Source organism: Streptomyces rugosispiralis (assembly GCF_024505145.1).
Taxonomy (GTDB): Bacteria; Actinomycetota; Actinomycetes; order Streptomycetales; family Streptomycetaceae; genus Streptomyces; species Streptomyces rugosispiralis.
Map to the genome: position 1 here is coordinate 1 of NZ_JANIAA010000013.1, position 115343 is coordinate 115343.

Here is a 115343-nt window from a genome sequence, read left to right on the forward strand (position 1 = left end):
GCAGGAAACCGTCGGAGTCGGGCAGCGGCACAGCGGCCCCCAGCAACGGATGCCCCGCCGCGTCCAGCCCCACCGACGCCACATCCCCGGCGCCGTTGGCTTCGGGATCCAGCCAGAAGCGCGCACGCTGGAAGGCATACGTCGGCAGATCCACCCGCCTGGCCGCCATTCCGGCGAAGACCCCAGCCCAATCGACGGACACGCCGCCGACATACGCCGTGGCCAGTGAGGTCATGAACCGCTCCAGCCCTCCTTCCTCACGGCGCAGCGAACCCACAGCCGTGACGCGAGTGGCGTGGTCCTCGGCAGTCTGCTCCACGCCCATCGTCAGCACAGGGTGGGCACTGGCCTCGATGAACACCTGGAAACCATCGGACAGCAGGACACGGACGGTCTCGTCGAAACGCACCGTCTGACGCAGATTCCGGTACCAGTACCCGGCGTCGAGACCGGCCGTATCGAGCACCCCACCGGTCACCGTCGAATAGAACGGCACCGACGACGAGCGCGGGGCGATTCCCGCGAGGATCTGCTGGAGCTCGTCCTCGATGGCCTCGACGTGAGCGCAGTGCGAGGCGTAATCCACCGGGACACGACGCGCCCGGATCCCCTCGCCCTCGCATACCGCCATCAGCTCGTCCAACGCGTCCGCGTCACCGGAGACCACGACCGCCGAAGGCCCGTTCACCGCCGCCACCGACAACCGCTCACCCCACGCCTCAAGCCGCTCCCGCACCTCCTCCACCGGCAGCGACACCGACACCATCCCGCCGAGCCCCGACAACGCCCGCAGCGCCTTGCTCCGCAGCGCCACCACCTTCGCGGCGTCCTCCAGCGACAACGCACCCGCCACACACGCCGCCGCGATCTCACCCTGCGAATGACCGATGACCGCGGCGGGCTCCACACCGTACGAACGCCACAGCTCAGCCAGCGACACCATCACCGCCCACAGCACCGGCTGCACCACGTCCACCCGCTCCAACGCCTCCGCGGCGCCCTCCCCGCCGCGCAGCACCTCCGCGAGCGGCCAGTCCACGTACGGCGCCAACGCCGCCGCACACTCACCCACCCGCTCCGCGAACACCGGAGACGACTCCAGCAGCCCTGCCGCCATCCCCACCCACTGCGACCCCTGACCAGGGAAGACGAACACCGCTTGGTCACGAGCGGTGGCTGTCCCCCGCACCACGCCGGGGGACACGTTCCCCTCGGCCAACGCGCCCAGGCCGTTGAGGAGACCGTCGCCGTCGCTCGCCAGCACCACCGCCCGGTGCTCGAACACACTGCGCGTGGTCGCCAACGACAGCCCGACATCGGCGGGCGAGACCCCCCGGCGCTCACGCACATGCGTCAGCAGCCGCTCCGCCTGCGCCTCGACGGCGGCGTCCGACCGGCCGGAGAGCACCCACGGCGTGATCTCCGGCAGCTCCGCGGCCAGGTCCTCGTCGGCGGCGGCAGGGCTGGGGGCGTCGTCGAGCGGGGCCTGTTCCAGCACGGCGTGGGCGTTGGTGCCACTCATCCCGAAGGAGGAGACTCCCGCGCGCCGCGGCCGCCCCGTCTCCGGCCACGGCATGTCGTCCGTCAGCAGGCTCACGCCCCCCGCGGACCAGTCCACATGCGACGACGGCTCATCGATGTGCAGCGTCTTCGGCAGCGCGCCGTGCCGCATCGCCATCACCATCTTGATGACACCGGCCACACCGGCCGCCGCCTGCGCATGGCCGATGTTCGACTTCACCGAGCCGAGCCACAGCGGCTGGTCCACCGGCCGGTCCTGGCCGTAGGTGGCCAGCACGGCCTGGGCCTCGATGGGATCGCCCAGCTTGGTGCCGGTGCCATGTGCCTCGACCGCGTCCACCTCGGTCGGCGAGAGCCCGGCGTTCGCCAGCGCGGCACGGATCACCCTCTGCTGAGACGGGCCGTTCGGGGCGGTCAGGCCGTTGGACGCGCCATCCTGGTTGGTCGCCGTACCCCGCACGAGGGCCAGCACCTCGTGCCCATTGCGTCTGGCGTCCGACAGCCGCTCCACGAGAAGCAGCCCGACGCCCTCGGCGAATCCGAAGCCGTCGGCACGATCGCTGAACGCCTTGCACTTGCCGTCCACGGACAGGGCGCGCTGACGGCTGAAGTCCACCAGCCCGACCTGTGTGGACATCACCGTCGCGCCGCCGGCCAGCGCCATGTCGCACTCGCCCTGGCGCAGCGCCTGGACCGCGAGGTGCAGCGCCACCAGCGACGACGAGCACGCGGTGTCCACCGTCACGGCCGGGCCCTCGAGACCCAGGGTGTAGGAGATCCGGCCCGAGGCCACGCTGCCGGCGCTCCCGATGCCGAGGTAGCCCTCAATGCCTTCGGGAGAGTTCCCCTGCAGACGGGTGCCGTAGTCGTTGTACACGACGCCGACGAAGACGCCGGTCCGGCTCCCCTTCGCCGTCTCGGGAGCGATACCGGCCCGCTCGAACGCCTCCCACGACGTTTCCAGCAGCAGCCGCTGCTGCGGATCCATCGACAGCGCCTCACGCGGCGAGATCCCGAAGAACTCCGGGTCGAACTGGTCCGCCTCGTAGAGGAAGCCACCGTTGCGGGCGTAGTACGTGCCCTCACGCGAGGGGTCCGGGTCATAGGTCGACTCGAGGTCCCAGCCACGGTTGGACGGGAGCGACGACGTGGCGTCGGTCCCCGCCATCACCAACTGCCACAGCTCCTCGGGGGTCCGCACATCACCGGGGAAACGGCAGCTCATGGCCACGATCGCGATCGGGTCGTCGTCCGTGCGGGACGGGCCGTCGGACGGTCCGCCCACCGCCGTGCTGGCCGCCCCCTGGGACCCGAGGATCTCCGAGCGCAGATGGCCCGCCAGTACCGTCGGGTTCGGGTAGTCGAAGACGAGCGTCGCCGGGAGGCGCAGACCTGTTTCCGAGCTCAGACGGTTCCGCAGTTCCACGGCGGTGAGCGAGTCGAAGCCCAGTTCCTTGAAAGGCCGTCCCACCTCGACGGTGTCCGACTTCGCATGGCCCAGGGCAGCGGCCACCTGGACGCGGATCAGCTCTTCGAGCAGGAACTGCTCCTGATCCGCCTCGGACATGCTGACCAGTCGCCGCCGCAGGCGTGCGACGACATCGTCCACGTCCGCGTCTCCGGCACCGGCGACACGCCGGACGGTCATCCCGGGCACGACATTGCGGAAGAGGGCGGGGAGTTCGGCGCCCTGCGCACGCAGCGCCGGAATGTCCAGTCGGAAGAGAACGGGTACCGCCGCGTCCGCGACCAGAGCGGCGTCGAACAGCTCGAGGCCCTCGTCCGTGGCCAGTGGCACCACGCCCGAGCGGGATATCCGCTGGATGTCGTCCTCGCCGAGGTGTCCAGTCATACCGCTGGCCTCGGCCCACAGACCCCACGCCATCGACACACCCGGCAGCCCCTGAGCGCGACGCCACGACGCGAGGCCGTCCAGGAACACATTCGCCGCCGCGTAATTGCTCTGCCCCGCACCGCCCAGCACACCAGTGGCCGAGGAGAACAGCACGAACGCCGACAGGTCCATCCCCGCGGTCAGCTCGTGCAGATTCCACGCCGCGTCCACCTTCGCCCGCAGCACCGGCTCGACCCGCTCGCGGGTCAGCGACGTCAGCAACCCGTCATCGAGCACACCCGCCGCATGCACCACGCCACTCAGGCCAAAGCCCTCGGGCAGCCCCGACAACACCCCGACCAGAGCCTCACGGTCCGCGGCATCACACGCCGCGATCACCACCTCGGCGCCCGCGGCCTCCAACTCGGCCCGCAGCTCGGACGCACCCTCGGCCCCCGCGCCACGCCGAGACAGCAACACCAGCTTCTCGACGCCGTGCCGGGCCACCAGATGCCGCGCCACCAAGCCGCCCAGCACACCCGTACCGCCCGTCAGCAGCACGGCGCCGGAACCGAACACCCCCGGCTCCGAGGCGTCGCCCGAGGGCTGCGGCCGGCCCAGGCGCGGCACCCGCACCGCACCCGACCGCACCACCACCTGGTCCTCACCCATGGCCAGCACCCGGGGAAGAAGACCATCGAGGCCGTCCAGGTCATCGGTGTCCACCAGCACCAGACGCCCAGGGTTTTCCGACTGCGCGGACCGCACCAGGCCCCACACCGCGGCCCCCGCCATGTCCACCACACCATCGCCCGCATCGACCGCGCCCCGGGTCACCACCACCAACCGCTCACCCACACGGTCCTCATCCGCCAACCACCCCTGCGCCCGCTCCAAGACCTCGAGCACACGCCCGTAGGCCTCACTCACCACATCCACGCCATCGGAGACCACCCGCATCACCTCTGTCCGCGGCGCGACCTCACCCCCGGCCACCGCAGCGCCGGGCGCGTCCACCCACTCGACCCGGAACAGCGCATCCCGCGCCGCCCCAGCCACGGCGTTCAGCTGATCGGCTGCAACCGGTCGCAGGACCAGCGACTCGACCGACGCCACCCCGCGCCCCGACTCGTCGCCCACCAGCACCGACACCGCGTCCGACCCGGCACCCGCCGGTGCCAGCCGCACCCGCAGCGAGGTCGCGCCCACCGCCTCCAGGGCGAATCCACGCCACGAGAACGGCAGCAGACTCCCCGAACCACCCGCCAGGCCCTCGCTCACCCCCATCGCGTGCAACGCCGCGTCGAACAGCGCCGGGTGCAGCCCGAACTGGCCCGCCCGCTCCCGCTCTCCCTCCGGGAGCTCGACCTCCGCGAACACCTCCCCATCGCGCCGCCACGCACTCTTCAACCCCTGGAAGACAGGCCCGTACTCCAGCCCGTTCTCCGCGGCCCGCGCATACTCACCCGACACATCAACCGGCTCGGCCCCCGCCGGAGGCCACACACCGAAGTCGAACTGAGCCCCGGAGAGGGGCGCGGCCGAACCGAGTACCCCATGGGCATGTCGCACCCATGCGGCGCCCTCACCATCCGCCTCCTCCCGCGAGAACACACTCACCTCGCGGAGGCCCGAAGCATCCGCCTCCCCCACCTCGACCTGGAGGTGTACACCACCCGTCGCGGGCACGATCAGCGGCGCTTCCAGGATCAGTTCCTCGACCCGGCCACAGCCGACCTGATCGCCCGCCCGCACCACCAACTCGACGAAGGCCGTCCCCGGCAGCAGCATCACACCGTGTACGGCGTGATCCGCCAGCCACCCATGCGTGGCCAGGGACAGCCGCCCGCTCAGCAGCACCCCGCCGCCGCTCGCCAACGACACCACGGCACCCAGCAACGGGTGCCCCAGCGAGCCCAGCCCCACCGAGCCCACGTCTCCCACACCGGCGGGCGCGTCAAGCCAGAAGCGCTCGTGCTGGAAGGCGTACGTCGGCAATTCCACGCGGCGGGCGCCGTGGCCGGCGAACGCCTTCGGCCAGTCGACGCCGGCCCCGCTGACGTAGAGCTCGGCGGCGGAGGTCAGGAACCGCTCAGGGCTGCCCTCGTCCCGTCGCAGCGTGCCGACGACCACGGCCTGCGCCTCAGCGGCCTCCACGGTCTGCTGCACCGGAAGGGTCAGCACCGGATGCGGGCTCACCTCGATGAACACGGTGTGGCCCTCATCCAGCAGCGTGCGAGTCGTGGCCTCCAGCTCGACGGTCTGCCGCAGGTTGCGGTACCAGTACTCCGCGTCCAGACCGGCGGTGTCCACCAGCTCACCGGAGACCGTCGAGTAGAACGGCACCTCCGACGAACGCGGCTCGATACCCGCCAGAACCTCCAGCAGCTCCTCGCGGATCCCCTCCACATGCGCGGAGTGCGAGGCATAGTCCACCGGAACCCGGCGAACCCGCACCTCCTCGCCCTCCAACCGCGCGACCATCTCATCCAGCGCACCCGGGTCACCCGACACCACGACCGAACCCGGGCCGTTCACCGCCGCCACCGAAATCGCACCGCCCCACGGGGCGAGACGCTCCTCCACCTGGTCCACCGGCAGCCCGACCGACACCATGCCACCACGGCCCGCGAGACCCCTCGCGATCGCCTGCGACCGCAAGGTCACCACCTTCGCGGCGTCCTCCAGCGACAACGCACCCGCCACACACGCCGCCGCGATCTCACCCTGGCTGTGACCCATCACCGCATCCGGCTCCACACCCACCGAACGCCACAGCTTCGCCAGCGACACCATCACCGCGAACAACACCGGCTGCACCACATCCACCCGGTCAAAACCGGGAGCACCCTCGGCACCGCGCAGCACATCCGTCAACGACCAGTCCACATACGCCGACAGGGCCGACTCACACTCGCCGACCGCCTCCGCGAACACCGGCGAGGACTCCAGCAGCCCCACCGCCATACCCACCCACTGCGCCCCCTGACCCGGGAACACGAACACCGAACGGCCAGGCGTTTCGGCATCCTTTCCCCAGACCACACCGGAGAGCTTCGCCCCCTCGGCCACCGCCTCCAGACGCTCGAGGAGTTCCTCGCGGCCGGTCCCGGTCACCACGGCCCGCTGCTCGAACGCGAACCTGGTCGTCGCCAGCGAGAGCGCCACATCGGCGGCGCCCAACTCCGGACGCTCCGCCACGAACTCCCGCAGCCGTCCGGCCTGCTCCCGCAGCGCCGCGTCGGTCTTGCCCGACACCACCCACGCCACCGGGCCCGCGATACCCGCGACACCACTGTCGGCGGGCTCCTCGGTCTCGGCCTCGGCCGCCTCGGCCTCCGGAGCCTGCTCCAGGATCACATGCGCGTTCGTCCCGCTCACGCCGAACGAGGACACACCGGCCCTGCGCGGCTCACCCGTCTCCGGCCACGGGGTGGACTCGGTCAGCAGCTCGATCTCGCCCTCGGACCAGTCCACGTGGCTCGACGGGGCGTCGACATGCAGCGTCTTCGGCAACACGCCGTGCCGCATCGCCATCACCATCTTGATGACGCCGGCGACACCGGCGGCGGCCTGCGTATGGCCGAGGTTGGACTTCAGCGAGCCCAGCCACAGCGGCCGCCCCTCCGGCCGGTCCTGCCCGTACGTGGACAACAGCGCCTGCGCCTCGATCGGGTCGCCCAGCGTGGTACCCGTACCGTGCGCCTCGACGGCGTCGATCTGGCCGGGGGTCAGCTCGCAGTTTTCCAGGGCCTGCCGGATCACCCGGCGCTGTGACGGGCCGTTGGGGGCCGTCAGACCGTTGCTGGCGCCGTCCTGGTTCACCGCGGAGCCGCGTACCACCGCGAGTATCTGGTGCCCGTTGCGCCGGGCGTCGGAAAGCCGCTCCACCAGCAGCACACCGATGCCCTCTGACCATGTGGTGCCGTCGGCGCCGTCGGCGAACGCCTTGCACCGGCCGTCGGGGGCCAGTCCACGCTGGCGGCTGAAGGTGACGAAGCCCTTGGGGCTCACCATGACCGTCGCACCGCCGACCAGCGCCATGGAGCACTCGCCCTGACGCAGCGCCTGCGCGGCCAGGTGCAGGGCGACCAGTGCCGATGAACAGGCGGTGTCCACGGTCAGCGCGGGGCCTTCGAAGCCGAAGGTATAGGAGACACGGCCCGAGGCGATGCTGGTGGTGGCGCCGTTGTGGAGGTAGGGCTCGATCTCGTCCGGGATCTGCGCGGCCTCGGATGCGTAAGTGGTGTGCATGGCGCCGGTGAAGACGCCCGTCTGGCTGCCACGAAGTGACGCGGGGTCGATGCCCGCCCGCTCCATAACCTCCCACGACGTCTCCAGCAGCAGCCGCTGCTGGGGGTCCATGGCCAGGGCCTCACGCGGCGAGATGCCGAAGAACCCGGAGTCGAATTGGTCCGCGTCGTGGAGGAAGCCGCCTTCGCGAACGTAACTGGTACCCGGGTGCTCCGGGTCCGGATCGTAGATCCCCTCCACGTCCCAGCCGCGGTTTGCCGGGAAGGGGGAGATCGCGTCCGTTCCGTCGGCGACCAGCTGCCACAGCGCTTCCGGAGAATTCACTCCACCCGGAAATCGGCAGGCCATACCGATGATGGCAATGGGCTCGGTGGCCGAACTGATCAACTGGCGGTTCTGACGCCGAAGCCGCTCGATTTCCTTGAACGACTTGCGCAGTGCTTCAACGGCTTTGTTCTGGTTGGATGCAGCGGGCATCAGAAACTCCACACTTAACGCGTCGTTCGCTGGGAGAGCGCAACGGCCCTGAAAGTAATGAAAACACGGACTGCCAGACGGACACTCGACACACTAGCCCTGGACCCATAAGGGAAACCCTAGAAACCCACTCAGGCGTGGTTGACACCCCCGGGCGTGTTCCCGGGATTTTGTTTCAACAGCGTTTCATCGACCGTGTGACACTTGCCACTATGCGTTCTCCGCCGCTATTCGCGCCCCTGAAATTTCATGCGCTGTTTTCACACGCCAGGGTCTTCTTCGATACGGATCGCACCGGTCGGGCAGCGGGATACGACCTCTCGCAGAACGTCCAGCCGTCCGGTGTCGGGCTGCGCGTCGAGCAGAACGACGGAGCCGTCATCGTCGCTCTGGTCGAACAGGTCAGGCGCGATCAGCGCGCACTGGCCGGCCGAACAGCACACCTCACGGTCGGCGGTGATCCTCATCGGGTCTCAGTCCTACCTTGTTGTCTGTGGTACGTCTTGTGGGCAACTCGCGTGACGGACGGTGCGAGAATTCCACACCGCCCGTCAGCACTTACCGCTTGATGTCTCGCTCAGTCGTCCCAGGTGACGGGGAGCGAGCTGGGGCCGTAGTGCACGAAGTCGTCGCGCATCGGGACCTCGTCGCTCGGCACGGCAAGTCGCAGCGTGGGGAACCTGTCGAACAGGGCCTCGTAGCCGACGCGCAGGATCGTGCGGGCCAGGTGCTGGCCGAGACACTGATGGACACCGTGGCCGAGTGCCAGGTGCCCATGGTCCGTACGGCCGATGTCCAGCTGATCGGCGTTGTCGTAGCGCTCGGGGTCGCGGTTGACGGCGGGGAGGGCGACGGTGACCACCTCGCCCTTCTTGATGGCCTGACCGGCGAACTCGACGTCTTCCAGCGCCCATCGGCCGGCCCCGAGGTGGGAGATGGTGAGGAAGCGGAGGAGCTCCTCGACGGCGGCCCCCATGAGCTCCTGGTCCTCGCGGAGCCTGGCCAGTTGATCGGGGTGCTCGAGCAGGGTGAAGACGCCCATGGCGAGCATGTTGCCCGTGGTGTCGAAGGCCCCGCTGATCAACGTGGCCGCCATGCCCATGAGTTCTTGCTCATTGAGCTGCCCGCCCCGGATCAGGTCTCCGAGGAGATCGTCGCGGGGGTCGGCCATCTTGACGGGGATGAAGCGGGCCAGGAATCCACTCATCCCGGACACGGCGGCAAGCGCCTCGGGAACGGTGGAGGAGAGCCGTCCGAGCGTCTCCACGTGCCGCTGGAGGGTCTTCCGCTCCGATTCGGGGACGCCGATCATCTCGCACATCACCCGGGAAGGGACGGAGTCGGTGAAGACCTCCACCAGATCAGCGCCCGGCCCGGCCTTTTCCAGATCGTCGAGTTGTTCGTGCACGATACGCTCGATCATGGGGGCGAGCTGACGCGTGCGCCGGACCGTGAAAAAGCCGGTGAGCAGCTTGCGGTACTGACCGTGGATCGGGTCGTCCGTCTTGGCAAAGGCGCCGGGGTCGGCCGCAACACCGTCGTACTGCAGCTCGGTGGGGACGGGAGCGACCAACCCTTCCTGACGCGCGCTGAAGCTCTTATGGGTGAGCAGTTCCTTTGCTTCGGCGTGACGCGTGATGAGCCACCCGGACGACCCGTCCGGATAACTCATGCGCGTTATCCGCTCCCGCTCGCGCAGGGGGCTGTAACCATCCGGAGGGTTGAAGGGGTGACTCCGCTTGGTAGGCAGTGGCACTGGGGGGTGCAGGGCGTCGACCAAGACTCCTCCATCGATTTCAAAACCCAAGCATCGAGGTCGTCGGCGGCTACACCGGCTGGCTCGATCTCGATGCTAGCTTCGCCGTCGGCCCGATAGCGCACCGAAAGGCCCCCGCAGGCAAGTTCTGCAAATTTCCTTAGTCAGAGGCGGGAGCCGTTGACCCCGTGCGCGCGGGCACACTCACCGCGCGGACCGCGACGTCTGAGCGCGGCCGTCCCAACCGCCTCCCTACCCCGGACGCACCGTGTCCAACCACCCCTGTTGGCCGTCGATCGAATGTCGGCCATCCCTTCTAAGTCGATTGTCTTAATAAGACGATCGCCTTACGATGATCACAGGTCCCCGACAGCGGAGGAGTCCCCCCATGACGCGAGCCATCCCCGACTACCCCTTCGAGCAGCCCAACGCACTGGAGCCCCCTCGGGAATGGGCCGAGACGCGGGCCACGTGCCCCGTCGCGCATGTACGGATGCCCAGTGGGGACGTGGTCGGTCTGCTGACCGGGTACGAGGAGGTTCGCGGGCTGCTGGCCGACCCTCGGTTCAGCCGCAATCTCGCCCGCGAGGGCGCCGCGCGCATGTCGACCACCGAGGACGGGGGGACGTTCAGCCGGCCCTCCCAGGGTGACGCCGACATCAAGGAGGGCCCGGGACACCGGAGGTGGCGACGGCTGCTCAGCCGCGCGTTCACGGTCAAGAAGATGGAGGCCTGGCGCCCACGTGTCCAGGAGATGGCCGACGAGTTGGTGGATGCCATGCTGGCCAAGGGGTCACCCATGGACCTCCGCGCGGCACTGGCCCTCCCCCTTCCCGTGCGGGTCATCTGCGCACTGCTGGGCGCGCCGAGCGCGGACCAGGACAAGTTCGCGCGCTGGTCGGAGACGCTGCTGACGTTGACGCGCTACACCCAGGCCGAAGTGGACGACGCACAGGCGGAGTTCCGCGCCTACGCATCCGATCTCGTGGAGCGCAAACGGGCGCGGCCGGGTGATGACCTGCTCAGCGAGCTGACCCAGATCACCGACAGCCAGGACGGCCGGCTCAGCCACGACGAACTCATCGCCACCGTGGTCGGGCTCCTGCTCGCGGGGCACGAGACCACCTCGAACATGATCCTCAAGATGACGGCGATGCTGCTGTCGGAGCGGGAGTGCTACGAAACCGTGGTCGCCGATCCCGGCCTGGTGCCGGGAGTGGTGGAGGAAGCGCTGCGGATGGACGCCCTCGGCGGCGTGGGCATCCCCCGGTTCATCACCGAGGACACGGAGGTCAGCGGGGTGCCGGTCGGCGCCGGGAGCACCTTGTTCGTCAATCTGCACGCCGCCAACCGGGACGAGCGGAAGTTCCCCGACCCCGACCGGTTCGATCCGCGCCGGGAGAACAGCGCCCAGCACGTCGCCTTCGGCGCCGGACCGCACTTCTGTGTCGGCCAGACGCTGGCCCGGGTGGAACTCCAGGTGTGCCTGGCCACCTTCGTCAGCCGACTGCCCGAGCTGCGGCTGCGGGACGCCCCGGAGGACCTCCGCGTGCGTGAGGGGATCTCGGCGGGCGGGTTCGAGGACCTGTGGGTCACATGGTGACGCTCCGGGGCGGCGCGGTGAGCGAGCGGAGCCGCCCGTGTGAGGGCCGGGGCGTGCCTGACCGGTGCCATTAGCCTGACGGGATGACTCCTCCCGGCCCGGCTGCCCCGCCCTCTCCACGCTCCGTGCTCGCGCGGGACAAACTGATGCGCACCGCTGAGCGGCTCTACGCCGAGCGCGGCTTCGCGAACGTCTCGGTCCGGCAGATCAGCGAGGCGGCCGGCCAGCGCAACAACTCCGCGGTGCAGTACCACTTCGAGAGCCGTGACGGGCTCATCAAGACGATCCTGTCGAGCCACACCCGTCTCGTCGAGAAACACCGCATCACGATGGTGGAGGCGCTGCGCGAGCGGGAGACCGTGTCCCTGGAGGAGCACTACGGCTGTCTGATCCTGCCGACCGTCGAGAACCACATCGAGGCGGGCACGCCCGCGTGGAGTGCCCGCTTCTTCGCCCAGGCCCTCGTCGAACCCGCGCTACGCGACTACGTCCTGCGGGACCATCTGGACACTCCCTCGCTCCGCGTGCTGGACGAGATCGGTGCCATCCGCCGGGACGGCGTCCGCCCCGAACTCATCGCCCGGCACGGCACCATGGTGCGCCAGCTCTCCGTACACGCCTTCGCCGAGCTGGAATACGACCTGGCGAACGGCCGCCTCGACCCCGCCACGGCGGAGGACTCCTGGCGGGCACTGGGCCAGGACCTGATCACGGCACTGTGCGGACTCACCACCGCCCTGCTCGGCCCTCGCTGACCGCGGGGCCTCCCCACGTCCCTCGGTGACCGCGGGGCTTCCCCACGTCCCTCGCCGACCGGGGCTTCCCCACGGTCCCGGAGACGCCGGGAGGACACGGGGGTGACGGCCCCGTCACGCCCGTGCTGCCACCCTCGTCGGGGAGTGTCAGCGGGACACCACGTTCCTGTCGGCACCGACATGCGTGGGAGGGGTTCCGTCCGATGCCACCGCCGAAGTCTCTCGCGCTGCGGCCCAGGGCGTCGAAGACGGTACCGGCCCCCGCACAGGATCGGCCGGAGGCGCGCGGCCCCGGTCGCCCCCAGACACCCCTCTCCAACGCGGCGGTGACGGCCGCCCTGTCCGGTGGACGCGGACCCGCGGCACCCCCGCCCGCCGCCACCCGGTTGCGTACCACCGGGCAGGACACGGTCGGCAATGGCGCGGTCGCCGCGGCCCGCCGTACCGAGACCGCGCCTGCGCAGCAGCCGCCCACGGCCGGAGCGGAGCGGGCGGAAACGGCGGAAGCGGCGCCCGCGGCCTCCCCCGCCGCCCCCGAGGGCAAGGCCCGGCCCGGCCCGGGAACGGACCCGAAGTTCGCGACGCTCAAGAAGGACGTACGGCGCAAGAAGCGCTCGGTGGCCGGCTCGCACCCGCCTCCGAAGGCGGAGGCCGGGGCCGCGCAGGACGCCGCCCGGCCGCCCAAGGACGACGAAGAGGCGCAGGGCAAGACCGCCAACGCCGAGAAGATGAACGAGGCGAAGCCGAAGGACTTCGACAAGGACGCGTTCATCAGGGCTGTCGAGAAGGCCATCGCCGAGAAGGCACCGAAGAACCTCGACGAGGCCGACAAGTTCGCCGGCTCCGGCAAGGCCGACGAGGTCCGCGCGGAGGTGCACGGCAAGGTCGGCGAGGGCAAGGCGGACTCGGCCGAGCAGATCGCCACGACGACCGCGGCACCGCCGGACACCTCGGCGGCCGTGCCCAAGAAGGTCGTCCCGATGACCCCGGACCGGCCCCCCGGAACCCCGGCCACGCCCAACCCGGCCAACGCCGTACCGGACAAGCTGCCGCCGTCGGCCACCGACCTGTCCGCGGGACCCGCACAGGTCGAACGGCAGCTGGCGGACGCGCAGGTCACCGAGGCGCAGCTGCAGAAGTCCAACGAGCCGACGTTCAAGAACGCCCTGGGCGAGAAGAAGGCCGCCGAGCAGCACTCCGAGGCGGCTCCCGGCCGGATGCGGGGGCACGAGAGGAAGGAGCTGAACGCGGCCACCGCGCAGGCGAGGCGGCTCGGTGCCGCGGCCATGGGCGCGATGGGCGCCCAGCGGGTGCGCACCGGTCAGCAGGTCGGTACGGGCAAGTCCGGCGCCAAGGGGCGGGACGAGGAGAAGCGGGCCCAGGTCACGGCGGTCCTGCAAGGGGTCTTCGACACGATGCAGAAGGATGTCGAGGCCATTCTCAACGGCCTCGACAAGCTGGTGGACGACCGGTTCGGCCGGGGCGAGAAGGCGGCGCGGGACGCGTTCACCGCCGAGCACCAGCGGAAGATGGACGAGTACAAGGACCGCCGGTACTCGGGTGTGAGGGGCAAACTCCGCTGGGTGCGGGACAAGTTCGCCGGGCTGCCCGCGGAGGCGGACAAGATCTTCGAGGAGGCCCGCGACAACTACATCCGCCGGATGCGGCAGGTGATCTCGGACGTCGCCGACACCATCGGCGCGGAGCTGAACCGGGCCAAGCGCCGTATCGCGCAGGGCCGGGGCGAGTTGCAGGACGCGGTGCGCAAGCTCCCGGCCGATCTGCGGTCCATCGGGCAGCAGGCGGCCGCCGAGTTCGCCGACAAGTTCGATGAACTCACCCAGTCCGTGGACGACAAGGGCACTCAGCTCGTCGACACGCTGGCCACCAAGTACACCGACGCGCTCAAGTCCGTGGACGACGAGATCGCGGCGGAGAAGGAGAAGAACAAGGGTCTGGTGGCCAAGGCCGTGGACGCGGTCAAGTCCGTGATCAACACCATCCTGGAGCTGAAGCGGCTGCTGCTGTCGGTCCTCGCCAAGGCCGCGTCGGCGGTCATGCTGATCCTCAAGGACCCGATCGGCTTCCTGCGCAACCTGGTCTCGGCCGTCGGCGCGGGCCTGCGGCAGTTCCTGCGGAACATCGGCCGGCATCTGCAGCAGGGCATCCTGTCCTGGCTGCTCGGCAAGACGGCCGAGGCGGGCATCGAACTGCCGCCGAAGTTCGACGTCCAGGGCGTGCTGAAGATGCTCGCCTCCCTGCTCGGGCTGACCTGGCAGTCGATCCGCGCCCGCATCGTCCGCAAGGTGCCGAGGATGGAACCGGCGGTCGCCGCGGCCGAGACCGCGGTGCCGCTGGTCGCGGAGGTCCGCAAGCGCGGCGTCGCCGGGATGTGGGACGACCTCAAGACCCGCGTGGGCGACCTGCGCAAGGATCTGCTGGACAAGGTCATCGCCTACGTCACGCCGACGATCGTCGTCGCCGGGATCATGTGGGTGATCTCGCTGCTCAACCCCGCGTCGGCGTTCGTCCGGGCGGTGAAGCTGATCATCGACATCGTGCGCTTCATCGTCACCCAGGCGCGCCAGATCATCGAGTTCGTGAACACCGTTCTCGACGCGGTCATCGCGATCGCGAGGGGCGGCAGCGGGGGTGTGCCGGGCCTGATCGAGCAGGCCCTGGCCCGCTCCGTCCCCGTCCTGCTGGGCGTCCTGGCCGCGATCCTGGGGGTCGGCGGCATCGCCTCCCGGGTCAAGGGCATCGTCCAGGCGATGTCCAAGCCGGTGAACCGGGCGGTGGACTGGGTGATCGACAAGATCGTGGGGCTGGTGAAGAAGCTCTGGTCCAAGATCAAGCTGAAGTTCGGGAAGAAGAAGCCCAAGCCGAAGCCGAAGCGCCGCCCGGACCGGAGGCGTCCGGGCAGGCCACGCCGCCGAAACCGTCCGGACCAGCGGCGCCGCCCCGGCCGGCGCAGGCCGAAGCGAAGGCGCGACCCGAAGAAGAAGCGGCCCGGCAAGCGGCCGGACAAGCGGACCGAGGCGGACAAGAAGCGCGCCCTCGACGCCGCGGTGCGCGATGCGACGCATTTGCTCAACGAGGAGTCGGCCACAGTCAAGTCCGTACGGCGCGGGCTCCCGGACATCAAGCGGCGGCACCGCCTCACCCGGATCCGGCTCAAGAAGGTGACCGGGGACAAGTACCGCGTCAAGGTGGCCATCAACCCGGAGGCGGAGACCCCGATCGAGGACCTGGGCGACAAGTTCCCCTACAAGATCGGCCCGGCCGAGGGGAATTTCAAGATCAGGAAGCATGGGAAGGTGGTCGACCAGCTCAACCCGGTCAAGAACCTTCCCATGGCCGGGCGCGACCGGCGGACCGGCTTCGTCGTCAACATCGCGACCATCCCGAGCCAGGTGAACCCGGGCATGGCCGCCCGCTACCTCCACGACGCGTGGAAGAGCCCCGAAACCAAGCACTTCGGACCGGTGAGCACGGCCGTCGTGATCGGCGTCAACACCTTCGAGCACCTCGACCAGAAGAACGACAGCAAGGTCCTCAACAAGGCCATCGACGCCGTCAAGCGGCCGGTGAAGCTCATCATGGCCGTGTTCGGCTTCATCTGGACGCCCAAGTGGCTCCACAACGACGGCCATGAAGTCCCCATGGCGGAGGTCCGCAAGAAGTACCGGGATCTGAAGACGGACCGCGAGAAAGGCATCGCCGAGCAACAGGAGAAGGGGCTGCGCGACAAGGGCGCGCTCCCCTACGGCCTCTTCCGCGAGGAGGTGACGAACTCCTCGTACACCCGCGAGGCGACGGCCATCCTGTCGCATGCGAACGACCAGGTCCACATCCTGGGCCAGGACGCCGACACCGGGGTCGCGGTGTCCGAGACGACCGGGGTCCTGGCCGCGTACAAGCAGATCCTGGACGCGATGGAGAGCCATCCGCAGATCACCATCGGCGGCTACCACTTCAAGGGCTTCAACTGGAGCCCGGAGGGCGACCAGCGCCCCAAGCAGCTCACCCTGCTCGCCAACGCGCTGGACCGGGCGATCCGGGTCGTCATCGGCAAGAAGTTCCCGCAGATGCTCTACCCGACCGAGCCGAACATGCTGATCAAGGCGTGGGACCGCCATCGGCCGGACGGTCTGTTCCAGAACGCCCGCCTCCACGCCCTGCGTCAGATCCAGGGCGGGCTCTACGGGGTCGGCGGTGCCGAAGGCCGCAAACTGCGGATCCGGTACATGGAGGTCTTCGGCGAGGACCTGCCCGTCGCCTACGTCCCCGAGGCGTCCACCACCACGAGCCCGGAGCCGGGCGACGAGGACCGCGGACTGACCAGGGAACCCTCGGACGTCCACTTGGCCGCCCGGGGCAAGAGACGGGCCAAGGGCGGTGCGGAGAAGGCCATTCGCGTCGCGCACCGGATGTACGCGCTCCTCATCCAGTCGCAGTCCTACGCCAGCGCCAACACCCTCGCCCGGGAGTACTTCTACGCGAATCCCGGGATGCCCAGTAGCCTGCAGCGCACACTGCGCGACACCGTCTTCGTCCACGTCGAGAACGTCGCGATGCTCATGGCGGACACCCCCCGGCTGACCGCCCGGAGCGCGAGCATCCAGGCGGAGCTGCAACGGCTGTCGGAGACCATCGACCGGCTCGTCCGCGACGCGGGCGGCGACCAGCGGCGTAAACAGGCCGTCCAGCGGGCCCACGATCTGGTCTCCGACATCATCAAGGCGATGACCGCCCCCGAGCTGCACACCTACTGGGAGAGTGTCGGCACGGCCCTGGATGAGGCCATGAGGGACGCGCCGGAGAGCGGAGGAGAGCAGCGGTGAACCCGGAGGCCGACATCGGCCGGCTGCGGGACGAGGCGTCACGCGAGGACTACGCCTCGATGGCCCGCCTGGCGCGGGCCCTGTACGCGAGCGGGCTGGGGTCGCGCGAGGTGCTGCGCGAGGCTTACGGCACCGGCTTCCCCGAAGAGGTCTTCGTCCTGGTCGGCGCCGGGCTGTCCACCCTCGACCTGCTGGCCTACTTCACCCATCAGCCCTGGCAGCTGGCCGTCCCGCCCGAACAGGGCGGCCCCCAGGAGGTTCCCGGCCCGCTGGCCGAGACCGAACAGCTGGTGCTGGCCCTGGACCCCGGGCTGCTGCCGCTGGTGCAGATTCCCGCGGCCACGTCCGCCGGGGACGACCGCATCGTGTGCTACCGGTTCGAGGAGCTGCGGGCGGGCCTGCCCACGGCCTTCAGCCTCCGTGCGGAGCCCTACCCCTACAGCGAGCTGCGGGACACCGAGGCGGTGCGCTGCGGGGAGTCCCTGCTCGCCGTTCTGGACGAGGTGCACGCCGACGACGTCCGCCGGCTCGAGGGGGAGCTCCACCAGCCGTGGAACCGGGGCGCCGGATCGGTGGACCGCGGCGAAGTGGAACAGGCGCACGCGTCCCTCGAGCTGGTCCGTAGGTTGCGGAGGCAGGCGACCGGGCGTCAGGAGGGCTGAGCGGCCATCGGCTTCGGCGGGACCACCATGCCCGTCGGCGGGTGCGTGACGGGGTTCGTCCGGGCCGCCGCGTCCGCCACCGCCGCGTTGCCCACCTGGTGATGGCCCGCCATGAGGAGATGTTCGACGGGGGTGGGCGGCTTCGCCGGAGTGGGGGCCGGGGCCGGGTTCTGGCGGGTGGCCGTGGCCGTTTCCTGGGGGCGGGCCGGTGGCACCGGGGCCAGGAGGCGGTGGAGGGAGAGCGGGGGTTCGGTGGGCAGCATCGGCTTCACCCCTGGGATGCGTCGTCGAGCAGATGGGCGTGCGGGCCCAGTTCGGTCGGGCGGAGCAGTCGGGCCTCGCGTTGGAACTGGCGTGCCACACCACGTACGACATGGCGCATGGCAATCGTATCGCCGCCCCCGTCCGCCGCCGCCAGTGCCGCCGTGCGGGCCGCCGCGGTGATGGCGGCGCCGGTCATGTCCAGGCGGGCCAGGGCGTCCAGGTCCACGTCGGGGGCGAGGGGGGCCTCCTGGGGGAAGGCGAGGCGCCACAGCCGGCGGCGTTCGGCGGCGGCCGGGCGGGGGAAGTGGACGACGAAGTGGAAGCGCCGGGTGAAGGCCGGGTCGATGTTGTCCTTCAGATTGCTGGTCAGGATGACCAGGCCGTCGCTGGCCTCCAGGCGCTGCAGCAGATAGCCGACTTCCAGGTTGGCGTAGCGGTCGGTGCCGTGTTTCACCTCGCCGCGCTTGCCGAACAGCGCGTCGGCCTCGTCGAAGAGCAGCACCGCGTGGCTCTCCTCGGCCTGCCGGAACGCGATCTCCATGTTCTTCTCCGTCTCCCCCACCCATTTGGAGACGACCTGGGCGAGGTCCACCTTGAGCAGTTCCAGGCCGAGCATGCCGGTGACGATCTCGGCGGACATGGTCTTGCCGGTTCCGGGCTCACCGGTGAAGAGCGCCTTGACCCCGCCGTGCCCGGAGCGGCGGGCGAAGCCCCAGCTCTCGGCGATCCGGGGCCAGGCGCGGAAGGCGGAGGCGATCTCCAGGATCTGGCGGAACTGGACGTCGGGCAGGACCAGGTCGTCCACGGTGCGGCGGGGCGTGATCGAGTGGACGGCGCTGCCGCTGCGGCCGCGGGTGACGGTGGCGATCGCGGGTTCGACATGGGCGGCGACCGGCTCCGGGCGTCCGTTGCCGGCCAGGCGCGCCCCGGCGTCCGCGACCGAGGCGACGGCGCGCAGTTCGCCGCCGCTCATCCGGTAGCGGACGGCGAGGTCTTCGAGGAGGGTTACGGACAGGTCCGGCAGGGCGGCCGACCACATGGCGCGGCGGTCGGTGAACCCGGGTACGGGCACGGTGAGTTCGGCGTAGGCGCGGGCGGCGAGCAGGCCCGCCGGGCGCCAGGGCTTGAGGCCGGTCAGGCACACCGGTACGCGCGAGCGGAGCAGCGCGGCGGACACCGCGTCGGCGGTGGCCCGCCGCGGCTCGCCGTGCAGATCGTCGGTGGGGATCCACAGCACCGCGCCCAGCAGGGCGGCCGTCCGCAGATCGGCCTCGGGGTCGTCGGTCAGGGTGCGCAGCGGTGCCCCGGCGGCCCGGGTCAGCGCCTGTACGGAGTCGAGTTGCCCGTCGGGCGGGCAGCCCCACAGCCCGGCCAGGTCGATATCACCGGAGCCCAGCGCCCGGCCCAGCCGGGTGAGCCGCTCGGAGGAGAGGTACGGGGACAGCATGCGCGGCTCCGGCGGGGCGACCTCGCCGGGGTCGTGGCCGAGCAGTCCGACGTCGCCGCCCCAGCCCAGCAGGAAGTCCAGCACCCCGGGGCCGGGGAGGAGTTCCTGGGCGAGTTCGACCGCGGCCTCGCCGTGTGCGCGCAGCAGTCCGTAGCGGCGCAGCGGCCCGGCGGGGCCGAGGGAGCGGCGCAGGGCGAGGCGCGCGGCCGCGCTGTCCGCGCCCACGGCCAGCAGCAGTTCCACGCTGGGCAGCCGCCGGTTGAGGTTGTCCACGATGTAGGCGTAGATCCGCTCGTAGCCGCGGTCCAGTTCGGGCGCGGCGGCCAGCAGCAGTGCGTCCTGCTCCGCGCGGGTCAGGCCGAACCGGGTGGCGAGCGCGTCCAGCGGCAGGGCCCGGCCCCCGGCGGACGCGCGCCGCCTCAGCTCCCGTTCGGCTTCCGGCTCCGGCGGCGGGGGCGCGCAGGGCTCGGCCATGGTGTCGGTGAAGGTGTGCACCTCGCCGAGCAGCACGTCGACCTGTTCGTCGGTCACGCAGTACGGGGTGAGGTCGGGTCTGGTGAGCCGGGCGGCGAGCCGGGCCTGGCGCTCGACGGCGGCCCTGAGCGCCCCGTGCAGGCCCGCCAGCCGTAGTCGCATGTGCTCCACCGCGGATGCGCCCATGGGTCTCACCCGGCCGAGAAGGTCAGGGTCCGGCCGCCCAGCCAGGCCACATCGGGCACGTCGGCGAGCAGGCCGCCGTTGTGGAGGTCCGCGTGGCGCCGTCCCATCGGTACGCGCACCCGGACGGCCGTGGCCTCGAACCGCACGGTGGCCTCCAGGTCGGCGAAGCGACGCAGGGCCGACAGGGGATCCGGTGTCTCGCGGTCGCGCCAGAGCGTCCAGGCGATGGTGGACAGGCCGAGCGCGGCGGCCAGGGTGACGGTGCGCTCGAGACCGCCGTCCCGGGCGAGCGGCACCGCCCGGCGCCCGGTGACCAGGGCGGTGACCAGGTCCGCGCACCGCTGGGCGTGGGCGGGCAGTTCGGCGGCGAGACGCGGGTCCGGTGCCGCGCCCTCGGCGGCCCACAGCGGGGTGCGCCAGGGCAGCCGCGCCACCGGGTCGCCGCGCAGCGGCCGTACGGAGGTGAGGAACGGCACGCCCGCCGAGGCCAGGTCGCGGAGGGTGCCTGGCGGCAGCGGCCCGTCGCAGAGCAGCACGGGCGGCCGCCCGGAGGACTCCCAGTGCGGCAGCAGTCCGGCGGCCTCCGCGGTCCAGGCGATGGGGAACATGCCGTTCGCGTCGATGAGGAGGAGCCCGTCGTCGGCCCCGGTGAGCAGCAGTGGGCCGGCGGGGTCGTGGCCCCGGCACACCGACAGCGCCAGAACGCCGTCGAGGACCGGGAGCGCGGGGCCCACCTGGCGGGCGAAGCCGGTCAGCCGTTCCTCGGCGACGGGTGACGGGAGTCCCGCGAAGGCGGCCGCGGCCTCGGTGTCGCGCTCGGCGCGGCGCCAGCCCCGCGTGGTCTCGCCGAGCACCTTGTACGCCAGGGCGGCCGCGAACAGCGGTGCCTGGTCGGCGAGTTCGATACCGGCCAGGGCGGACCCGATCGCGTCGAGGTACCCGATGCGGGCCAGGGGCCCGGCGAGCAGGAAGGGCAGGGCGGACCACACCCGTACCTCGCCGCTGGTCCGCGCACCGGCACTCGTGCTCGTTCCCGAGGTGGTCGCCGCGGCGGTGGAGCCCGTCGCACCGGGCGGCTCCTCGGTGCCCGGTGCGTACGGCCCGGCCAGGGACCGGACCAGGCGTACCGTCTCCTCGCGGTCGGCCGACGCCAGGAAGTCCGTGAGCAGCCGGGGCAGCTCCGTCGTGTCGGCGCCCGCGACGGCGGTGCGCAGCCGCTCGGGCAGCGCCTCGGCGGGCCCGGGGCGGGCGGCCCCGCCGAGTGGCGAGCGCGCGGGCGGAGGGTCCGCCGCGAGGGCGCGCCCGACGAGTTCGGCGAGCAGCCGTGCGGCCGCCGCGTCGTCGTCGCCGAGCAGGGCGAGGAAGTACGCCCGCACCGACGCGTCCGGCAACAGCGCGAGCAGCGCGTCCAGTTCGCCGCGCTCGGCGAGTTCGGCGAAGAGCGCGGCGGCGCCCGGGGCGGTCCACGGGGCCGCCGCGAACGACTCCTCGAAGGACCGCGCGAACGGCTCGGCGTCGCTGCCGGGTTCGCCGACGGGGTGTTCCACGAACGGTACCGGTGCGAAGTGGACCTCGACCGGCGGACCGCCGACCATCGAGCGGCCGGAGCGGCCCGGCCGGACGGTGACGGTCAGCGGCTCGGTGATCTCCACGTCCGGCCCGTCGGCGGCCAGCCGCTCGGCGAAGTGGTCCGCCAGCAACTCCGGCAGGGCCTCCACCACCTGGTGGATCAGCCCGCGGGGTTCGGGTCCCCAGCTCCATCCACCGCGCCGGACCACCGTGACGGTGCACCGGCGCACCGTGATCTCTCCGGGCTCGCCGCCATCGCCGGTCCCGCCGACTCGGCCGGTCCCGCCGGTCTCGCCAGTCCTGTCGGTCCCGCCGGCCCCGGCCGCGGGCGGCGCGGTGGGCGCGTTCACGTCACCCCCAGCCTCTCCAGGCGGCCCGCCCAGCCGACCGCGAGCACCAGCACCCCGTGCGCACTGCCCGCCACGAGGGTCACCGGCAGTTTCACCTGGGTCTGCTGGGCGGGGATCTCCCCGGTGAGCACATGGGTGTCCTGCTCGTCGGAGACCAGGGCGACCACGGGCGTGGCGCGGGCCGAGGCGACCTTCACGGTGACGGTGACCCCGTCCGTGGCCAGCGCGATGCCTTCGGTCCACGACGCGAGGCGCGCCAGCCCCGGTTTGGGCTTGCCCTCGGGCGTCAGCTCGACCCCGTAGGCCAACGGCTGGGCGAGGGCGCCCGGTTCGTCGTCCACGGCCGCCACATCCAGGTCCCGGGCGTTCAGCGGAAGGGTCGCCAGGCGGCCCTCGCCCAGGGAGACGCGCAGCGGCAGCGCGCGTCCGACGAGCGACGCCACATCGGCCGGGGCATCGGCGCCGGTCAGGGCGAGCGCGCCCACGACATGGCCGGTGTCGGCGGCGTACACCACGGAAAGAGCCATCGTCAGCCACCGCCGTTCGTCGCCGCGACCGTCGCCAGGACGAGGAAGTCGACCGCCCCGGGCTGTTCGACCGGCTGTTTCCAGTTCACCGAGGGGTTGTACACGCGCACCCGGCAGCGGACCCGGCGGTCGGCGTCCACCGTGGCCTCCACCGGGCTGAACAGCGCCGACTCCGCCAGGGGCGGAATGCGCGGGGTGAGCTGGACATGGATCACGACCCGGCCGTCGGCGACCTGTTCCGGGGTGACGCCGGACGGCAGCGGCAGCAGCGTCCCGTCGGTGGCGGTCCCGGAGGCCACCAGCGTGCTGCCGGCCGACATCCGGCCGCCGAAGCTGCCCTCGATGGTGAGGTTGCCGTTGGCCGCCACGGTCATCAGTGGGGCGACCGCGCCGCCGCCCTGGTACAGGCCGAAGACCAGGTTCGGCGTCTCGCCGCCGGTCAGCACCAGCGCCGGCTCGCCCTCCTCGGTCTCCGTGCCGGTCCGCAGGGTCAGCGCGCCCGACCGGGCCGAGACGGTGTCCGCGCGCACCCCGGCGAACCGCGCCGCGACACCGCGCGCCGCCGTCTCGACACCGCTGAAGTGGCCCTCCGACCAGTGGACATAGCCCAGCAGGACCAGCCAGCGGACGGGCGGATCGGCCGGTGGGTCGCCGATCGCGGGCGGCTGCTGCTCGGCGGCCAGCCGCTCGTCGCCGAGGCGCCCGAAGAGGATCTGGTACGACTCCTCCACCCGGGTCTTCGTGGCGCTCCCGGAGCAGGAGACCGGACCGGCGGGCTCAGCCGGTTCCCGGTCGGCCGCGGTGAGGAAGACCGGGTAGGGCTCGTCGGTCGACTGGTCCGCGCCGTTGACCTCCTCGAAGTCGCTCTCGCGCAGCACCACCGGGTCGGTGACGACCACCTCGCGGCCCGTGCCGTCGACGGCGATCCCCGCCGAGACGCTCACCTCGACATGGCGGACGCCCGTCAGCGGGTCGGTACGGGGCTGGGTGACGAGGCCGAGCCCTTCGACGATGCCCCACTCGTGCAGGTGCCGCGCATGCCGGGCGGCCCCGCCGCGCGCGTACTCCACCGTGGCCGACAGATCCGCGGCGGCCAGCACCTGGCCCTCGTGGAAGGCGGGGCGCAGCGGGCCCGTCATGGCGTCTCACCGGGCTTCCGGGTACGGGACGACCGGGTGCGCTTGGCCGGGGGCCTGGCGGGTTCGGCCGCCTGTTCGGCCCCCTGCTCGGGCGGCTGGTCCGGATCCTGCCCGGATTCGCCGGGTTGGTCCGTGGCCCGGTTCGACACCCGCTCCTCCAACTGGCTCACCTGCGTCTGCGCGCTGCCCAACTGGCCGCGCAGCCCCTCCACGGCGGCGGTGAGACCGGCGACCTGTGTCCTGAGCCGGGCGAGCTCCTGCATGCTGTCGGTGACTTCGCTCGGGGTCGTATAGACCTGTTCGTGCAGCGCCTTGGGCGGTGTCTCGCCGGGTGCGGGGGTCAGCAGCAGGGACAGCATCTCCTCCAGGTCCCCGGTGCGCGGCCAGTCGCCGAGCAGTCCGTCCGCGTACGGGCGCGCCACCGGGCCCTCGGACGGCAGCGTGGGCTTCTGGTAGCGCGGCACCGGCCGGCAGCAGACCCGCTCGGCGAGTTCGCGCAAGCGGTAGAGCTTGGGCAGCCACTCGCCGTACGCCGATCCGCCCGGCAGCACCTGCTCCCGGGTGGCCGAGCAGACCCGCACGACATCGCAGCCGTCCAGCTCCAGATGGGCGAGCAGGACGTCGGTGTCGGTGCAGTCGCCACACGGCGGGTTGAGCGTGGCGCACGCCGCGTCGGTCAGGAACCGGCGCACCGCGGTGCCCAGCGCCGCGGCCGCCTCCGCGATCTGCTGCACCTCGGCGATGGTCGCCTTCTCGGTGCTGTCCGGCGGTGGGGACGGCAGCAGCGGCGGTACGTCGACGGCGGCGATGTCCCGGCGCAGCGCGCAGTCGGCGAGGTCGGTGGACTGGTCAAGACGGCACAGCAGCCACTCCCGGATCAGGCCGAGATCCGCGCGGAACTCCACCCGCAGCGCATGGGAGAGCGGGGTGCCCTGGGCCAGCATCCGCACTTCCAACGGGGCGTCCGGGTCGCCCCGCTCCGGTACGACGCGGGCGGCGGTCTCGGTGACGACGGCGCGGGCGATCCCGGCGCGCAGCGGGTCCGGCCACGCCGCTTCCAGGTCGGCGCCGCCGAGCCGCCCGCACGCCGTGCCCAGGAGGCTCCGGGCCTCCCGCGCGGTGGCGAGGTCCGGGTAGTCCCGTGCGAGCTGGGCCTGCCCGGCCGCGTCGTAGGTGTCGTACCGGGCGACGGCGGCGGCCAGCGCCCGGACGTGCTCGGTCATCTCGCGGGCCGTCGGCGGGGCGGGCGGGCCCTCCCCGCCCGCGTTGTCGCGCAGCCACGCGAAGGCGGTGGCGTACCGCTGGGCGTCGGCGGCGTCGAAGCGGAAGGCCCGGCCGGTGCCGAGCGACGCGACGGTCAGGGCGTCGGTGTAGAACCCGAGCCGCCGATCGCGGGTGCGTGCCTGGTCGGCCCGGCTCATGTCGCCCACGCTCGCGAGGAGTTGGGTGCCGGGGTTGTGGCGGTGGTCCTCGAAGTCGTCGCACTTGACGACAAATTGGTACCCCTCCTGGATCCTGGAGGGCACGCATCCCGGCGAGGGGCACGGCTCCTCGGTGGCGTACGGGGCCACCGGCTCGACGGGGAGCTCGCGGTAGCGCGCGTAGAGCCCGTAGCGGCGCCCGCCGTCGTCGTCGCAGTCTTCCCCGCAGTCCACCCCGAGTGCGCTGATGCGGCCCTCCCGCACCAGTGCGGTGACGTCGACCCGCTCGGTGCAGGGCACCACGATGTCGTTCCCGGCGCAGTCCAGCGCGTGTCCGGGGTGGACCGCCACGGTTCCGCCGCCGCACGGGTCGCAGGTGACGCCGAGGCCGCAGATGACGCCCGGCCCGTACAGGGACCGGTTGTGCAGTCTGGCCTTGGCCGTCGTGTACTCGACCAGCAGGCTGAGGTCGTCCTCGGTCAGCAGTTGCCCTGCGAAGAAGCGAGGACGTACGAAGGCGGAGGTCCGGGTGGCGTCACCACCGCAGCCGCATCCGCAGTCTGTTCGCATGATCAGCGCTCCTTCACGAAGAACCAGCTCTCGAAGACGTCCCCGCCCGCGCCGGTGCCGGACGTCCAGGGCCCGATGCCCGAGGGCGGCAGGTCGCAGCGGTCGTCACCGCCGTGCTCGGCCGACAGCGTCGAGCCGGTGCGGATGAGCGGGACGCGCCCACCGACATGGGTGCCGTCGACCGGGCGGCAGCAGCGGTCGAGGAGGAACGCGGCGCGGACGGTGATCAGTACGCGGTCGCCGTCCTGCAGCGTCTCGCGCGTGATCTGGCGGTAGCGGAACTCCTGGGTGAACTCGTCGCACTCCGCGGACTCCAGGTCCGGTTCGGCGAAGGTGCCGCCCATGTACCAGGTGGAGGCGTTGCGGCCGCTGCCGCCCTCGATCACCTGGAGCTCCACCACACCGGGCCGCAGCGTGTCGGACCGTACGTCGGCGGAGAACCGCACCACCAGCCCGCCGTCCTCGTCCAGGGTGCCGAGGAGGTCCTTGGCCTCGTCGATGGTGTAGGTGTGGCCGTGGATCCAGTTGATGCCGGTGATCACCGTGGGCAGATGACGGCCGAACGGGCGGCGCACGTTCATGTGGATGTGGTTCCGGCGCACCGGTTCGTACCAGTCCACGCAGTCGATCCTGGCCAGCCACAGCACCGTGTGCTCGCACGGCTCGCAGCAGGTGTCACAGCGCTCGTCCACCGGCGGTTCGCAGCCGGTGACCCGCACCGTGTAGCGCTCCTCGGTCCAGCCGAACTCGCAGTCGGAGGTGTCGGCGCAGGCGTCGTTGTAGACGGCGCGGGTGGGTTCGACGGGCCGCTCGGCGTACTCGACACCGATCCAGACGGTGTCGGTGTCCCGTTCGTGCGGGGGCAGCGCCTTCCACAGGTCGATCTCGCAGCCGCCGCGCACCACGACCTCGTTGCCCTCGCAGTCCACGGCGAGACCGGGAGTGATCCTGACCTTGGCCCTGCGCCGGGTGCGCTCCGGCTCGGCGCCGCCCTCCTCGCCGTCCTCCGTCGCGGGTGGTGTCTCCTCGTCGGCGGGTGGCGGGCAGTCGTCCTGGTCCCGCGGCACCGGTTCCACATGGAGGCCGCACACCACGCCGTAGCCGAGCAGACAGCGCATCCGCAGTCTCAACTTCTCGCGGTGGTAATCCTGTTCACGCTGAAAGTCCCGCGCGCCCAGCATCTGGCCGTGGAAGTACCGCAGCCGGCGCAGTGGTGGCGCGTGGAACTCCTCGGTCCTCGATGGTCCTGTCTCGGTCATCGCCCCGTCCTCTCACGACACTTGCGTATGCATGCCGACGGCGGAGACGACTCCCACGCCCACCCCTCGGCGCAACCCTCTCGGTCCCGGCCTCAGCACCCCGTCGCGGCCCAGCCGCACGGGGTTCGCACCGCCCAGTACGGGCGGCGGCAGCGGGACGAACGCGGTGTCCACACCGACCGTGGACCGCGAACCGACCACGAAGCCCGCGCCGCCGGTGCGTACCGACCCCACCGTGTGCGCGGGCGCCTGCCGCTCCACCAGCCGCCGCAGCGCCGTCGCGTCCACCGATCCGGCGGGCAGCAGCAGCCGGAACCGGTGCGCGTGCGCGGTGAACGGGTCGCTGTCCGGCGCGCCGAAGGCGCGCAGCGGCGCCGCGCCGAGCGCCGTGCCGCCGACCCGGAAGCGGCTCGCCGAGCGGCCGAACAGCCTTATGGCGCCGAGCCCTTGGTCGGTTCCCCGGCCCTGGTCCCGCGCCGCCCGCAGATGGGCCCAGCGGCGGTCCGCCGCCAGTTCGTCCACGACCGGGGCCACCCCGAACACGATGCGCACCGCCTCGCGCAGCGCCCATGGCGTGCCCCGGCGCCGGTAGAGCTCCGGGGCGGCGGCCAGCAGCGCACGCCGGGTGCGGGCGTCCCAGCCCGCCTCGAACGACAGGCCGAGCAGCCCGGCCAGCCACGGCAGCGCCCGGTCCGGGACGCCTGCGGGGTCGAGCAGCGACGGATACCGCTCGATCACCCGGTCGAGCTGGGCGAGCGTGGCGTCGAACAGCGACAGGAAGCGCTCGGTGAAGTCGTCGGCCGCGGGGTCCTCGCGGAAGGCGGGCGGCAGCAGATCGGCGCTGGTGACCCGGGGGAAGTCCAGCCGGACGCGGCGCAGCACCGGAGTCGAGGCGCCGTCGCCGGACAGCCGCAGCCGCAGCCGCAGAAAGCGGCCGGGCGGCTGGTCGACGAGGAAGTCCGTGACCCCCGGGGCCGACGTCTGCCAGTCGCTCTCGTCGTACCGCCCGTCCTCGCTCACCACGATCTCGACGGCGGCCGCCGTACCGGCGGGCACCTCGGCGTCCAGGCGCACGCGGTGCCAGCGGCACCGCGAAATCCCGCTGTCGATGAGGGTGGTGAGATACGAACCACTGGTGACGTACGCGTCGGTGGCGGGTGGCGCGGGGTCCCGGGGCAGGCCCTGCCAGCTGAAGCAGACGGCCTCGGGGCCCTCCGGGCCGTTCTCGGTCAGGCAGAATCCGCCCTCACCGTTCTCACCGTTCTCACCGTCCTCGTCGGCCGAGGTGAGCGTGGACGGCGGCAGGGCCGCGGCCAGCTCGTCCACGGTGACGGGGCGGAAGGGGCCGCGGTGACCGCCCCGGTGGATGCCGAGCCGTCCGCCGTCGTCGGTCAGCAGCCACACGCTCCGCTCCGGGCCGGTGCGCAGGCCGATGATCTCGCCGCGCACACCGGTGCGCAGCACCCCGCGAGGGCCACCAGTCGAGTCGAACCGCCGCAGGTCCGTGCTGCCCCGGCAGGCCACCAGGACCTCGTCATCTGGGCCCAGGGCGGCCCACCGGGGCCGCTCGGCCCGGATCACACCGGCGAGTTGGCCGCCCTCACGGCGCCACACCAGGACCCGGTCGGACTCCACCACGGCCAGCCGGTGTCCGCGCGCGGCGACCGAGACCGGTTCGCGCAGCGGGTCGGGGTCGCAGCCGGACGGCCAGACGGGGGCGAAGGCAACGCCGCACCCGTCACGGCGCAGCAGCCGCCGCTCGCCGGGGACGAGCAGGTACCAGCCGCACGGCCCGCACCCGGGCGCGAGGCGGGGGTCGGGGAACCACGGCAGCAGCCGGTCCCTGGTGGGGCCCTCCGGCGCGGCACCGCGGTGGGCGAGCCGGAGTCCGGCCGGGTCCTCGAAGCCGACGATGCCGTCAGCCTGCTGGAGGTCCCCCTGGTCCCAGCCGACGTGAACGTCGAGGAGGCGGAAGGTCGCGGGGTGCGGGGTGCACGTCATGGCTGGTCTCCTACCGGGATCAGCAGCGGTCGCTCCGGCCAGACGAGGGTGTGGGGCGGGAGGGCGTGGTCGGTGCAGGGCGGGCGGCGCACTCCGTCGACGGTGAGCGAGAGCCGGGTGACGGCCAGCACGCCCTCGACCGCCAGGAGCCGCCGGACCAGCGCCGTATGGCGCAGCGCACCGCCGAAGGGCCAGCCCGCGCCGTCCTCCCCGCCGCGCAGCGGATCGAGGTAGGTGCGCACCGCGTCCCCGGCCCGGGCCAGGACGGCGGCCCGGTCGAGGTCCGGGTCGAGGGCCACCCAGGACTCCACTCCGACGCGGCGGTACGGCGCGGGGGCGGCGACCACCGTGACCCCGGCGGGAGCGGCTTCGCGGATGAGGAAGTCGGCGACGGCCTTCAGGGTCGCGGCGGTGGCGACCGGCGGTTCGTCCGGGTCGCCGCCCGGCGGTACGGGTGGTACGACGAGGACGCCCACCACGCCCGGGATCGGCACCCCGGCGAAGTCGGGGTGCAGACCGGGCACGCCCCGGGCGCGGGCCACCGAGGCGCCGGGCGCGCGGGTGGCGAGCTGCCCGTAGTCGGCCGGGGCCACGGCCCGGCCGCGGGCCCGCAGTTCACCGGCGCCGCGGCGCATGGCGTCGGCATCGGGCTCGGCGTCCGTTCCGCCGGAGGCCGGGAAGGGGTTGCTCACACCGGTGACGAACGGCAGCGCGGTCACCACCCCGTTGACCGCGCCCGCCGCCACCGCCCCGGCGGCGCCGCCGCCCACGCGGTAGCGCACGGCGCGGACGTTGCGGAAGCCGGGCGGGACGGCGGCGCCGCTCACGCCGTCCCCGAAGGTCACCTCGCCGCTCTCGTGGTCCACGGTGAACACCCGGTCGTCGGCGCCGTATCCGGCCAGGCTCTCCACCTCACGCCACCGGGACGAGGTGCCGGCCGCGGCACCGGCCGAGGTGCCGAACACATCGCCGCCCGTGTCGTCGTCCACCTCGATGACCACCGATCCGGCGAGGATGGGCACCTGGCTGAGCTTCATGCGCCGCAGCCCGGTCGTCGCCGGGTCCTGGACGGGCTGCGGCGGCTCGTCGCGGATGGTGCGGGCGGCGGTGGCGGCGACCAGGTTCAGCCGCAGCCCGGACAGCACGGGCGCGGGTCCGGCGAAGGCGCCGTGCGCGATCCGCAGGCGCAGCCAGCGCAGCCGGGGCCGGGTGCCGGACGGACTGCCCGGCTCCCATGACCGCGGCACCCGCAGTTCGACGGTCCCGCTGGCGCCGAACCCGGCGGTGGAGTCCCGCATCAGCTCGGCGGGGACGAGCCGGCTTCCGTCCAGTACGTCCCAGCGCAGCAGCGGCGCGGGCGGCAGCGGCGTCGTGCCGCCGGAGGCCGCGGGGGCGGGCGGAGCGGCGACGACCACGAAGCCCAGCGACAGCCGCGGATAGGGGGCGGCCGGTCCGGCGATTCCGATCCACAGCGCGTTCCCGGGCCGCGGGTCGCGGCCGAAGGGCTCGAAGGGGCGGCTGGGCCCGGCCGGTCCCAGCGGCAGGGCCTGGATCGTTCCGGCCTCCTGGACGGCGAGATCGGCGAGGGTGGCCGGAGTGGCGTACAGGTCCTGGTCGGTCTCGTAGACGACCTGGCCCGCCGGGGTCGAGGCGGCGCTCTGGAACCCGGCGGGGACGAGCACCGAGGCACCGTCCGGCGGGTTGACGGTGAACTCCAGGAGCGTCGCCGCCGCTCCGGCCGGACGGCGCCGCACACCCGCCGTCGTCAGGTGTTCGGCCAGCACCTTCTCCGGCAGCCGGTTGACACGGCCGAGGACGGGTTCGGTCTGGGTGCCGAAGAGGCGGACGAGGGCGACACCGGCGTCCTGCCGGTCGGGGTCGGTCCAGTCCGGGGTGTAACCCGCGATCCGGCCGCGGACGTCGGCGCGTACGGCCTCGCGGGTGGCGTCGACCAGTTCGGGCTGGACGCCGGTCGGTCCGGGGCCGGGCACGATCCGCCCGTCCTCGCGCTCCCGTTCCCGCGCGTCCCTCTCCCACCACACCTCGCCGGTCATACCAGCCCCTCCCCCGGTTCGACGGCGGGCACGATCCGGGTGTGGACCGTCCGCAGGACGGGAAGCTCCCCGGCGCCGAGCGGCACCTCGTCGCACTCCTCTACCGCGTCGGCCCCGTCGAGGCCGATCGCCACCGCCGCGAGGTCCGCGAGGTCGCCCAGCGCCCGCTGTGCGGCCCGCAGCAGGGCCGAGGGCCGCAGCGGCTGTCCGAACGGCCAGCCGTCCTGGTCCGCACCGCCCACGAGCGGGTCGAGGAAGCGGCGCAGCGCGGCGGTGAGCGCGGTGGACACGCGGGTGACGTCCGCCGGATCGCCCGAGAGGGTCACGCGCAGCGTCACCTCGCGGTAGCGGGGAGCGCGGACGAAGACCTCGGAGGTGAGCAGCCGGGCCTGTTCGAGGTGGGCGGCGGCCGCGCGCAGCATCCCGGGGTCGGGGAGCGGCGCGGCCACGAAGTCCTCGCGGATGAGGTCGTCCCGGGGCGCGGCCGGGACGATATGGACGGTCACCGCCCCGGGCACCGTGGCGCACGGGAAGCCGGGGTGCGCGCCGACGGCCGGGTAGGCGCGGGCGATGGCGACGCCGGGTGTGGCACGCGCCAGGGTGACGTAGTCCTCGGCGGTGACCGCGCGGGTCACCTCCCCCAGGGAGGCGGCGGCGCGGCGGCGCGCCTCGGTGATGGTCTCGGGGTCGGTGCCGCCTTCGGCCCGTACGAGGTTGGCGGCCGAGACCGCGCCCGGAAGGTCCTGGGCGGGCAGCCAGTTGCCGGTCATGCCGCCGTTGCCGATCCGGCCGCCGCCGGTCAGGTAGTCGATGTGCGCGTCCGGGTCCGGGTGCGGGATGCGCCCGGTGAGTCCGTCGCCGAACACCAGCGCGCCCTCGGCGCGGTCGAGCACGAAGATCCGGTCGGCCGGGGAGCCGAAGGTGAAGTCCGGTGCGGGCCGCCACTCCTGGCCCGCCAGGCGCAGCGTCGCCTCCAGCAGGCGGTCGGCGGCGTCCGGCAGGACCAGATGCTGGCCGGGCAGCCGGAGCCAGGCGCCGATCTGGTCCCGGAGGTCGGCGCCGCTCACGGTGCGGTTCCGGCGGTGGCGTGCGGCGGAGGCGTTGACGGCGAGTTGGAGCAGGCGGGGCGGGGCCGCGTAGGTGGCGGCCGGGGTGGACACCAGGAGCCCGGTGTCCCGCGTGGACCAGTCGGCCGGGGGGTGGAGCCGGACCACACCGGACCGTCTGAGCCCGCCCGTGCCGTCCTCGACCTTCTGATACGCACCGGAGATGTCCGTGCCCGGCCGGAACCAGGACCAGGTCAGCTCGGCGGGAGGCGGTACGTCGGCGACCGCGCCGGGCAGCCACGACGGCGCGGACGCGGCGGGCGCGTCCAGCTCGACGAGCAGCCCGATCGGGCCGGGCGCGGGGTGGTCCCCGGTGAGCGGCAGGGTGAACCGGACCCGCGCCGGGGCGCCGTCGCCCGCCAGCAGCGCGACGCCGCGCCGGGCCCGCAGATCCGCCGTGCGGTCGCGGTCGGTCCACACGGTGACCTCGCCGTCCTCGGCGAGCGGCAGCACGGCCGTGTCGTCGTCGAGGGTGAAGATCACCTCCCCGGTGGGGTCCCGCGTCAGCGCCGTCCCGGCGGGGACGAGCGGGACCGCGGTGCCTTCCTGCCGGGCGGCGAGGCGCAGCACGGTGGCGGCGGGGCGGGCGGGGCGCGGCGGTTCGAGGCCGAGCAGCCGCAGTATGGCCACCACGAGCGCGTCCGGCACCTGGTCGAGCCAGTACAGCCGCTGCTCGAGGAGGTAGGCGAAGAGTTCGAGGAGGGTGACGCCGGGGTCGACGGGCGCGTGCAGCGTCCAGGTGCCGTCGGACTCGGCGGGGATCCGGCGGCGGATCGCCGCCATCATGTCGGCCCAGGTGAGGTCGTCCAGTTTCGGCGGGGGCAGGGTCATGGTGTGCCCCCGGTGAGGCCCGTGGGTCCGGTGAGCCCGGTGTAGAACGGGAACACCAGGTTCGCCTTGGTGTTGCTGCGCCGGATGCGGTAGACGATCGAGACGGTGATCCGCGACTCGTCGGCCGGGTCGGCCTCCGCGCGGACCTCCTCCAGTTCCACCCGTGGCTCATGGTCGCGGACGGCGACGGCGATCGACTGCTCCAGGTCGCGCAGGTTCTGCACACTGCCGGGCGCGAACACCAACTCCTGTGCGTGGGTGCCCAGTTCGGGCCGCATCACCCGCTCGCCGGTGCCGGTGCGGAGCAGCGCCCGCAGACAGTGCTCGATGCTCTCCTCGCCGACGGCGTATCCGAGCCGCCCGGACGCGTCGGGCAGGATCGGGAACCGCCAGCCGGTCCCGAGGAACTCCTCGCTCATGCCGTCCTCGCCTTCTTCGCCAGCACGGCGGGGGTGAGCGGCGGGGTCGGCGGGCCGGTGGGCCCGGCGGCGGACGGATGGGTGTGGGTGTTGAACGCCTGGAGCAGCGCGTTGCCGAGCACGAGCGGTTCGGTGGCGCCGCCGCCGAGGTCGATGGAGGGGGAATCGACCGTCAGCTTGGGCGCCTTGAGGGTGATCTCGCCCTGCGCGGTGACGGTGACACTGCCGCCCTCGGCGGCGGTGATGCGGATCGCCTTGCCCTGGTCGTCCAGCTCCACGACGTGTCCGGCGGCGGAGGTGATCCGTACCGCGGCCTTGGACTCGGTGTCGTCCAGGAGCACCTCATGGCCGTGCCGGGTCCGGATGAGCTTCTGGTCGCGGCCTTCGGTGCGGGCGGTCGGCGGCTTGTCCTCGCCGTTGTAGAGGCCGCCGAGCACGATCGGGTACCGCATGTCCCCGTGGACGAAGGCGACGAGCACCTCATCGCCCTTCTCGGGGACGAACACCGAGCCGTAGCCGCCTCCCGCGTAGAGCTGGCCGACCCGGACCCAGTCGGTGACCGTGGTGTCGTCGAACCACGGGAACTTCAGCTTGACCTGGCCCTCGTCGTCGCCCTCGTTCTCCACGACGAGCGCCTCGACCACGCCGTAGTAGCGCTTGTCGGTGGAGCGAGCGCGTGGCGTGCCCCTCATCGTCACTGGGCCCCCTGATGGATCCGCCGTGCGGTGAACTGGGTGAAGAAACCACCGGTGTTGAGGGTGTGCTCGACCCGCTTGACGAAGTAGGTGCCGGAGAAGCGGTGGCCGAGGCCGTAGATCTCCAGGTTGTCGCCGGGCCGCAGTTCGGGCAGGCCGGCCACCTTGCCGGTCGCGGTGATGAACTCGTAGGCGCGCTCGCGCAGCAGGCTGATCGCCAGTTCGCGGGCCTCCTGGTCGCTGCCGACCGGGGCGTCGACCACGACCTCCTGGCGGCCCTGCAGGGTGGACTCGGCGACCTGCGGTCCGCTCTGCCCGTCGGCCGTGTTCTGCCCGGCCGGGAGGTTCTCGGCGGTCGCGGTGAACGCGATCGACTGTTTGGTACGGGGGTCCCAGCCGCGCACGGTGACCTTGCTGACCTGCTGGGAGACGGTCAGCGTCGGGGTGAACTCCATCAGGTTGGGGACCAGCCCCTCGGGCCGGCCGGTGGGGCCGGTGCTCAGCCCGGGTGCGTACGCCAGCCGGTACAGCCGGATCGGGCGGCCGTCGCGGCCGTCGGTCGGCTTGGTGAAGTACAGCGTGTCCTCGCCGGTCTTCGCGTCCGGCAGGATGTAGCAGTCGAAGTCCAGCCGCTTGGCCCGCTCCAGCAGGAACGTCGCGTCGTCCTGGTTCTTCTGCACCACCAGGTCATGGGTGGGCCCTTCCCGGGTGACCTCGATGCGCAGGTGGTTGCGCTGGGCGATCCGCTCGGCGATGCGCCAGTCCGGCAGATTGCGGTAGATCTTGGTCTCGTTCTCGGTGGGCTTGCGGTCCTTGAGCCGCAGCAGCCCGTCCACTCCGCTGACCTGCACGGTGGGCGACGCGCCGTCGGTGAACTTCGGGCTGAGCGTGGAGATGGTCCCGGTGGCGACGGTGAGCAGCTTGTCGGCGTAGCCGAGCCGGACCGAGACCCGGCCGCCGAGCCGGAAGCGCGGCGAATCGCTGTGCTTGAACCGCAGATTGACGTCGTCCCAGTTGTTCAGGGTGAGATCGAAGCCGGACAGCTCGTCGAGGTCCCGGTTCACCTTGATGTCGATGATGTCGTTCTTGGTGGACGGGTCCATCTCCAGGCCCTCGATGCGCACATCGAACTCGGGCGCGTACCGGTCGGGCGAGGCGACCTCGGGGGTGGGGGTGCTCATCGCGCGCTCCTCACGCCAGCCGGGGCACGGTCAGCACCCGGCCCGGCCGCAGGTCCCGTGGGTCGCTGATGCCATTGGCACGCGCCAGCTCCCGCCAGGCGTCGGGCCGCCGGTACAGCGCGGCGGAGATGGAGCTGAGCGTGTCGCCGCGCCGCACCACATAGCTCTTCTCCACCGTGGGCGACGACCGGGGCGTCTCGGCGACCTGCGCGGCGGCGGTGCGGAACTCCTTGAGCGAGAGGTCCAGCATGGCCCGCAGCGGCACCCCGTCCGGCCGGAACAGCTGGTAGTTGACGTCCAGCTTCTCCACGACGCCGGTGAAGACCTCCTCGTCCCAGACGAACCGCACGACCGGTGGCGCGTGTTCGCGGCTGTCGGGCCGCAGCAGGTCGCGCACCGCATTGACGTAGGCCTTCCGTACGTTCTCCAGGGTGTCGGAGGTGTCCACCAGCGCCTGCACGGTGAGGGTCTCCGTGCCGCCGCGGACGTACTGCAGGGGCGGTGTCTCCAGGCCGGGGATGGTGATCTCGGCGAAGGTGTTGCTCTTGCTCAGCTTGTAGTCGGTGGGGTTGAACCGCAGCGGGATCCGCCGCTGCCGCTCGTCGGCGATCACCGGCCGGACGATCTCCAGCCGGGCGCGGGCGGCACCCTGCCGGGCGAAGGACACGGGCGTCACGCTCATGGCGCCTCCCCGTCGCCGAAACGGCGTTCCGCCTCGGTGTGTGTGGCGCGTGCGCACTGGTCCTCGTACAACTTCGCCCACGCCTGGATGTGCTGGTTGAACAGACGGGTGAACACGGCGCCGTCGTCGCCCTCCACCTGGAACCGGACCTCGAGGTGGTGAATGGTCACCTTCGGCACCTCGGTCACCTCCCTTGGATCTGGCGCGGCAAGGCGCTCGCCGCGGCGTCCTGCAGGACCTTCGTCAGCCCCTCGTGCGCGATCTCCAGCGACTCGATGGCGATCGCGTTCTGCTCCCCGTGCAGATCCGGGCCGGTCCACTTGGCGGCGAGCCCGCCGTGGAAGGCCCAGGCCGCACCGGGCACCCCGTCCGGGCCGAGTACGATCACCGCGCCGTCGCGGCGGGCGCCCAGCGAGTCGGCGAGCCCGGCCTGGTACCAGGACCACAGCCCCGGGTCGCGCACCACGCCGCGCTTGAGCGTGATCCGGTTCCAGGAGTGGCGCAGCGGCAGTTGGTGGACCGAGTCGTTGCGCCCGCCCTCCGGGTAGCTCGTCACTTCCAGCTGCGCGCCGAGCCCGGTGACCTCCTGGAACGCGCCGGAGGCGGCCAGTGGCAGCAGCAGCGCCTGCGCGGCGGGCAGATACGCGTCGCCGGGGTCGAGGGTGACCAGGAAGCGGTATTTGGGCAGTGGATCCAGGCTCACGCCTCGATCACCTCCAGACCTCGGTCCTGGCCGAGTACGAGACGCAGCCGGATGAACTCCATGGGGACGGCCGGGGCCACCTCGATCTCGCAGACCAGTTGCCCCGGGTCCTGCTCGGGCGGGTTGTTGGTGTCGTCGCACACCACCCGGAACGCCTGCTCGGGCCGGGCACCGGCGAGCGCCCCGGCCCGGAAGGCCGACAGCAGCACGGAGGTCAGGGCCCGTACCAACGTCAGCCGCAGCTCCGCCGAGTTGACGTCGAACACCAGCGGGCTCGCCGCCCGCCGGATCGCGCGCACCAGCAGATGCACCAGCCGCCGGTGGGCGATGTAGCGGGTGCCCGGATCGGCGGACAGGGTGCGCCCGCCCCACACCATCAGCCCCCGCCCGCGGGTGCACCGGATCAGGTCGATCCCCGCGTCGAACAGCCGCACCTGCTGCGGTTCGGGGTATTCGGTGGCGAGGTCGACCGCCTCCAGGATCACCGCGTTCGCGGGCGTGTGGTGCGCCCCGCGCTCGCCGTCGAGGCGGGCGATGACGCCCAGGACGTGCCCGGACGCCGGGACGGTGCGCAGGTCCTGCCCGTCGGGGGTGCGCAGCGGCGGGTGGTAGACGGCGGCGCAGCCGAGCAACTGGCTGTCGCCGGTGCCCGCCAGGGAACCGACCCAGTCCACCACCTGGTCAACGGAGGACAGCGCGGGCGGCACGTCCAGAACGGCGAGGCGGTCGTGCGACGGCTGCACGCTCCGCAGCAGTTCGAGCACCGCGTCGGTGTGCGCGCCGCCGGACAGGTCCGTGCCCAGGTCCGGCAGCGCCACCAGCGCCGGTTCGGGCAGTTCGGCCTGTACGGTCACGGCGTCCGAGTACGCCCCGCGGCCGGGCGCGGCGTCGGTGCCGCCCGCGAGCGTCAGGTCCCAGGACGTCGAGATCGGGCCGGGCCGCCCCGGTGGCGGTGGCGGCCCGTCCGGGATCAGCCGGATGTAGCGGGATCCGGTGAGCCGGTCGGCCAGGCCGGTGAGCGGCAGCCCGGGAAAGGTCTCGGGCGGCTCGCCGGGCATCATCACCCGGACGCCCACGGTGGGCGGTCCGGCGACGGTGCTGGCCTGGTAACGGATGGCGATACGGCCGCCGTTGGCCCAGGCGCCGGGGCTGGTGGCCACCACCTGGTAACCCGTGGCGTCCCATCCGCTCAGCGGCCCGACCGGCCACGCGGTCCGGGCCGTGCCGGCCGGCCCGGACACCCGGAGCACCCACGCGGTGCGGCCGCCGTTCTCGAAGAAGCCGCGCAGTGCGTACGGGGTGGCGAAGGCGCCCTCCGGCGGCCCGAAGGTGCCCACGACGTCGTTCCAGCTCTCCACGCGCACGGGAGTGCCGACCGGGCCGCGGCGGAGCCGGCCCAGGAACGCCGCCACGTCGGTGCGCAGCGGCTCGGTGTCGGAGCCGCGTGGCGCGAACGCGAGGGATACTCCGGGGAGCGCTTCGCCTGCCATATCAGGTTTCGATCTCCAGCTTCTCGACCGCCAGGACGAGCGTCTCCATGGCGATCTCGTTCTTGGTGGCGCTCAGCGTCGGGCCGGTGTACTTGGTGGGCCAGCCGCGGTCGAAGTTCCAGCGCACCACGTCGTTGCGGTTCTCGTCGCACAGCACGATCGAGCCGTGGGTGCGCTTCACCGTGCCGTTGAGCGCGTCGGCCACCCACTTCCAGAAGGCGGCATGGCCGGTGATACCGCGCTTGAAGGTGAGGTTGGTGAACTTCTTCAGCCCCGGGATCTTGCGGACGGTGATGTCCTCGCTCCCGTTGCGGTACTCGATCGGCGGGATCTCCAGCTCCAGCCCGCTCGCCTCGGTGAAGGACCCGCTCACCGCGAGCCCGTCGTCGCTGACGTTGAACACGAGGATCTTGAAGTTATAGGACGCGTATGGATCGTCCCTGGTCACGGGCGGCATAGTGAACTCCCTCGGGCACTCAGGCGAGTTGGGTCTCGCGGGTCTTCTGCTGGATCCGGAAGATCACGAACTCCGCCGGGAAGACCGGCGCGACGCCGACGACACAGATGAGGCGGCCGCCTGCGAGGTCGTCCTCGGTCATCGTGGTGCGGTCACAGGCGACGAAGAACGCCTCGTCGGCGGTGGTGCCGGCGAGCGCGCCGGTGCGCCAGACCGTGGTGAGGAAGTTCGCGACCGTCTGGCGGACCAGGGACCACAGCGCCTCGTCGTTCGGCTCGAACACCACCCACTGGGTGCCCTCTTCGATCGACTCCTCCAGATAGAGGAACAGCCGCCGGACGTTGACGTACTTCCACGAGCTGTCCGAGGAGAGGGTGCGCGCTCCCCAGACCCGGTGGCCGAGTCCGGGGAAGAACCGCAGCGCGTTGATGCCCTTGGGGTTGAGCACGTCCTGATGGCGCTTGGTGATGTCCTGGGCGATGCCGTCGGTCAGCCGGATGCCCCGGATGACCGCGTTGGCCGGTGCCTTGTGCACCCCCCGCTCCACATCCACGCGCGCGTAGATCCCGGCCATGTGGCCCGAGGGCGGCACCTCGACGTCGCGGTCCGCCGACAGGTCGCGGGTGACCAGCCACGGGTGGTAGAGCGCGGCGTACTTGGTGTCGAAGCGCTCCCGGAACGCCTGCACGCCCTCGATGTCCAGGCCGTCCTGCGGATCGAGGATCGCGAACCGGTCCCTGAGCAGCTCGCAGTGGGTGACCAGGGCCGATTCGACCGTCCCGGACCACATCCCCGGCACGGCGCAGACGGCCACCTCGTCGATGTCCTCCAGCGCGGCGATCCCGGTGCGCTTGCCGCTGCCGCCGTCCTCGCCGACGAAGTCGGCCACGCTCAGGCTCCCGTAGGCGTCGTCCCCGTCTCCGAGCGTCAGCCAGGATCCGACGGCGGGCAGGGGGAACTTCGTCGGGTCGGTGGACAGGGCGCCCAGCGCCGTCGCCCGCACCAGCCGGGAGCGGGCGGCCAGGGTGGTCACCAGGTTGGTCGGTGTGTCGCCGGTGAGCCGGAGGTTGCGGTGGGTCTCGGTCTCCACGGCCCCGGACGGATCGGTGAACCGGGCGTCGACCTGCGCCTCGATCAGCTGCACCCGATCGGTCTCGAACAGCGTCCCGGGCACGTTCCCGTCGAGGGTGACGACGTCCGCGGCGACCGATTCGACGGTGCGGATGGACAGATGGGTGCCGTCGTCGAGCTGGACCACGGCACCTTCGTAGAGCCGGCTCGCCCCGCCGACCCGCAGCGTCGTCCCCGCCGAGGTGTTGCCCCGGCGCACCCGGCGCACCAGCAGTCCACCGCGCCACGCCTCATGGGTCGCGCCGGACGGCAGGGTCAGGGTGACCTTCCCGTCCGCCGGCTGGCTCACCTGGACCTTGAAACGGCCCGAGCCGATCCGCACCCATACGTCGGACGGCAGTTCGTCGGGGTCGAGCCCGGCCACCGCGGCGACCTCGACCGTCTCGCTGTCGGCGGCGGCGTCCGCGGCCAGCCGTGTGACGAACAGCCCGCCCTCCTGCGGATCCGGCAGCACCGGCAGTGCGGCCGAGGCCATCGGCTGGATCCGCACCTGCACCGCGTCGCCCCACGAACCGGGGCTGACGGCGGCGAACTCCAGTGTCTGCTCCGCGCTGCGCGCCCCGATCTGGACGTAGTCGCCGCGGCCCGCCCTGACCTCGGCGGGCAGTTGGGCGTCCAGCTCGATCCGGTGGGTGGTGGCGTCGTAGGCGGCGACACCGGCGGTGTGGATCGACTGCTGGTCGTCGCCGCGGAAGATCTGGATCTGCTGCCCGACGCCGGAGAACCCGATCAGATGGCCGAGTTCCAGGCGGGTGGCGCCCTTGGCGGCATCACCGGTGACCGGGCTCACCAGGCCATGGCCCAGCACGCCCGAGGACGGGCTCGCCTGCTTGCCGGCGACCCGCTTGATGTACAGCCGCTGGCCGCCGTTGTCGAAGAACCCCTTGACGGCCAGCGGGAACAGCCACCAGCGGCCGCCTTCCGCCGGGTCGTTCGCCCAGGTGTCCCGGATCAGCGGGTCCGGCTCGCGGAGGAATCCGCCGAAGGTGTTCTGGAACTCCAGGAAGTTGGTGACCAGTTTGGGCTTGCCGGTGTACGGACCGCGCACGGTGACCCCGGCCATTCCGGCCGTACTGGTGCTCACCCCCGCGATCGGCCGTGGGCCCGCATCGATCTCCTCGATGTAGACCCCGGGGCTCAGATACTCCGCCATGGACGGCTCCTTAACTCTCGCGGATCTCTATGACGTGCCGGCGCTCGATGTCCTGGGGCAGCCGCACGACCAGCGATCCGGACCGGCCCGGCCGCTCGGTGGCCTGCAGGCGGAATATCTCCTCGACGGCGTGCTCGTCGGCCTTCTCGCCCTCCCACCGCAGGGCCAGCCGGAAGGCGCCCGCGGCGTCGGACAGGGTGCGCTCGTGCCATGGCGTCAGGTCCCGGCTGGTCTGCCCGCCGGCCTCGATCAGCGCATTGGCGATCGGCGCCCGCGTGGCCGCGTCGACCACGGAGCCGTGCACCGTGCGCAGCCCCGGCGGGTAGGGGAAGGAGACGCTCGGCAGCAGCCGGACCAGCCGTGGCTCGGTCACCACCGGCGGCGGGTGGCCGTCGTCATACGGGTGCACCAGGAACTCGACGCCCACCAGGGCGGCCGAGAACGGCTGGCCGTCGGCCGGATACAGCGGCTGGTAGCCGGGGGCCGTGAAGCGCGCCCGGTGGCGCCGCGGCCGGGCCGCCCACGGCTCGGCGCACCGGCCGAGACCCGGATAGACGAAGGCCGCGCTGGGGGTGCGCACCGCCACGTCGTCGAGCGGCAGCCAGCCGTCGTCGTAGCGGTCCAGTTGGACGGTGACCCCGGTGGCGCGCACCCGCCGGGCATAGTCGTCGAGGGGTATGAACCAGGCCGGGCTGTAGAGCGTCGACCGCTCCAGCGGCAGGAAGCGGCTCATGGCAGCCCCGCCCCGCTGATGACCCGGTTGTGCACCGGGTGGACCGGCGTCTCGACGGCGGAGTCCAGGTTGACCACGCGGACCTCGTAGTTGAGCGACAGCCGGTACGGCTTCTGGATCGCGTACCAGACCCAGGACTTCTGGTCCAGGGTGAGCGGGGTCAGGCTGAGGTTGAGCGTGTCGGTGCTCGCCGCCAGGCTGCCGGACAGCTGTGCGCCGTCCAGGATCGCGTCGTCGTAGAACGTCTGGAGGGCCCGTCCGAGCATCCGGTGCTGGGTGGCCTGGTCACCGCCCCAGGGGGTGACCAGGTAGCGCAGCAGCAGGGCCATCGGCGGCTTGCGGGTGGTCAGTGGGTCGGGTGGCTGGGAGCGCACCGGCGGCCGGTTGCGCGAGGTGGGGTCCTCGGCGATCTCGTAGAGGAACACCGTGAGTTTGGGCGGCGGTGTCTGGACCGTCTCGGAGAGGTCGTTGAGTTCCGCGATCGGCGGTTCCACCTGGCTGAGCCCGCGCAGGGCCTGGGTCAGGCTGTCCACGATGATCGTGGAGACGTCGGCGATGACGCCGAAGTCGCCCATGCGAATGCTCCCCCTCTCCGCGCTCGAAAGCGTGCTCCGAGAGGATGCCGGGCCCGGCGTGGCCGGATCGCGATAGGCACATCACACGAACGTCACCGGTCCGTTTTCGCGGCCGCCGATGACGAACCCGGACACACATCGACAACGCCGAGGTGACACGGGCGCGCATATTGTCCTTTCATGGAAATCCCCTCAGAGCGGACCGGTGTCCTGATCCTCCGGGTCTGGGTGGAAGGCGGCAGGCCGGATGGATTCCGTGCGCGCATCGTGCCGACCGGGGACGGGCAGCAGACGGCCCCCAGCGCGGTGAGCGCGGTCGACGATGTGCTCACCGCCGTGCGCGCCTGGCTCGATCAGCTGCTCGAGCCGGAAAGGTGACGTCGCCGCGACGTTCCGGTGATGGCCGGCCATATAGCGTCCTTTGGCGAGAAGGCCGGACACACGATCATGATCTGCTCGTAACATGGCTTTAGGGCATCCCGATGGGACGCACGGGATGGCCGCTGGAGCCAATATCGCCCCGGGGGGCCGATGAGCGCAGAAGGCCACGTCATGACGTTGAGACTGCTCAAGAGTTTCGCGCTGTCGGTCGATCAGAAACGCGTTCCCATATCCTCCAGCGCCCAACGCCTCCTCGCGTTCCTCGCCCTGCAGAACATGCCACGCAGCCGGACCTATGTGGCCGGAATGCTGTGGCCGGATGTCACGGCCTCCCGCGCCAACGCCAATCTCCGGTCGTCCTTATGGCGCGCCACGCGCACGGGACATCAGGTCATCGACGCGTCCACACAGGAACTGGCGATCTGCAAGCACATCGACGTGGATATCCACGTGGCGGCGACGCATGCGCATCGGCTGCTCGATATGTCGCGGCCGTGCGATGACATCCTCACCACGCGGACCCGGGAGGATCTCTCGGCCGATCTCTTACCGGAGTGGTCGGAGAACGAGTGGGTGCTGATCGAGCAGGAGCAATACCATGAACTCCGGTTGTACGCCCTGGAGGCGATGACCGAGCGGCTGACGACGGCAGGCCGCCATGGCGAGGCGGTCGCCGCCGGACTCGCCGCCGTACGTGCGGAGCCCCTGCGGGAGAGCGCTCATCGCGTGCTCATGAACGCGCATCTCGCCGCCGGCAACAGGGGCGCGGCGCTGCGGCAGTACGAGCAATGCCGCCGGGTGCTGATCGAGGAGCTGGGCCTGGAGCCGTCCCAGACGCTGAGGAACCTGGTGCCGGCGCACTCCGGGGGCGGGGGTGTCGGTGGGGCCACTCACTCCGGGGGCGGGGGCGCCGCTCCGGAGCTCCCGACACGTCGGATCGTCTGCCATCCGGCGGGCGAGGTCCCGGCACAGGGCACGGACACCTCGGCCCCGGCCGGCACCGTGCCCGCCTGAGTCGGCACCGTGCCCGCCTGACCGTGGAGTGTGCGCGCCTGACCGTGGAGTGTGCGCGTCGGGCACTAGACGGCGGGGACCACCGGCGACAGATGGGCGTCGCGCCGCACCAGTGCGGCGTAGCGTCCGTCCTTGGCCAGCAACTCCTCGTGGGTGCCCCGCTCGGCGATCCGGCCGCCGTCGAGGACGACGATCTGGTCGGCGTCGCGCACGGTGGAGAGCCGGTGGGCGATGGTGATCGTGGTGCGACCGGCCGAGAGGGAGTCGATGGCCTCCTGGACGGCCTGCTCGGTGCGGGTGTCCAGGGCGCTGGTGGCTTCGTCGAGGATGAGGACGGGCGGGTCGCGCAGAATCGTGCGGGCTATGGCCAGGCGCTGCTTCTCCCCGCCGGAGAAGCGGTAGCCACGCTCTCCCACGAGGGTGTCATAGCCGTCCGGTAGGGAGGCGATGTGGTCGTGGATCTGGGCGGCCTCGGCCGCGGCCACGATCTCCTCATCGGTCGCGTCGGGCTTGGCGAAGCGCAGATTCTCGGCGACGGAGGCGTGGAAGAGGTACGTCTCCTGGGAGACGACGCCGACGGCTCGGGCGAGGGAGTCGAAGTCGAGGTCGCGCACATCCACCCCGTCGATCAGCACCCGGCCGCCGGTCACATCGTAGAGCCGGGGCACCAGATAGCTGAGGGTCGTCTTGCCGGAGCCGGTCGGTCCGACGACCGCCAGGCTGCCGCCCGCGGGGACGGTCAGATCGATGCCGCGCAGGGTGCCCTTCGACGCGGTGTTCTTCGACACGGTGTTCTTCGACGCGGTGTTCTTCGACACGGTGTTCTTCGACGCGCCCTTTGAGGGACCGGGAGGTGTGCTCTCGTAGTCGAAGTCGACGCCGTCGAAGCGGACTTCGCCGCGCACCTTCCCCAGGCGGACCGGGTCGGCGGGCTCGGTGATGTCGATCGGCAGGTCGAGGTATTCGAAGATGCGGGCGAAGAGGGCGAGGGAGGTCTGCACCTGCACACCGGTGGCCAGCAGGCTCACCGTCGGCCGGAGCAGCCCCTGCTGGAGCGAGACGAAGGCGACGAGCGTACCGATGGAGACGGCGGGACCACCGGCCTGGAGGGCGACGCCCGCGGCCCAGTAGATCAGCGCGGGCATGGCGGCCATGACGATGCCGATGGTGGACATCCGCCAGCGGCCGGCCATGTTGGAGCGCACTTCCAGGCCCACGAGGCGCTCGGACTCCTGGGCGAACTGCTGGGTCAGCGACTCGGACCGGCCCATGCTGCGGCCGAGCAGGATGCCGCTGACCGACAGGGACTCGGTGACCATGGCGGACATGGCGGCCATCTGCTTCTGGCGCTGCGAGGTGATCTTCTTGCGCTCGGCGCCGACGCGACGGCTGATCCAGACGAACACCGGCAGCAGGAGCAGGGAGACGACGGTCAGCCGCCAGTCGAGCGCGAGCATCGCGACGACGGTGGCGACCACGCTGGTGAGGTTGGAGACCAGCGAGGTCGCGGTGGAGGTGACGGTGGCCTGCATACCGCCGATGTCATTGGCGATACGGGACTGCACCTCGCCGGTGCGGGTGCGGGTGAAGAAGGCGAGCGGCATGCGCTGCAGCCGGTCGTAGACCGCGGTGCGCAGATCGTGCATCACGCGCTGGCCGACGGTGGTGGAGATCAGGGTCTGCAGAACGCCGAAGACGCTGTTGACGACGGCCGCGGCGATCATGCCGAGGGCGAGCAGGGTGAGCAGTCCGGTGCGGCCGTCGGGGATGGCGGTGTCGAGGATCTCCCGGAGGAGGAACGGCGAGGCGACCGAGACCAGCGCGGACGCGGCGACCAGCAGGCCGACCACGGCGAGGCGGCCGCGATAGGGACGGAAGAGCCGGAGGATGCGGCGCACCTGGGCGGGCCGCTCGGGCTCCTGGGCGGACGGGGTCCATGACGGAGGTGTGTCGGGGCGCATGGGCTCCTTCTGGGGTCAGGGAGGCCGGCGCGGATGATGACGGCGTGGTCGAGCCGTGGCCGCGTCGGCGCGGACTTTGAGAGCATAGCTCATTGTTACCTATACTCACAATGAACCCGGTCCTGATAAACTGCGATCATGCCCACGTCCGAGACACCCGGCCTCCTCGCGGAGCAGCTGCTGCGCCTGACCCGCAGACTGCAGCGCGCCCAGAAGCGCTATATGGAGCCGCTGGGCATCACCCCCGCCCAGTCCCGCCTGCTGCGCACCGTCGCCCATGACGACCAGCCGCCGCGGATGGCGGACCTGGCCCAGCGCCTCGAGGTGGTCCCACGCGCCGTGACGACGCTGGTGGACGCCCTGGAGGCGCATGGCTCGGTGCGGCGCGTACCGGATCCGACCAACCGCCGGGTAGTGCGCGTCGAGCTCACCGACACCGGGCGCTCGACGCTGCGTGCGCTGCGCGAGGCGCGCCGGGCCGCCGCTGAGGACATCCTGGCGCCGCTCAGCGATCAGCAGCGCGAGGCGCTGGGCGAGCTGCTGGACACCCTGTCCGGCGCCCCGGACCACCGCTGCTGAGATCTGGGCGGCCGCACCGCCGACGCCCTGGTGCCGCGCTCAGGCGGCCAGGTGCGCCTTGTCCCCCATGACCACCACCGGGTGCAGCTTGGGGTCGAGATTCTTCAGCAGATACTCCATACCGGACTTGGGGAGGCTGACACAGGCCGAAGTGCCGCTGCCGTGATCCATGTGCAACCAGATGCTGCCGCCCTTGCTCTGCCCTTCGGGCCGGGTCTGGTCCAGCGGCGAGGTGCCCTTGACGCGGTTGTAGTCAATGGCGATGACGTAGTTGAAGTCCGTCCAGTGGGACTTGGGCCAGTAGTGGGGCGCGGCGAAGGAGCCGGACGCCGTGTACGGCAGCCGGGCGCCGGGGTCGGGCAGCACACCGCCCGCGTCGCTGAGCGTGTAGACCCCGACCGGGCTGCGCTTGTCGCCCTCGTGATGGTTCGTCGTCCAGCCGCGTTTGCCGTTGTGCGCGGTCCAACTGCGCGTCCGCTCCCATGCCTTGCCCTGCTTGGTGTAGAGGACCACGGTCGCGTCCCCGGAGTTCACCCCTTTGCCGTAGACCGCCACGACCTGACGGGACTGGTCCGGGATCCGGGACTGGAGCTTGTCCCCCACGTCCGGGATACGCGTGGGATCCGGCCTGGGCGCCCCGCTGCGCAGCGCTTGTTTGCCCTGGTCCGCGCCTTTGTCACCACCGCTGTCACCGCCGCCGTCGCCGCAGGCCGTGAGGAGGACGAGGGCCGCGGCGGCCGCGGCCGCCGCACGCATGGACATCGTGCCGGAAATTCGCATGTCCCCATGGTCCCACCCGCATAGGACAGTGCGGCATGCGGGATTGGCGTGTTCCGGCCGGTCCCGGGAAAACCAGTTGAATTCCGCACGTGAGAACGTCAGCCTTGCACGTCTCCCGCCCTCCCCTCCCTCCGCCGCCCGCCCGACCTTGGGACGTCATGCACATTCGCGATCTTCCGTACCCCGATCCCGGCCGACCCGACGTGCGGTCAGGTCCGAGGTTTCTCTTCTGGCTGGGCAGGAATCAGCTGGGCGGGCAGGTCAAGGCGGCCCTCTGGGGTCTGGTGCACATGGCCGCGCTGGTGTCCTTCCCGCTCGCCATCGGCTTCGGTGTGCAGGCGGTGGTGGATCGCTCAGGCTCCCGGCTGGCGATGGCCGGGGCGCTGATGGTGGGGCTCACCGTGCTCACCGCGCTGGGGGACGCCATGCTGCACCGTGCGGCGGTCACCAACTGGATCACGGCGGCGGCCCGGGTACAGCAGTTGCTGGCCCGCAAGGCGGTGGAACTGGGGTCCACGCTCACCCGGAAGGTGGCGGCTGGTGAGGTCGTCGCCGTCTCCACGGGCGATGTCGAGAAGATCGGCTGGTTTGTGGAGGCCCTGTCCCGATTCACCGCTGCCGCGATCACCACCGTCGCGCTCTGCGTGGCGCTGGTGCTCTACCAGCCCGCGCTGGGAGTGGTGGTGGCGGTTGGTGTGCCCGCGCTGGCGCTGGCCGTACTGCCGCTGCTGCCGCGCGCGGCGCGCCGGGCCGACGACCAGCGGGAGAAGGCGGGCCGGGCCACCGAGCTGGCCTCGGACACCGTGGCCGGGCTGCGGGTGCTGCGGGGCATCGGCGGCGAGCAGTTGTTCCTGGGCCGCTACCGGAGCGCCTCGCAGGAGGTGCGGGTCGCGGCGGTGCGCAGCGCGCGGATGTGGGCGCTGATCGCGGCGGTGCAGGTGGCGCTGCCGGGGCTGCTGCTGATCGGTGTGGTCTGGTACGGGGCGTCGCTGGCCGGCGAGGGGCGGATCGAGGTGGGCGAGCTGGTCACCGTCTACAGCGCGGTCACCTTTCTGCTCTTCCCGCTGCGGCACTTCGAGGAGATCGCCATGGCGTACTCCTTCTCCCGGCCCTCCGCGCGGCGCGCGGCCCGGGTGCTGGCGCTGCGGCGCTCCTCCGCGGACGGCGAGGGCGCGGCCGCCGCAGCCATCGTGGCCACTGCGGCCACCGCGGCATCCGTGGACGGCGCGGCATCCGTGGACGGCGGCGGGCGCGCGGAAACGCATGAGGCCGCCGCATCGCTCGGCGGGGATCTGTACGACCCGGTGAGCGGGATGCTGGCGCCGAGCGGAGTGCTGACCGCGGTGGTGTGCGGCGACCCGGACGCGGCCGGGCGGCTGGCGGACCGGCTGGGCGGGCATCCCGCAGACGGCGGCCCGGGCGCCGGGGGCCAGGGCGGGGCGCCGTCGGCGCTGCTCGGCGGGGTCGCCCTGGACGGGGTGGCGCTGGCCTCGGCGCGCACGGCGGTGCTGGTGCAGGACAAGGACCCGGTGCTGCTGTCGGGGACGCTCGCCGAGCTGCTGGATGTGCCGAGGTCCGGGGAGGTCTCGGCGGAGAAGGCGCTCGAGGCCGCCCAGTGCGGCGATGTGCTGGAGGCGCTGGCGCAGGCGTCGGCGGCCGACGAGGGGGACGCCGACCCCATGCGCACCCGGATCACCGAGCGCGGCCGCTCGCTGTCGGGTGGCCAGCGGCAGCGGCTGGCGCTGGCCCGCTCGCTGGTGACCGATCCGGAGGTGCTGGTGCTGGACGAGCCGACCTCCGCGGTGGACTCGCACACCGAGGCGCGGATCGCCGACGGGGTGCGGAAGCTGCGGACGGGCCGGACCACCATCGTGTTCACCTCCAGCCCACTGGTACTGGACCGGGCGGACCGGGTGGTGTTCGTGGCCGACGGCGAGGCGGCGGGGGTGGGCACCCACCGTGAACTGCTGGGCGCCGACCCCACGTATCGCGCGGTCGTCACCCGCGAGACGGACGACGAGACCGCCGCGCGGAGGCCCGGCCGGTCCACCGGGCCGGCCGGCCACGGCCTGGGGGATATCGCGCGGAAGGACACCGCGCGCGAGAACACCGCGCGGGAAGACATCGGGCGGATCGAGGAACAGATCGAGGAGTCGGCATGATCGGCGTGGCACCGCCCGCCTATGACCCGGCCGCACCGGAGTCGGCGACGACGCTGCCGGTCGGCACGCCCACCACCGTGCGGGCCTATGTGCGTGAGCTGCTGCGGCGGCACCGGGCCGCCTTCACCGTGCTGATGGTCGTGAACGCGACCGCGGTGCTCGCCTCCATGGTCGGCCCGCAACTGCTGGGCGGCGTGGTCGAGGACCTCTCCCAGGGCGAGAAGGACCTCCACATCGGGCGCACCGTGGCGCTGTTCGCGGTGGCGCTGGTGGTGCAGACCGTGTTCGTCCGGCTGGTGCGGCTGCGCGGGGCGGTGCTCGGCGAGCAGATGCTGGCCGATCTGCGGGAGGACTTTCTCGTACGGTCGGTGGGTCTGCCCCCGGGGGTGCTGGAGCGGGCCGGGACCGGGGATCTGCTGTCCCGGATCACCACCGATGTCGACCGGCTGGCGAACGCGATGCGCGAGGCCGTGCCGCAGCTCGCCATCGGTGTGCTGTGGACCGGACTGCTGCTCGGCGCGCTGACCCTGACCGCTCCCCCACTGGGCCTCGCGGTGCTGGTGGCGCTTCCGGTGCTGGTGATCGGCTGTCGGTGGTACTTCCGCCGCGCGCCGAGCGCCTACCGCTCGGAGGCGGCAGGGTACGCGGCGGTGTCGGCGTCCCTCACCGAGAGCGTGGACGCCGGGCGGACCATCGAGGCCCACCGGCTGGGCGACCGGCGGATCGCCCAGTCCGAGCTGCGCATCCGGCAGTGGACGGCGTGGGAGCGCTACACCCTCTGGCTGCGCTCGGTCCTCTTCCCGGTGATCAATGTGAGCTACACGCTGATCACCGGTTCGGTGCTGATGATCGGCGGTCTGTGTGTGATGCGGGGCTGGATGTCGATCGGCGAGCTGACCACCGGGGCGCTGCTGTCGCAGATGCTGGTCGAGCCGATCGGGCTGATCCTGCGCTGGTACGACGAGCTGCAGGTCGCGCAGGTGTCGCTGGCCCGGCTGGTGGGGGTGCGGGAGATCGAGGAGGGCCCCGCCGACGAGGGCGTGGTCCCCGGTGGCCGGGAGGTGCGCGCGGACGACGTGCGGTTCGGCTACCACGAGGGCAGCGATGTGCTGCACGAGGTCTCCATGAAGGTGGCCCCGGGGACGCGGCTGGCGCTGGTGGGCCCGTCCGGGGCGGGGAAGTCCACCCTGGGGCGGCTGCTGGCCGGGATCTACTCCCCGCGCACCGGCCGGGTGACCCTGGGCGGTGCGGAGCTGGCGCGGATGCCGGCCGAGCGGGTCCGGGAGCATGTGGCCCTGGTCAACCAGGAGCACCATGTCTTCGTGGGCTCGCTGCGGGACAATCTGCTGCTGGCCCGCGCCTGCGCCGAGGACGCCGAGCTGTGGGCGGCACTGGGCGCGGTGGACGCCGACGGCTGGGCCCGCGCGCTGGACGAGGGCCTGGACACCGAGGTCGGCTCGGGCGGTCTCGCGCTCACCCCCGCGCAGGCGCAGCAGATCGCGCTGGCCCGGCTGGTGCTGGCCGATCCGCATACGCTGGTGCTGGACGAGGCCACCTCGCTGCTGGACCCGCGGGCGGCGCGTCATCTGGAGCGGTCGCTGGGCCGGGTGCTGGAGGGCAGGACCGTGGTCGCGATCGCCCACCGGCTGCACACGGCGCATGACGCGGATGTGATCGCCGTGGTGGAGCGCGGCCGGATCACCGAGCTGGGCAGCCATGACGAACTCGTCACGGCGGACGGGGCGTACGCCGCGCTGTGGCGCTCCTGGCATCAGTAGCGGGAGGGGTGGCCGCGCCCCGGCGTGGCCACCCCGGTCCCCTCCGGGACCGCCCGGGTCCCGTCCAGGGCCACCCCGGTCCCCTCCGGGACCGCCCGGGTCCTGGAGGGGGTTCAGATCACGCCGAGGGCGGCGAGTCCGCCCATGCCACCGAGCAGCATGAAGACCGGCATCAGCACCTTCAATTCGACCCAGCTGCCGGCCCGGAACCGCATTCCCTTCGGCGGACCGAGCGGGTACCAGCGCTTGCGGCCGATCGGGATGGGCCACAGGATCGGGCAGCCGGAGACGGTGAGCGCGTCCCCGATGTCGTGGACCAATGCGCCGAGCACGATCGGCAGGCCCAGCCAGAGGTACTCCTGGCCCGGTGCGGTGAACAGCCAGTCCGAGCCATTGCCGGGCTTGTGCAGCACATCGGCGAGGATCCAGGCACTGGCCGCTCCGAGCAGCCACACCAGAACATCGCTGGAGACCCGCGCCGCCCGCCACAGCAGACCCTCGACGGCCAGCACCATATGCACGAAGAGGACGCCCAGCACCGCCCAGCGGCCGCCGATCATCGCGAGCGCCGAGGCTCCGGCGCCGATCAGCACCGCCCATACCCAGGTGTGGGTCAGGGTGCGGTGACCGCCGGAGCGGCGCGGGTCGCCCGCCTTCCTGGTCGACTTGTAGACCGAGTACGAGATCTTGTCGATCACCTCGCACAGAGCCCGCGATATGGGCCCGAAGGCGCGCGATATGGTCGCCGCCTTGTGGTCGAGATCGGGGGCGAGCGCCGCTCCCGCGCAGATCAGCGCGCCGGTGACCAGCACCGGCCAGGGCATCGCGTGGTCGGCCGCCGCGGCCGCCGCCCCCACCCCCAGCCAGGCCGCCGCCCCGGACAGCGAATGCGCCGGTCCCATCATGGTCGTACCCCGCCCCTGTTCTTTCCCGCTTCCGAGCGGGAGTTGACTGCTTCGGCCCGGCACAGCCTAGCGGCGGACGATCTTCGCGCGTACAGCCGGTTCCCGTCCCGGCGGGGAAACCAGGCAGTATAGGTACGTGACTCTTATCGATCAGCTGCCGAGCGACGCCGACCCCGACGCACTTTTCGAGGCGTTCTCCACCTGGGTCGAGGAGCGGGGCATCTCGCTGTACCCCGCCCAGGAGGAAGCGCTGATCGAGGTGGTGTCCGGGGCGAATGTGATCCTTTCGACCCCCACCGGCTCGGGCAAGAGCCTGGTGGCGGCGGGTGCCCATTTCGCCGCGCTCGCCCGGGACGAGGTCACCTTCTACACCGCGCCGATCAAGGCCCTGGTCTCGGAGAAGTTCTTCGAGCTGTGCAAGCTCTTCGGCACCGAGAACGTCGGGATGCTGACCGGCGACGCGTCGGTCAACGCGGACGCGCCGGTCATCTGCTGTACGGCCGAGGTGCTGGCGTCCATCGCCCTGCGGGACGGCAAGGACGCCGATATCGGCCAGGTGGTGATGGACGAGTTCCACTTCTACGCGGAGCCGGACCGGGGCTGGGCGTGGCAGATCCCGCTGCTGGAGCTGCCACAGGCGCAGTTCATCCTGATGTCGGCGACGCTCGGTGATGTGAGCCGGTTCGAGGAGGACCTGAACCGGCGCACCGGGCGGTCCACCGCGGTCGTGCGGTCCGCGACCCGGCCGGTACCGCTGAGCTACGAGTACCGGACGACGCCGCTGACCGAGACGCTGACCGAGCTGCTGGAGACCCAGCAGGCGCCCGTCTACATCGTGCACTTCACCCAGGCGGCGGCGGTCGAGCGGGCCCAGGCGCTGATGAGCATCAATATGTGCTCGCGCGCCGAGAAGGACGAGATCGCCTCGCTGATCGGCAATTTCCGGTTCACCACCAAGTTCGGCCGCAACCTGTCCCGTTACGTCCGGCACGGGATCGGTGTGCACCACGCGGGCATGCTGCCCAAGTACCGACGGTTGGTGGAGAAGCTGGCGCAGGCCGGGCTGCTCAAGGTCATCTGCGGTACGGACACCCTGGGCGTGGGCGTCAACGTGCCCATCCGCACCGTCCTGTTCACCGCGCTGACGAAGTACGACGGTCAGCGGGTGCGGACGCTGCGGGCCCGGGAGTTCCACCAGATCGCCGGCCGGGCCGGACGGGCCGGTTTCGACACCGCGGGCTTTGTGGTGGCGCAGGCGCCCGAGCACGTCATCGAGAACGAGAAGGCGCTCGCGAAGGCCGGGGACGATCCGAAGAAGCGCCGCAAGGTGGTCCGCAAGAAGGCGCCGGAGGGCTTCGTCAACTGGGGTCAGAACACCTTCGAAAAGCTCATCGCCTCCGAACCCGAGCCGCTCACCTCCCGGTTCCGGGTCACCCACGCGATGCTGCTGTCGGTCATCGCCCGTCCCGGTAACGCGTTCCAGGGGATGCGCCACCTGCTGGAGGACAACCACGAGCCGCGCAAGAACCAGCTGCGGCACATCCGCCGGGCGATCGCGATCTACCGCTCGCTGCTGGACGGCGGGGTGGTCGAGCAGGTGAAGCCGCAGGACACCGACGGCGAGGACGGGGGCGCCCCGATCGTCCGGCTGACGGTGGATCTGCAGCAGGACTTCGCGCTCAACCAGCCGCTGTCCACCTTCGCGCTGGCCGCCTTCGAGCTGCTGGACCCCGAATCGCCCTCCTACGCCCTGGACATGGTCTCGGTCGTGGAGTCGACGCTGGACGACCCCCGGCAGATCCTGGCGGCGCAGCAGAACAAGGCGCGCGGTGAGGCGGTGGCCGCGATGAAGGCGGACGGCGTCGAGTACGAGGAGCGCATGGAGCGGCTCCAGGACATCTCGTACCCCAAGCCGCTGGAGGAGCTGCTCTTCCACGCCTACGGGCTCTACCGCAAGAGCCATCCCTGGGTCGGCGACCATCCGCTCTCGCCCAAGTCGGTGATCCGCGACATGTACGAGCGGGCGATGACCTTCACCGAGTTCACCTCGTTCTACGACCTGGCGCGGACCGAGGGCATTGTGCTGCGCTACCTGGCCAGCGCCTTCAAGGCCCTGGACCACACCGTGCCGGACGATCTGAAGTCCGATGACTTCCAGGACATCATCGCCTGGCTCGGCGAGATGGTGCGGCAGGTCGACTCCAGCCTCCTGGACGAGTGGGAGCAGCTGGCCAACCCGGAGGAGGAGTCGGCGGAGGAGGCCCAGGAGCGCGCCGACCAGGTCAGGCCGGTCACCGCCAACGCCCGCGCCTTCCGCGTGCTGGTGCGCAACGCCATGTTCCGCCGGGTGGAGCTGGCCGCGCTGGACAAGGTCGCCGAGCTCGGGGAGATGGACGCCGACTCGGGCTGGGACGAGGACGCCTGGGCGGAGGCACTGGACGGGTACTGGGAGGAGTACGAGGAGCTCGGCACCGGAGCACAGGCCCGCGGGCCGAAGCTGCTGCGGATCGAGGAGGACCCCGAGCACGGTCTGTGGCGGGTGCGGCAGACCTTCGACGACCCGAACGGCGACCACGACTGGGGCATCTCGGCGGAGGTCGACCTCACCGCCTCCGACGAGGAGGGCCGGGCGGTGGTCCGGGTCACCGACGTGGGCCAACTGTAGCCTCCTGGACGCGGTCCGCACCGGGGACCGGCCCGGCCCCCACAGTGAAGGAGCACGACCGATGACCAATCCCGCCGAACGCCTGGTCGATCTGCTCGACCTGGAACGGATCGAGCTGGACATCTTCCGCGGCCGCAGCCCCGATGAGTCGCTGCAGCGGGTGTTCGGCGGGCAGGTGGCGGGCCAGGCGCTGGTGGCCGCCGGGCGGACCACCGACGGGGAGCGTCCAGTGCACTCGCTGCACGCGTACTTCCTGCGGCCGGGGCGGCCGGGCGTGCCCATCGTGTACCAGGTGGAGCGGGTCCGGGACGGGCGCTCCTTCACCACCCGCCGGGTCGTCGCCATCCAGCAGGGTCGCACGATCTTCAATTTGACGGCCTCCTTTCACTCTCCTGAGCCGGGTATCGAGCAGCAGCTCCCGATGCCGGATGTGCCCGGCCCGGAGGGTCTGCCGACCCTCGCCGACGAGGTCCGCGCCCATCTGGGCACGCTCCCCGAGGCGTTCGCCCGCATGGAGCGCCGGCAGCCCTTCGACATCCGCTATGTGGAGCGGCTGCGCTGGACCGACGAGGAGCTCAGGGGCGCGGAACCGCGCAGCGCCGTATGGATGCGCGCGGTGGGGCCGCTCGGGGACGACCCGCTGGTGCACACCTGTGCGCTCACCTATGCGAGCGACATGATGCTGCTGGACGCGGTGCGGGTGCCGGTCGAGCCGCTGTGGGGCCCACGGGGCTTCGACATGGCCTCGCTCGATCACGCCATGTGGTTCCACCGGCCGTTCCGCACCGATGAGTGGTTTCTCTACGAGCAGGAGTCACCCGTGGCCACGGGCGGCCGGGGACTGGCGCGCGGCCGGATCTACGACCGTGCGGGGCGGCTTCTGGTGTCCGTGGTGCAAGAGGGACTGTTTCGTCCGCTGCGGCCCGCCGAAGGTGCCGCTGACGGCGGCTGAGCCCCACCGTGGTGTGCCCCACCGTGGTGTGCCCCACCGTGGTGTGCCCCACCGTGGTGTGCCCCACCGTGGTGTGCCGCGCCGTGGTGCGGCCCATCGGGACGTACCGCATCGGGACGTACCGCATCGGGTCTCATCGCCTGCCGATCAGCTTCCGCCACAGGCCCCGCGGACGGCCCGGAACCGGGGTGCGGTCATCGAACGCGGGCTCCGGCCCGGCGTCCGGGCGCGGCGCGGACCGTGCCCGGCGGGCGTCGTCCAGCGACGAGGCGAGGGCGGCTCGATAGCGCCGGATCTCCCGTGGGTCGTCCGCCGTGACCACCGCGTCGATGACATCCCGGACCGCGCCGGCCTCGGGGCGCATCCGGACGAGTGCGGGACGGAGCTCCCGCAGATGGGCCCGCTCGTAGGGGTCGGCCACGGCCGAGGCCAGCTCGACGGAGCCAAGCACCGAGGCCAGCACCGCGGCCCGCGCCCAGGGGTCCTCGGTCTGGGCGAGCAGCTGGCCGATCCTGCGGCCGCGCCATTTGGCGGCCCGCCAGTCCTCCCCGGCGGCCAAGGCGGCGCTCAGCCCCGGCGGAGTGCGGCCGCTCAGCAACTCCGGCTGCCTGACGGCGAACTCAGTCAGATCCGACGCCAGATAGAGCCATACGACGGCCCGATAGCGATTGACATAGAACCGGACGGGGGCGAAGAAACCCCCGCGCGCGAGGCGGGTCAGCCGCCCCTGGGTGATGCCGAGCAGCTCCGCGCTCTCTGCCGTGCCGACCACGCGGAGACGGGCGATGAGCGCTTCCGGAAAGCCCTCGGCAGCGGTCACCCGCCTCAACTCCTCGCACGCCACCCGTCGGCCCGGACCGGTGGTGACGGTGCGCACTTCCCCCAACTGAACGGCCAGCTCGAACTCCCGCGTGCTGAGCCCCAGCGCCCGGGCCGCCGCGCCGAACGCGACGCTCTCGCCCGATCCGCCCAGCCCTGCCGGCCCCGCCGGCCCGCCAGGGTCTCCCGGCCCGCTCGCCCGTCCCGGTACGCTCGGCTCGCCGAGCCACTCCGGGCTCCACGGCCCCTGGCTCTCCCGCAGCTCCTGATCCACCCGCACTGCCATGCGACGTCCTCCCCCGCACTGCCTCAATCACTGACAGTGACGACGATAGCCGCGAAGCAAGATGCCCGGTCAGGCCTGTGGATAACTTCTGCGCGGCATCAGCTGGGTGCGCCGCTCTCCTGCCTGGCCTCGACTCCCAGATGCTCCCCCACCCGGTTGACCAGCAGCGTCATCTCGTAGGCGACCTGCCCCACATCCGCGTCCGGACCGGTGAGCACGCACAGACAGCTGCCGTCCCCCGCCGCCGTGACGAAGAGGACGCCCTCGTCGAATTCGACCATCGTCTGCCGCACCCGGCCCGTCCGGAAGTGGTGCCCGGACCCCTTGGCGAGGCTGTGCAGCCCGGACGCCACCGCGGCCAGGTGCTCGGCGTCCTGGCGCACCAGCGTGGAACTCGCCCCCGTCACCAGCCCGTCGTTGGACAGCACCAACGCGTGCCGTATCTCCGCGATCCGCTCGGTCAGGTCGTCCAGTAACCAGTCGAGCCCCTTGTTCACTGCCATATCCGATTCCTCCCCGATTCCCCTTCAGCTGCGTGCCAGCCTTTCTCACTGCCGCCGTCTGGGCAACCCGCCCCGCCCGGCACCCCACGCTTGTGCGCTGATTGACGCAGGATGGGGACATGGCACAGAACATGACCAAGGATCAGTGGCAGAAGTTCGTCACGGAGGGCACCCGCACCGCGAAGCTGGCGACCGTGCGAGCCGACGGAAGTCCGCATCTCGCCCCCGTGTGGTTTCTGCTCGACGGCGACGACCTCGTCTTCAACACAGGTCAGGAGACGGTGAAGGGACGGAACTTGGCCCGGGACGGCCGGCTCACCATCTGTGTGGACGACGACAGGCCGCCGTTCGCCTTCGTCACCCTGCGGGGACACGCCGAACTCATCGACGATCTGGGGCAGGTCCGCGACTGGGCCACCCGGATCGCCGCCCGTTACATGGGCGAGGACCGGGCCGAGGAGTACGGCGCTCGCAACGGCGTGCCGGGCGAGCTGCTGGTCAGGGTGCGTATCGACAAGGTGCTCGCACTCTCCGGAGTCGCCGAGTAGCGGTATTCGACCGAAATCCATCCCTTCATGACGCACCCCCGCCCATCCGACGTTTACGGGCGCATGAGGACCTTTATCGCACCGTCCTCCTTGTGCTGGAACATCTCATAGGCGCGGGGTGCCTCCTCCAGCGGTACGCGATGGGTGGCGAACCCGTCGACGCCCAGCGGGTCGTCGTCCGTCAGCAGCGGGAAGATTTCACCGGCCCAGCGCCGCACGTTCGCCTGGCCCATCCGCAGCTGGATCTGCTTGTCGAACATGGTCATCAGCGGCAGCGGATCGGCCATCCCGCCATAGACCCCGCTGAGGGAGATGGTTCCGCCGCGCCGCACCAGCGCGATGGCCAGCCGCAGTGCCGCCAGCCGGTCGACCCCGGCCTTCTCCGTGAGCTTGGCGGCCCATTCCCGCGGCAGGAGACCCGTGGCCCGCTGGGCGGTCCGGCCCAGCGGGCTGCCGTGGGCCTCCGTGCCCACCGCGTCGATGACCGCGTCCGGTCCGCGGCCGCCGGTGGTGGAGAGGACGGCCTCGACCAGGTCCTCCTGGCCGGAGAAGTCATTGAGGTCATGGACCTCGACGCCGTCGCCGCGCGCCCGGCGCAGCCGTTCGGGGACGAGGTCCACACCGATGACCCGTTCGGCCAGACCCTGGACCTTCGCCACCCGGCAGGCCATGAGCCCGATGGGGCCCAGCCCCAGGACCGCGAGCGTGCCACCGCGCGGCACCTCCGCGTACTCGACCGCCTGCCATGCCGTGGGCAGCACGTCGGACAGATAGACGAAGCGGTCGTCGTGGACTCCTTCGGGCACCTTGATCGGGCCGTACTGGGCCTGCGGCACCCTCACGTATTCCGCCTGGCCGCCGGCGACCGCGCCGTAGAGCTTGGTGTAGCCGAAGAGCTCCGCCCCCATGCCGTGCTCGGCGACCTGGGTGGTCTCGCACTGGGTCGGCAGACCAGAACGGCACATCCAGCAGTGTCCGCAGGCGATCTGGAACGGGACCACCACACGGTCGCCCGGCTTGATGTGCGCCACCTCCGGGCCCGTCTCCTCCACGAGGCCCATCGGCTCGTGGCCGAGGATGTCGCCGGGGGTCATGAACGGCGTGAGCACCTCGTACAGATGCAGGTCGGACCCGCACAGCCCCGTGGTGGTGATCCGGACGATCGCGTCCGTCGGCTCCTTGATGATGGGGTCGGGCACCGTCTCGACCCGCACATCATGTCGGCCCTGCCAGGTCACCGCTCGCATCGCCGCATCCCTTCGCCGTGGTCGTCGAAATGATCTTCCGAGGGCCGTTGCGGGTACCCCGGCGCATCCGGCCGAACCGTCGGCGGGACCATGGGCGGCGCCGCCGGTCCACCAGGTCCACGAGCCGGGTCGTCTCCTCGGCGACCACGGCCGGCTCGGCGCCCGCGGTGCCCAGCACGGCCAGGCACGCGCCGCCGGCGAGCGCCGTGACGAAGAGGGTGCCCGCCGCCATCTCGATCATTGTGCGCCGCGACTGGCCGCCGCGCCCCCGGCGCCCCGCGCTCGCGGCGATGCCGTGGAATCCGGAGGCGACGGCGGCCAGATGCTCGGCCTCATGGCGGGAGAGGCCACCGGAGGCGCTGACGGTGGCCCCGTCCCGGGAGAGCACCACGGCATGGCGTACGCATGCGGCCCCGGCCACCAGATCGTCAAGGATCCGGTCGAGATCGGCCATGGAACGATCGGCGGTGCTGCGCGGCTTGGTCATGGGCGGTCTCCCTCGGTCGGGATGCGCCGCGCCGGGCGGCGCTCCGGGTGTCCCCCTGGGCCAGGGACGCTAGCCCCGGCGGGGGCGCACATTGAGGGCGCATTACGGAACCTGTTGAAAATTGACAGAGTCAGATGCCAGAGCGATCGATGAGCGTCCGAATCTGCACTCGATGCGGGCGTAGGCTGCATGCTCAGCGCAGCGCTTCACCGTCGTATCCAAAGCGGCGCTTCACCGCCGTATCCAAAGCGGCGCTTCACCGTCGTATCCAAAGCGGCGCTTCACCGTCGTATCCAAAGGTGTCCCGAGGAGTTCCCGTGCCCCATGAGCCCTCCCATGGAAACAGTGCGGCCGACGTACGGGACTTCTTCACCCCCCGGGCCGCCGACTGGGACCGCCGCTTCCCGGACGACGGCCCCGCCTACGCCGCCGCCGTCGCCGACCTCGGGCTCCGCCCCGGGGACGCGGCCCTCGACGCGGGGTGCGGAACGGGGCGTGCGCTGCCCGCGCTGCGCGCCGCGGTCGGCCCGGAGGGGACCGTCCTCGGAGTGGACCTCACGCCCGCCATGCTGGACGCGGCCCTGCGCGAGGGGCGGGACGGCTTCGCGAGCCTCGCCCTCGCCGATGTGGCGCGGCTGCCGCTGCGCGACGACTGCCTCGACGCGGTGTTCGCCGCGGGGCTGATCTCCCATCTCTCCGACCCCCGCGAGAACCTGCGCGAACTGGCCCGGGTGGTGCGCCCCGGCGGGCGGCTCGCGCTGTTCCACCCGGTGGGGCGAGCCGCTCTCGCCGCCCGCCACGGCCGCGCCCTCACCCCCGACGACCTGCGGGCGGAGCCCCAGCTGCGGCCGTTGCTGGCGGACGCGGGCTGGCGGCTGGAGTCGTACACGGACGAGGACACGCGCTTTCTGGCGCTCTCCGTCCGCGAAGTGGACTAAGGGACCGGAAAGGCCGACCGGACCGGACCGACGGCCCGAGCAATCCGCTCAGGGCTGACCCGCGACCGCCGCCGCGAAGGCCGGGGGCGTTGTCGCACATCACGTTGTGCCCCGCTCCGGGCACGGTGCGGACCGTCACCCCGGCCTCCGTCAGCTCCTCGCGCCCGCCCAGTTCCTCGCCGTGCCCGCCGACGAGGAAGGTGCGGGGAATCTCCACGCCGGGCGTGCTCCATGGCCTTCCTCCCGCGGTTCCCGCCTTGAGGATCGCGCCGGATGCCGCCAATGCATCAATGGCGATGTATTGCGCTCACGAGGTACAGCGGTCATGCGGCACAATGCGGCCATGCTCGAACTCGCCATCCTGGGCTTCCTCCACGACGCCCCGCTGCACGGCTATGAGTTGCGCAAGCGCATCGCCGCGCTGACCGGACATGTGAAACCCGTGGCCGAGTCCACCCTCTACCCGGCGATCAAGCGCCTGGAGAAGGCCGGTCTGCTGGCCCGCCGGCCCCAGCCGGGCGCGGGGGCCGCGCCCCGGCACGTGCTCACACTGACCGCCGAGGGACAGGCGGAGCTGCGCCACCGCCTCGCGCATCCGGCGGACGTCGACATCACCGACGAGAACCGCTGGTTCACCGTGCTGGCGTTCCTGCGCCACCTCGACGACCCGTCGGCCCAGGCGGAGGTGCTGGAGCGCCGTATGGCCTTTCTGCGGCAGCCGTGGAGCTTCTTCTACGAGGGCGACCGCCCGCTGCGGGCCGAAGAGGTCGAGGATCCCTTCCGGCGCGGCATCCTCACCATCGCCCGGGCCACCAGCCAGGCCGAACTGTCCTGGCTGCGGCGCACACTGGACACCCTCCGGTCGCCGACCGAGGACTGAGGGCCGACCGCCTCCCGATGTCTCGACTCCGTGGCTACTGGGTGGTTAAGGTGCGCGACGACGGGTCGCTCATCGGATCCGCATGCGCAGGAGGAGGCTGTCGTGCCCGCCACGGAGGAGTCACGCGACGAGGCACTGTATGTGCTGACCGCGGTGCTGCTGACCCCCGCTCAATTCCCGAGCGTGCTCGGCGACGACTATCCCGAGGCATGTGCCGCACTCGGGCTGGAGCCGTACGACACCGGCTACGGACTGGTGCTGGGGCAGGACGGCGGCGGCGCCCGCTGGACGGTGGTCACCGACGATGTGTCGCTCGTGGCCATCGCCATCGCGACCTGGGACTGCGGTATGGAGTACGCCCTGGCCATCGAGGACCGTACGGTGGTCGCCTCGCTTCCCGGCTGGCCGCTCGCGGTGGCCGTGGCCGCCCCGGGCGTACCGGCTCCCCATGACCCCACGCCCGACCCAGGGCTGGGCGGCGACGCCTCCCGGGCGCCGCTGTCGCCGCCGGACTCCGAGCGGTGGGGCCCGGCGCAGCGGCGGCTCGGCGCCGATGAGATCGCGCTCCAGTGGGCGATCTGGCGTGAGCAGGTCGACAGCGATGTGACGTTCGTGTCCCCGGGCGAGAAGCCGCACGGGGGCGTGCGGCGGGTACTCGAAGAGGCGCGCGGCTATCTGGACTCACCCCCGCCGCTGGGGCGGATCCGCTCGGCGTTCGCCTCCGGTGACGCGCGGACGCTCCGGGCCGACGGGCCGGGCTGGAGCATGGTGGCCCGGACCGACGACATCGCGTTCGTGCTGCTGGACGACGCACCGGGCGAGGTGCTGCCGGTCGGCCGCGGCCCCGAGCTGCCGGGGCTGCTGACGGCCCTGGACAAGTTGGCCGTACGGCCCCACTGAGACCTGACGTCCCGCCCTCTCCCGTACGGGCCGGTCAAGGACGCCGCCAAGAGCTGGTCGACGACGCCGTGCGGACCGGTCGGGCACGCCGAACCGCGGCACCTCGGGCCCTTACGGCCGCCACGGCCCTCTCCGGCCGGGCCTCGGGTCCGGGCAGGCCACGACCGCTCCCCGTCCGGCCGGGCGCGGAACGGGGTCGCGGGCGGTCCGCGATCCGTACTGCGCGGTCACTCCCGGGTGCGCTCCGCCCGTGACCCCTGACCCAGCCCCCGCCTTGCGCGACCGCGCCCGGCGGCCCGCCGCTTCAGCGGCCCAGCTGCTTACGGGTCGCCCTGTTCAGCCTGCGGCGCTGGGAGGGGTCCAGCAGCAGATAGGCCGCCGCCGGCACTCCGACGATCACCAGCAGCGCAGCCCAGAAGGGCAACACCCAGAGCAGGATCACACCCGCCACCACACCACCGGTGGCGACCTTCGCGCGTGTGGACATCTCACCCGCCTCCTTCACGGCCCATAGCCGCACTCACTCCACACAACGGACGCCGACGGCACCCGGTTCCTCCCCGCGCCGTGATCCTGTACCCTCGGGCGGCCGGGCTCGACTAGTCAAATTTGAGGAACGCTCAGCGCTGTGACACCACCCTCCGCGGCAACACCCTCCGACATCGCAGAACTCTCCCGCTGCACCGCGGTCTTCCTACCCGGTGACCCGGCACGCACCGGCCGGGTCGCCTTCTGGCGGCCGGACGGCGCGACTCCCTCCGGCCCCGCCACCGGCTCCACCGAGGAGCTGACGGTCGTCGTCCCGGCGGACGGCACCGACGACGGCCCCCATGACGACCCCACCCCCATCGGCCCGGACGTCCGGACGCGCACCGTAAGAGCGCTCGTACTGCCCCTGGGCGAGGCGCTCCCGGTGCTCACCCGGGTCCGGGCGCGGGCCGCGCAGGCCGGGCCGGGGCAGTGCGACCCCGCCACGGCCTTCTGGGGCGCCGCCGCCGTACTCGCCCTCCAACTCGCGGCCCGCGGAAGGCTGCTGCCCGGGCTCAGCGCCACCGACCACGACGCGTGGCGCGTCGGTCCGCTCGCCCCCGACGATCTGACGCGGGTGCGTGAGCTGGCCGCCGCCATGCCGCCCACGGCCCACGCCACGCCGCTGCCCGTCTCCGGCCCGGTGCTGCTGCCCGAGCCCGAGCGGCATCTGCGGGCGTTCCTGGACGCGGTGGCGGACGGGCTGCCGCGCTCGCCCGCGGCGGCGCTGGCCGCGGGCGGCCCCGCCTTCGCCGCCCCGGCGCCACGGCGGCTGCCCGAACAGCGTGCCTGGGCCGCCGACGTGGCCGCTGGGCACGACGCGGGGGTGCGGCTCTCGATCCGTATCGAGCTGCTGCACGGCGTCGGTGGGAACGGTAAGGCGGACGGGCCGCGCTTCCGCGCCGTACTCCAGTTGCACAGCCTCACCGATCCGGCGCTGGTCGCGGAGGCGGCCGATGTCTGGGCGGGGACCTCGCCCATCACCCCGGCCCTCGGTCCGCGCGCCCGTATGGACGCCCTGCTGACCCTGCGGCGCGCGGCCCGCGCCTGGGCGCCGCTCACCCCGCTGCTGTCGGCCGCCGTGCCCGACGCACTCGACCTCGCCGACGAGGAGGTCACCGAGTTGCTCGGTCCGGCCGCCGGGGCGCTGGACGCCGCCGGGGTCCAGGTGCACTGGCCCAGGGAGCTGGCCCGCGGACTCACCGCCCGTGCCGTCATCGGCCCGGACGGCGACGACGAGACTCAGGACGACGCCGGGCCCCGGTTCCCCTCCTTCCTCTCCGCCGACGCGCTGCTGCGCTTCAGCTGGCGGCTCGCCATGGGCGGCCAGGAGCTCACCCGCGCCGAGCTCGACGGGCTCGCCGAGGCCAGCCGGCCGGTGGTACGGCTGCGTGACCAGTGGGTCCTCCTCGACCCCGAGGCGGTGCGCCGCGTCCAGGACCGGCAGGACCGCAAGCTCACCCCCGCCGACGCCCTCGGTGCCGTCCTTACCGGTCACACGGAGGCCGACGGCACCGATGTGGAGGTGCGGGCCACCGGCTGGCTGGAGGCCCTGCGGGACCACCTCGCCGACCCCGAGGGGACCGCCGGCCCCGAGCGGGCGCCCGTGTCGCAGCCCCCCGCCCTGGCCGCCACGCTGCGCGACTATCAGCTGCACGGCCTGGACTGGCTGGTCCGGATGACCTCGATCGGCCTCGGCGGCTGTCTCGCCGACGACATGGGGCTCGGCAAGACCATCACCCTCATCGCGCTTCATCTGCACCGTATGGGCGTCCCCGAAGCCTCCGGGCCCACTCTGGTGGTCTGCCCCACCTCGCTGATGGGCAACTGGCGGCGCGAGATCGAGCGGTTCGCGCCGGGCACCCCGGTGCGCCGCTACCACGGCTCCACGCGCAGCCTGGACGGCCTTACGGACGACGAGTTCGTCCTCACCACCTACGGCACGATGCGGCTCGACGCGCGGCGACTGGCCGAGGCCGGGCCGTGGGGCATGGTGGTCGCGGACGAGGCGCAGCATGTGAAGAACCCGTTCTCGGCGACGGCGCGGCAGCTGCGGACCATCGGCGCGAAGGCCCGCGTGGCGCTCTCCGGAACACCCATCGAGAACAACCTCTCCGAGCTGTGGGCGATCCTCGACTGGACCACGCCGGGAGTGCTGGGCACCCATGGAGCGTTCCGCAGGCGCTACGCCCAGGCCGTGGAGAGCGGAAGCGACCCCGAGGCCGCCGCGCGGCTGGCGAAACTGGTCCGCCCCTTCCTGCTCAGGCGCCGCAAGTCCGACCCCGGTATCGCCCCCGAACTGCCGCCGAAGACCGAGACGGACCGGGCCGTGGCGCTCACCAAGGAGCAGGCCGGGCTCTACGAGGCGGTGGTGCGCGAGATCCTCGCCGAGATCTCCGGCACCGGCGGTCTCGTCCGGCGCGGGCTCATCGTCAAGCTCCTGACCGGTCTGAAGCAGATCTGCAATCACCCGGCGCAGTATCTGAAGGAGGACCGTCCGGTGGTCCCCGGGCGCTCCGGCAAGCTGGAGCTGCTCGACGAGCTGCTGGACACCATCCTGGCCGAGGGCGCGAGCGTCCTGGTCTTCACCCAGTACGTCCAGATGGCGCGCATCCTCGAGGGCCATCTGGCCGCGCGCGGGGTGCCGGCCCAGCTGCTGCACGGCGGTACGCCGGTGGCGCGCCGCGAGGAGATGGTGCGGCGCTTCCAGGACGGCGAGGTCCCGGTGTTCCTGTTGTCGCTGAAGGCGGCCGGCACGGGGCTCAACCTCACCCGGGCCGGGCATGTCGTGCACTACGACCGCTGGTGGAACCCGGCCGTCGAGGCGCAGGCCACCGACCGCGCCTACCGCATCGGCCAGACCCAGCCGGTGCAGGTCCACCGCATCATCGCGGAGGGGACCGTGGAGGACCGCATCGCCGCGATGCTGACCCGCAAGCGGGAGCTGGCGGACGCCGTGCTCGGCTCCGGCGAGGGCGCGCTGACCGTACTGACCGACGCCGAGCTGGCGGAGCTCGTGGAGCTGAGGGGGACCGAATGAGCGGTACCGAGTCCGAGCGCACCTTCGCCGCGCTGCCGCCCGCCCGTGGCCGCGGCTTCGCCCGCACCTGGTGGGGGCAGGCGTGGCTGAAGGCCCTGGAGGACACGGCGCTGGACGGCGAACAGCTGAGGCGCGGCCGCAAGCAGGCGCGCGAGGGAGCGGTGGGCGCGGTGTGCGTACGCCCCGGCCGGGTCACCGCGGTGGTGCGGGACCGCGACCGCACGCCTTACCGGTCCGATGTGCTGCTGCGGGAGTTCACCGACGCGGAGTGGGACCGGCTGCTGGAGGTGGTCGTGGACCGCTCCGGCCATATCGCCGCCCTGCTGGACCGCGACATGCCCCCGCAACTGGCCGAGGACGCGGCGGTCGTGGGCGTCGAACTGCTGCCGGGGATAGGCGATCTGGAGCCGGAGTGCGGCTGCGAGGCGTGGGACCACTGCCCGCACACCGCCGCGCTGTGCTACCAGCTCGCCCGGCTGCTGGACGAGGATCCGTATGTGCTGCTCCTGATGCGCGGTCGCGGGGAGCGGGAGCTGCTGGACGAGCTCCAGGTGCGCAGCGCGGCGCGGGCCGCCCGGCACCTTCCGCGGGCGCCGGAGGACGCCGCTCGGCCGGCTCCGGAGGGCGTACCGGCCCGGGAGGCGTTCGCCGCGCCGGGGCCGCCCCTGCCCGGGCCCCCGCCCGCCGTCGCAGCGCCCGGCCGTCCTCCGGCGCTGGCGGGCGGCACGGACCCGGCCGAGGGGCTGGACGTGGCCGCGCTGGAGTTCCTGGCGGCGGACGCCGCGGTACGCGCCCAGCGGCTGCTGGCCGAAGCGCTCGCACCCGGCCACGCCACTTCCCCGGTCCCGGCCGCGCCGACGGTGTGGGAGGACACGGTGCGGCTGACCGCCGCCGGTCCCCCGGCCCCGATCGCCGCCCGGCTCGCGGCGGGCTGCGGGCGTGACCGCACCGATCTGGCGCGGGCCGTCCGCGCCTGGGAGCACGGCGGGGCCGCCGCGCTCACCGTGCTGGAGGAGGAGTGGACGCCGGACGCGGAAGCGCTCGCGCGGGCCCGCGCCCAGCTCACGGCCGCCTGGGAAGGGGACGAGCGGACACCCCGGCTGCGCGCCACGGCGAACCGCTGGACGGTGGTGGGCGCCGATCTCCAGGTGCGCTTCGGACACGACGGGCGCTGGTGGCCGTACCGCAGGGAGCGTGGCCGCTGGTGGCCCGCGGGCCCGGCCGGACACGACCCGGCGGCGGCGCTTGCGATGCCCGGCTCCGACGGCTGACGCGGCGGCGCACGGCCGGTGGCGGCGTCCCGTCCGCCATCGGCCACGGGCCACGGACCGGGCCAGGATCGTTCGCCCCATCCCGACGGCGCCGCGGTGCCCGCGGACAAGAGGGGCGGAAGGTTGCGGCGGCCCGGCTGTCCATGTGCCGACGCTGTGCGCCGAAGAAGCAGCCGCGCCGAAGGCAGCAGGGCGGCAACCTTTGGGTGGGCTGTGGAGACCGTAAGGCGTCAACCCCCTCGGCACGCCTCCACGGGACGGAGTCACCGACCATGACCCTCAGTCCACGGCGCCCCCGGCGCCGCCGCCCCGCTCCGCTCATCGGCTCCCTGGCCCTGGCCACCGGCGTCGGGCTCGCCGTCGCCCCGGCCCACGCCGCCGCGCCCCCGGCCGCCGCGGCGGCCACCATCGTGGTGGCCAAGGACGGCAGCGGCACCTACACCACCGTGCAGGCGGCCGTCGACGCGGTGCCGGCGAACAACCCGTCCGCCGTCACCATCTCCGTCAAACCCGGTACGTACCGCGAGACGGTGAAGGTCCCCGCCAACAAGCCGCATATCCGGCTGGTGGGGACCACGAGCAGCAAGAACGATGTGACGATCGTCTACAACAACGCCTCCGGCACCCCCAAGCCCGGCGGAGGCACCTACGGCACCAGCGGCAGCGCGACGGTGGCCGTCGAGGCCGATGACTTCCAGGCCCGCAATCTGCAGTTCGTGAACGACTTCAACGAGGGCAACACCAGCATCACCGACAAGCAGGCGGTCGCGCTGCGCACCGCGGGCGACCGGATCGTCCTGGACAACATCGGCGCGGTCGGGGACCAGGACACCCTGCTGCTGGACTCGGCGAGCAAGGACAAGGTCGGCCGGGTGTACATCAACAACGCCTGGATCCAGGGGAATGTCGACTTCATCTTCGGCCGGGCCTCCGCCGTGCTCAACAAGTCGGCGATCCGGCTCGTCAAGCGCTACGACGGCAGCTCCGGCGGCTATGTCGCGGCGCCCTCGACGGCGGCGGGGAAGAAGGGCTTCCTGTTCATCAACAGCAACATCACCGGGGATGTGAACTCCCGGTCGTTCTATCTCGGCCGCCCCTGGCACGCGGGCGGCGATGCCAGTCTCGATCCGCAGGCGATCGTTCGCAATACGGATCTGTCAGCGGCGATCAAGACCACACCGTGGACGGACATGAGCGGCTTCTCCTGGAAGGACGACCGCTTCGCGGAGTACAAGAACACCGGCGCCGGTTCCGGTGCGGCGAGTACCGACCGGCCGCAGCTGACCGACGCCCAGGCCGCGGACTACGAGATCGCCGACTGGCTCGGCGGCTGGCAGCCGTCGTCCTGAGCGGTCGGCCACCGGAGTCCTGAGCCGGTGAGAGCCCCGGCCGCCGGTCCCGTCGGGGGGCGGGACCGGCGGCCGGACACGGCCGGCCGGGCCCGGCCTTCGCGCCTGGTCACCCGCGCCCGGCCGGCCGCGCCCGGTCAGCCGCGCGCGGCCAGCAGATGGTCCATGGCCAGCTGGTCGAGGCGCTCGAAGGCCATACCGCGCTCGGCGGCCGCCTCGACGTCGAAGTCCTCGAAGGCGGTGCGGTCCGCGAGCAGCGCCGCCGGGGTCTCGCCCTCGTCGAGGGTCGGCAGGCCGAGCTGGTCCAGGCGCGAGGCGCGCAGCGCCTCCTGGACCTCGGGGTCGGCGCGGAAGGCGGCCGCGCGCTCCTTGAGGATGAGGTAGTTGCGCATGCAGCCCGCCGCCGAGGCCCAGACGCCCGAGATGTCCTCGGTGCGCGGGGGCTTGAAGTCGAAGTGGCGGGGGCCCTCGTAGCCTCCGGTCTCCAACAGGTCGACCAGCCAGAAGGCGGCCCGCAGATCGCCCGCGCCGAACCGCAGATCCTGGTCGTACTTGATGCCGTTCTGGCCGTTGAGGTCGATGTGGAAGAGCTTGCCCGCCCACAGCGCCTGCGCGATGCCGTGCGGGAAGTTCAGCCCGGCCATCTGCTCGTGGCCCACCTCCGGGTTGACCCCGTACAGCTCGGGCCGCTCCAGCCGCTCGATGAAGGCCAGGGCGTGGCCGACGGTCGGCAGCAGGATGTCGCCGCGCGGCTCGTTGGGCTTGGGCTCGATGGCGAAGCGCAGATCGTAGCCCTGCTCGGTGACGTACGCGCCGAGCAGGTCGAACGCCTCCTTCATCCGGTCGAGCGCGGCGCGTACGTCCTTGGCGCCGCCGGACTCGGCGCCCTCGCGGCCGCCCCAGGCCACATAGGTCTTCGCGCCCAACTCGGCGGCGAGGTCGATGTTGCGCATGGTCTTGCGCAGCGCGTAGCGGCGGACATCGCGGTCGTTGGCGGTGAAGGCGCCGTCCTTGAAGACCGGATGGGTGAAGAGGTTGGTGGTGGCCATGGGGACGGTCATCCCGGTGGCGTCCAGGGCCTGCCGGAAGCGCTTGATGTGCGATTCGCGCTCGGTCTCGGAAGCCCCGAAGGGGATGAGGTCGTCGTCGTGGAAGGTGACGCCGTACGCGCCGAGTTCGGCGAGCCGGGTCACGGACTCCACGGGGTCGAGCGCCGGGCGGGTGGCGTCCCCGAACGGGTCCCGGCCCTGCCAGCCGACCGTCCACAGTCCGAAGGTGAACCTGTCCTCGGGGGTGGGGTTGTAGCTCATCGCGGCTCCCTCGCCTATTTCGTCATGGCGCTTTACAAATTAGTATGCGCGAGCATTCCGGGGAAGCCCCGTACAGCCCGCACACTGCACGCCCCATGAACGCAAGGGAGAGCGCGAGATGGCAGCAGCAGCCGTGCCCGTGCCGCAAGGACCGCTCGTCGTCGGCGTGGACAGCTCCACGCAGTCGACCAAGGCGCTCGTCGTCGACTCCGCGACCGGTGCGGTCGTCGCCCGAGGACAGGCCCCGCACACCGTCGGCGGCGGCAGCGACGGCACCGGTAAGGAGTCCGTTCCCGAGCAGTGGTGGGAGGCGCTCACCGAGGCGCTGCGCCAGTGCGGGACCCCGGCCCGGGAGGCGGCCGCGGTCTCCGTGGGCGGCCAGCAGCACGGCCTGGTCACGCTGGACGCCTCGGGCCGCTCGGTGCGACCCGCCCTGCTGTGGAACGACGTGCGCTCCGCGCCGCAGCGCGACCGGCTCATCGAGGAGCTGGGCGGGCCCAAGGCGTGGGCGGAGCGGGTGGGCAGCGTGCCCGCGCCCGCCTTCACCGTCACCAAGTGGGCCTGGCTCATGGAGAACGAGCCGGAGGCGGCCCGCGCCGCCGCGGCCGTCCGGCTTCCCCACGACTACCTCACCGAGCGGCTCACCGGCTACGGCACCACCGACCGGGGCGACGCCTCTGGCACCGGCTGGTGGGCCTCGAGTACCGAGTCCTACGACGAGGAGATCCTGGACCGGGTCGGGCTCTCCCCCGAGCTGCTGCCGCGCGTGCTGCGCCACGGCGAGGCCGCCGGGACCGTACGGGAGCTGCCCGATCTGCCACTGCCCACCGGCGCCCTGGTGGCCACCGGCACGGGCGACAACATGGCGGCCGCGCTGGGGCTCGGTCTGCGCCCGGGGCAGCCGGTGCTGAGTCTGGGCACCTCCGGCACCGTCTACGCGGTCTCGGCCCACCGGCCCGCCGACCCCACCGGGGTGGTCGCGGGGTTCGCCGACTCGCGTGACGCCTGGCTGCCGCTGGCGTGCACGCTCAACTGCACCCTCGCGGTCGACCGGATCGCGGCGCTGCTGGGCCGCGACCGGGAGGCGGTGGAGCCGGGCGGCTCGGCCGTGCTGCTGCCGTTCCTCGACGGCGAGCGCACCCCCCATCTGCCGAACGCCTCGGGGCTGCTGCACGGTCTGCGCCACGACACCACACCCGGCCAGGTGCTCCAGGCCGCCTACGACGGGGCCGTGTTCGCCCTGCTCACCGCGTTGGACCAGGTGCTGGACGCGGACGCGGCGCCGGACGCCCCGCTGCTGCTCATCGGCGGCGGAGCCAAGGGCACCGCGTGGCGGGAGACGGTCCGGCGGCTGAGCGGACGCCCGGTCCAGGTGCCCCGGGCCGAGGAGTTGGTCGCTCTCGGGGCCGCCGCGCAGGCCGCGGGGGTGCTGCTGGGCGAGGACCCGGCGGCGGTGGCGCGGCGCTGGTCGACCGCCGAGGGGCCGTCCTACGGCCCGGTGCCCCGCGACGAGGCGGCGCTGGAGCGGCTCTCCCGGGTGCTGGCGAACGCGGACGGACTGCTGCGCCACGCGTGAGCCCGCCGCGCCACGCATGAACGCCGTACGGCGGCGACCGGGCGCCCCGGTGTCGTACCGGCCCGGCACAATGAGCGGATCGGCCGAGAGGAGACGGATTCAGGTGGCAGCGCCACTGCCCAACACCCAGCAGGCGATGCGCCGGCGCAATCTCTCCCTCGTGCTGCACGCCGTGGCCGCCCACGGCCCGCTGTCCCGTGCCGCGGTGGCGGCGCGGGTGGGGCTCACCCGGGCCGCCGTCTCCACCCTCGTCGACGAGTTGATCCGGGACGGGCTGCTGGTCGAGCTGGGCCCCTCCCGGCCCGGTACGGTCGGCCGCCCCGGCAGCGCCCTGCAGCTCAACGAGCGCGGTCCGGCCGGTCTTGGCGCGGAGATCGGGGTGGACCACCTCGCGGTGTGCGTGATGGACCTCGCCGGGCGGATACGGGCCCGTACGGAGCTCGCCTCGGCGAACCGCGACCGCTCACCGGCCCCGGTGCTGACCCAGCTCGCCGGTCTGGTCCGGCAGGTAGCGGCGGAGGCCGAGCTGGGCGGGCTGCGGCCGGTGGGGCTCGCGGTGGCGGTGCCCGGTCTGGTGGCGCGGGACTCGTCGCTGGTCGTCCGCGCCCCCAATCTGGGCTGGGCGGGGGTGGACATCGGCCCCGAGCTGCGCGCGGCGCTGCCCGGTCTGCCGGTGACCGTGGACAACGAGGCGAATCTGGGCGCGCTCGCCGAGCTGTGGCGGGGCGGCCACGACCCGGCGCCCCGGGACTTCGTCCATGTCTCGGCCGAGATCGGCATCGGCGCCGCGGTCGTGCTCGACGGGCAACTGCTGCGCGGCACCCACGGTTTCGCGGGCGAGCTGGGCCATGTGCCGGTGCGCCCCGAGGGGCCCGAGTGCGCCTGCGGCGGGCGTGGCTGTCTGGAGCAGTACGCGGGCGAGGAGGCGGTGCTGCGGGCGAGCGGCCTGTCCCCCGAGGAGGCCGCGGCCCAGCACCCGGGCCCCGGCGGCCGTATCGCCGTGCTGGCGGTGCGGGCGGCCGGCGGCGACCAGCGGGCACGGCGTGCGCTGCGCGGCGCGGGCGCGGCGCTCGGGATCGCCCTCGCGGGTGCGGTGAACCTCCTGGACCCGGAGAAGGTGGTGCTGGGCGGCGCGCTGACGCCGCTGGCGCCCTGGCTGCTGCCCGCCCTGGAGCGGGAGTTGGGCCGGCGGCTCACCGACCCGGCCCGGCCGGGCAGCGGGGCGGTGACCGTCTCCCGGCTCGGCCCGGACGGTCCGCTGCTGGGCGGGGCCAGCTCGGTGGTGCAGGCGGTGCTCGACGATCCGGCGGGGTTCCGGGACCCCGCCGGGGCCGGTGAGCCGGCCGGGATCAGAGGAAGCGATGCATGATGTGCAGCCCCACATAGCCGTTGGCGGGGTGGGCGAACGCCTTGGGGACGGTGCCGATGACCTCGAAGCCGAGTGAGCGCCACAGGGCCACCGCCCGGGTGTTGCTCTCCACCACGGCGTTGAACTGCATCGCCTTGTAGCCCTCGGCTCGGGCCCAGTCCAGGACATGCTCACCCAGGGCGCGGCCCACACCGCGCCCGCCGTGCTCGGGGGCCACCATGAAACTGGCCCCCGCGATATGCGCGGCGGGCCCCATGTGGTTGGGGTTCATCTTGGCCGAGCCGAGGACCGTGCCGTCGGGGTCGGTGGCGACGACGGTACGGCTCGGGGGCTCCAGCATCCAGATCTCGCGGGCCCGGCCCTCGTCCAGGTCGCGGGGGTAGGTGTAGGTCTCGCCCGCGGCGACGATGCGGCGCAGGAAGGCCCAGATGGCGGGCCAGTCCTCGGCGGTGGCGGTCCTGATGAGCATGAGGGCCAGCATGGCCGTGCGGGCGGCGGCACGCGAATGGTTTTCTCCCCGGCCGCCGCCCCACGAGGCGTCAGCGGGCCGCGCGCAGGAACGCCTCCAGGCCCGCCAGGTCGTCGGTGTTGAGGTAGTCCACGTCGGCGGCCAGGAGCGCATGCCACAGGGCGTCGCGCTCCGGTCCCGCCACGTCCGGGGTCGCCCAGAAGCGCACGGTCTGCCGGGCGTCGTGCGCGGAGGCGACGAGGCGGCGCAGGGTCTCGCGCTCCGCCGCCGGTATCGGACCGGCTCCCGTCCAGGTGAAGGTCTTGGTCCAGTCGGCGCTGATCAGCGGGATGAAGGAGGCGGGCACGCCCGAGCCGAGGTCCTCCAGCCGTCCGTCGTAGAAGGCGTGGCGCACCTTCTCGGCCTCCATGGGGGCCCGGGCGCCGCGGTCGCCGGAGATGACGGCGGTCACCGCGCCTCGGCGCACCCGGCCGTCGACCCCGCCGTAGGCGGCGCTGAACAGATGGCCGTAGCGGCTCAGCCGCTTGGCCAGCTCCAGGTAGGTGGGCTCCCCGGCGGTCTTGATGTCGATCAGCAGCTGCAGCGACAGGTCGTAACCGCGGTAGACCCGGCCGCCGTTGGCCTTCACCCGCCGGGCCAGCGGGTCGAGGTAGAGCGACTCCAGGGTGCGGGTGGGGTCGAGGTCCGTGGCGTCGTGCGCGACCAGCAGCTGGCCGTCGACCAGCCAGATGTCGGCCTCCACGCTGCCGAAGCCGTGGGAGAGCGCGTCGAGGAGCGGACGCGGATGCTCGTAGTCGTTGTGGGCATGGGCTCTGGCCAGCGGCCGCTTGCCCTTGGAGCGGTCCCTCGAGCCGTCCTTCGAGTTGTCCGTCGCGACGGCGGTGTTGCCGAACGAGGCGGACGTGCCCGCGAACGCGGGCGCGGCCGCGCCGCCCGCCAGCACGGCTCCGAGGGTGACGACAAAGGCACGGCGTGTACGGCGGTCCATGGGGCCTCCCGGCTCTCGTCCCGGCGCGGTGCCGGATACGCAGGATCGACGCCAGTGAGTATCGGGCGGCCGTACCCCCGAAGGGCAGTACTGAGCGAAGAGTTCCACCGGTGGTCCCCGGCCATTTCCTCACCGTTACCGAGGTGCCGGGGCGGTTGCGGGGGCGCCTGTGGGCGGCGCGGGGCGGACGGGCGCGCCGGGTGCACGGACGGGTGCGCGGGGCCGTCGGCCCACGACGCATTCGGAATGCTTACCCCTCCGCGACCGCCGTCATAACCCTCACCCGGACACTCTTTTGAGTGAATGCAAACGTCCAAAGTCCGCTGATAGCTTGGCAGTTGCTCGAGCGGAATTTCCCCTCAAGGTCCGTACAGGGATGGGTGAGCATTCACGATGACGACGTCCGTTGAACCGGGTTCCGGTGCCGACATTTCGCAGCCGCAGTTGAGCCTCGGCACGGCGGCCGCACGGAATCTGGCGACGACGACCAAATCCGTTCCGCAAATGCAGGGCCTCACCTCGCGGTGGCTGCTGCGCATGCTGCCGTGGGTGCAGGTTCCGGGTGGTTCCTACCGGGTGAACCGCCGGGCGTCCCATACGCTCGGGGACGGCCGGGTGGAGTTCACCACCACCGGATCACAGGCGCGGGTCATCCCGGTCGAGCTGCGCGAGCTGCCGCTGCTGCGGCGATTCGAGGACACCGCGGTGCTCGAGGCCCTTGCGGACCGCTTCGCCCAGCGGGAGTTCGCGCCCGGCGATGTGCTGGTGGAGGCCGGGCGCCCGGCCGATGAGCTCCTCCTCATCGCCCACGGCAAGGTCGACAAATTGACCGAGGGCGCGTTCGACGAGCCCTCGGTGGTCGGCTCGGCCGCCGGTGGCGACCACATCGGGGAGCCGGAGCTGACCGCCGCCGAGGCGGGCACCTGGGGCATCACCGTGAAGGCCGTGACGTCCTGCACGGTGCTGGCCCTGCCCCGGCAGGAGTTCGAGGAGCAGCTGGACCGCTCACCCGGGCTGCGGGCCCATGTGGAGTCGGTGCGCTCGGCACCGGAGACCGAGCGGAACGAGCACGGGGAAGCGGCCATCGCGCTGACCTCCGGCCACTCGGGCGAGCCGGTCCTGCCGGGCACCTTCGCGGAGTACGAGCTGGCGCCCCGGGAGTACGAGCTGAGCGTGGCCCAGACCGTGCTGCGCGTCCACACCCGCGTCGCCGACCTCTACAACGAGCCCATGAACCAGGTCGAGCAGCAGCTCCGCCTCACCATCGAGGCCCTGCGCGAACGCCAGGAGCACGAGCTCATCAACAACCCCGAGATCGGTCTGCTGCACAACGCCGACCTGTCCCAGCGCATCCACACCCGCAGCGGACCGCCCACCCCGGACGACCTCGACGCGCTGCTGGCCACCGTCTGGAAGGACCCGGGGCTGATCCTGGCGCATCCGCGCGCCATCGCGGCGATCGGCCGGCAGTTCAACAGCCATGGCATCTCCCCGCAGCCCACGGAGGTGAACGGGCATGCGCTGCCGGCCTGGCGGGGCGTGCCCATCCTCCCGTGCAACAAGATTCCGGTCTCCCGGAGCGGGGTGAGCTCGATTCTCGTTCTGCGTACCGGGGAGGAGAACCAGGGGGTCATCGGACTGCACCGCACCGGAATTCCGGACGAATACCAGCCGAGCCTCTCGGTGCGATTCATGGGAATCAGCGAGCAGGCCATCATCTCGTATCTCGTCAGCGCCTACTATTCCGCGGCCGTGCTCGTCCCGGACGCGCTCGGAATTCTGGAGAACGTGGAAGTCGGGCTCTGAATCCGCCCGTCGGCGACGGACTCTGACGTCCGCCCGGCCGGGCCTGTGGCCTCCGCATACCTTCCCGAAGATCTACCGAAATGGGTGATGAGCACTTATGACCACCTCCGTGGAGTCCGGTGAGCAGCCGCTGAGTCTGGGCACGGCCGCCGCACGGAACCTGGCGACCACCACCAAGTCCGTTCCGCAGATGCAGGCCATCTCCTCCCGGTGGCTGCTGCGCGTCCTCCCCTGGGTCCAGGTGTCGGCCGGTACGTATCGGGTGAACCGCCGGCTGACCTACACGGTCGGGGACGGGCGGGTGGAGTTCATCACCACCGGATCACAGGTGCGGGTCATCCCGCCGGAGCTGGGCGAGCTGCCGACGCTGCGCGGCTTCGGGGTCACCTCCGTGCTGGAGTCGCTGGCCGACGGCTGTGTCCAGCGCGAGTACGCGCCGGGGGATGTGCTGGTGGAGGAGGGCCGACCGGCCGACCAGGTGTTCCTGATCGCCCATGGCAAGGTCCGCCAGATCGCCCCCGGCGCGTATGACGAGGGCAGCACGCTGGCGGTGCTGGCCGACGGGGAGTACTTCGGCGACTCGGTCCTGACCGGTCCGGAGCACACCTGGGAGTTCACCGCCCGGGCCGTCACCCGGACCACGGTGCTCACCCTCCCCCGCCGCGTCGTCGAGGAGGCCGCCGACCGTTCCGCGTCGCTGCGCGACCATCTCGAGGGGCTCGCCGAGCGGACCGCGCCCGCTCAGAACCGGCGCGGTGAGGCCGATATCGCCATCGCGTCCGGCCACTCGGGCGAACCGGCGCTGCCGGGCACGTTCGTGGACTACGAGCTGGCGCCCCGGGAGTACGAGCTGAGCGTGGCCCAGACCGTGCTGCGCGTCCACACCCGCGTCGCCGACCTCTACAACGAGCCCATGAACCAGGTCGAGCAGCAGCTCCGCCTCACCATCGAGGCCCTGCGCGAACGCCAGGAGCACGAGCTCGTCAACAACAAGGAATTCGGTCTGCTGCACAACGCCGACCTGTCCCAGCGCATCCACACCCGCAGCGGACCGCCCACCCCCGACGACCTCGACGAACTGCTGGCCCGGCGCCGCAAGACCCAGTATCTGCTGGCGCATCCGCGCACCATCGCCGCCTTCGGGCGGGAGTGCAGCAGCCGTGGTCTCTATCCGCAGGGCATCGAGGTGGCCGGGGTCGCGGTGCGGGCGTGGCGCGGGGTTCCGCTGCTGCCCTGCAACAAGCTCCCGATCAGTGAGTCCGGCACCAGCTCGATCCTGGCGATGCGCACCGGGGAGGAGAGCCAGGGGGTCATCGGTCTGCATCAGACCGGTATCCCGGATGAGTACGAGCCCAGTCTGAACGTCCGGTTCATGGGCATCAGCGAGCAGGCCGTGACGTCCTATCTGGTCTCCGCCTACTACTCGGCGGCGATTCTGGTGCCCGATGCGGTCGGCGTGCTGGAAGACGTCGAGATCGGCCGCTGAGCCCGGCCGTCGGAGACCGGTCGCCGCGGGCGTGGATCAGGGACGGACGCTGCTGACCACGTCCGCGGTGGCTGCCAGCCCCTCGGAGATGGTGGGGGCCACGCTGCTGCTCGCCAGGTAGAAGCCCAGCGTCACACAGACCAGCGCATGCGAGATGCGCAGTCCGCCGCTGCGGAGAAACACCACGGTGAGGATCAGAAGCAGCAGGACCACGGAGATGGAAATGGCCATGGGGAGCCTCCTCGGCCGCTACGGAGCATCGGAATCCGGCCGTCAGTGTGGCCCAGAATCGCCCCTGGACCGCCGTCACCTGGTGCTCCATACGGGTGCCGATCTGCTGTTCGGTTACTCCTTGGCGGCCGTCACTCCGTGACGGGCAAGCGCGGCGAGCCCGTTCAGGCGTCGGTGCGGATCAGTTCGGCGGCCATCTCGCCGATCATGACGCAGGCCGCGTTGGTGTTGGCCGAGACGATCGACGGCATGATCGATCCATCGGCGATCCGCAGCCCCTCGACGCCGCGGACACGCAGCCGGGGGTCCACCACCGATTGCCCGTCCCCGCCCATCCGGCAGGTGCCGACGTGGTGGAAGTACGTGCCGGTGTTCTCGCGGACGAAGTCGGCCAGGCCGTCCCGGCCGCTCACCCCGGGGCCGGGCAGCAGTTCACGCGGCTGCCATGCCTCGAACGCGTCGGTGGCGGCCAGCGACCGGGCCAGTTCGACCCCTTGGACCAGGGTGGCGAGGTCCCTTTCGTCGCTGAGATAGCCGGGGTCGATCAGCGGCCGGTCCTCGGGGTCCGCGCCGGAGAGCCGGACCGTGCCCCGGCTGTGGGGCTGCATCGCGGCGACCGTCAGGGTGAAGCTGTTCGGCGGGAACGGCAGCAGCCTGGGGTGGAACGGGATGTGAAAGAGGAACACCTCGAGGTCGGGGCGGGGCAGCGCGGGGTCGGTCCGGGTGAACAGGGCCGCCTCGGCGGTGGTCAGCGGGGGCGGCGGCAGCGGGGTGCCCGCCTCGTGGACCAGCCCGACCAGGGGGTGGTCCTGAAGATTGGCCCCCACCTCGGGGGCGTCCACCAGCACCGGGACGCCCACTTCACGGAGATGGCCGGCCTGACCGATTCCGGAGAGCATCAGCAGCTTGGGCGAGTCCACCGAACCCGCGCACACGATGACCTCACGCGCCGCGCGCACCCGACGTGCCACACCGCCGGAGCCCGCGTATTCGACGCCGACGCAGCGGGTGCCCTCGAAGAGCAGCCGGTGTGCGTGGGCCTCGGTGCGCACGGTGAGATTGGGGCGGTCCATCGCCGGATCGAGATAGGCGACCGCCGTGCTCTGGCGGCGCCCCTCGTGGATGGTCCACTCATGCCGCCCGGCGCCGTCGCTCTCCGCGCCGTTGAAGTCGTCGTTGTGGGGATGGCCGAGTTCCTTGGCGGCGTCGAGGAAGGCGGTGCTCAGCGGGTTGGGCGCGTCCGCCCGGCTGAGCCGCAGCGGGCCGCCGGTGCCCCGGAAGCGCGGGTCACGGCCCTCGGTGTGCTCGAGGGCGCGGAAGGTCTCCAGCACCGAGGCGGCGTCCCAGCCGGTGCAGCCGTCGGCGGCCCAGGCGTCGAAGGTGCCGAGGTGGCCGCGGACGTAGGTCATCACATTGATGCTGCTGGAGCCGCCGAGCACCTTGCCGCGCGCGGCGGTCTGCGGGTGCCCGGCCAGGCCCGGCTGCGGGACGGTGGTGTAGCCCCAGTCGTGCTCACCGCCGATGAGGGTGAACCACGCGGTGGGGTCGTGGATCTGCGCGGCCGCGTCGTCCTTCCCGGCCTCCAGCAGCAGCACCCGTATGTCCGGGGCCTCCGTCAGCCGGGCCGCCACCACGGCGCCCGCCGAGCCCGCCCCCACCACGATGTAGTCGAAGTCGCTCATCATGTGCCCCCGTTCCGGACTCACCCGACGTGCCGCACAGCTGTTCGGCACTCTAGTGGCGTGATCGCGGAGCGGGGGCGGGTTCGCCGGATCCGGCAGGTCAGCCGGTGGGGCCGCCGTCCGGTCAGCCGGTGGGGGCCGGCAGATCCACCAGTCCGGCGAGCCCGTGCCGGTGGCGGCCGGGGGTGCCCAGCGCGATCTCGTCGCTCTTGGCCCGCTTGAGATACAGATGCGCCGGGTGTTCCCAGGTCATGCCGATGCCGCCGTGCAGCTGGACGCACTCCTCGGCCGCGTGCACCGCAACCTCGGCGCAGTGCGCCTGGGCCACGGCCACCGCGACCGGTGTGTCCGGGCTGTCCGTGGCCAGTGCGTCGGCGGCGTACCGGGCGGTGGCACGCGCCGAGACCAGCTCCAGCCACAGCGCGGCCATGCGGTGCTTGAGCGCCTGGAACGAGCCGATGGGGCGCCCGAACTGATGGCGCTCCTTGGTGTGGCGGACGGTCTCGGTCAGACACCATTCGGCCACGCCCAGTTGCTCGGAGGCGAGCAGCCCGGCCCCGGTCAGCAGCGCCCGCCCGATGGCCGCCTCGGCCCGGCCGGGCCCGGCGAGCCGGCGGGCCGGGGCGCCGGTGAGGGTCACCGCGGCGAGCGGGCGGGTGAGGTCGAGCGAGGTGAGGGGTTCGACGGTGACGCTGGTCTCGGCGGTTTCCACGGCGTACAGCCCGTAGCCGTCCGCGCCGGTGGCGGGGACGAGCAGCACATCGGCGCCCGCCGCGCCCGCGACACCGGAGACCTGGCCGCTGAGCGTGCCGTCCCGGTCGGCCCGTACGGTCGCGGCGGGCGCGCCGGACCCGCCGCCGGGCACCACGGCCACGGTGGACAGCGGCACCGCGAGGGCGCCGACCGTACGGCCCTCGGCGAGCGCGCCGAGCGGCCGCGCCACGGCCTCCTGGTCGGTGTCGCAGCCGAGCAGGGCGGCGGCGGCGAGGACGGCGCTGGTGAGGTAGGGCACGGGGGCGACGGCGCGGCCGAGCTCCTCCATCACCACCGCGGCCTCGCGCGCGGTGGCGCCCTGGCCGCCGAGCTTGTCCGGCACCAGCAGCCCCGCGGTGCCCATCTCGGCGCCCAGCCCGCGCCACAGCGCCACGTCGTACGCCCGGCCGCTCTCGGCCTCGGAGATCACCGTGGCGGGCGGGCAGCGGTCGGTGAGCAGCGACCGTACGGCCGCGCGCAGATCGTCCTCCGCCTCGGAGTAGAGCAGGTCGGCGGTGCTCATCGGGGCAGGTCCTTCCACGGGACGTCCTTGTCGGTCCGCGGCTCGGGCGGCAGACCCAGGACGCGTTCGGCGATGATGTTGAGCAGCACCTCCGAGGTGCCGCCCTCGATGGAGTTGCCCTTGGCGCGCAGATAGCGGTAGCCGGCCTCGCGCCCGGTGAAGTCCACCAGTTCGGGGCGGCGCAGCGTCCAGTCGTCGTAGAGCAGCCCCTCCTCCCCCAGCAGCTCGACCTCCAGCGCGCTGATGTGCTGGTTGAGACGGGCGAAGGCGAGCTTCATGGCCGAGCCCTCGGGGCCGGGCTGGCCGACCGCGAGCTGCTGGCGCAGCCGCTCGCCCGCGAGCCGGGCCGCCTCGGACTCCGTCCACAGCCGCAGCAGCCGCTGGTGGAGGTCATGGGTGCGCAGTTCGGGGCGTTCGCGCCAGGTGTCGGCGACGAGGCCGATCATGCCGCCCTCGCGGGGGACGCGGCCGCCGCCGATGGCGACCCGCTCGTTCATCAGGGTGGTCTGGGCGACGCGCCAGCCCTCGCCGATCTCGCCGAGCCGACGGCTGTCGGGGATCCGCACCCCGGTGAGGAAGACCTCGTTGAACTCCGCCTCGCCGGTGATCTGGCGCAGTGGCCTGACCTCGACCCCGGGGTCGGTCATATCGCAGATGAAGTAGCTGATGCCGCGGTGTTTGGGCTGGTCGGGGTCGGTGCGGGCGATGAGGATGGCCCAGCGGGCGAGATGGGCGCTGGAGGTCCAGACCTTCTGTCCGTCGACCACCCAGTCGTCGCCGTCGCGCACCGCCCGGGTGGCGAGCGCCGCGAGGTCGGATCCGGCGCCGGGCTCGCTGAACAGCTGGCACCACACCTCCTCGCCGGTCCACAGCGGGCGCAGCAGCCGCTCCCGCTGCTCGTCGGTGCCGAAGCCGAGGATGGTGGGGGCGGCCATGCTCAGGCCGATGCCGATGCGGCGGGGGTCGTTGTCCGGCGCGCCCGCGGCCTCCAGTTCGGCGTCGACGACGGCCTGCGAGGAGCGCGGGGCGTCCAGGCCGCCGAGTCCGGCCGGGTAGTGCACCCAGGCGAGCCCGGCGTCGAAGCGGGCGCGCAGGAAGTCCAGGCGGTCGGTGGTGGCGGGCGGATGGGCGGCCAGGAGTTCGCGGACGCGGCGGCGCAGCTCGTCGGCGTCCACGGCGGGGCGGTGCCTGGTGGTGCTCATCGGTCCCCTCCGGCCTGCCCGGGGACGACGACCACGCGGCCGGTGGTCACGCCGTCGGCGACGCGCTGGACGGCGGCGGCCGCGTCCTTCAGCGGTACGCGCTCGCTGACCAGCGGTTTGACGGTGCCCTGCGCGGCGAGCTTGGTCAGCTCCTCGTGGCAGGCGCGGATCGCGGCCGGGTCGTGGGTGTTGTACAGGCCCCAGTGGAGGCCGAGGATGGCGTAGTTCTTGACCAGGGCGTGGTTGAGGGCGGCCTGGGGGACGACACCGCTGGCGAAGCCGACGACCACGATGCGGCCCTCGAAGGCGACGCATTTGACGGACTTGACGAAGGCGTCGCCGCCGACCGGGTCGTAGACGACGTCCGCGCCGCGTCCGCCGGTGGCCTCCTTGACGGCCGCCACGATGTCGTCGGCGCGCCGGTCGAGGACGAGGTCGCAGCCGAGCTCGCGGGCGACCTGGGCCTTGTCCTCGTCGCCGACGACGCCGATCACGGTGGCCCCGGCCGCCTTGCCGAGCTGGACGGCGGCGCTGCCGACCCCGCCCGCGGCGGCGTGCACCAGGAGCGTCTCGCCGGACTGGATGCGGGCCCTGCGGTGCAGGCCGAACCAGCCGGTCTGGTAACCGATGTGCAGCGCCGCGGCCTCGGCGTCGTCCAGGGCGTCGGGCGCGGGCAGCGCGGCCGCCGCCTCCACGGGCACCAGCTCGGCGAAGCCACCCGCGGGGAGCGTGGGCGTGGCCAGGACGCGGGAGCCCAGCGCGACGTCGGCGCCCTCGCCGACGGCGACGACCTCGCCGCACACCTCGACGCCGGGGGTGAACGGCAGGGGCGGCCGCACCTGGTACTGGCCGCGGCAGAGCAGGGCGTCGGGGAAGTTGACGTTGACGGCCCGGACCCGAAGCAGCAGCTGTCCCGGTCCCGCCTGGGGGTCCGGCACCTCGTCGAGGCGCATGACCTCACCGGGCTCGCCATTGTCGTGCACTCGCCATGCCTGCATCCGGTGGCCTCCACAAACGGATCGTCGGAACGCGGTACCGCGCCGGGTCGAACATACTAACCAGTCGGTACGAGGAGCGGAACCGCCACCACCGTCAGCCATCCTGACCTGCCACCCGGCGGTGGATGAACTCTTGTGCAACTCTGGAGGCACCCTTGAGCCCGGCGTCTCGGCAGTAAAGAGTGGACGGCGACATATCGGTTCGTTTCCCAGCGAGCCGTTGCCGTAACGGGACGGGAGATGACGACTGTGCCCGATGACAAGGCGATCAGCGAGGCCGAGATGGAGGCCAGGCTGCACGGCATCTGTTTCAAGACCGGGCCGCCCCGGCGCATCGGAGTCGAACTCGAATGGCTCATGTACGACCCGCACGACCCCGCACGACCCGTCGAGGCGGCCCGGCTCGAAGCCGCGGTCAGCGCCCTGCGCGGACTGCCACTGCGGTCCGCCATCACCTTCGAACCCGGCGGTCAGGTGGAGCTCAGCTCCCTCCCGGCCGACTCCCTCACCGCATGTGTGGAGTCCGCGGCCGCCGATCTGGTTCTCGTACGTTCCGTACTCACCGACCTGGGCCTCGGGCTCGCCGGCCACGGGCATGACCCCTGGCGCCAGCCGAGACGCTTCCTCACCACGCCCCGGTACGAGTGCATGGAGACCTACTTCGACCGCCGGGGGCCGGCCGGGCGCTCCATGATGTGCAACACCGCCTCCGTTCAGGTCTGCGTGGACGCCGGGCACGAGGAGCCCGGACCGCTCGGCATGGCGCGGCGCTGGCGGCTCGCCCATCTGCTGGGCGCGGTGCTCACCGCCGCGTTCGCCAACTCGCCGCTGCGCCAGGGCCGCCCCACCGGCTACCGCTCCACCCGGCAGGCGCTGTGGACGGCGATGGAGCCCGGCCGCACCCACGCCCCGGCCGACGGCCCGGATCCCCGCACGGCCTGGGCCCACTACGTGCTGGACGCGCCCGTGATGGCCATCCGGGACGAGCGGGCGCCCTGGACGGTGCCGTCCGGGGTGACCTTCCGCCAGTGGGCCCGGACGGCGCTGCCCCGGCCACCCACCCACGACGACCTCGACTTCCACATCTCCACGCTCTTTCCCCCCGTCCGCCCGCGCGGCCATCTGGAACTGCGCATGATCGACGCGCAGAGCGGTGCGGACGGATGGGTCGTCCCCCTTGCCGTCACCGTCGCGCTCTTCGACGATCCCGAGGCTGCTGAAACGGTTTACCGGGTGGTGAAACCGCTCGCCGAGACGGCGGGCGCCCGCCCCGCACCGGGCAATCCGCTGTGGCGCGCCGCGGCCCGCCACGGTCTGGCCGACCCCGAGCTGCGCACCGCCGCCGTCAGCTGTTTCACCACGGCGCTGGACGCGCTGCCGCGTATCGGCGCCGCCCCCGCCATCACCGCCGCCGTCGCCGCCTTCACCGACCGCTATGTGCTCCGCGGCCGATGTCCCGCCGACGATCTGCTCGCTCCCCTCACCGGTAAGGAGGGTCGGTCATGACCGCCCCCGACTCCGACCTCACGACCGATCCCGAGGCGCTGCGCCGGCGCGCCGAGAAGGCGCTGCGCACCGCGCGCGACCGCACCCACACCCTGACCACCTGCGTGGACGAGCCCGACCTCACCGCCCAGCACTCCCCCTTGATGTCCCCGCTGGTGTGGGATCTGGCGCACATCGGCAACCAGGAGGAGCAGTGGCTGCTGCGCGCGGTCGGCGGGGGTGAGGCCCTGCGGCCCGAGATCGACTCGATCTACGACGCCTTCGAGCATCCGCGCGCCGAGCGGCCCACTCTGCCGCTGCTGGCACCGGCCGAGGCCCGGGGCTATGTCCATGAGGTGCGCGGCCGGGTGCTGGACATCCTGGAGCGGATCGAGCTGCGTGGCGCCCCGCTGGTCGACGCGGGCTTCGCCTTCGGCATGATCGCGCAGCATGAGCAGCAGCACGACGAGACGATGCTGATCACCCACCAGCTGCGCCGCGGACCCGCCGCGCTCACCGCCCCGCCGCCGCCCGCCCCGGAGGACGGCGCGGCGCTGCCCGAGGAGGTGCTGGTCCCGGGCGGCCCGTTCACCATGGGCACCTCGGCCGAGCCGTGGGCCCTGGACAACGAGCGGCCCGCGCACCACCGGCTGGTCCCGGCCTTCCACATCGACACCACTCCGGTGACCAACGGCGGGTACGAGCGGTTCATCGCGGACGGTGGCTACACCGAGCGGCGCTGGTGGACGGCCGACGGCTGGGCGTACGTCCAGGAGCACGGCCTCGCCGCCCCGCTGTTCTGGCGGCGCGAGGGCGGCCAGTGGCTGCGCCGGCGGTTCGGGGTGACGGAGCCGGTGCCGCCGGAGGAGCCGGTGGTGCATGTGAGCTGGTACGAGGCGGACGCCTACGCCCGCTGGGCGGGGCGGCGGCTGCCGACCGAGGAGGAGTGGGAGAAGGCCGCCCGCCACGACCCGGAGAGCGGCCGGTCCCGGCGCTATCCGTGGGGCGACGAGGATCCCACGCCGGAACACGCCAACCTGGGCCAGCGCCATCTGCGGCCCGCGGCGGCCGGCGGCTATCCGCGGGGCGCCTCCCCGCTGGGGGTGCGGCAGCTGATCGGCGATGTGTGGGAGTGGACCTCGAGCGACTTCCTGCCCTACCCCGGGTTCCGCGCCTTCCCGTACCGCGAGTACTCGGAGGTGTTCTTCGGCCCCTCGCACAAGGTGCTGCGCGGCGGTTCCTTCGCGGTGGACGAGGTCGCCTGCCGGGGCACCTTCCGCAACTGGGACCTGCCGGTCCGCCGCCAGATCTTCTCGGGCTTCCGCACCGCGCGGGACGCGTCCTGATGTGCCGGCACCTGGCGTACCTCGGCCCGCCGGCCCCCATCGGCGAGGTGATCGTGACGCCCCCGCACAGCCTGTTCCGGCAGTCGTGGGCGCCGCGGCGGCAGGCGCACGGCACGGTCAACGCCGACGGGTTCGGCGTCGGCTGGTACGCGTCGGGCGACCCGGTGCCCGCGCGCTACCGCCGCGCCGGGCCCATCTGGGGCGATCTGTCGTTCGCCGACCTGGCCCGCGTGGTGCGCACGGGGGCGCTGATGGCCGCCGTGCGGGATGCCACCGAGGCGAGCGCGGACGGCGAGGCGGGCGCCTCGCCGTTCGCCTCCGGGACCTGGCTGTTCAGCCACAACGGGGCGCTCCGCGACTGGCCGCACGCGGTCGCGGACCTCGCCGCCGCGCTGCCGCCGGCGGATCTGCTCGGCCTGGAGGCCCGGTGCGATTCGGCGTTCGTCTGGGCGCTGGTGCTGCATCGGCTGCGGCTGGGCCACGCGCCGCCGGAGGCGCTGGCCGAGGCCGTCGAGCAGCTCGCCGACGCGTCCCCCGGCTCACGGCTCAATCTGCTCCTCATGGACGGCGAGACCATCGCCGCCACCGCCTGGGGCGACACCCTGTGGTACCTGGCCGATCCGGACCGGGGCGTGGTGGTGGCCTCCGAGCCGTACGACCAGGACCCCGGCTGGACCGAGGTCCCCGACCGCACCCTGCTCACCGCCACCCGCACCGATGTACTGCTCACCGCACTCAAGGAGGCTTCCCGTTGAGCCCCTTCACCGTCACCCGCACCCTGCCCGCCGACGCCACCACGGCCGCGCTGCGCGCCGATGTGGCCGACGGGCTGACCAGCACCCCCAAACAGCTTCCGCCCAAGTGGTTCTACGACGCCCGGGGTAGCGCGCTCTTCGAAGAGATCACCCGGCTGCCCGAGTACTACCCGACCCGCGCCGAGCGGGAGATCCTCGTCGCCCGCGCGGCGGAGATAGCCGACGCGACCGGCGCCCGCACCCTCGTCGAACTGGGCTCCGGCTCCTCCGAGAAGACCCGCCATCTGATCCGGGCACTGCCGGATCTGCGCGTCTACGTCCCCGTCGACGTGAGCGAGAGCGCGCTGGAACTGGCCGGGGAGGCCCTGCTGGCCGAGCATCCACGGCTGATGGTGCACGCGCTGGTGGCCGACTTCATGAACGGGCTCGCGCTGCCCGACGACACCCCGGGGCCGAGGCTGCTGGCCTTCCTCGGGGGCACCATCGGCAATCTGCTGCCGGCGGAGCGCGCCGCCTTCTTCGCCTCGGTGAGCGAACTGCTCGCGCCCGGCGACGCGCTGCTGCTCGGCACCGACCTGGTCAAGGACGAGGCCACGCTGGTCTCCGCCTACGACGACGCCCAGGGGGTCACCGCGGCGTTCAACAAGAACGTGCTGACGGTGCTCGACCGCGAACTGGGCGCCGACTTCGACCCCTCCGACTTCGACCACGTGGCGGTGTGGAACGCCGAGGAGGAGTGGATCGAGATGCGGCTGAGGGCCCGTAAGGAGCTCACCGCGAAGATCCCCGCCATGGATCTCGCGGTCCACTTCGCGGCCGGGGAGGAGGTCCGCACCGAGGTGTCCGCCAAGTTCCGGGAGGAGAAGGTGCGGGCCGAACTGACCGCCGCGGGGATGGAGTCGCGGCGCTGGTGGACCGACGCGGAGGGCCGCTTCGCGGTGTCGCTCGCCGTGCGCCGCTAGCTCCTCGCCAGATCGCGGTACGCCGCCGCCCGGGACCATCGGTCACGGGCGGCGGCTCGCTGTGCCGGGGGGTGAGGCGGTGTGGTGGAGCGCGAACCCAGCGGTGATGCGGTGCAGTTGGCCACACACATCGTGCGAGCCGCGTGAGCAGCGCGGCGTATGAGCGGCATCGAATTGATGTGATGCACATCACATAGGCGCGAGAGGGCCGCAGCACAGCGCACTGTGGCCCACTTTCCAGGTGAACTCCCTCTTGTTGTGCGCAAATCGGCCCCCTTATCTTTGGCCCGCCCGGCAGCGCGCCGCACCCGGCAGCACGAGAAGGAGCCGTCCATGCCCTTACGGGGACGCCACCGCCGCTACAAGCCCAACCGCATCTCCCGTGCCTCACTGAGCGTCACGGCGGGCGGCGCCGGAATCGCCCTTCCACTCGTCGGCGCCGCGGGCGCGTCCGCGGCCTCGGGCGAAACCTGGGACAAGGTGGCCCAGTGCGAGTCCACCCACAACTGGGACATCAACACCGGCAACGGCTTCTACGGCGGGCTGCAGTTCACGCAGAGCACATGGGCGGCGTACGGCGGCACGGCGTACGCGGCGCGGGCCGATCTGGCCACCAAGGACCAGCAGATCGCGATCGCGGAGAAGGTACTCGACGGCCAGGGCCCCGGCGCGTGGCCGGTGTGTTCGGGCAAGGCCGGTCTGACGCGGGACGACGCGGCGCCGCAGCAGAGTGCCCAGAAGGTCGTCAGGACGGCCGCCGCCCCGGTCAAGCAGACCCATCGGCCCGAGAAGGCCCAGCAGGTGGCGGCGAGCAAGCCGACGCCCACCAGCCTCCCGGGGGGCGCCGCCACGAAGTCCGGCCGCTATGTGGTCGTCAACGGCGACTCGCTGTCCCGTATCGCCGACACCCACGACGTCAATGGCGGCTGGAAGGCGCTCTACGAGACCAACCGCGAGACGATCGGTGGCGATCCCGATCTGATCTACCCCGGTCAGAAGCTGTCCCTCAAGGGCGGTAAGGCCACCGCCAAGCCCAAGGCGGAACCCGAGCCCCACCACAAGGCGAAGCCCAAGCCGAAGCCCAAGCCGCACCCGAAGGCCGAGGAGCACACCAGCCGGGACCGGGCCACCAAGCCCGTCGTCTCCTCGGGCTTCACCGCCCCCGTCAGCGGCGTCAGCCCGAGCACCGCCTACCGGGCGTCCGGTTCCAGCTGGTCGAGCGGCTATCACACGGGCGTGGACTTCCCCGTGGGCATCGGCACCTCGGTGAAGGCCGTGGGTTCGGGCCATGTGGTCTCGGCGGGCTGGGGCGACGCGTACGGCTATCAGGTGGTCATCCGGCATCCGGACGGCAAGTACAGCCAGTACGCCCATCTCTCGCAGCTGTCGGTGCGGGCCGGGCAGAACGTCAACGGCGGCCAGCAGATCGGCCGTTCCGGCTCGACGGGCAATGCCACCGGACCGCATCTCCACTTCGAGATCCGCACCGGCCCCGGCTACGGCTCGGACGTCAATCCGCTCGCCTATCTGCGGTCGCACGGCGTCACCCTCTGACGGCGTCAGCCTCTGGTCCTTCGCCCGGGTGGGGGCCGGGGCAGACGGGCGAAGCGCGGCCCTCTGGTGAGCGTGGTGGCGACCATGTGCCCGGAGACACCGCCCAGCCCCGCCCCCGGGCGAGTGGACGCGCCGATGTGCCAGAGCCCGTCGATATCGGTCGCGTGCCGTCCGGAGGCGGGCAGGGGGCACCGGACAAAGCTCTGGTCGAGTTCGAGGGAGCCGCCGTACGGGTCGCCGTCGACCGCGTTGGGGTTCCGGCGGGCGAGGCCCGGGGGCGCGATGACATCGACGGCGAGCAGATGAAGGTCCTCGCCGACCGGACGGAGGCGGGCAGCCGCCCCGGGGCACGTGCGGACGGATACCGGGTGGCGCTGGCGATCGAGGGCGGCGGGATGCGCGGCACGATCTCGGCCGGTATGGCGCTGGCCGTGCACGAGCTGGGGCTGCTGAACGCGTTCGACGCGGTGTACGGGGCCTCGGCGGGGGCCATCTCGGCGGCCTGGCCGGTCAGTTCGCGGCCGGAGGGCCTGGTCGGCTGGGCCGACCCCCGTTTCGCCAGTGCTCTCATCCGGAAGCGCAATCTGCTGCGCGGTCGCCCCATGGTCGATATCGAGACCCTGATCGAAGAGGTCTACATCCGCCAATTCCCGCTGGACTACGCCTCGGTGCTGACCGCACCCCTCGCCCTGCATCCGCTGGCCACGGACCTCGAAACCGGCCAACCGGTGGATCTGCACAAGGAGTTGACGGACGAGGTCGCCCTCCGTCTGGCGCCGCGGGCGAGCGCCGCGCTGCCGATGCCGGCGGGCGGGCCCGTCACCATCGGCGGGCGCCGCTTCTACGACGCGGGGCTGGCCGAGTCGATCCCGTTCCGCCAGGCGCTGCGGGACGGCGCGACCCACGTCCTCGTCCTGCGCAGCAGGCCGCCGGTCCGGGACGCGGCGCTCCGGGCCGCCCCGTCGGTGGGTTCCCGGCTGGTCGCCGCGGTCGCCTTCCGCCAGTACACCGCTGAGTTCCGCGCCGCCTTCCTGAACCGGCCCGCCCGGCTCGCCGACGACGACCGGCTGCTGGCGGTCTACGACACCGACACCGCGGATTCGCCCACGGACCCCGCGGTGCTGTCGGTCCGCCCCGATGCCACGGCGCCGTCCATCGGCCGTCTGGAAACGGACAGCGCTCTGCGCGAGGAGGCTCTCGAGGCGGGGCGCCGGGCCATCGTCGCCCAGTTCGCCCCGGCGGCCCGTTCCTGAGAGGGACGACCGGGCTACGGGTGTCCGGCGGACACCTCCCGGGGAAGGACGGGACTCAGTCGCACACCACCGCAGTCTGCGCCTTCAGCAGGGCCTTGCTCCGCGGTACGGGCACCTCGCCCTCGAGCTCCGCGGCGAGGTCGTAGACGGTGGCGGCGAGGACCAGTTGGCGCTGACCGTCGGCGGTGGTGAGGGAGACGCTGGTGTAGCCGGGGCCCGCGCCGTCGGTCTCCCAGGCGGTGAGCGGATCGGCCTCCTTCCCCTCGCCGGTGGCGCACGGCACCTCCATGCGCTGCACCCCGAGTCCGTACGCGGGCGCGCCGGGGAACTCCACCGGGGTCTTGAGCTCGCGCCGCTGGTCGGGGCCGAGCAGCTCGCCGTCGAAGAGGGCGCGCTCGAACCGGGCCAGATCGTCCACGGTCGAGATCATGGCTCCGGCGGTCCAGTCGTAGGAGGGGCTGAACCGCGTCATATCGCGGCCCTTGAGGTCGTAGCCGTGCAGATGGGAGCCGTGCACCTCGGGGTCGGTCACCGGGAAGGAGGTGTCCTTCAGCCCCAGCGGGGCGAGGATCCGGCGCCGGATCTCGGCGGGCGAGGAGCGGTGGGTCACCGACTCGATCACCAGCCCGGCGAGCAGATAGTTGGTGTTGGAGTACGACCAGCCCTTCCCCGGCACGAAATCCGGCTCGTGCCGGACCGAGCGGGCGATCACCTCGCGCGGGGTGATGACGTGGTCCCGGTCGCCGTCCTCCAGATAGGGGGCGAAGAACGAGGCTTCGGTGGTGGGGTCGTAGATCCCCGAGGTGTGGTTGAGCAGCTGACGGATGGTGATGGCCTTACCGTCGTTACCGTTCCCCTGGACGACGCCGGGCAGCCACTTCTCCACGCTGTCGTCGAGTGAGAGCCGCCCCTCGCCCTCCAGTTGCAGCAGAACCGTGGAGACGAACGCCTTGGTGTTGCTGGCGATCCGGAACCGCTGCTCCGGGCGGGCCTCTTCGCCGGTGGCCTGGTCCGCGACCCCGGCCGCCGTCCGCCACTCGTCGCCGCCGCGCCGCGCGTAGGCCACCGCACCCGGGAATCCGTCCTGCACCGTCCGGCCGACGGCCTCCTCGAAACCGGACGGCGCCGGCGGCCCGGCCGGCTCCCCCCGGGCCGTGGCGATGGTGACGGTCGCCGTCACCGCCAGCGCGCCGATCCCCGCCCACAGCGCCACGCCCCTTGCCCGAACTCCCACGAACCCGCTCCTCGCCTTGTCCCCGTGTGCCGTTCGCGGATCATCGTGCCGTCGTGGCGCACCGGGTTCCCATCCCGCTGCCGCCCTTCCCGTACGGGGGTTGTCCCCACCCCGTAGGGGCCGGACGGCGTGTCAGGGTGCCCCGTACACCGGCCCCGGCGGTTCGGCCCCGGCGAGGAGTTTCCGCGCGGTCTCACCGGCCTCCGCCGGTGTCCAGCGGGCACCCTTGTCGGCGGTGGGGCCCGGCCGCCAGCCCTCCATGACGGTGATCCGCCCGGCCTCCGTCTCGAAGACCCGGCCCGTGACCCCGGCACAGGCGGCCGAGCCGAGCCAGACGACGAGCGGTGAGACATTCGCGGGGGCCATCGCGTCGAAGGCGGCGGGGTCGTCCGGCGCGGCCATGTCACCGGCGAACGTCGTCTCCGTCATCCGGGTGCGGGCCGCCGGGGCGATGGCGTTGACCTGGACGCCGTAGCGGCCGAGCTCGGCGGCGGCCACCGAGGTCAGGCCGAGGATCCCGGCCTTGGCCGCGGAGTAGTTGCCCTGTCCGACGCTGCCCAGCAGCCCGGCCCCGGAGCTGGTGTTGACCACCCGGGCGACCGGGGCGCGGCCCGCCTTCGCCTCCGCGCGCCAGTGGGCGGCGGCGTGCCGCAGCGGCAGGAAGTGGCCCTTGAGGTGGACGCGGATCACCGCGTCCCACTCGTCCTCGCCGAGGTTGACGAGCATGCGGTCGCGCAGGAATCCGGCGTTGTTGACGAGGGTGTCGAGCCGGCCGTAGGTGTCGAGGGCGGTGGCCACGAGGGAGGCGGCGCCGTCGGTGGTGGCGATGTCGCCGCCGTGCGCCACCGCCTCCCCGCCCGCGGCCCGGATCTCCTCGACGACCCGCTGGGCCGGGCCCGCCGAGGCCCCGGCGCCGTCCGGGGCCACGCCGAGGTCGTTGACGACGACCTTCGCGCCCTCGGCGGCGAAGGCGAGCGCGTGCGCCCGCCCGAGGCCGCGGCCCGCTCCGGTGACGACGGCGACGCGCCCGTCGCACAGTCCGCTCATCTCAGTCCTCCCGTGGTTCTGCCCGGCCGGTGCCGGGGGCCGGCTGGTTGACGTTGGCGGCGTCGAGGAACGCGGGGCGCTCCCCGCCTCCGTGGATGGCGATGCTGGCGCCGCTGATGTACTCGGCCAGCCCGGAGGCGAGGAACACACAGGCGTCTCCGGCCTCGACGGGCTCGGCCATCCGCCCGAGCGGCACGGTCCGGCCGACGGCGGCGATGCCCTCCTCGTCCCCGTAGTGCAGATGCGACAGTTCGGTGCGGACCATGCCGAGCACGAGCGTGTTGACCCGGACCGCGGGGGCCCACTCCACGGCCAGGGTGCGGGCCAGGTTCTCCAGCCCCGCCTTGGCGGCTCCATAGGGTCCGGTGCCGGGGGACGGCCGGGTGCCGCTGACGCTGCCGATCATCACGATCGAGCCCCCGCCCTCCTGATGGCGCATCAGCTCGTACGCGCTCAGGGAGACGGTCATGGGAGCGATCAGATTGAGTTCCACGACGCGCGCCGCGCGCCGCTGCCCGGCCTCGGCGATCAGCCCGTAGGGGCTTCCTCCGGCGTTGTTGACCAGCAGGTCGAGCCGCCCGTGGGAGCGGCGCAGCCGGGCGAAGAACGCCTCGACCGCGTCCGGGTCCCGGATGTCGAGCGATTCGAAGCGCGCCGTGCGCCCGTCCACCTCGACGGGTTCGTCGGGCGCGCGGCGCGCACAGATCACCACCTCGGCCCCCGCGGTGAGCAGGGCCCGGGTGATCCCCGCTCCGACGCCGCGCGTGCCGCCGGTGACCACGGCGACGCGCCCGGCGAGATCGATGGTGACGGCCACAAGACACCTCCCGCTGCGCGATGAGCGCTGCTACCTTCTCACCTAACAAATGTTTGGTGGAAAGGTATCGGATCTGCTCATGGGTGTCTCCACCTCCGCCCCCGCGGCCGGTGTCCGCCTGGTCGCCATGGACTTCCCACCCGTCAACGCCCTTCCCGTGCGGGGCTGGTACGAGCTGGCCGACGCACTGCGCGCCGCGGGCGCCGACCCGTCGGTGCGCTGTGTGGTGCTGGCCGCCGAGGGCCGGGGCTTCAACGCGGGCGTGGACATCAAGGAGATCCAGGCGGCCGAGGGCCATACGGCGCTCATCGGTGCCAACCACGGATGCGCCGAGGCGTTCGCCGCCGTCTACGACTGCCCGGTCCCGGTCGTCGCCGCCGTCCACGGCTTCTGCCTGGGCGGTGGCATCGGGCTGGCCGGGAACGCCGACGCGATCGTGGCCAGCGAGGACGCCACGTTCGGCCTGCCCGAGCTGGACCGGGGCGCGCTGGGCGCGGCCACCCATCTGGCGCGGCTGGTCCCGCAACATCTGCTGCGCACGCTGTACTACACCGCGCGCACCGCGACCGCCGAGGAGCTGCACCGCCACGGCTCGGTGTGGCGGGTCGTGCCGCGCGCCGGGCTGCGGGAGGCGGCGCTGGAGCTGGCCGGGGAGATCGCCGCCAAGGACGGTGCGCTGCTGCGGCTCGCGAAGGCGGCCATCAACGGCATCGATCCGGTCGATGTGGGCCGGAGCTACCGCTTCGAGCAGGGCTTCACCTTCGAGGCCAATCTGGCGGGCCTGTCCGACGGGCACCGCGACGCGTTCGTCGCCAGGAGCACCGGGAAGGAGTGAGCGGCGTTGACCGACAAGACGATGACGGCCGAGCAGGCCGTCGGCCGGATCCACAGCGGTATGACGGTCGGCATCGGCGGCTGGGGGTCGCGGCGCAAGCCCATGGCGCTGGTCCGCGCCCTGTTGCGGTCGGAGGTCACCGATCTGACCGTGGTCTCCTTCGGCGGCCCGGACGTCGGGCTGCTGACCGCCGCCGGGAAGGTCCGCAAGCTGGTGACGGCGTTCGCGACGCTCGACTCGATCCCCCTGGAGCCGCACTTCCGGGCGGCGCGCGAGCGGGGGGACATCGAACTGACCGAGCTGGACGAGTCGATGATGATGTGGGGACTGACCGCGGCCGTGCACCGGCTGCCGTTCCTGCCCGCACGCGCGGGGCTCGGTTCGGATGTCATGACGGTCAACCCCGGCCTCCGGACGGTGACATCGCCGTACGAGGACGGCGAGGAGCTGGTGGCGGTGCCCGCGCTGCGGCTGGACGTGGCGCTGGTGCACCTCAACCGGGCGGACGCGCGGGGCAATGGGCAGTACCTCGGGCCCGATCCGTACTTCGACGATCTGTTCTGCGAGGCGGCCGCCGAGGCGTATGTCTCCTGTGAACGCGTCGTCGCCACCGCCGAGTTCGCGGACGCGGGCGGCCCGCAGACGCTGCTGGTCAAACGGCATGCGGTGACCGGTGTGGTGGAGACCCCGCAGGGCGCGCACTTCACCTCCTGCGTCCCCGACTACGGACGGGACGAGGCGTTCCAGAGCGCGTACGCCAAGGCCGCCGCCGACCCGACGGCGTGGCGGGAGTTCACGAGGCGGTTTCTGTCCGGGGACGAGGAGCGGTACCGGGCCGCGGTGGCGGCGTTCGGGAGGGAGGGCGCATGACCGGCGGGGTGACCCGGGCCGAGTACTGCGTGGTGGCCTGTGCCGAGGCATGGCGGGGCGACGGGGAGATCCTGGCCGCCCCGATGGGCGCGGTGCCCAGGATCGGCGCCCGGCTGGCCAAGCTCACCTTCGCGCCCGAGCTGATGCTGACGGACGGCGAGGCGATGATCGTGGGCGGCGATCCGGAGCTGGGCGATCCGGAGGTGGTGGAGGGGTGGCTGCCGTACCGGGCGCATCTGGCGCTGGTCACCGGCGGGCGGCGCCATGTGATGATGGGCGCGAGCCAGCTCGACCGCCACGGCAACCAGAACATCAGCTGTATCGGCGACTGGAAGCGGCCCGGACGGCAGCTGCTGGGGGTGCGGGGAGCGCCGGTCAACACCCTGAACAACCCCACGAGTTACTGGGTGCCCCGGCATTCGCGGCGGGTCTTCGTCGAACGTGTCGACATGGTGTGCGGGGTGGGCCACGACCGGGCGGCGGCCGCGGGGCCGGCCGCCACCCGCTTCCATGACCTCCGGTGTGTGGTGACCGATCTGGCGGTCCTCGACTTCGCCACGCCCGACCGCACCCTGCGGGTGCGCTCCCTGCATCCGAGGGTCACCGCCGAGGCGGTGCGGGAGGCCACCGGCTTCCCCCTCGAGATCGCCGACGACGTCCCGTCCACCCGGGAGCCGACCCCCGCCGAGCTGCGGCTGATCCGGGAGGTCATCGACCCGGAGCGGGCCCGCGAACGGGAGGTGCCGTCCTGATGGACACCCCGCTGACCCGGCTCGTCGGAGTGCGCCATCCGATCGTCCAGACGGGCATGGGGTGGGTGGCCGGGCCCCGGCTGGTGTCCGCCGTGGCGAACGCCGGGGCGCTGGGCATCCTGGCCTCCGCGACCATGTCGCCCGAGCGGCTGCGCTCGGCCGTGCGCGAGGTCGCCGCCCGTACGGACGCGCCCTTCGGCGTCAATCTGCGCGCCGACGCCGGGGACGCGGCGGAGCGGGTGCGGATCATCGTCGAGGAGGGGGTGCGGGTCGCCTCGTTCGCGCTGGCCCCCAGGCGTGAGCTGATCGACCGGCTCAAGGACGCGGGCGTGGTGGTCATCCCGTCCGTGGGCGCCCGGCGCCACGCGGAGAAGGTGGCGGGCTGGGGCGCGGACGCGGTGGTGGTGCAGGGCGCCGAGGGCGGCGGCCACACCGGGCAGGTGGCCACCACCGTGCTGCTCCCCCAGGTCGTGGACGCGGTGGACATCCCGGTCGTGGCCGCGGGCGGCTTCCACGACGGACGCGGGCTGGCGGCCGCGCTCGCCTACGGGGCGGCGGGGATCGCCATGGGCACCCGCTTCCTGCTCACCTCCGACAGCACGGTCCCGGACGCGGTGAAGGCGCGCTATCTGGCGGCGGCGGTCACCGATGTCACCGTCACCACGGCGGTCGACGGACTCCCCCACCGGATGCTCCGCAGCGAGCTGGTCGACTCCCTCGAGCGCTCCGGGCGCGCCGCCGCGCTCCTGCGCGCCGTCCGCCACGCCGCCGCGTTCCGGCGGCTGGCCGGGCTGAGCTGGCCCCGGATGGTACGCGACGGACTGGCGATGCGGCACGGCAAGGACCTCACCTGGAGCCAGGTCCTGCTGGCCGCCACCACCCCGATGCTGCTGAAGGCGTCGATGGTGGACGGCCGCACCGATACGGGCGTGATGGCCTCCGGTCAGGTGGCCGGGGTGATCGAGGATCTGCCCTCCTGCGCGGAGCTGGTGGACCGGATCATGGCCGAGGCGGCGGCGACCCTGGACGGGCTGACCAGCGGTCGTACAGTGGGGTGAAAGCGGCCAGACCATGACACGGGTAATGGGAGGTCGTCATGGCCGACCCCAAGGGTTTCCTCACCACACCCCGTCGTCTTCCGCCCCGGCGTCCGGTGGACGAGCGGGTGCGGGACTGGGACGAGGTTCCCGCGCCCGGCGGACTGCTGCCGATCATCAACGCCCAGGCGGACCGCTGCATGGACTGCGGCATCCCGTTCTGCCACGAGGGCTGCCCGCTGGGGAACCTCATCCCGGAGTGGAACGACCTGGTCTCCCGTGACGACTGGCTGCGCGCGAGCGAGCGGCTGCACGCCACCAACAACTTCCCCGAGTTCACCGGCCGGCTCTGCCCGGCCCCCTGCGAGAGCGCCTGTGTGCTGGCCATCAACCAGCCGGCGGTCACCATCAAGAACGTCGAGGTGGCCATCGCCGACCGGGCCTGGGAGAGCGGCCATGTGACCCCCAAGCCACCGGACCGGCTGAGCGGCCGGACCGTCGCCGTCGTCGGCTCGGGCCCCGCCGGCCTGGCCGCGGCACAGCAGCTCACCCGTGCGGGCCACACCGTGGCGGTGTACGAGCGCGACGACCGGGTGGGCGGGCTGCTCCGCTACGGCATCCCCGAGTTCAAGATGGAGAAGCGCCATCTGGACCGGCGGCTGGCGCAGATGCGCGCGGAGGGCACCAAGTTCCGCACCGGCGTGGACATCGGCACCGATATGGACGCCGCCGAGCTCCGGGCGCGCTACGACGCGGTCGTGATAGCCGTGGGCGCCAGGGCATGGCGTGAACTCCCGGTTCCAGGCAGGGAGTTGGCCGGAATCCATCAGGCGATGGAGTATCTGCCGATGGCCAACCGGGTGCTGGAGGGCGACTACCCCCGGCCGCCGATCACCGCCGAGGGCAAGCATGTGGTCATCGTCGGCGGCGGGGACACCGGCGCGGACTGTCTGGGCACCGTGCTGCGGCAGGGCGCCGCCTCCGTGACCCAGCTGGACATCCACCCCCGGCCCGGCGACGAGCGGGCGGAGGGCGAGCCCTGGCCCGTCCACCCCAAGATCTACCGGATGTCCGCCGCCCATGAGGAGGCGCGGGAGCTGGCGGCCTCCCCGGAGGCGGACGTGGACGCGCGGGTCTTCTCCGCGACCACGGTCCGCTTCGAGGGGACCGCACCGGACGCGGAGCGGCCGCACGGCGGTGTCCGGGCGCTGTGTCTGGTCGGGGCCCGTGCCGACGGGGAGCCCGGGCCCGGCACCGAGCGGGTGCTGCGGGCGGATCTGGTGCTGCTGGCCCTGGGCTTCCGCGGCCCGGAGCAGGACGGCGGCCTGCTGGAACAGCTCGGTCTCGAGCTCGACGAGCGCGGCACCCTCGCCCGCGACGCGTCCTTCGCCACCGGCGCGGACGGGGTGTTCGTGGCGGGCGACGCGGGCCGTGGGCAGTCGCTCATCGTCTGGGCGATCGCCGAGGGCCGCTCGGCCGCGGCCGCCGTGGACCGCTATCTCGCGGGCTCCACGACGCTCCCGGCGCCGGTCGGGCCGACCGACCTGCCGATGACGGCGTGACGCGGCGGTGGCCGGGAACGCACGCGGGCGGGGCGGGCCGCCTGCCGCGGGCGTGCGGCGCGGGCATAGTGTGCGTCCATGATCTCGCAATCCCCCCTCCTCACCGTGGCCGACGGTGTGCACATCTGGTCCCCGACCCCGAGCGCCGGCTGGGGTCTGGCCAACTGCGGTCTGATCGTCTCGCCCGACGGCCACGCCGCCTGGATCGACAGCCCCTACGACCGCCGGATGGCCGGGGAGTTCCTGGAACACAGCCGTGCCCTGCTGCCCGGCCGGGGCCGGATCGAGCGGGTGATCGTCACCCATGCCAACGGCGACCACCTGTGGGGCGCGGAGGTCGTACCGGACGCGGAGATCGTGGCCACCCGCGAGGCGCTCGGCCACATCGAGTACGAGCCCTCGCCGCAGCAGCTGCACGGTCTGGTGCACGGCAGCGATCCGGCGACTCCGCTCGGCTGGTACCTCCAGCGGCACTTCGGGCGGTTCGACTGGTCCGCCACCGAGGTGGTCGAGCCGACGCTCACCTTCGTGGGCGAACTCGACCTGCGGGTGGGCCAGGTGCCGGTGCGGCTGTTCAGCCTGGAGTCCGCGCACACCGCGGGCGATCTGGTGGCGTATCTGCCGCGGCAGAGGGTCGCGTTCACCGGCGATGTCATCTTCGCCTCCGGTCCGCAGGACCCCGGCGACCACCCGGTGCACTGGGCGGGCCCGCTGGACAATGTGATCGCCGCGTGCGAGCGGGTGCTCGCGACCGGGGCCGAGGTGATCGTCCCCGGCCATGGCCCGGTCCTCGACCGGGAGGGGGTGCGCGGCCACATCGGCTATCTGGAGCAGCTTCGGGACCGCACCCGGCAGCTGCACACCGCGGGGGTGCCGGCCCTGGAGGCCGCCCGCACCCTGATCGCCGAGAACGCCCATCCGTCGCTGGGCCTGCCCGAGCGGCTGGTGATCACGGTGGGCTCGGAGTACCGGCATCTGAACGGTACGGAGGAGGCGGCGGACCTCGTGGCCACCATGGCCGATCTGGCCCAGGTGGCATGGGAGCGGCGCGAGGACGCGCCAACGGCCTCGGCCTGACAGGACGCGCCGATGGCCTCGGCCCGACCACCCCGGTGGGACGCGGGTGACGGGGGCCCGTGGCGACACGACGGCGCCGGTCACCGCAGGGCGCGCTCCGCGGCCGGGAGGTCCTGCTCGGTCCAGATGATCTTGCCCTGGCTGGTGTACCGGGTGCCCCAGCGCTGGACCATCTGGGCGACGAGGAACAGCCCGCGTCCCCCCTCGTCGGTGGTGGCCGCCCGGCGCAGATGGGGCGCGGTGGTGCTGCCGTCGGCGACCTCGCAGATCAGCGCCCGGTTGCGCAGCAGCCGCAGCCGCACGGGGCCCACCGCGTGCCGGATGGCATTGCCGAGCAGCTCGCTGACCACCAGCTCGGTGGTGAAGGCGGCCTCCTCCAGGTTCCACTCGGCCAGGGTGCGGGCGACGGCCGCCCGCATCCGGGCCACCACCTCCGGGTCCGCCGGGAGGTCCCACGAGGCCACCCGGCGCGCGTCCAGCGCGGTGGTGCGGGCGATGAGCAGGCAGACGTCGTCGGTGCGGCGCGGTGAGAGCAGGGCGGCCATCACGGTGTCGCAGGCCCGCTCCGGGTCGGGGTCGGCATCGGTGAGGGCGTCCCGGAGCCGCTCGAGCCCGGTCTCGATGTCCTGTTCGCGGTCCTGGACCAGCCCGTCGGTGTAGAGGACGAGCCGGCTGCCCTCGGGCAGCTCCGTCTCGGCCGCCTCGTAGAGCCGTCCGCCGAGCCCCAGCGGCGGGCCCGCGGGCAGGTCGAGGAAGGTCACCGAGCCGTCGGGGTGGACCAGGGCCGGGGGCGGATGGCCGGCCCGCGCCAGGGTGCAGTGCCGGGAGACCGGGTCGTAGACCGCGTACAGGCAGGTGGCCCCGGCGGCCCCGGCGCCGCCGCCCGTGGCGGTCTCCTCCCGGTCGAGCTGGTCGACCACGTCGTCGAGCCGGGCGAGCAGCTCATCGGGGGGCAGGTCCACGACGGAGAAGTTGCGCACGGCGGTGCGCAGCCGGCCCATGGTCGCGGCGGCGTGCAGTCCGTGGCCGACGACATCGCCGACGACGAGGGCGACCCGGGCCCCGGACAGCGGGATGACGTCGAACCAGTCGCCCCGCACCCCGCCGGGGGCGGGCAGATAGCGCTGGGCGGCCACGACGGCCTGCTGTTCGGGGCGGCCGCGCGGCAGCAGGCTCTCCTGGAGGGCGAGGGCGGTGGCGTGCTCGCGCGCGTAGCGGCGGGCGTTGTCGATGGCGACGGCCGCCTGACCGGCCAGTTCCTCGGCGAAGGTGCGGTCCTCCTCGTCGAACGGCGGGGCGTCCCCCGAGCGCCAGAACGCCACCTGGCCCAGCCGGACGCCGCGCCCGCTGAGCGGCACGGTCAGCAGCGAGTGGATGCCGTACTCCATCACCCACCCCAGCCGCTCGGGGTCCTGGGGCGTCCAGTCGGGGTGGGACGGCAGCTCGCCGGTGGCGAACACGCGCGCCTGACCGGTGCCCCCGGCCCGCTGGGTCACGGGGAAGGACGAGACCCGCTCGCCGACCCGGCGCAGCGGGGGGTCCGGCCGGATGCCGCTGAAGGCGGCCCGGCGCAGCGGCGAGTCCCGGTCGCCCGGCTCCTCGCCGCCCAGCACGGCCTCGTGCAGATCGACGGTGGCGTAGTCGGCGAAGCGCGGCACGGCGACCCGGGTCAGCTCCTGGGCGGTGCCTTCCATGTCGAGGCTGCTGCCCACGCGGACTCCGGCCTCGTACAGCAGCCGGAGGCGTGCGTAGGCCCGGTCGGCCTTGTCCGTCAGGGAGCGCAGCTCGGTGGTGTCCCGCAGGGTGGCGACGCTGCCCCAGGGCTGTCCGACGCGTTCCGCCGGGCGCTGGTTGACCGCCAGCAGCCGGTTCCCGACCTCGTACACCTCGTCGGTGGCCTCGCGGCCGGAGGCGAGCAGCCCGGCGATCTCCTGGTCCAGGCCGACATCGGTGATCTGCCGTCCGTGCGTGTCGGGCGCGAGACCCAGCAGAAGCAGCGCCTCGTCGTTGGCGAGCAGCAGCCGCCCCTCGTCGTCGAGGATCAGCACCCCCTCCCGGACCGAGCGCAGCACGGCGTCGTGGTGTTCGTACATCCTGGTGATCTCGGCGGGGCCGAGCCGGTGGGTCTGCCGCCGCAGCCGCCGGGCCACGAGCGCCGCGCCGCCCCCGCCCAGGAGGAGGGCGAAGGCCGTGGAGCCGTAGATCACCGGCAGTTGACGGCTGACCGTGCGGGCCACCGAGGGGATGGACACCCCGACGTTGACGACGCCGATCACCCGGCCCCGGGCGTTGGTGACCGGGACGGCGGCCCGGATCGAGGGGGCCGGACGGGTGACGCCCGGGGTCTTGTCGGTGAACGCCCGGCCCACCGTGGCCGGGTAGAGGCTGCCGTCGACGCGCTTGCCGATCAGCTTCGGGTTCGGATGGCTGCAGCGGACGCCCCGGGGGGTGGTCACCACGATGTAGTCGACACCGGTCCGCCGCCGGACCGTCTCGGCGTAGGGCTGGAGGGTCCTGGCGGGGTCGCGGGACTCCAGCGCCCGCTGGACACCGGGGGCGACGGCGACCGTCCGTGCGACGGTCAGCGCACGGCCCCGGGCCTGGCTGTCCCGGCTGCCGCGCGCCTGGAGGGACAGCGTGGCCCCCGCAGCGAGCACCAGGAGCGTCACGATGATCAGCATCAGGGCGAACACCTGCCCGCCGACACTGCGCGAGCCCAGCGCCGAGCGCACCTTCACATGCTCTGTCTAACGCACATCCGCGGGTCGCACACCTGGTGGCGGCCGGGGTGGGAGCATCCGCGGTCAGAAATTGATCATGTGTCCGGCCAGCCCGTGGACGGCCTCCTTCACCGCCTCGCTGAGGGTCGGATGGGCGTGGACGTTGCGGGCCACCTCGTGCACGGTGAGATCCCACTGCTGGGCGAGGGTGAGTTCGGGCAGCAGCTCGGTGACCTCGGGGCCGATGAGATGGCCGCCCAGCAGCTCGCCGTGGCGGCCGTCACCGATCAGCTTCACGAAGCCGACGGGGTCGCCGAGCCCCTGGGCCTTCCCGTTGGCGGTGAACGGGAACTTCGCCACCCGGACGTCGAAGCCGCGCTCGCGCGCCTGGGCCTCGGTCCAGCCGAAGCTGGCGATCTGCGGCTGGCAGAAGGTGGCGCGCGGGATCATCACATAGTCCAGCTCCATGCTCTCCGCCCCGGCGATGGTCTCCGCCGCGACGATGCCCATGGACTCGGCGGCGTGCGCCAGCATCAGCTTGGCGGTGACATCGCCGATGGCGAAGATGTGCGGCACATTGGTGCGGCACCGGCCGTCGATGGCGATGGCGCCCCGTTCGGTCAGCCGGACGCCGGTGTGCTCCAGTCCGTATCCCTCCACCCGCGGCCGGAACCCGATGGCCTGGAGCACCCGGGCGGCCTGGAGGGTCTGCCGCTGGCCGCCGGTGGTCACCATGACCTTGACCGCGGGGCCCGCGTCGTTGATCGCCTCCACCCGGGTGGAGGTCAGGATGTTCATGCCGAGCCTGCGGAAGCGCCGGGTGAGCTCGGCGGAGACCTCCTCGTCCTCCAGGGGCACGATCCGGTCCATGAACTCCACGAGCGTCACCTGCACCCCGTAGCTGTGCATGATGTACGCGAACTCCACGCCGATGGCGCCCGCGCCCGCGATCAGGACGCTGCCGGGCAGGGTGGGCGAGAGGATCTGCTCCTCGTAGGTCACCACCCGCTCGCTGAGGGAGGTGCCGGGCAGCAGATTGGTGATCGAGCCCGCGGCGATGACGCAGTGGTCGAAGGTGAGCGTCTCCGTGCCACCGCCGGAGCGGGTGACCAGCAGTTCGTGCGGTCCGGTGAAGCCGCCCCGCCCCTCGAACTGGGTGATCTTGTTCTTCTTCATCAGATAGTGGACGCCCTTGACCCGTCCGTCGGCCACCTTGCGGCTGCGCTCGAACGCGTCGCGGTAGTCCACGGTGACATCGCCGTTCACCCGGATGCCGAAGTCCTTGGCCTCGTGGATGAACAGATGGGCCAGCTCGGCGTTGCGCAGCAGGGCCTTGGACGGGATGCAGCCCACGTTCAGGCAGACGCCGCCCCAGTAGCGTTCCTCGACCACGGCCGTGGTCAGGCCCAGCTGGGCGGCGCGGATCGCGGCGACATAGCCACCCGGCCCGGCGCCCAGGACCACCACGTCGAAATGTGCGCTCATGCGTCGCACCTTAGACATTAGAGTCGGGGTATGGCTTCAGACGAGGGGTCCGTACGGGTGGACAGCTGGATCTGGTCCGTGCGGCTGACGAAGACGCGCTCCATGGCGTCCTCGGCCTGCCGCGCGGGGCACGTCCGGGTCAACGGCGAGCGCGTCAAGCCCGCGCACACGGTGCGAACCGGGGACGAGGTGCGGCTGCGCCATGCGGGGCGCGACCGGATCGTGGTGGTCTCGCGCATCGTGCGCAAGCGGGTCGGGGCGCCGGTGGCGGTGGAGTGCTACGTCGACAACAGCCCGCCGCCGCCCCCGCGCGAGCACACCGTGCCGATCGGGCTGCGCGACCGCGGGACGGGCCGCCCCACCAAGCGCGACCGGCGCGAGATGGAGCGGCTGCGCGGTACGCCCGGGGGCCTCGGCTGATCAGCCCGCGGTGATACGCACGGGGCCGCCGTGTGCGTCGGCCCCGGCGATCCAGTCGGCGGGCAGGTGGAACGGCCGGTTGGGCGCCGCCGTATGAGGCAGGCGCCCGCGGTGCAGCGTCCGGCCGTCCTGGCTGACGGTGAGCACCGGCCGGGTCAGGAACCGCGTGGTGCGCAGGGTGAATCGGCCGCGCGGCGGACGGGGCCCGTCCGGGGTGAGCCGGTTGGGTGAGATCCACAGCAGTGGCGCCTCGACCCGCACCGGCAGCGGCCCCGGGGTCCATGGCACACCCGCGAGATGGCGCAGTACGGGCTCGGCGGCGAACCGGCCGTCGAGGGCGGCGATATCGGCGGTCTCGACCGGGTGCAGCAGATTGCCCACGGCGAAGACCCCGGGTGCGCCGGTGCGGAACTCGGCGTCCGTGGCCGGGCCCCGGGTGCCGGGGTCGAGGGCGATCCCGGCGCTTCTGGCCAGTTCGTGGTCGGGGATCCAGTCGCCGGTGAACACGACGGTGTCGCAGCCGATGGCCGCGAACCTGCCGTCCCGGTGCCGCAGCCGTACGCTCTCCAGCCGCGCCCGGCCGGTCAGCTCGGCCACGGTGGCGTCGGTGACCAGCGGAACGCCGTGGCGCAGCCGGATGCCGAGGTGGCGCGCCGGGTGGGTCTGGTGGCGGGGCTGGTCGGTGACCATGGCGACGACCCCGGCCCCGGCCCGGCGCAGGGTGGCCACCGCGGAGTAGCTGACCCGTTCCGCGCCGACGATGACGGCGCGGCGGCCGACGCTCTGGTGGTGCACATGGACGGCCTGCTGCAACTGTCCGGTGGTGAAGACACCGGCCGGCCGGGTACCGGGCACCAACCGGGCGCCGCGCGGGCGTTCCCGGGCACCGGTGGCCAGGACGACGGCCGTGGCGGTGATCCGTTCCAGGCCGGTCGGACCGGTGATGTCCACGGTCCGCGGCCCCGCCCAGCCGGTGGCCGCGACACCGGTGCGCAGCACGGCCCCGGCCCGGATCGCGGCGGCGATGTGGTGGCGGGCGTAGTCCGGTCCGGTCATCACCCGGCGCAGATCGCGCAGTCCGAATCCGATGTGGTCGCAATGGCGGGGGATGCCGCCCGCGCGCTGTTCGCGGTCGAGGACCTCGACCCGGTCCACCCCGGCGGCGGCCAGCCGCGCGGCGACCGCGAGCCCGGCCGGTCCGGCCCCGATGACCAGCACGTCGACGGTGCGGTGGGTACGGTCGGTGGGGGTCATCGCCGGGCCTCCGTCCGGTCCTGGGCCGCGGTGGCCGCCTCGAACTGGGCGCGTACCGCGGCGCCGCAGAAGAATCCCTGGCAGCGCCCGGCCAGGGCCCGGGTGCGGCGCCGGAGCCCGTCGAGCGAGCCCGGTGGCACGGTGGCGGTCAGCGCGTCGCGGATCTCGCCCCGGGTGACGCGTTCGCAGTGGCAGACCACGGTGCCGTACGCGGGGTCCGCGGCGATGAGGTCGGCGCGCTGGTAGGGGCGCGGGAACGCCTCGCCGATGGTGGGCATCCGCACGGGCTCGATCTCCCGCTCGGGCCCGGGGTCAAGACCGCAGTCGACGAGGAGCTCCGCCACATGCGCGGCGATCGCCATCGAGGCGGTGAGCCCGGTGGAGCGGATGCCGCCCACGGCGACATACCGCCGCCCGGGGTCGGCGTGGATCTGGTAGTCGCCGTGCTCGGTGGCGGCACGCAGCCCGGCGTAGACCGCGGTGACCTCCTCCTCCAGCAGCTCCGGCAGGATCCGCGCGCCCTTCTCGCGGAGCGAGGCCAGTCCCTCGGCCGACGATCCGGTGGCGGTCTTGTCGTCGAGCTCCTCGGCGGTGGGGCCGAGCATCACATTGCCGTACACGGTCGGCGCCACCAGTACGCCCTTGCCGAGCGCGGTGGGCACCGGCAGCAGGATGTGGTCGACCAGGCCGCGGGCGAACTTGTCGAAGACGATGAGCTGGCCGCGGCGCGGGGTCACGGTGAACTCCTCGTGGCCGAGCCGCCGGTTGATCTCGTCCGAGTACAGCCCCGCGGCGTTCACCAGGTGACGGGTGCGCAGCACCCCGCGCGGGGTGGCGATCTCGTGGTGGTCCGCGCCGGTGGTGATGGCCCCGGCCGGGCAGTTCAGATGCAGGGCGACGCCCGCGCGGACCGCCTGGGTGGCGTAGGCGAGCGTCGTCGTCCAGGGGCAGATGATGCTCTCGCCGGGGACCTCGAGCGCGCCGAGGGCACCGGGGCCCAGATGCGGTTCGCGGGCGTAGACCGCGTCCGCGTCGAGGATGGCCGTCTCGTCGTAGCCGTTGCGGACGGCCTTCTCGGCGAGGGCCGGCAGCGCGGCGAGCTGCTCCCCGTCCCAGGCGACGAGCAGCGCGCCGAGCGGTTCGAGCGGGATGCCGGTCTCGGCGGCGTAGGCGGTCAGCCGCTGGTAGCCCTCGCGCACCAGGCGGGCCTCCAGGGTGCCCGGGGTGGCGTCGAAGCCGGTGTGCAGGATCGCGGTGTTGGCCTTGGACGTGCCGTTGCCGACGTCGTTCGACGCCTCGACCAGGGCGATCCGCAAGCGGTACCGGGCCAGTTCGCGGGCGATGGCGGCGCCGACCACCCCGGCGCCGACGATGGCCACGTCGTAGACCTCGTCGGGGAGGTCACCCGTGGTCGTAACGGTCATGCTGGTCCCTTGCTCGGTGGTGGACACGGCTCCTGGTGCGCGGGGGCTCAGTCGTGGGCGGCGGCCGTCGGCGCGTGGTCCAGCAGCGCGGCCACGGCCGAGCGGAAGGCGGCCAGCCGCTCGACGGCCCGCTCCGCGCTGATCCGTGGCTCGTACACGGCGGCGGGCTCCCACGCGGGGACCGCCTCCTCGACCGTCAGGCCCGGGTCGAGCCCCATCCGCGCGGCGGCGCCCACGCCCAGCGCCGTGACGTCCGGCAGCGCCGACACCTCCACCGGCCGCTGCAGCAGATCGGCCTGGGTCTGCATCAGCAGCGCCGAGCGGGTCAGTCCCCCGTCGACGCGCAGGACGGTCAGCGGCGCGCCCAGGTCGGAGGCGGCCGCCTCGGCGATCTCCACGACCTGGGCGGCGATGCCCTCGCACAGGGCGCGGACCAGATGTCCGGCGGTGGTGCCGAGGCCGAGTCCGGTCAGCGAGCCCTTGAGGTCGCCGCGCCACCAGGGCGCGGCGAGTCCGGCCAGCGCCGGTACGAAGGTGACTCCCCCGGTGTCGGGCACGGTCCCCCCGACCGGGTCGAGGTCCTGGGGCCCTTGGATCACCCCCAGGTCGCTGAGCCAGCGCACCGCGGAGGCGGCGGTGTAGACCTGTCCGTCCAGGCAGTAGCTGGTGCGCCCGCCGAACCGCCAGGCCACGCAGGAGACCAGCCCGTGGGGGCCGCGTAGCGGCCGGTCGCCGGTCTGGGCGAGGAGGAAGGCGCCGGTGCCGTAGGTGCACTTGGCAGTGGACGGTTCGGTCACCCGCTGCGCCAGCAGGGCGGCCTGCTGGTCGACGAGGAGCCCGGTGAGCGGGACCTCGCCGCCGAAGGCCGTGGTGGTGCCGACCGGCCCGGCGGCGTCGACGACGCGCGGCAGCCGTTCGGCGGCCAGTCCGTAGAGGTCCAGCGCCTTCGGGGACCAGGTGACGCGGTCCAGGTCGAGCAGCCCGGTGCGTCCGGCGGTGGCGGCGTCGGTGACGAACGCGCCGGTGAGCCGGTGGACCAGCCAGACGTCGCTCGTGGTGACCACGCCCTCGCCGGTCAGATGGCGCCGGATCCACGCCATCTTGGGCGCCGCGAAGTACGGGTCGAGGGGCAGCCCGGTGAGTTCGCGCAGCGTCTCGGCGTGCGGCGCGAGTCGCTCGCACACCGTGTGGGCCCGCCGGTCCTGCCAGACCAGCGCGTCCGTCAGCGGCTCTCCCGTGACGGGGTCCCAGGCCAGCACGGTCTCGCCCTGGTTGGCCAGCCCGACCGCCACGACCGGCTCCCCCGCGGCCGCGAGGGCCTGGCGTCCGGCCTCGAGGACCGAGGTGAGCAGCGCGGCCGGATCGACCTCGACCAGTCCACCGGGCAGATAACGGGGCCGTACGGGCACCTCGGCGGAGCCGATCACCCCGCGCTCCGGGCAGAGCACCAGCGCCTTGGTGCCCGAGGTGCCCTGGTCGATGGCGAGGACCGGGCCGGTCGCGGGGTCGGCCGGGGTGCGGTGGCGACGCTCTGCAGGCAGCATGTCCGGTTCTTCGCTCGGGACGGGCGGATCGCTTCGGGCTCGGGGGACGGTGGCTCGGGGGGACGGCGGGTTCGGGGAACGGCGGTGCGGGGGCGATGCGCTCCCGGAACGGGGCACGGATCCTGCCGGAAAGCCTGGTGCAGGCGCGGGGCGGGCGTCAAGACGGCCCGTTCGGGCACTGACCGGAGTCCCCCGTTCCCGAATCGTTGTGTCAGGACTATAAGATCCCTGCAATCATCCCCCTGGCCCCTGGTTTTCCCGCGTCCGGTACGTCAGCTCCGTACGAAAGTCATCCGATGCCCGAGGAAGAGTTCCGCCCCGTGTACCACCCCGCGGGCTATGACGGCGGGCTGCGCGTCGCACTGCAGGATCTGCGCACCGGACGCTGGATATCGATGCGCAATCTGCTCGCGGAGACTCGCACCTGGTCGCTGTGGACCCAGCGCACCCAGGTGCTGGCCACGGCCGCCGCCGGATCCAATGTGGTGGACGCGTGGCGGACCGAGGAGCCGCAGAGCGTGGCGGCGCTGGTGATGCACACCCGCGTCGGGGTGGAACGCGCGGTGCGCGCACACCGTGAGGGACACTCCCGCACCCGGGAGCTGTGGCGGGAGGCGTGGCAGTCCTGCCAGCTGACCGCGCACCACTCGCCGGCGGATCCGGTGCCCTGGGTGTGCCTGCTGGCCCTGGCCCAGTTGGACAAGGAGCAGCGGCAGGAGGAACACCGGGTGGCCCCGCCCGGTCCGCTGCTGTTCCCCGGCCCCTGGGGACTGCTGGCGGAGGCCGACCGGCGCGATCCGTACAACCGCGAGGCGTACCACCGGATGCTGCAGTTCGTGTACGCCCGACGGGCCGGGGGTTCGCTGGCCGAGGCGGTCAACTTCGTGCAGTGGGTGGTCTCGGGCGCGCCCGAGGGATCCGCGCTGCAGGTGCTGCCGCTGTACGTCCATGTCGAGCGGTACCGCGAGGAGAGGGGCTACGAGAAGGCACTCGACCTGCACTGGGCCACCGAGGACGCCACCCGGGACGCGAGGAAGGCGCTGCACGGCTGGTTCGACCACGCTGATGTCACGACGAGTTCCCTGCTGGATCTCAACCATCTGGCACACGCCCTGTGGGGCGCGCTGCTGTTCCCCGACGCGGCCCGCGTCTTCGAGACGCTGGGCCCGTACTTCACTCCGCTCCCCTGGGCCTACCGCACCCGCGACGCCGGCGATCGCGCCCTGGCTGAAGAAATGTTTCTTCGCGCCCGGGTCCGCTCCCTGGCCGGCGCCCGTGGGCCAAGACCAGGGACCGGCGCCTGAGCCGACTTCCCCCCACCTGTACCACCCTCGCCCGCCCCAGCATTCCGGAGGTACATTCATGTCCACGGCATGGTCGAGTTCAAGTCCCGCCCCCCACCGGGACGATGAACAGCGGCTGCGTGAGCTCGGCTATCAACCCGTCCTGGCCCGCCGCATGGGCGGGTTCGGCAATTTCGCCATCAGTTTCTCGGTCATCTCCATTCTCTCCGGATGCATGACGCTGTACGGCTTCGGGCTGGACACCGGAGGCCCCGCGGTCATGATGTGGGGCTGGGCCGGAGTCGGGCTCTTCGTGCTGTGCGTCGGGCTCGCCCTGGCCGAGGTGACCAGCGCGTACCCCACCTCGGGAGCCCTGTACTACATGGCCGACCGGCTGGGCGGACGGACCTGGGGCTGGTACACCGGCTGGCTCAATCTGCTGGGGCTGCTCGGGGCCATCGCCGGAATCGACTACGGCGCCGCCCTGTTCACCGGCGCGCTCTTCAATCTCCAGTGGGGATTCGATCCCACACCGGAATCGACCATGCTCATCTTCGTCTGCATTCTGCTGCTGCACGCGGCGCTGAATCTGTTCGGAGTGCGGCTGGTCAGCGTGCTCAACTCGGTCAGTGTGTGGTGGCATCTGGCGGGCGTCGCCATCATCGTCGGCGCGCTGGCGATCGTGCCCTCCCACCACCAGTCGCCCGAATTCGTCTTCACCGAATTCGTCAATGACACCGGCTGGTCGAATCCGCTGTACGTGACCGCGATCGGACTGCTGCTCGCCCAGTACACCTTCTCCGGATACGACGCCTCCGCGCATCTGTCCGAGGAGACCTCCAACGCCTCCGTCTACGCCGCCCGGGGGATCGTCCGTGCCATCTGGGTGTCCTGGGTGGCCGGGTTCGTACTGCTGGCCGGGCTCACCTTCGCCATCCAGGACTACGCCGGTACGCAGGGAAGCGCCACCGGGGTGCCGCCGGCGCAGATCCTGATCGACGCCCTGGGCACGGGCGGTGCCACCGCGATGCTGCTCATCGTCATCGTGGCGCAGCTGTTCTGTGGGAACGCCGAGGTGGCGGCGGCCAGCCGGATGGTGTTCGCCTTCAGCCGGGACGGCGCGCTGCCGGGCTCACGGCTGTGGCAGCGGGTCAGCTCGCGTACCCAGACGCCGGTGCACGCGGTCTGGCTGTCGGTGGCGGTCGCGTGTGTGCTGGCCCTGCCGTCCCTGTACTCCGAGACCGCCTACGGCGCGGTGACCGCCATCAACGTCATCGGGATCACGCCCGCCTACGCCATCCCGATCTTCCTGCGGCTGCGCGCCGGGGACCGGTTCCAGCCGGGCCCGTGGAACCTGGGCCGCTGGAGCAAGCCGGTGGGCTGGATCGCGGTGGTGTGGGTGGCGGTGGTGACGGTGCTGTTCTGTCTGCCGCAGTCCAGCCCGGTGACGGCGGACTCGATGAACTACGCCTCGATCGCGCTGGCCGTGGTGCTGCTGCTGGCCACGATCTGGTGGTTCGTGGCCCGGCGCTCGTACAACACGCCGTCCGCGTACGGCTCGGCGCGTGAGCAGGCGGAGATCGCCGAGGGCATCGTCTGAGGGTCTTCGTAAGGGTGAAGCCGGGTGCGGAGGGTTTTCCGCACCCGGCTTCACCCATTCATCCGGAACGGCGCAGCGACTCGGCCGGGGGCCGCTCGCGGCCCGCGCCATAGGCGAGGAAGTACGCGGGGGCCCGCTTCAGCCAGGGTGCCTTGGTGAGCACCTCGGCCAGCCGCAGCGGCTCCCCTCCGGCGACCGGTGAACGCCCCCGCAGCAGCGGCCCGATGACCCGTGCGTGGGCGATCCGCTGCAACCCCTGCGTCGCGACGGTGGTCGGCCACCGGCGGCGCTGGACGGCGCGTACGTCGGCGAGGCCCACGGTGCCCTCGCGCAGCGGCCCGGCCAGATGGCGGGCGGCGGCGACCGCGTCCTCGACGGCGAGGTTGATGCCGATCCCGAACACGGGCGACATCGCGTGGGCCGCGTCCCCGATGCACAGCAGTCCGGGGCGGTGCCAGCGGCGGAGCCGGTCCATCCGTACGTCCAGCAGCTTCACCTCGTCCCAGGACCGCGGGCCGGGTCCGCGGTCGGCAGGACCGCGCCGCATCCAGGGGGTGGCCTCGGTGAACGAGGCGAGGAACCGGTCGAGACCCTGGGCCCGGCAGGTGGCGTCGGCCCCCTTGGGGATCAGGGCGGCGCACTGCCAGTAGTCACCACGGTCGATCATCGCGGTCAGGAAGCGTTCGCCGGCATTGGCCACCAGCCCCTGGGGGTCGCTCTCCTCGCGCGGCAGCCGGAACCACCAGACGTCCATCGGGCAGGGGAACTCCCGGAGCCCGAGTTCCGGCAGATCGCGGGCGAGCGATCCCCGGCCGTCGCAGGCCACGGTGAGGGTGGCGCGCAGCTCGCCGGTGGAGCCGTTCGTGCGGTCGCGGTAGCGCACTCCGGTGACCCGGCCGCGCTCCGTGCGGAAGGAGGTCACCTCGGTGTTCGTCCGCAGCTGGAAGGTGGGTTCCCGGTTGGCCTCGTCCGCCAGCAGATCGAGCAGGTCCCACTGCGGCACCATCGCCACGTAGTTGTACTTCCCCGGCAGTGAGCCGATCTCGCCGACCGTGAACAGTTCGCCGCCCCGCCCTATGGGCAGCTGGACGGAGTGCACATGCCGCTGCGGCAGGGCCGCGAACCGGTCGGCGAGCCCCAGGTCGTCCAGGAGCCTCAGCGTGCTGGGGTGCACCGTGTCGCCGCGGAAGTCGCGCAGGAAGTCGCCGTGCTTCTCCAGGACGGTGACCTCCACCCCGGCCCGGGCGAGCAGCAGGCCGAGGACCATCCCGGCCGGCCCACCGCCCACCACGCAGCATGTGGTCCGCTCCATCTCATGGCTCCCTTCGACATCCCCGAGGCCATGGGCACCCTCTCAGTACGGTTACCCGGCTGCACCACGCCACACCGGCGCCACGGGGGCTCCGGGGCCTCCGGTTCACGATCGGCTTGAATCTTCCCGCGCCCGCGTCCGTATCCCCGCGTGATGGTGTGGGGCGCATAAGGAGGTCTGTATGGCAGCCGAACCCGATCCGGACCGACCAGCCGGGCGTCAGGTGATCGAGCCGACCGCCATCTTCCCCGCGACGCCGGAGTACGACGATGCCCCGGAGGGGCCGGTCGAGGGGTGGATGGAGGAGCTCGACCTCTTCCGCCCGCCGGGCACCGAGCTCCCGCCCGAGGCGCCGCCCATGGCGGATGACGACACCCAGGAGATGACGGGCGGCCCGTCCGCCGCCGATGCCTGGCCCCCGCGGGAGCCACCGCCCGTGCCTGAGCAACCGCCCGCGCCTGAGCGACCGCCCGCGCCGCCCGGGCGGCGGCGCCCCAGCGCCGCCCTGCTGGTGCTCGCCGGGCTCGGTGCGGGGGTCGCCCTCTCGCTGGTGCTGATGATGCCCCGGGACTCGGCGTCCGGCGCGGCCGAGGGCGGCACGTCGGCCACACCGACCGCGCCCACCGCGCCCGCGACCTCCGGCACGCCGCAGACGCCGACCGCTCCCGCCTCGCAGGCCCCGGACGACCAATTGCCGCCGGCTGGCGACCCGGGCGATGTGCTGACCCTCGGGAGCACCGGCCCGGAGGTCACCGAGCTCCAGGAGCGGCTGCTGCGGATCCCGAACGTGTATCAGGACGGGCAGGTCAACGGCCAGTACGACCAGACGCTGGCCCAGGCCGTCTCCCGGTTCCAGGTGTGGTACGGGATCCGGGGCGACGCGAACGGGGTGTACGGGAGCGCCACACGGCGCATCCTGGAGTCGCGCACCTGATCTGGAGTCGCGCACCTGACGTCACGGCCGGAGGCGGACCGGGCGGGGTGCCGTCAGGCGGCGCCGAAGACCTGGGTCCAGTACGTGCCCGCGCGGCTGCCGGTGGCATGGCCGACGCCGATGTGGGTGAAGTCGGGCTTCAGGATGTTGGCGCGGTGGCCCGAGCTGTTCATCCAGCCGCGCACCACCTCCTCCGGGGAGCGCTGGCCGCAGGCGATGTTCTCGCCGATACCGCGGTGGGTGGCACCGGCGGCGCGGGCCCGGTCCCAGGGCTGCTGCCCTTCGGGGCCGGTGTGGGAGTAGAAGTCGCGGGCCACCATGTCGTCGCTGTGTGCCTGCGCGGCCGCCGTCAGCCGTGGGTCCGGGGCGAGCGGCGCGAGCCGGGCGGCGGCGCGCTCCGCGTTGGTGCGGGCGATGACCTCGGAGGCCAGCCGGAGCAGCCCGTCCGGGGTGAACGGATGGGCCCATACCGCCGTCCAGTAGACGTCCCCGGTGGTGGGGCCGTCGGCGCGGCCGATGCCCAGGTGGACGAGGGCCGGATCGTGGAACGGGCTCCGGCGCTCGGCGCCTTCGAGGCAGTAGTCCACGAACTCCCGTGGGGTGCGCGGCCCGGAGACGATGTGCTCGGCGACGGTCAGCGGGCGGTATCCGTGCGCGGCGATCCGGTGGAAGAGCGAGGTCCCGTCCGGGCTCTCCAGCGCCAGCGCGCCGTGGGCGGCCATGGCTCGGGCGTGCGCCTCGGCGGCCGCGGTCAGCCGTCCGTCGAGGGCCACGGGCGCGGCCCCGGCCCGTGCCCGCGCCGCGTTCACCACGTCGAGGGCCTGCCGCGAGGCCCCGTCGGCGGGCGCGGGGGCGGCGGGCGCGGGGGCGGCGGGCACCGGGGCGGGAGGCGCGAGCGTGGGGGGCATACGAGGCATGGGAGGCACCGGCGCGGGGGGCGCGAGGGTGGGAGACGCGGGCATGGAGGACCCGGGCGCGGCGGCGGCTCCGTCGTCGGCGACGTCGACGCCGAAGTCCCGGGCCACCCCGGCCAGTCCGTCGGCGTACCCCTGGCCGATCGCTCGCACCTTCCAGCCGCCGCTCCGGCGGTAGATCTCGACGAGCAGCAGCACCGTCTCCTGCGAGGGGCGCGGCGGGGCGAACCGGGCCAGCGGCGATCCCCGCTCGTCCAGGACGCTCAGTACGGGCGCCGGGAGCCGCCCCAGCGGGGTGCCCGGGTCGGCCGGGCTGATGACGAGGGTGACCCGGGCGGCGCCGGGCCGCAGCGCCCGCGGCCGCAGGGTGACCGTGTCGCCGTCCAGCCGGGCGCCGGGCGCGGTGGGCTGGTTGAAGAAGACGAAGTCGGCGTCGCCCGCGACCTTTCCGTCCTCGCCGGTGATCAGCGCGGACAGGTCGAACGGGCCCGGCACCCGGATAGTCAGCGCGCCGTCGGGCAGCGCCTGGTTCCCGCCGGGCACCAACTCGCCCATGTCCGCTCCTCACCGCCGCGCATCTGGAGGCAACGCGTCATGGGGGCAACGCCCGGGCGCCCCCGGCGGTTCCGGCGGGCGCCCCCGGCGATTGCGGCGGGCGCCCCCGGTGAATGCGGTGGGCGCCCCCGGTGAATGCGGTGGGCGGTCGTCGGACCGGCGCCGCGACGTACTCGTGCTGTCAGACCGGCACCGCGACGTACTTGTACTCCAGGAACTCGTCGATGCCGACGCGGCCGCCCTCGCGTCCGAGCCCGGACTGTTTGACGCCGCCGAAGGGGGCCGCGGGGTTGGAGACCAGTCCGGTGTTGAGGCCGACCATACCGACCTCGAGCCGTTCGCTCACCCGCAGCGAGCGGCCCAGGTCCTGGGTGAACACATAGCCCACCAGGCCCCATTCGGTGTCGTTGGCGGTGGCGAGGACCTCGTCCTCGTCGTCGAAGGTGAGCACGGCCGCGACCGGTCCGAAGATCTCGGTCTCCATCAGCCGGCTGGCCGGGGAGACCCCGGTGAGCACGGTGGGCGGGTAGAAGCAGCCGGGGCCCTCGGGGGTGCTGCCGCCGACCAGGACCTCGGCGCCCCGGGCCACGGCGTCCGCGACCAGCTCCTCGACCTTGGCACGCCCCGCCCGGTCGATGAGCGGCCCGACCTGGACACCGGGGCGGTTGCCCGGCCCGACCTCCAGCCCGCCCATCCGGCGGGCCAGCCGGTCGGCGAACTCGGCCGCCACGGAGGAGTGGACGAAGAAGCGATTGGCCGCCGTGCACGCCTCGCCCATGTTGCGCATCTTGGCGGTCATGGCGCCCTCGACCGCGACGTCGAG

The 115343-nt window shown here is 72.5% G+C and carries 88 protein-coding genes and 1 pseudogene (1 of these 89 running past the window's edge); 38 read left to right on the top strand and 51 right to left on the bottom strand.

What is annotated here, in order from left to right; all coding sequences use genetic code 11:
- From NP777_RS20850 to NP777_RS20860, 3 genes are all read right to left on the bottom strand, one after another.
- The coding region (locus tag NP777_RS20850; RefSeq protein WP_256651687.1) for a type I polyketide synthase at positions 1 to 8086 on the bottom strand (8086 nt) is incomplete at its 3' end.
- Positions 8087 to 8346: 260 nt separating this feature from the next.
- Positions 8347 to 8553 (bottom strand): ferredoxin, encoded by a 207-nt coding sequence (locus tag NP777_RS20855; RefSeq protein ID WP_256651688.1) that lies wholly within the window; start codon positions 8551 to 8553, stop codon positions 8347 to 8349.
- A gap of 110 nt (positions 8554 to 8663) precedes the next feature.
- The gene (locus tag NP777_RS20860) at positions 8664 to 9758 is read right to left on the bottom strand and encodes a cytochrome P450 (protein ID WP_256651689.1); all 1095 of its coding nucleotides are present in this window, start codon (positions 9756 to 9758) and stop codon (positions 8664 to 8666) included.
- Between the two features lie 472 nt (positions 9759 to 10230).
- Here NP777_RS20860 and NP777_RS20865 point away from each other — a divergent pair, with 472 nt between their 5' ends.
- From NP777_RS20865 to NP777_RS20880, 4 genes are all read left to right on the top strand, one after another.
- Positions 10231 to 11445 carry a cytochrome P450 gene (locus NP777_RS20865; RefSeq protein WP_256651690.1) on the top strand — a complete coding sequence of 405 codons (1215 nt, stop codon included), beginning with the start codon at positions 10231 to 10233 and terminating at the stop codon, positions 11443 to 11445.
- Between the two features lie 146 nt (positions 11446 to 11591).
- The gene (locus NP777_RS20870) at positions 11592 to 12200 is read left to right on the top strand and encodes a TetR/AcrR family transcriptional regulator (RefSeq protein ID WP_256651691.1); all 609 of its coding nucleotides are present in this window, start codon (positions 11592 to 11594) and stop codon (positions 12198 to 12200) included.
- 203 nt (positions 12201 to 12403) lie between these two features.
- Positions 12404 to 17044, top strand: coding sequence for a phage tail protein (locus NP777_RS20875; RefSeq protein ID WP_256651692.1), 4641 nt, complete (start codon positions 12404 to 12406; stop codon positions 17042 to 17044).
- Positions 17041 to 17706, top strand: a complete 666-nt coding sequence (locus tag NP777_RS20880; protein WP_256651693.1) for a hypothetical protein — start codon at positions 17041 to 17043, stop codon at positions 17704 to 17706. The genes NP777_RS20875 and NP777_RS20880 overlap by 4 nt, the downstream gene beginning before the upstream one ends.
- Here the strand turns inward: NP777_RS20880 and NP777_RS20885 are convergent.
- From NP777_RS20885 to NP777_RS20980, 21 genes are read right to left on the bottom strand one after another with little or no spacing between them, the layout of a single operon-like run.
- Positions 17694 to 17969, bottom strand: coding sequence for a hypothetical protein (locus NP777_RS20885; RefSeq protein ID WP_256651694.1), 276 nt, complete (start codon positions 17967 to 17969; stop codon positions 17694 to 17696). The two genes, NP777_RS20880 and NP777_RS20885, sit on opposite strands and share 13 nt — an antisense overlap.
- A 5-nt stretch (positions 17970 to 17974) precedes the next feature.
- Entirely contained in the window at positions 17975 to 20077 is a 2103-nt protein-coding gene (locus tag NP777_RS20890; protein WP_305889983.1) for an ATP-binding protein, read from the bottom strand.
- A gap of 5 nt (positions 20078 to 20082) precedes the next feature.
- On the bottom strand, positions 20083 to 21996 hold the full coding sequence (locus NP777_RS47775; protein WP_305889984.1) for a hypothetical protein: 1914 nt from the start codon (positions 21994 to 21996) through the stop codon (positions 20083 to 20085).
- Positions 21993 to 22523 (bottom strand): hypothetical protein, encoded by a 531-nt coding sequence (locus tag NP777_RS20895; RefSeq protein ID WP_256651695.1) that lies wholly within the window; start codon positions 22521 to 22523, stop codon positions 21993 to 21995. Before NP777_RS20895 ends, NP777_RS47775 begins: the two co-directional genes overlap by 4 nt.
- A gap of 2 nt (positions 22524 to 22525) precedes the next feature.
- Positions 22526 to 23662, bottom strand: a complete 1137-nt coding sequence (locus NP777_RS20900) for a hypothetical protein (protein ID WP_256651696.1) — start codon at positions 23660 to 23662, stop codon at positions 22526 to 22528.
- On the bottom strand, positions 23659 to 25653 hold the full coding sequence (locus NP777_RS20905; protein ID WP_256651697.1) for a hypothetical protein: 1995 nt from the start codon (positions 25651 to 25653) through the stop codon (positions 23659 to 23661). The genes NP777_RS20900 and NP777_RS20905 overlap by 4 nt, the downstream gene beginning before the upstream one ends.
- Positions 25654 to 25655: 2 nt before the next feature.
- Complete coding sequence (locus NP777_RS20910; RefSeq protein WP_256651698.1) at positions 25656 to 26912, bottom strand: hypothetical protein; 1257 nt, start codon at positions 26910 to 26912, stop codon at positions 25656 to 25658.
- A gap of 12 nt (positions 26913 to 26924) precedes the next feature.
- Positions 26925 to 28913, bottom strand: a complete 1989-nt coding sequence (locus tag NP777_RS20915; RefSeq protein ID WP_256651699.1) for a phage tail protein I — start codon at positions 28911 to 28913, stop codon at positions 26925 to 26927.
- Entirely contained in the window at positions 28910 to 30967 is a 2058-nt protein-coding gene (locus NP777_RS20920; protein WP_256651700.1) for a putative baseplate assembly protein, read from the bottom strand. Before NP777_RS20920 ends, NP777_RS20915 begins: the two co-directional genes overlap by 4 nt.
- A complete protein-coding gene (locus NP777_RS20925; protein WP_256651701.1) occupies positions 30964 to 32904 on the bottom strand; it encodes a putative baseplate assembly protein in 1941 nt (646 codons plus the stop codon). Before NP777_RS20925 ends, NP777_RS20920 begins: the two co-directional genes overlap by 4 nt.
- A complete protein-coding gene (locus tag NP777_RS20930; protein ID WP_256651702.1) occupies positions 32901 to 33323 on the bottom strand; it encodes a GPW/gp25 family protein in 423 nt (140 codons plus the stop codon). The genes NP777_RS20925 and NP777_RS20930 overlap by 4 nt, the downstream gene beginning before the upstream one ends.
- Positions 33320 to 34015 (bottom strand): phage baseplate assembly protein V, encoded by a 696-nt coding sequence (locus NP777_RS20935; protein WP_256651703.1) that lies wholly within the window; start codon positions 34013 to 34015, stop codon positions 33320 to 33322. The genes NP777_RS20930 and NP777_RS20935 overlap by 4 nt, the downstream gene beginning before the upstream one ends.
- Before the next feature lie 2 nt (positions 34016 to 34017).
- A complete protein-coding gene (locus NP777_RS20940) occupies positions 34018 to 35199 on the bottom strand; it encodes a phage late control D family protein (protein WP_256651704.1) in 1182 nt (393 codons plus the stop codon).
- Positions 35200 to 35209: 10 nt separating this feature from the next.
- A complete protein-coding gene (locus tag NP777_RS20945) occupies positions 35210 to 35881 on the bottom strand; it encodes a CIS tube protein (RefSeq protein ID WP_256651705.1) in 672 nt (223 codons plus the stop codon).
- On the bottom strand, positions 35878 to 36069 hold the full coding sequence (locus tag NP777_RS20950) for a putative phage tail protein (RefSeq protein ID WP_308405182.1): 192 nt from the start codon (positions 36067 to 36069) through the stop codon (positions 35878 to 35880). Before NP777_RS20950 ends, NP777_RS20945 begins: the two co-directional genes overlap by 4 nt.
- Positions 36066 to 36584 (bottom strand): phage tail protein, encoded by a 519-nt coding sequence (locus tag NP777_RS20955; RefSeq protein WP_020865982.1) that lies wholly within the window; start codon positions 36582 to 36584, stop codon positions 36066 to 36068. The genes NP777_RS20950 and NP777_RS20955 overlap by 4 nt, the downstream gene beginning before the upstream one ends.
- Entirely contained in the window at positions 36581 to 38074 is a 1494-nt protein-coding gene (locus NP777_RS20960; RefSeq protein ID WP_256651707.1) for a phage tail sheath family protein, read from the bottom strand. The genes NP777_RS20955 and NP777_RS20960 overlap by 4 nt, the downstream gene beginning before the upstream one ends.
- A gap of 1 nt (position 38075) precedes the next feature.
- On the bottom strand, positions 38076 to 38531 hold the full coding sequence (locus NP777_RS20965) for a phage tail protein (RefSeq protein ID WP_198279648.1): 456 nt from the start codon (positions 38529 to 38531) through the stop codon (positions 38076 to 38078).
- A gap of 19 nt (positions 38532 to 38550) precedes the next feature.
- Positions 38551 to 40815 carry a phage tail sheath family protein gene (locus NP777_RS20970; protein WP_256651708.1) on the bottom strand — a complete coding sequence of 755 codons (2265 nt, stop codon included), beginning with the start codon at positions 40813 to 40815 and terminating at the stop codon, positions 38551 to 38553.
- Between the two features lie 10 nt (positions 40816 to 40825).
- A complete protein-coding gene (locus NP777_RS20975; protein ID WP_256651709.1) occupies positions 40826 to 41548 on the bottom strand; it encodes a carboxypeptidase regulatory-like domain-containing protein in 723 nt (240 codons plus the stop codon).
- Positions 41545 to 42123 carry a DUF4255 domain-containing protein gene (locus tag NP777_RS20980; protein ID WP_256651710.1) on the bottom strand — a complete coding sequence of 193 codons (579 nt, stop codon included), beginning with the start codon at positions 42121 to 42123 and terminating at the stop codon, positions 41545 to 41547. Before NP777_RS20980 ends, NP777_RS20975 begins: the two co-directional genes overlap by 4 nt.
- 180 nt (positions 42124 to 42303) lie before the next feature.
- On the opposite strand from NP777_RS20980, the gene NP777_RS20985 reads away from it, so the two are divergent.
- Together NP777_RS20985 and NP777_RS20990 are read left to right on the top strand one after the other, a co-directional pair.
- The gene (locus NP777_RS20985) at positions 42304 to 42501 is read left to right on the top strand and encodes a hypothetical protein (RefSeq protein ID WP_256651711.1); all 198 of its coding nucleotides are present in this window, start codon (positions 42304 to 42306) and stop codon (positions 42499 to 42501) included.
- Positions 42502 to 42675: 174 nt separating this feature from the next.
- Complete coding sequence (locus NP777_RS20990; protein ID WP_256651712.1) at positions 42676 to 43518, top strand: AfsR/SARP family transcriptional regulator; 843 nt, start codon at positions 42676 to 42678, stop codon at positions 43516 to 43518.
- A 65-nt stretch (positions 43519 to 43583) separates the two neighbouring features.
- Here the strand turns inward: NP777_RS20990 and NP777_RS20995 are convergent, their stop codons facing one another.
- Positions 43584 to 45479: an ABC transporter ATP-binding protein gene (locus NP777_RS20995; protein ID WP_256651713.1), complete on the bottom strand. Its 1896-nt coding sequence runs from the start codon at positions 45477 to 45479 to the stop codon at positions 43584 to 43586.
- 138 nt (positions 45480 to 45617) lie between these two features.
- Here NP777_RS20995 and NP777_RS21000 point away from each other — a divergent pair, with 138 nt between their 5' ends.
- Complete coding sequence (locus NP777_RS21000) at positions 45618 to 46058, top strand: MarR family winged helix-turn-helix transcriptional regulator (protein WP_256651714.1); 441 nt, start codon at positions 45618 to 45620, stop codon at positions 46056 to 46058.
- 39 nt (positions 46059 to 46097) lie between these two features.
- On the opposite strand, the gene NP777_RS21005 is transcribed toward NP777_RS21000, so the two are convergent.
- A complete protein-coding gene (locus NP777_RS21005; RefSeq protein WP_256651715.1) occupies positions 46098 to 46838 on the bottom strand; it encodes a L,D-transpeptidase family protein in 741 nt (246 codons plus the stop codon).
- Positions 46839 to 46996: 158 nt separating this feature from the next.
- Here NP777_RS21005 and NP777_RS21010 point away from each other — a divergent pair, with 158 nt between their 5' ends.
- Positions 46997 to 49000 carry an ABC transporter transmembrane domain-containing protein gene (locus tag NP777_RS21010; protein WP_256651716.1) on the top strand — a complete coding sequence of 668 codons (2004 nt, stop codon included), beginning with the start codon at positions 46997 to 46999 and terminating at the stop codon, positions 48998 to 49000.
- Positions 48997 to 50778: an ABC transporter ATP-binding protein gene (locus tag NP777_RS21015; protein WP_256651717.1), complete on the top strand. Its 1782-nt coding sequence runs from the start codon at positions 48997 to 48999 to the stop codon at positions 50776 to 50778. The genes NP777_RS21010 and NP777_RS21015 overlap by 4 nt, the downstream gene beginning before the upstream one ends.
- Positions 50779 to 50891: 113 nt before the next feature.
- On the opposite strand, the gene NP777_RS21020 is transcribed toward NP777_RS21015, so the two are convergent.
- Complete coding sequence (locus tag NP777_RS21020; protein ID WP_256651718.1) at positions 50892 to 51683, bottom strand: metal-dependent hydrolase; 792 nt, start codon at positions 51681 to 51683, stop codon at positions 50892 to 50894.
- A 136-nt stretch (positions 51684 to 51819) separates the two neighbouring features.
- On the opposite strand from NP777_RS21020, the gene NP777_RS21025 reads away from it, so the two are divergent.
- Together NP777_RS21025 and NP777_RS21030 are read left to right on the top strand one after the other, a co-directional pair.
- A complete protein-coding gene (locus NP777_RS21025; protein ID WP_256651719.1) occupies positions 51820 to 54348 on the top strand; it encodes a DEAD/DEAH box helicase in 2529 nt (842 codons plus the stop codon).
- 61 nt (positions 54349 to 54409) lie between these two features.
- Positions 54410 to 55300, top strand: coding sequence for an acyl-CoA thioesterase (locus tag NP777_RS21030; RefSeq protein WP_256651720.1), 891 nt, complete (start codon positions 54410 to 54412; stop codon positions 55298 to 55300).
- Between the two features lie 133 nt (positions 55301 to 55433).
- Here NP777_RS21030 and NP777_RS21035 read toward each other — a convergent pair whose 3' ends face one another.
- Both NP777_RS21035 and NP777_RS21040 read right to left on the bottom strand, forming a co-directional pair.
- Positions 55434 to 56405: a DUF6397 family protein gene (locus NP777_RS21035; protein ID WP_256651721.1), complete on the bottom strand. Its 972-nt coding sequence runs from the start codon at positions 56403 to 56405 to the stop codon at positions 55434 to 55436.
- 98 nt (positions 56406 to 56503) lie between these two features.
- Positions 56504 to 56908 carry a roadblock/LC7 domain-containing protein gene (locus NP777_RS21040; protein WP_256651722.1) on the bottom strand — a complete coding sequence of 135 codons (405 nt, stop codon included), beginning with the start codon at positions 56906 to 56908 and terminating at the stop codon, positions 56504 to 56506.
- 119 nt (positions 56909 to 57027) lie between these two features.
- Here NP777_RS21040 and NP777_RS21045 point away from each other — a divergent pair, with 119 nt between their 5' ends.
- The gene (locus NP777_RS21045) at positions 57028 to 57456 is read left to right on the top strand and encodes a PPOX class F420-dependent oxidoreductase (RefSeq protein WP_256651723.1); all 429 of its coding nucleotides are present in this window, start codon (positions 57028 to 57030) and stop codon (positions 57454 to 57456) included.
- Between the two features lie 53 nt (positions 57457 to 57509).
- Here NP777_RS21045 and NP777_RS21050 read toward each other — a convergent pair whose 3' ends face one another.
- Entirely contained in the window at positions 57510 to 58703 is a 1194-nt protein-coding gene (locus tag NP777_RS21050; protein ID WP_256651724.1) for a zinc-dependent alcohol dehydrogenase, read from the bottom strand.
- A complete protein-coding gene (locus tag NP777_RS21055) occupies positions 58672 to 59190 on the bottom strand; it encodes a roadblock/LC7 domain-containing protein (RefSeq protein WP_256651725.1) in 519 nt (172 codons plus the stop codon). The genes NP777_RS21050 and NP777_RS21055 overlap by 32 nt, the downstream gene beginning before the upstream one ends.
- 317 nt (positions 59191 to 59507) lie before the next feature.
- On the opposite strand from NP777_RS21055, the gene NP777_RS21060 reads away from it, so the two are divergent.
- The 3 genes from NP777_RS21060 (at position 59508) to NP777_RS21070 (ending at position 61908) form a co-directional block, all read left to right on the top strand.
- On the top strand, positions 59508 to 60128 hold the full coding sequence (locus tag NP777_RS21060) for a class I SAM-dependent methyltransferase (RefSeq protein ID WP_256651726.1): 621 nt from the start codon (positions 59508 to 59510) through the stop codon (positions 60126 to 60128).
- Positions 60129 to 60471: 343 nt separating this feature from the next.
- Positions 60472 to 61008, top strand: coding sequence for a PadR family transcriptional regulator (locus NP777_RS21065; protein WP_256651831.1), 537 nt, complete (start codon positions 60472 to 60474; stop codon positions 61006 to 61008).
- Between the two features lie 102 nt (positions 61009 to 61110).
- Positions 61111 to 61908 carry a hypothetical protein gene (locus NP777_RS21070; protein WP_256651727.1) on the top strand — a complete coding sequence of 266 codons (798 nt, stop codon included), beginning with the start codon at positions 61111 to 61113 and terminating at the stop codon, positions 61906 to 61908.
- A gap of 304 nt (positions 61909 to 62212) precedes the next feature.
- Here the strand turns inward: NP777_RS21070 and NP777_RS21075 are convergent, their stop codons facing one another.
- Positions 62213 to 62395, bottom strand: coding sequence for a hypothetical protein (locus NP777_RS21075; protein ID WP_256651728.1), 183 nt, complete (start codon positions 62393 to 62395; stop codon positions 62213 to 62215).
- 141 nt (positions 62396 to 62536) lie between these two features.
- Here NP777_RS21075 and NP777_RS21080 point away from each other — a divergent pair, with 141 nt between their 5' ends.
- The 3 genes and pseudogenes from NP777_RS21080 to NP777_RS21090 all read left to right on the top strand — a co-directional run.
- Positions 62537 to 65476, top strand: a complete 2940-nt coding sequence (locus tag NP777_RS21080) for a DEAD/DEAH box helicase (RefSeq protein ID WP_256651729.1) — start codon at positions 62537 to 62539, stop codon at positions 65474 to 65476.
- Positions 65473 to 66747, top strand: coding sequence for an SWIM zinc finger family protein (locus NP777_RS21085; protein WP_256651730.1), 1275 nt, complete (start codon positions 65473 to 65475; stop codon positions 66745 to 66747). The genes NP777_RS21080 and NP777_RS21085 overlap by 4 nt, the downstream gene beginning before the upstream one ends.
- A 308-nt stretch (positions 66748 to 67055) precedes the next feature.
- A pseudogene (locus tag NP777_RS21090) lies at positions 67056 to 68096 on the top strand (pectinesterase family protein); the annotation flags it as partial.
- A gap of 137 nt (positions 68097 to 68233) precedes the next feature.
- Here the strand turns inward: NP777_RS21090 and xylA are convergent.
- Positions 68234 to 69406, bottom strand: a complete 1173-nt coding sequence (gene xylA / locus NP777_RS21095; RefSeq protein ID WP_138910562.1) for a xylose isomerase — start codon at positions 69404 to 69406, stop codon at positions 68234 to 68236.
- Positions 69407 to 69524: 118 nt separating this feature from the next.
- Here xylA and xylB point away from each other — a divergent pair, with 118 nt between their 5' ends.
- Both xylB and NP777_RS21105 read left to right on the top strand, forming a co-directional pair.
- Positions 69525 to 70982, top strand: a complete 1458-nt coding sequence (gene xylB / locus NP777_RS21100) for a xylulokinase (RefSeq protein ID WP_256651731.1) — start codon at positions 69525 to 69527, stop codon at positions 70980 to 70982.
- Between the two features lie 70 nt (positions 70983 to 71052).
- Positions 71053 to 72351: an ROK family transcriptional regulator gene (locus tag NP777_RS21105; protein ID WP_256651732.1), complete on the top strand. Its 1299-nt coding sequence runs from the start codon at positions 71053 to 71055 to the stop codon at positions 72349 to 72351.
- Here NP777_RS21105 and NP777_RS21110 read toward each other — a convergent pair.
- On the bottom strand, positions 72332 to 72820 hold the full coding sequence (locus NP777_RS21110) for a GNAT family N-acetyltransferase (protein WP_256651733.1): 489 nt from the start codon (positions 72818 to 72820) through the stop codon (positions 72332 to 72334). The genes NP777_RS21105 and NP777_RS21110 overlap by 20 nt on opposite strands.
- A gap of 70 nt (positions 72821 to 72890) precedes the next feature.
- Complete coding sequence (locus NP777_RS21115; protein WP_256651734.1) at positions 72891 to 73808, bottom strand: phosphatidylinositol-specific phospholipase C/glycerophosphodiester phosphodiesterase family protein; 918 nt, start codon at positions 73806 to 73808, stop codon at positions 72891 to 72893.
- 393 nt (positions 73809 to 74201) lie between these two features.
- On the opposite strand from NP777_RS21115, the gene NP777_RS21120 reads away from it, so the two are divergent.
- Complete coding sequence (locus NP777_RS21120; RefSeq protein WP_256651735.1) at positions 74202 to 75614, top strand: family 2B encapsulin nanocompartment shell protein; 1413 nt, start codon at positions 74202 to 74204, stop codon at positions 75612 to 75614.
- Positions 75615 to 75711: 97 nt separating this feature from the next.
- Positions 75712 to 77100 carry a family 2B encapsulin nanocompartment shell protein gene (locus NP777_RS21125; RefSeq protein WP_256651736.1) on the top strand — a complete coding sequence of 463 codons (1389 nt, stop codon included), beginning with the start codon at positions 75712 to 75714 and terminating at the stop codon, positions 77098 to 77100.
- Between the two features lie 36 nt (positions 77101 to 77136).
- On the opposite strand, the gene NP777_RS21130 is transcribed toward NP777_RS21125, so the two are convergent.
- From NP777_RS21130 to NP777_RS21150, 5 genes are all read right to left on the bottom strand, one after another.
- A complete protein-coding gene (locus NP777_RS21130) occupies positions 77137 to 77331 on the bottom strand; it encodes a hypothetical protein (protein ID WP_020866016.1) in 195 nt (64 codons plus the stop codon).
- Between the two features lie 164 nt (positions 77332 to 77495).
- On the bottom strand, positions 77496 to 79016 hold the full coding sequence (locus tag NP777_RS21135) for a GMC family oxidoreductase (RefSeq protein WP_256651737.1): 1521 nt from the start codon (positions 79014 to 79016) through the stop codon (positions 77496 to 77498).
- A 121-nt stretch (positions 79017 to 79137) separates the two neighbouring features.
- Positions 79138 to 80289 carry an acyl-CoA dehydrogenase family protein gene (locus NP777_RS21140; protein WP_256651738.1) on the bottom strand — a complete coding sequence of 384 codons (1152 nt, stop codon included), beginning with the start codon at positions 80287 to 80289 and terminating at the stop codon, positions 79138 to 79140.
- Positions 80286 to 81491 carry an acyl-CoA dehydrogenase family protein gene (locus NP777_RS21145; protein WP_256651739.1) on the bottom strand — a complete coding sequence of 402 codons (1206 nt, stop codon included), beginning with the start codon at positions 81489 to 81491 and terminating at the stop codon, positions 80286 to 80288. The genes NP777_RS21140 and NP777_RS21145 overlap by 4 nt, the downstream gene beginning before the upstream one ends.
- Positions 81488 to 82489: an NADPH:quinone oxidoreductase family protein gene (locus tag NP777_RS21150; RefSeq protein ID WP_256651740.1), complete on the bottom strand. Its 1002-nt coding sequence runs from the start codon at positions 82487 to 82489 to the stop codon at positions 81488 to 81490. Before NP777_RS21150 ends, NP777_RS21145 begins: the two co-directional genes overlap by 4 nt.
- Before the next feature lie 240 nt (positions 82490 to 82729).
- On the opposite strand from NP777_RS21150, the gene egtA reads away from it, so the two are divergent.
- From egtA to NP777_RS21180, 6 genes are all read left to right on the top strand, one after another.
- Positions 82730 to 83995, top strand: coding sequence for an ergothioneine biosynthesis glutamate--cysteine ligase EgtA (gene egtA, locus NP777_RS21155; RefSeq protein ID WP_256651741.1), 1266 nt, complete (start codon positions 82730 to 82732; stop codon positions 83993 to 83995).
- Positions 83992 to 85320, top strand: a complete 1329-nt coding sequence (gene egtB / locus NP777_RS21160) for an ergothioneine biosynthesis protein EgtB (RefSeq protein ID WP_256651742.1) — start codon at positions 83992 to 83994, stop codon at positions 85318 to 85320. The genes egtA and egtB overlap by 4 nt, the downstream gene beginning before the upstream one ends.
- Positions 85320 to 86075, top strand: coding sequence for an ergothioneine biosynthesis protein EgtC (egtC, locus tag NP777_RS21165; protein WP_256651743.1), 756 nt, complete (start codon positions 85320 to 85322; stop codon positions 86073 to 86075). The genes egtB and egtC overlap by 1 nt, the downstream gene beginning before the upstream one ends.
- Positions 86072 to 87037 carry an L-histidine N(alpha)-methyltransferase gene (gene egtD / locus NP777_RS21170; RefSeq protein WP_256651744.1) on the top strand — a complete coding sequence of 322 codons (966 nt, stop codon included), beginning with the start codon at positions 86072 to 86074 and terminating at the stop codon, positions 87035 to 87037. The genes egtC and egtD overlap by 4 nt, the downstream gene beginning before the upstream one ends.
- A gap of 333 nt (positions 87038 to 87370) precedes the next feature.
- Complete coding sequence (locus NP777_RS21175; RefSeq protein WP_256651745.1) at positions 87371 to 88591, top strand: transglycosylase family protein; 1221 nt, start codon at positions 87371 to 87373, stop codon at positions 88589 to 88591.
- A 164-nt stretch (positions 88592 to 88755) separates the two neighbouring features.
- Positions 88756 to 89844, top strand: a complete 1089-nt coding sequence (locus NP777_RS21180) for a patatin-like phospholipase family protein (protein ID WP_256651746.1) — start codon at positions 88756 to 88758, stop codon at positions 89842 to 89844.
- Between the two features lie 55 nt (positions 89845 to 89899).
- Here the strand turns inward: NP777_RS21180 and NP777_RS21185 are convergent, their stop codons facing one another.
- The 3 genes from NP777_RS21185 to NP777_RS21195 all read right to left on the bottom strand — a co-directional run bounded on the left by NP777_RS21185 (position 89900) and on the right by NP777_RS21195 (position 92942).
- Positions 89900 to 91078: a serine hydrolase domain-containing protein gene (locus NP777_RS21185; protein WP_256651747.1), complete on the bottom strand. Its 1179-nt coding sequence runs from the start codon at positions 91076 to 91078 to the stop codon at positions 89900 to 89902.
- Positions 91079 to 91210: 132 nt separating this feature from the next.
- Positions 91211 to 92125, bottom strand: a complete 915-nt coding sequence (locus NP777_RS21190; RefSeq protein WP_256651748.1) for an SDR family oxidoreductase — start codon at positions 92123 to 92125, stop codon at positions 91211 to 91213.
- Position 92126: 1 nt separating this feature from the next.
- On the bottom strand, positions 92127 to 92942 hold the full coding sequence (locus tag NP777_RS21195; RefSeq protein WP_256651749.1) for an SDR family oxidoreductase: 816 nt from the start codon (positions 92940 to 92942) through the stop codon (positions 92127 to 92129).
- A gap of 79 nt (positions 92943 to 93021) precedes the next feature.
- Between NP777_RS21195 and NP777_RS21200 the strand changes: the two genes are divergently transcribed.
- From NP777_RS21200 to NP777_RS21225, 6 genes are all read left to right on the top strand, one after another.
- Entirely contained in the window at positions 93022 to 93777 is a 756-nt protein-coding gene (locus tag NP777_RS21200) for an enoyl-CoA hydratase family protein (protein WP_256651750.1), read from the top strand.
- Positions 93778 to 93783: 6 nt separating this feature from the next.
- On the top strand, positions 93784 to 94647 hold the full coding sequence (locus tag NP777_RS21205) for a CoA transferase subunit A (RefSeq protein WP_391858548.1): 864 nt from the start codon (positions 93784 to 93786) through the stop codon (positions 94645 to 94647).
- Positions 94644 to 95399 (top strand): CoA-transferase subunit beta, encoded by a 756-nt coding sequence (locus tag NP777_RS21210; protein ID WP_256651751.1) that lies wholly within the window; start codon positions 94644 to 94646, stop codon positions 95397 to 95399. The genes NP777_RS21205 and NP777_RS21210 overlap by 4 nt, the downstream gene beginning before the upstream one ends.
- On the top strand, positions 95399 to 96457 hold the full coding sequence (locus NP777_RS21215; RefSeq protein WP_256651752.1) for an NAD(P)H-dependent flavin oxidoreductase: 1059 nt from the start codon (positions 95399 to 95401) through the stop codon (positions 96455 to 96457). Before NP777_RS21210 ends, NP777_RS21215 begins: the two co-directional genes overlap by 1 nt.
- 38 nt (positions 96458 to 96495) lie before the next feature.
- Complete coding sequence (locus NP777_RS21220) at positions 96496 to 97998, top strand: glutamate synthase subunit beta (RefSeq protein ID WP_256651753.1); 1503 nt, start codon at positions 96496 to 96498, stop codon at positions 97996 to 97998.
- Positions 97999 to 98076: 78 nt separating this feature from the next.
- Complete coding sequence (locus tag NP777_RS21225; protein WP_256651754.1) at positions 98077 to 99075, top strand: MBL fold metallo-hydrolase; 999 nt, start codon at positions 98077 to 98079, stop codon at positions 99073 to 99075.
- Positions 99076 to 99155: 80 nt separating this feature from the next.
- Here the strand turns inward: NP777_RS21225 and NP777_RS21230 are convergent, their stop codons facing one another.
- Positions 99156 to 101807, bottom strand: a complete 2652-nt coding sequence (locus tag NP777_RS21230) for a SpoIIE family protein phosphatase/ATP-binding protein (protein WP_256651833.1) — start codon at positions 101805 to 101807, stop codon at positions 99156 to 99158.
- Between the two features lie 72 nt (positions 101808 to 101879).
- On the bottom strand, positions 101880 to 103280 hold the full coding sequence (lpdA, locus tag NP777_RS21235; RefSeq protein WP_256651755.1) for a dihydrolipoyl dehydrogenase: 1401 nt from the start codon (positions 103278 to 103280) through the stop codon (positions 101880 to 101882).
- Positions 103281 to 103310: 30 nt separating this feature from the next.
- On the opposite strand from lpdA, the gene NP777_RS21240 reads away from it, so the two are divergent.
- The gene (locus NP777_RS21240; protein WP_256651756.1) at positions 103311 to 103700 is read left to right on the top strand and encodes an RNA-binding S4 domain-containing protein; all 390 of its coding nucleotides are present in this window, start codon (positions 103311 to 103313) and stop codon (positions 103698 to 103700) included.
- Here the strand turns inward: NP777_RS21240 and NP777_RS21245 are convergent, their stop codons facing one another.
- The 3 genes from NP777_RS21245 to NP777_RS21255 are packed head-to-tail and all read right to left on the bottom strand — an operon-like array spanning position 103701 to position 107922.
- Positions 103701 to 104954, bottom strand: a complete 1254-nt coding sequence (locus tag NP777_RS21245; RefSeq protein WP_256651757.1) for an NAD(P)/FAD-dependent oxidoreductase — start codon at positions 104952 to 104954, stop codon at positions 103701 to 103703.
- Positions 104951 to 106378, bottom strand: coding sequence for an NAD(P)/FAD-dependent oxidoreductase (locus NP777_RS21250; protein ID WP_256651758.1), 1428 nt, complete (start codon positions 106376 to 106378; stop codon positions 104951 to 104953). Before NP777_RS21250 ends, NP777_RS21245 begins: the two co-directional genes overlap by 4 nt.
- A gap of 47 nt (positions 106379 to 106425) precedes the next feature.
- Positions 106426 to 107922, bottom strand: coding sequence for an FGGY family carbohydrate kinase (locus NP777_RS21255; protein WP_256651759.1), 1497 nt, complete (start codon positions 107920 to 107922; stop codon positions 106426 to 106428).
- Positions 107923 to 108218: 296 nt separating this feature from the next.
- Between NP777_RS21255 and NP777_RS21260 the strand changes: the two genes are divergently transcribed.
- Positions 108219 to 109226, top strand: a complete 1008-nt coding sequence (locus NP777_RS21260) for a hypothetical protein (RefSeq protein WP_256651760.1) — start codon at positions 108219 to 108221, stop codon at positions 109224 to 109226.
- Positions 109227 to 109284: 58 nt separating this feature from the next.
- Positions 109285 to 110805, top strand: coding sequence for an amino acid permease (locus tag NP777_RS21265; RefSeq protein WP_256651761.1), 1521 nt, complete (start codon positions 109285 to 109287; stop codon positions 110803 to 110805).
- 58 nt (positions 110806 to 110863) lie between these two features.
- On the opposite strand, the gene NP777_RS21270 is transcribed toward NP777_RS21265, so the two are convergent.
- Entirely contained in the window at positions 110864 to 112117 is a 1254-nt protein-coding gene (locus NP777_RS21270; RefSeq protein WP_256651762.1) for an FAD-dependent oxidoreductase, read from the bottom strand.
- A 181-nt stretch (positions 112118 to 112298) separates the two neighbouring features.
- Between NP777_RS21270 and NP777_RS21275 the strand changes: the two genes are divergently transcribed.
- On the top strand, positions 112299 to 113051 hold the full coding sequence (locus NP777_RS21275) for a peptidoglycan-binding domain-containing protein (protein ID WP_256651763.1): 753 nt from the start codon (positions 112299 to 112301) through the stop codon (positions 113049 to 113051).
- Positions 113052 to 113104: 53 nt separating this feature from the next.
- Here the strand turns inward: NP777_RS21275 and NP777_RS21280 are convergent, their stop codons facing one another.
- Both NP777_RS21280 and NP777_RS21285 read right to left on the bottom strand, forming a co-directional pair.
- Positions 113105 to 114520, bottom strand: coding sequence for a CAP domain-containing protein (locus NP777_RS21280; RefSeq protein WP_256651764.1), 1416 nt, complete (start codon positions 114518 to 114520; stop codon positions 113105 to 113107).
- Positions 114521 to 114701: 181 nt separating this feature from the next.
- Positions 114702 to 115343: the end of an NAD-dependent succinate-semialdehyde dehydrogenase gene (locus NP777_RS21285; protein WP_256651765.1), read on the bottom strand. 831 nt of this gene lie beyond the right edge of the window; the window shows 642 of its 1473 coding nt (coding positions 832-1473); its start codon lies beyond the right edge, outside the window — the gene reads right to left on this strand; the stop codon is at positions 114702 to 114704.

Excerpts from the sequence above, each read along its gene's own strand:
- egtA (WP_256651741.1), top strand. The coding sequence starts at position 82,730 with ATGACGACTGTGCCCGATGACAAGGCGATCAGCGAGGCCGAGATGGAG.
- NP777_RS21175 (WP_256651745.1), top strand. The coding sequence starts at position 87,371 with ATGCCCTTACGGGGACGCCACCGCCGCTACAAGCCCAACCGCATCTCC.
- NP777_RS20855 (WP_256651688.1), bottom strand. The coding sequence starts at position 8,553 with ATGAGGATCACCGCCGACCGTGAGGTGTGCTGTTCGGCCGGCCAGTGC.
- NP777_RS21215 (WP_256651752.1), top strand. The coding sequence starts at position 95,399 with ATGGACACCCCGCTGACCCGGCTCGTCGGAGTGCGCCATCCGATCGTC.
- NP777_RS20895 (WP_256651695.1), bottom strand. The coding sequence starts at position 22,523 with ATGGCTCTTTCCGTGGTGTACGCCGCCGACACCGGCCATGTCGTGGGC.
- NP777_RS21075 (WP_256651728.1), bottom strand. The coding sequence starts at position 62,395 with ATGTCCACACGCGCGAAGGTCGCCACCGGTGGTGTGGTGGCGGGTGTG.
- NP777_RS21110 (WP_256651733.1), bottom strand. The coding sequence starts at position 72,820 with ATGCTCATCAGGACCGCCACCGCCGAGGACTGGCCCGCCATCTGGGCC.
- NP777_RS21055 (WP_256651725.1), bottom strand. The coding sequence starts at position 59,190 with ATGACCAAGCCGCGCAGCACCGCCGATCGTTCCATGGCCGATCTCGAC.
- NP777_RS21255 (WP_256651759.1), bottom strand. The coding sequence starts at position 107,922 with ATGCTGCCTGCAGAGCGTCGCCACCGCACCCCGGCCGACCCCGCGACC.
- NP777_RS21115 (WP_256651734.1), bottom strand. The coding sequence starts at position 73,808 with ATGGACCGCCGTACACGCCGTGCCTTTGTCGTCACCCTCGGAGCCGTG.
- NP777_RS20890 (WP_305889983.1), bottom strand. The coding sequence starts at position 20,077 with ATGGGCGCATCCGCGGTGGAGCACATGCGACTACGGCTGGCGGGCCTG.
- lpdA (WP_256651755.1), bottom strand. The coding sequence starts at position 103,280 with ATGAGCGCACATTTCGACGTGGTGGTCCTGGGCGCCGGGCCGGGTGGC.
- NP777_RS21020 (WP_256651718.1), bottom strand. The coding sequence starts at position 51,683 with ATGATGGGACCGGCGCATTCGCTGTCCGGGGCGGCGGCCTGGCTGGGG.
- NP777_RS21130 (WP_020866016.1), bottom strand. The coding sequence starts at position 77,331 with ATGGCCATTTCCATCTCCGTGGTCCTGCTGCTTCTGATCCTCACCGTG.
- xylB (WP_256651731.1), top strand. The coding sequence starts at position 69,525 with ATGGCAGCAGCAGCCGTGCCCGTGCCGCAAGGACCGCTCGTCGTCGGC.
- NP777_RS20870 (WP_256651691.1), top strand. The coding sequence starts at position 11,592 with ATGCGCACCGCTGAGCGGCTCTACGCCGAGCGCGGCTTCGCGAACGTC.
- NP777_RS21030 (WP_256651720.1), top strand. The coding sequence starts at position 54,410 with ATGACCAATCCCGCCGAACGCCTGGTCGATCTGCTCGACCTGGAACGG.
- NP777_RS20985 (WP_256651711.1), top strand. The coding sequence starts at position 42,304 with ATGGAAATCCCCTCAGAGCGGACCGGTGTCCTGATCCTCCGGGTCTGG.
- NP777_RS21005 (WP_256651715.1), bottom strand. The coding sequence starts at position 46,838 with ATGCGAATTTCCGGCACGATGTCCATGCGTGCGGCGGCCGCGGCCGCC.
- NP777_RS20905 (WP_256651697.1), bottom strand. The coding sequence starts at position 25,653 with ATGCGAACAGACTGCGGATGCGGCTGCGGTGGTGACGCCACCCGGACC.
- egtC (WP_256651743.1), top strand. The coding sequence starts at position 85,320 with ATGTGCCGGCACCTGGCGTACCTCGGCCCGCCGGCCCCCATCGGCGAG.
- NP777_RS21065 (WP_256651831.1), top strand. The coding sequence starts at position 60,472 with ATGCTCGAACTCGCCATCCTGGGCTTCCTCCACGACGCCCCGCTGCAC.
- NP777_RS20990 (WP_256651712.1), top strand. The coding sequence starts at position 42,676 with ATGACGTTGAGACTGCTCAAGAGTTTCGCGCTGTCGGTCGATCAGAAA.
- NP777_RS20980 (WP_256651710.1), bottom strand. The coding sequence starts at position 42,123 with ATGGGCGACTTCGGCGTCATCGCCGACGTCTCCACGATCATCGTGGAC.
- NP777_RS21085 (WP_256651730.1), top strand. The coding sequence starts at position 65,473 with ATGAGCGGTACCGAGTCCGAGCGCACCTTCGCCGCGCTGCCGCCCGCC.
- NP777_RS20900 (WP_256651696.1), bottom strand. The coding sequence starts at position 23,662 with ATGACGGGCCCGCTGCGCCCCGCCTTCCACGAGGGCCAGGTGCTGGCC.
- NP777_RS20970 (WP_256651708.1), bottom strand. The coding sequence starts at position 40,815 with ATGGCGGAGTATCTGAGCCCCGGGGTCTACATCGAGGAGATCGATGCG.
- NP777_RS21280 (WP_256651764.1), bottom strand. The coding sequence starts at position 114,520 with ATGGGCGAGTTGGTGCCCGGCGGGAACCAGGCGCTGCCCGACGGCGCG.
- NP777_RS20940 (WP_256651704.1), bottom strand. The coding sequence starts at position 35,199 with ATGAGCACCCCCACCCCCGAGGTCGCCTCGCCCGACCGGTACGCGCCC.
- NP777_RS20875 (WP_256651692.1), top strand. The coding sequence starts at position 12,404 with ATGCCACCGCCGAAGTCTCTCGCGCTGCGGCCCAGGGCGTCGAAGACG.
- NP777_RS20885 (WP_256651694.1), bottom strand. The coding sequence starts at position 17,969 with ATGCTGCCCACCGAACCCCCGCTCTCCCTCCACCGCCTCCTGGCCCCG.
- NP777_RS21210 (WP_256651751.1), top strand. The coding sequence starts at position 94,644 with ATGACCGGCGGGGTGACCCGGGCCGAGTACTGCGTGGTGGCCTGTGCC.
- NP777_RS20995 (WP_256651713.1), bottom strand. The coding sequence starts at position 45,479 with ATGCGCCCCGACACACCTCCGTCATGGACCCCGTCCGCCCAGGAGCCC.
- NP777_RS21240 (WP_256651756.1), top strand. The coding sequence starts at position 103,311 with ATGGCTTCAGACGAGGGGTCCGTACGGGTGGACAGCTGGATCTGGTCC.
- NP777_RS21200 (WP_256651750.1), top strand. The coding sequence starts at position 93,022 with ATGGGTGTCTCCACCTCCGCCCCCGCGGCCGGTGTCCGCCTGGTCGCC.
- NP777_RS21245 (WP_256651757.1), bottom strand. The coding sequence starts at position 104,954 with ATGACCCCCACCGACCGTACCCACCGCACCGTCGACGTGCTGGTCATC.
- NP777_RS21015 (WP_256651717.1), top strand. The coding sequence starts at position 48,997 with ATGATCGGCGTGGCACCGCCCGCCTATGACCCGGCCGCACCGGAGTCG.
- NP777_RS20910 (WP_256651698.1), bottom strand. The coding sequence starts at position 26,912 with ATGACCGAGACAGGACCATCGAGGACCGAGGAGTTCCACGCGCCACCA.
- NP777_RS21260 (WP_256651760.1), top strand. The coding sequence starts at position 108,219 with ATGCCCGAGGAAGAGTTCCGCCCCGTGTACCACCCCGCGGGCTATGAC.
- NP777_RS20930 (WP_256651702.1), bottom strand. The coding sequence starts at position 33,323 with ATGAGCGAGGAGTTCCTCGGGACCGGCTGGCGGTTCCCGATCCTGCCC.
- NP777_RS21270 (WP_256651762.1), bottom strand. The coding sequence starts at position 112,117 with ATGGAGCGGACCACATGCTGCGTGGTGGGCGGTGGGCCGGCCGGGATG.
- NP777_RS21045 (WP_256651723.1), top strand. The coding sequence starts at position 57,028 with ATGGCACAGAACATGACCAAGGATCAGTGGCAGAAGTTCGTCACGGAG.
- NP777_RS20945 (WP_256651705.1), bottom strand. The coding sequence starts at position 35,881 with ATGAGCGTGACGCCCGTGTCCTTCGCCCGGCAGGGTGCCGCCCGCGCC.
- NP777_RS20865 (WP_256651690.1), top strand. The coding sequence starts at position 10,231 with ATGACGCGAGCCATCCCCGACTACCCCTTCGAGCAGCCCAACGCACTG.
- NP777_RS20915 (WP_256651699.1), bottom strand. The coding sequence starts at position 28,913 with ATGACGTGCACCCCGCACCCCGCGACCTTCCGCCTCCTCGACGTTCAC.
- NP777_RS20960 (WP_256651707.1), bottom strand. The coding sequence starts at position 38,074 with ATGGCAGGCGAAGCGCTCCCCGGAGTATCCCTCGCGTTCGCGCCACGC.
- NP777_RS21265 (WP_256651761.1), top strand. The coding sequence starts at position 109,285 with ATGTCCACGGCATGGTCGAGTTCAAGTCCCGCCCCCCACCGGGACGAT.
- NP777_RS20925 (WP_256651701.1), bottom strand. The coding sequence starts at position 32,904 with ATGACCCTGCCCCCGCCGAAACTGGACGACCTCACCTGGGCCGACATG.
- NP777_RS20920 (WP_256651700.1), bottom strand. The coding sequence starts at position 30,967 with ATGACCGGCGAGGTGTGGTGGGAGAGGGACGCGCGGGAACGGGAGCGC.
- NP777_RS21000 (WP_256651714.1), top strand. The coding sequence starts at position 45,618 with ATGCCCACGTCCGAGACACCCGGCCTCCTCGCGGAGCAGCTGCTGCGC.
- NP777_RS21125 (WP_256651736.1), top strand. The coding sequence starts at position 75,712 with ATGACCACCTCCGTGGAGTCCGGTGAGCAGCCGCTGAGTCTGGGCACG.
- NP777_RS21145 (WP_256651739.1), bottom strand. The coding sequence starts at position 81,491 with ATGAGCACCACCAGGCACCGCCCCGCCGTGGACGCCGACGAGCTGCGC.
- NP777_RS21050 (WP_256651724.1), bottom strand. The coding sequence starts at position 58,703 with ATGCGAGCGGTGACCTGGCAGGGCCGACATGATGTGCGGGTCGAGACG.
- NP777_RS21275 (WP_256651763.1), top strand. The coding sequence starts at position 112,299 with ATGGCAGCCGAACCCGATCCGGACCGACCAGCCGGGCGTCAGGTGATC.
- NP777_RS20975 (WP_256651709.1), bottom strand. The coding sequence starts at position 41,548 with ATGAGCCGCTTCCTGCCGCTGGAGCGGTCGACGCTCTACAGCCCGGCC.
- NP777_RS21040 (WP_256651722.1), bottom strand. The coding sequence starts at position 56,908 with ATGGCAGTGAACAAGGGGCTCGACTGGTTACTGGACGACCTGACCGAG.
- NP777_RS21150 (WP_256651740.1), bottom strand. The coding sequence starts at position 82,489 with ATGCAGGCATGGCGAGTGCACGACAATGGCGAGCCCGGTGAGGTCATG.
- NP777_RS21120 (WP_256651735.1), top strand. The coding sequence starts at position 74,202 with ATGACGACGTCCGTTGAACCGGGTTCCGGTGCCGACATTTCGCAGCCG.
- NP777_RS21220 (WP_256651753.1), top strand. The coding sequence starts at position 96,496 with ATGGCCGACCCCAAGGGTTTCCTCACCACACCCCGTCGTCTTCCGCCC.
- egtB (WP_256651742.1), top strand. The coding sequence starts at position 83,992 with ATGACCGCCCCCGACTCCGACCTCACGACCGATCCCGAGGCGCTGCGC.
- NP777_RS21190 (WP_256651748.1), bottom strand. The coding sequence starts at position 92,125 with ATGAGCGGACTGTGCGACGGGCGCGTCGCCGTCGTCACCGGAGCGGGC.
- NP777_RS21105 (WP_256651732.1), top strand. The coding sequence starts at position 71,053 with ATGAGCGGATCGGCCGAGAGGAGACGGATTCAGGTGGCAGCGCCACTG.
- NP777_RS21010 (WP_256651716.1), top strand. The coding sequence starts at position 46,997 with ATGCACATTCGCGATCTTCCGTACCCCGATCCCGGCCGACCCGACGTG.
- NP777_RS21035 (WP_256651721.1), bottom strand. The coding sequence starts at position 56,405 with ATGGCAGTGCGGGTGGATCAGGAGCTGCGGGAGAGCCAGGGGCCGTGG.
- NP777_RS20965 (WP_198279648.1), bottom strand. The coding sequence starts at position 38,531 with ATGCCGCCCGTGACCAGGGACGATCCATACGCGTCCTATAACTTCAAG.
- NP777_RS20860 (WP_256651689.1), bottom strand. The coding sequence starts at position 9,758 with ATGAGTTATCCGGACGGGTCGTCCGGGTGGCTCATCACGCGTCACGCC.
- NP777_RS21225 (WP_256651754.1), top strand. The coding sequence starts at position 98,077 with ATGATCTCGCAATCCCCCCTCCTCACCGTGGCCGACGGTGTGCACATC.
- xylA (WP_138910562.1), bottom strand. The coding sequence starts at position 69,406 with ATGAGCTACAACCCCACCCCCGAGGACAGGTTCACCTTCGGACTGTGG.
- NP777_RS20935 (WP_256651703.1), bottom strand. The coding sequence starts at position 34,015 with ATGAGGGGCACGCCACGCGCTCGCTCCACCGACAAGCGCTACTACGGC.
- NP777_RS21250 (WP_256651758.1), bottom strand. The coding sequence starts at position 106,378 with ATGACCGTTACGACCACGGGTGACCTCCCCGACGAGGTCTACGACGTG.
- NP777_RS21140 (WP_256651738.1), bottom strand. The coding sequence starts at position 80,289 with ATGAGCACCGCCGACCTGCTCTACTCCGAGGCGGAGGACGATCTGCGC.
- NP777_RS21135 (WP_256651737.1), bottom strand. The coding sequence starts at position 79,016 with ATGATGAGCGACTTCGACTACATCGTGGTGGGGGCGGGCTCGGCGGGC.